Source organism: Bradyrhizobium sp. TM102, assembly GCF_009176685.1.
GTDB lineage: Bacteria > Pseudomonadota > Alphaproteobacteria > Rhizobiales > Xanthobacteraceae > Bradyrhizobium > Bradyrhizobium ottawaense.
Window position 1 is genome coordinate 6,517,969 of sequence record NZ_AP021855.1, and the last position, 113,412, is coordinate 6,631,380.

104 protein-coding genes and 1 tRNA gene (2 of these 105 cut by a window edge) are annotated in these 113,412 nt (G+C 62.6%); 42 read left to right on the forward strand and 63 right to left on the reverse strand.

Annotated features, from left to right (window positions below):
* From GDN70_RS30845 to GDN70_RS30865, 5 genes are all read left to right on the forward strand, one after another.
* Positions 1-488 carry the 3' end of an undecaprenyl-phosphate glucose phosphotransferase gene (locus tag GDN70_RS30845; RefSeq protein WP_244625837.1) on the forward strand. 1,012 nt of this gene lie to the left of the window's left edge, so 488 of the gene's 1,500 nt are visible here — the last part of the coding sequence; its start codon lies off the left edge, out of view; the stop codon is at positions 486-488.
* 64 nt (positions 489-552) lie between these two features.
* The gene (gene tagD / locus GDN70_RS30850) at positions 553-996 is read left to right on the forward strand and encodes a glycerol-3-phosphate cytidylyltransferase (RefSeq protein WP_152103425.1); all 444 of its coding nucleotides are present in this window, start codon (positions 553-555) and stop codon (positions 994-996) included.
* Positions 977-2,155: a CDP-glycerol glycerophosphotransferase family protein gene (locus GDN70_RS30855; RefSeq protein ID WP_244625838.1), complete on the forward strand. Its 1,179-nt coding sequence runs from the start codon at positions 977-979 to the stop codon at positions 2,153-2,155. Before tagD ends, GDN70_RS30855 begins: the two co-directional genes overlap by 20 nt.
* Positions 2,156-2,376: 221 nt before the next feature.
* Complete coding sequence (locus GDN70_RS30860) at positions 2,377-3,216, forward strand: hypothetical protein (RefSeq protein WP_152103427.1); 840 nt, start codon at positions 2,377-2,379, stop codon at positions 3,214-3,216.
* A gap of 32 nt (positions 3,217-3,248) precedes the next feature.
* On the forward strand, positions 3,249-4,277 hold the full coding sequence (locus GDN70_RS30865) for a glycosyltransferase (RefSeq protein WP_173015901.1): 1,029 nt from the start codon (positions 3,249-3,251) through the stop codon (positions 4,275-4,277).
* Between the two features lie 14 nt (positions 4,278-4,291).
* Here GDN70_RS30865 and GDN70_RS30870 read toward each other — a convergent pair whose 3' ends face one another.
* From GDN70_RS30870 to GDN70_RS30910, 9 genes are all read right to left on the reverse strand, one after another.
* The gene (locus GDN70_RS30870) at positions 4,292-4,903 is read right to left on the reverse strand and encodes a TylF/MycF/NovP-related O-methyltransferase (protein ID WP_152103429.1); all 612 of its coding nucleotides are present in this window, start codon (positions 4,901-4,903) and stop codon (positions 4,292-4,294) included.
* A 335-nt stretch (positions 4,904-5,238) separates the two neighbouring features.
* Complete coding sequence (locus GDN70_RS30875; protein WP_152103430.1) at positions 5,239-6,606, reverse strand: hypothetical protein; 1,368 nt, start codon at positions 6,604-6,606, stop codon at positions 5,239-5,241.
* A 35-nt stretch (positions 6,607-6,641) separates the two neighbouring features.
* A complete protein-coding gene (locus GDN70_RS30880) occupies positions 6,642-7,853 on the reverse strand; it encodes an oligosaccharide flippase family protein (RefSeq protein ID WP_152103431.1) in 1,212 nt (403 codons plus the stop codon).
* Complete coding sequence (locus GDN70_RS30885) at positions 7,850-8,701, reverse strand: hypothetical protein (protein ID WP_152103432.1); 852 nt, start codon at positions 8,699-8,701, stop codon at positions 7,850-7,852. Before GDN70_RS30885 ends, GDN70_RS30880 begins: the two co-directional genes overlap by 4 nt.
* A gap of 1,206 nt (positions 8,702-9,907) precedes the next feature.
* The gene (locus GDN70_RS30890; protein WP_152103433.1) at positions 9,908-12,175 is read right to left on the reverse strand and encodes a polysaccharide biosynthesis tyrosine autokinase; all 2,268 of its coding nucleotides are present in this window, start codon (positions 12,173-12,175) and stop codon (positions 9,908-9,910) included.
* 266 nt (positions 12,176-12,441) lie between these two features.
* Complete coding sequence (locus GDN70_RS30895) at positions 12,442-13,059, reverse strand: hypothetical protein (protein ID WP_152103434.1); 618 nt, start codon at positions 13,057-13,059, stop codon at positions 12,442-12,444.
* 140 nt (positions 13,060-13,199) lie between these two features.
* Entirely contained in the window at positions 13,200-14,654 is a 1,455-nt protein-coding gene (locus GDN70_RS30900; protein WP_244625839.1) for an O-antigen ligase, read from the reverse strand.
* An 81-nt stretch (positions 14,655-14,735) separates the two neighbouring features.
* On the reverse strand, positions 14,736-15,455 hold the full coding sequence (locus GDN70_RS30905) for a hypothetical protein (protein WP_240536522.1): 720 nt from the start codon (positions 15,453-15,455) through the stop codon (positions 14,736-14,738).
* Between the two features lie 25 nt (positions 15,456-15,480).
* Entirely contained in the window at positions 15,481-16,683 is a 1,203-nt protein-coding gene (locus tag GDN70_RS30910; RefSeq protein WP_038973340.1) for a polysaccharide biosynthesis/export family protein, read from the reverse strand.
* Between the two features lie 408 nt (positions 16,684-17,091).
* Between GDN70_RS30910 and GDN70_RS30915 the strand changes: the two genes are divergently transcribed.
* The 3 genes from GDN70_RS30915 to GDN70_RS30925 all read left to right on the forward strand — a co-directional run bounded on the left by GDN70_RS30915 (position 17,092) and on the right by GDN70_RS30925 (position 19,315).
* The gene (locus GDN70_RS30915) at positions 17,092-17,535 is read left to right on the forward strand and encodes a hypothetical protein (RefSeq protein ID WP_240536523.1); all 444 of its coding nucleotides are present in this window, start codon (positions 17,092-17,094) and stop codon (positions 17,533-17,535) included.
* 76 nt (positions 17,536-17,611) lie between these two features.
* Entirely contained in the window at positions 17,612-17,887 is a 276-nt protein-coding gene (locus GDN70_RS30920) for a hypothetical protein (RefSeq protein ID WP_038949593.1), read from the forward strand.
* A 156-nt stretch (positions 17,888-18,043) separates the two neighbouring features.
* Entirely contained in the window at positions 18,044-19,315 is a 1,272-nt protein-coding gene (locus GDN70_RS30925) for a hypothetical protein (RefSeq protein WP_038973342.1), read from the forward strand.
* Positions 19,316-19,326: 11 nt separating this feature from the next.
* Here GDN70_RS30925 and GDN70_RS30930 read toward each other — a convergent pair whose 3' ends face one another.
* Positions 19,327-19,953, reverse strand: coding sequence for a transglutaminase-like cysteine peptidase (locus GDN70_RS30930; protein WP_038949591.1), 627 nt, complete (start codon positions 19,951-19,953; stop codon positions 19,327-19,329).
* Positions 19,954-20,146: 193 nt separating this feature from the next.
* On the opposite strand from GDN70_RS30930, the gene GDN70_RS30935 reads away from it, so the two are divergent.
* Positions 20,147-20,884: a metallophosphoesterase family protein gene (locus GDN70_RS30935; protein WP_028142321.1), complete on the forward strand. Its 738-nt coding sequence runs from the start codon at positions 20,147-20,149 to the stop codon at positions 20,882-20,884.
* A gap of 62 nt (positions 20,885-20,946) precedes the next feature.
* Positions 20,947-21,609, forward strand: a complete 663-nt coding sequence (locus GDN70_RS30940; RefSeq protein WP_038973343.1) for a hypothetical protein — start codon at positions 20,947-20,949, stop codon at positions 21,607-21,609.
* A gap of 3 nt (positions 21,610-21,612) precedes the next feature.
* Here GDN70_RS30940 and GDN70_RS30945 read toward each other — a convergent pair whose 3' ends face one another.
* Positions 21,613-22,059 (reverse strand): hypothetical protein, encoded by a 447-nt coding sequence (locus tag GDN70_RS30945; RefSeq protein WP_240536524.1) that lies wholly within the window; start codon positions 22,057-22,059, stop codon positions 21,613-21,615.
* Between the two features lie 4 nt (positions 22,060-22,063).
* On the opposite strand from GDN70_RS30945, the gene GDN70_RS30950 reads away from it, so the two are divergent.
* From GDN70_RS30950 to GDN70_RS30965, 3 genes are all read left to right on the forward strand, one after another.
* Positions 22,064-22,324 (forward strand): hypothetical protein, encoded by a 261-nt coding sequence (locus GDN70_RS30950; RefSeq protein ID WP_152103436.1) that lies wholly within the window; start codon positions 22,064-22,066, stop codon positions 22,322-22,324.
* A gap of 140 nt (positions 22,325-22,464) precedes the next feature.
* Complete coding sequence (locus GDN70_RS30955) at positions 22,465-22,791, forward strand: Ig-like domain-containing protein (protein ID WP_244625840.1); 327 nt, start codon at positions 22,465-22,467, stop codon at positions 22,789-22,791.
* A gap of 775 nt (positions 22,792-23,566) precedes the next feature.
* On the forward strand, positions 23,567-24,781 hold the full coding sequence (locus GDN70_RS30965; protein WP_038973351.1) for a hypothetical protein: 1,215 nt from the start codon (positions 23,567-23,569) through the stop codon (positions 24,779-24,781).
* A gap of 11 nt (positions 24,782-24,792) precedes the next feature.
* Here GDN70_RS30965 and GDN70_RS30970 read toward each other — a convergent pair whose 3' ends face one another.
* From GDN70_RS30970 to GDN70_RS30980, 3 genes are all read right to left on the reverse strand, one after another.
* The gene (locus GDN70_RS30970; RefSeq protein ID WP_244625841.1) at positions 24,793-25,029 is read right to left on the reverse strand and encodes a hypothetical protein; all 237 of its coding nucleotides are present in this window, start codon (positions 25,027-25,029) and stop codon (positions 24,793-24,795) included.
* 189 nt (positions 25,030-25,218) lie between these two features.
* The gene (locus GDN70_RS30975; protein ID WP_091956361.1) at positions 25,219-25,635 is read right to left on the reverse strand and encodes a hypothetical protein; all 417 of its coding nucleotides are present in this window, start codon (positions 25,633-25,635) and stop codon (positions 25,219-25,221) included.
* A 42-nt stretch (positions 25,636-25,677) separates the two neighbouring features.
* Positions 25,678-25,968, reverse strand: a complete 291-nt coding sequence (locus tag GDN70_RS30980) for a hypothetical protein (protein ID WP_152103437.1) — start codon at positions 25,966-25,968, stop codon at positions 25,678-25,680.
* A gap of 960 nt (positions 25,969-26,928) precedes the next feature.
* Here GDN70_RS30980 and GDN70_RS30985 point away from each other — a divergent pair.
* From GDN70_RS30985 to GDN70_RS30995, 3 genes are all read left to right on the forward strand, one after another.
* Positions 26,929-27,114, forward strand: coding sequence for a hypothetical protein (locus GDN70_RS30985; protein WP_129590830.1), 186 nt, complete (start codon positions 26,929-26,931; stop codon positions 27,112-27,114).
* 701 nt (positions 27,115-27,815) lie between these two features.
* Positions 27,816-29,402 carry an EAL domain-containing protein gene (locus GDN70_RS30990; protein WP_152103438.1) on the forward strand — a complete coding sequence of 529 codons (1,587 nt, stop codon included), beginning with the start codon at positions 27,816-27,818 and terminating at the stop codon, positions 29,400-29,402.
* A 138-nt stretch (positions 29,403-29,540) separates the two neighbouring features.
* Complete coding sequence (locus tag GDN70_RS30995) at positions 29,541-29,906, forward strand: antibiotic resistance protein VanZ (RefSeq protein WP_018317055.1); 366 nt, start codon at positions 29,541-29,543, stop codon at positions 29,904-29,906.
* Between the two features lie 145 nt (positions 29,907-30,051).
* Here the strand turns inward: GDN70_RS30995 and GDN70_RS31000 are convergent, their stop codons facing one another.
* The 13 genes from GDN70_RS31000 to GDN70_RS31060 all read right to left on the reverse strand — a co-directional run bounded on the left by GDN70_RS31000 (position 30,052) and on the right by GDN70_RS31060 (position 42,838).
* Positions 30,052-30,498 carry a CHRD domain-containing protein gene (locus tag GDN70_RS31000; protein WP_038949582.1) on the reverse strand — a complete coding sequence of 149 codons (447 nt, stop codon included), beginning with the start codon at positions 30,496-30,498 and terminating at the stop codon, positions 30,052-30,054.
* A gap of 155 nt (positions 30,499-30,653) precedes the next feature.
* The gene (locus GDN70_RS31005) at positions 30,654-30,935 is read right to left on the reverse strand and encodes a hypothetical protein (protein WP_028142309.1); all 282 of its coding nucleotides are present in this window, start codon (positions 30,933-30,935) and stop codon (positions 30,654-30,656) included.
* Between the two features lie 108 nt (positions 30,936-31,043).
* Positions 31,044-31,490, reverse strand: coding sequence for a hypothetical protein (locus GDN70_RS31010; protein WP_028142308.1), 447 nt, complete (start codon positions 31,488-31,490; stop codon positions 31,044-31,046).
* A gap of 141 nt (positions 31,491-31,631) precedes the next feature.
* The gene (locus GDN70_RS31015; protein WP_152103439.1) at positions 31,632-33,359 is read right to left on the reverse strand and encodes a chemotaxis protein; all 1,728 of its coding nucleotides are present in this window, start codon (positions 33,357-33,359) and stop codon (positions 31,632-31,634) included.
* Positions 33,360-33,364: 5 nt separating this feature from the next.
* On the reverse strand, positions 33,365-34,456 hold the full coding sequence (locus GDN70_RS31020) for a chemotaxis response regulator protein-glutamate methylesterase (protein WP_028142307.1): 1,092 nt from the start codon (positions 34,454-34,456) through the stop codon (positions 33,365-33,367).
* A gap of 16 nt (positions 34,457-34,472) precedes the next feature.
* A complete protein-coding gene (locus tag GDN70_RS31025; protein ID WP_028142306.1) occupies positions 34,473-35,327 on the reverse strand; it encodes a protein-glutamate O-methyltransferase CheR in 855 nt (284 codons plus the stop codon).
* A 136-nt stretch (positions 35,328-35,463) separates the two neighbouring features.
* Entirely contained in the window at positions 35,464-37,269 is a 1,806-nt protein-coding gene (locus GDN70_RS31030; protein ID WP_152103440.1) for a methyl-accepting chemotaxis protein, read from the reverse strand.
* A 61-nt stretch (positions 37,270-37,330) separates the two neighbouring features.
* Positions 37,331-37,819, reverse strand: a complete 489-nt coding sequence (locus tag GDN70_RS31035; protein WP_038949575.1) for a chemotaxis protein CheW — start codon at positions 37,817-37,819, stop codon at positions 37,331-37,333.
* 62 nt (positions 37,820-37,881) lie between these two features.
* On the reverse strand, positions 37,882-39,579 hold the full coding sequence (locus GDN70_RS31040) for a methyl-accepting chemotaxis protein (protein ID WP_152103441.1): 1,698 nt from the start codon (positions 39,577-39,579) through the stop codon (positions 37,882-37,884).
* A gap of 37 nt (positions 39,580-39,616) precedes the next feature.
* Positions 39,617-40,078: a chemotaxis protein CheW gene (locus GDN70_RS31045; RefSeq protein ID WP_038949573.1), complete on the reverse strand. Its 462-nt coding sequence runs from the start codon at positions 40,076-40,078 to the stop codon at positions 39,617-39,619.
* Positions 40,078-42,153, reverse strand: a complete 2,076-nt coding sequence (locus GDN70_RS31050) for a chemotaxis protein CheA (protein ID WP_028142301.1) — start codon at positions 42,151-42,153, stop codon at positions 40,078-40,080. The genes GDN70_RS31045 and GDN70_RS31050 overlap by 1 nt, the downstream gene beginning before the upstream one ends.
* The gene (locus GDN70_RS31055) at positions 42,150-42,515 is read right to left on the reverse strand and encodes a response regulator (RefSeq protein ID WP_018317043.1); all 366 of its coding nucleotides are present in this window, start codon (positions 42,513-42,515) and stop codon (positions 42,150-42,152) included. Before GDN70_RS31055 ends, GDN70_RS31050 begins: the two co-directional genes overlap by 4 nt.
* Positions 42,515-42,838 carry a lipid asymmetry maintenance protein MlaB gene (locus GDN70_RS31060; protein WP_018317042.1) on the reverse strand — a complete coding sequence of 108 codons (324 nt, stop codon included), beginning with the start codon at positions 42,836-42,838 and terminating at the stop codon, positions 42,515-42,517. Before GDN70_RS31060 ends, GDN70_RS31055 begins: the two co-directional genes overlap by 1 nt.
* A 271-nt stretch (positions 42,839-43,109) precedes the next feature.
* On the opposite strand from GDN70_RS31060, the gene GDN70_RS31065 reads away from it, so the two are divergent.
* The 3 genes from GDN70_RS31065 (at position 43,110) to GDN70_RS31075 (ending at position 47,256) form a co-directional block, all read left to right on the forward strand.
* Positions 43,110-44,231, forward strand: a complete 1,122-nt coding sequence (locus tag GDN70_RS31065; RefSeq protein ID WP_028142300.1) for an HD domain-containing phosphohydrolase — start codon at positions 43,110-43,112, stop codon at positions 44,229-44,231.
* 187 nt (positions 44,232-44,418) lie between these two features.
* Positions 44,419-45,087 (forward strand): hypothetical protein, encoded by a 669-nt coding sequence (locus GDN70_RS31070; RefSeq protein WP_038972013.1) that lies wholly within the window; start codon positions 44,419-44,421, stop codon positions 45,085-45,087.
* Positions 45,088-45,105: 18 nt separating this feature from the next.
* Positions 45,106-47,256 (forward strand): adenylate/guanylate cyclase domain-containing protein, encoded by a 2,151-nt coding sequence (locus GDN70_RS31075; protein ID WP_152103442.1) that lies wholly within the window; start codon positions 45,106-45,108, stop codon positions 47,254-47,256.
* An 8-nt stretch (positions 47,257-47,264) separates the two neighbouring features.
* On the opposite strand, the gene pobA is transcribed toward GDN70_RS31075, so the two are convergent.
* A complete protein-coding gene (gene pobA, locus GDN70_RS31080) occupies positions 47,265-48,437 on the reverse strand; it encodes a 4-hydroxybenzoate 3-monooxygenase (RefSeq protein WP_038972016.1) in 1,173 nt (390 codons plus the stop codon).
* A 49-nt stretch (positions 48,438-48,486) separates the two neighbouring features.
* On the opposite strand from pobA, the gene GDN70_RS31085 reads away from it, so the two are divergent.
* Together GDN70_RS31085 and GDN70_RS31090 are read left to right on the forward strand one after the other, a co-directional pair.
* The gene (locus tag GDN70_RS31085; protein ID WP_038972017.1) at positions 48,487-49,392 is read left to right on the forward strand and encodes a helix-turn-helix domain-containing protein; all 906 of its coding nucleotides are present in this window, start codon (positions 48,487-48,489) and stop codon (positions 49,390-49,392) included.
* A gap of 352 nt (positions 49,393-49,744) precedes the next feature.
* Positions 49,745-50,356, forward strand: a complete 612-nt coding sequence (locus GDN70_RS31090) for an NYN domain-containing protein (protein WP_038949569.1) — start codon at positions 49,745-49,747, stop codon at positions 50,354-50,356.
* 24 nt (positions 50,357-50,380) lie between these two features.
* Here GDN70_RS31090 and pcaG read toward each other — a convergent pair whose 3' ends face one another.
* Both pcaG and pcaH read right to left on the reverse strand, forming a co-directional pair.
* Positions 50,381-51,007 carry a protocatechuate 3,4-dioxygenase subunit alpha gene (gene pcaG / locus GDN70_RS31095; protein WP_038972018.1) on the reverse strand — a complete coding sequence of 209 codons (627 nt, stop codon included), beginning with the start codon at positions 51,005-51,007 and terminating at the stop codon, positions 50,381-50,383.
* Between the two features lie 3 nt (positions 51,008-51,010).
* Entirely contained in the window at positions 51,011-51,799 is a 789-nt protein-coding gene (gene pcaH, locus GDN70_RS31100) for a protocatechuate 3,4-dioxygenase subunit beta (protein WP_038972019.1), read from the reverse strand.
* Between the two features lie 100 nt (positions 51,800-51,899).
* Here pcaH and GDN70_RS31105 point away from each other — a divergent pair, with 100 nt between their 5' ends.
* From GDN70_RS31105 to GDN70_RS31115, 3 genes are all read left to right on the forward strand, one after another.
* A complete protein-coding gene (locus GDN70_RS31105) occupies positions 51,900-52,820 on the forward strand; it encodes a LysR family transcriptional regulator (RefSeq protein ID WP_038972020.1) in 921 nt (306 codons plus the stop codon).
* A gap of 79 nt (positions 52,821-52,899) precedes the next feature.
* The gene (pncB, locus tag GDN70_RS31110; protein WP_028142291.1) at positions 52,900-54,204 is read left to right on the forward strand and encodes a nicotinate phosphoribosyltransferase; all 1,305 of its coding nucleotides are present in this window, start codon (positions 52,900-52,902) and stop codon (positions 54,202-54,204) included.
* Positions 54,205-54,453: 249 nt separating this feature from the next.
* On the forward strand, positions 54,454-55,761 hold the full coding sequence (locus tag GDN70_RS31115; RefSeq protein ID WP_038949567.1) for a GGDEF domain-containing protein: 1,308 nt from the start codon (positions 54,454-54,456) through the stop codon (positions 55,759-55,761).
* 12 nt (positions 55,762-55,773) lie between these two features.
* On the opposite strand, the gene GDN70_RS31120 is transcribed toward GDN70_RS31115, so the two are convergent.
* On the reverse strand, positions 55,774-56,394 hold the full coding sequence (locus tag GDN70_RS31120; RefSeq protein ID WP_038949566.1) for a TetR/AcrR family transcriptional regulator: 621 nt from the start codon (positions 56,392-56,394) through the stop codon (positions 55,774-55,776).
* Between the two features lie 649 nt (positions 56,395-57,043).
* Here GDN70_RS31120 and GDN70_RS31125 point away from each other — a divergent pair.
* Both GDN70_RS31125 and GDN70_RS31130 read left to right on the forward strand, forming a co-directional pair.
* Positions 57,044-60,448 carry an acyl-[ACP]--phospholipid O-acyltransferase gene (locus GDN70_RS31125; RefSeq protein WP_152103443.1) on the forward strand — a complete coding sequence of 1,135 codons (3,405 nt, stop codon included), beginning with the start codon at positions 57,044-57,046 and terminating at the stop codon, positions 60,446-60,448.
* 5 nt (positions 60,449-60,453) lie between these two features.
* Positions 60,454-61,125: an alpha/beta fold hydrolase gene (locus tag GDN70_RS31130; protein WP_028142286.1), complete on the forward strand. Its 672-nt coding sequence runs from the start codon at positions 60,454-60,456 to the stop codon at positions 61,123-61,125.
* Here the strand turns inward: GDN70_RS31130 and GDN70_RS31135 are convergent.
* The 5 genes from GDN70_RS31135 to tcuA form a co-directional block, all read right to left on the reverse strand.
* Positions 61,118-61,684 (reverse strand): disulfide bond formation protein B, encoded by a 567-nt coding sequence (locus GDN70_RS31135; RefSeq protein ID WP_028142285.1) that lies wholly within the window; start codon positions 61,682-61,684, stop codon positions 61,118-61,120. The genes GDN70_RS31130 and GDN70_RS31135 overlap by 8 nt on opposite strands.
* A gap of 10 nt (positions 61,685-61,694) precedes the next feature.
* Complete coding sequence (locus GDN70_RS35255) at positions 61,695-61,853, reverse strand: DUF5993 family protein (protein WP_028142284.1); 159 nt, start codon at positions 61,851-61,853, stop codon at positions 61,695-61,697.
* A gap of 70 nt (positions 61,854-61,923) precedes the next feature.
* A complete protein-coding gene (tcuB, locus tag GDN70_RS31140) occupies positions 61,924-63,030 on the reverse strand; it encodes a tricarballylate utilization 4Fe-4S protein TcuB (protein ID WP_028142283.1) in 1,107 nt (368 codons plus the stop codon).
* A gap of 4 nt (positions 63,031-63,034) precedes the next feature.
* A complete protein-coding gene (locus tag GDN70_RS31145; RefSeq protein WP_038949559.1) occupies positions 63,035-64,063 on the reverse strand; it encodes an esterase in 1,029 nt (342 codons plus the stop codon).
* Between the two features lie 23 nt (positions 64,064-64,086).
* Positions 64,087-65,478, reverse strand: coding sequence for an FAD-dependent tricarballylate dehydrogenase TcuA (gene tcuA / locus GDN70_RS31150; RefSeq protein ID WP_038949558.1), 1,392 nt, complete (start codon positions 65,476-65,478; stop codon positions 64,087-64,089).
* Positions 65,479-65,632: 154 nt separating this feature from the next.
* Here tcuA and GDN70_RS31155 point away from each other — a divergent pair, with 154 nt between their 5' ends.
* Complete coding sequence (locus GDN70_RS31155) at positions 65,633-66,316, forward strand: GntR family transcriptional regulator (protein ID WP_152103444.1); 684 nt, start codon at positions 65,633-65,635, stop codon at positions 66,314-66,316.
* A gap of 11 nt (positions 66,317-66,327) precedes the next feature.
* On the opposite strand, the gene ybaK is transcribed toward GDN70_RS31155, so the two are convergent.
* From ybaK to mobB, 10 genes are all read right to left on the reverse strand, one after another.
* Positions 66,328-66,801 (reverse strand): Cys-tRNA(Pro) deacylase, encoded by a 474-nt coding sequence (gene ybaK / locus GDN70_RS31160; protein ID WP_152103445.1) that lies wholly within the window; start codon positions 66,799-66,801, stop codon positions 66,328-66,330.
* Positions 66,802-67,041: 240 nt separating this feature from the next.
* Positions 67,042-69,810, reverse strand: a complete 2,769-nt coding sequence (gene fdhF, locus GDN70_RS31165) for a formate dehydrogenase subunit alpha (protein WP_152103446.1) — start codon at positions 69,808-69,810, stop codon at positions 67,042-67,044.
* Positions 69,807-71,513 (reverse strand): NADH-ubiquinone oxidoreductase-F iron-sulfur binding region domain-containing protein, encoded by a 1,707-nt coding sequence (locus GDN70_RS31170; protein ID WP_152103447.1) that lies wholly within the window; start codon positions 71,511-71,513, stop codon positions 69,807-69,809. Before GDN70_RS31170 ends, fdhF begins: the two co-directional genes overlap by 4 nt.
* Before the next feature lie 286 nt (positions 71,514-71,799).
* Positions 71,800-72,081, reverse strand: coding sequence for a hypothetical protein (locus GDN70_RS31175; RefSeq protein ID WP_038949551.1), 282 nt, complete (start codon positions 72,079-72,081; stop codon positions 71,800-71,802).
* A gap of 85 nt (positions 72,082-72,166) precedes the next feature.
* Complete coding sequence (locus GDN70_RS31180) at positions 72,167-73,819, reverse strand: OFA family MFS transporter (RefSeq protein WP_038949550.1); 1,653 nt, start codon at positions 73,817-73,819, stop codon at positions 72,167-72,169.
* A 345-nt stretch (positions 73,820-74,164) separates the two neighbouring features.
* Positions 74,165-76,189 (reverse strand): cache domain-containing protein, encoded by a 2,025-nt coding sequence (locus GDN70_RS31185; protein WP_038972027.1) that lies wholly within the window; start codon positions 76,187-76,189, stop codon positions 74,165-74,167.
* Positions 76,182-77,615 carry a sigma-54 dependent transcriptional regulator gene (locus GDN70_RS31190; RefSeq protein ID WP_152103448.1) on the reverse strand — a complete coding sequence of 478 codons (1,434 nt, stop codon included), beginning with the start codon at positions 77,613-77,615 and terminating at the stop codon, positions 76,182-76,184. Before GDN70_RS31190 ends, GDN70_RS31185 begins: the two co-directional genes overlap by 8 nt.
* A gap of 195 nt (positions 77,616-77,810) precedes the next feature.
* A complete protein-coding gene (locus GDN70_RS31195; RefSeq protein WP_028142272.1) occupies positions 77,811-78,044 on the reverse strand; it encodes a sulfurtransferase TusA family protein in 234 nt (77 codons plus the stop codon).
* Positions 78,045-78,089: 45 nt separating this feature from the next.
* Positions 78,090-79,346: a gephyrin-like molybdotransferase Glp gene (gene glp / locus GDN70_RS31200; protein WP_152103449.1), complete on the reverse strand. Its 1,257-nt coding sequence runs from the start codon at positions 79,344-79,346 to the stop codon at positions 78,090-78,092.
* A 9-nt stretch (positions 79,347-79,355) separates the two neighbouring features.
* Positions 79,356-79,883 carry a molybdopterin-guanine dinucleotide biosynthesis protein B gene (mobB, locus tag GDN70_RS31205; protein ID WP_028142270.1) on the reverse strand — a complete coding sequence of 176 codons (528 nt, stop codon included), beginning with the start codon at positions 79,881-79,883 and terminating at the stop codon, positions 79,356-79,358.
* Positions 79,884-80,094: 211 nt separating this feature from the next.
* Here mobB and fdhD point away from each other — a divergent pair, with 211 nt between their 5' ends.
* The 3 genes from fdhD (at position 80,095) to GDN70_RS31220 (ending at position 81,929) form a co-directional block, all read left to right on the forward strand.
* Positions 80,095-80,985 carry a formate dehydrogenase accessory sulfurtransferase FdhD gene (fdhD, locus tag GDN70_RS31210; RefSeq protein WP_028142269.1) on the forward strand — a complete coding sequence of 297 codons (891 nt, stop codon included), beginning with the start codon at positions 80,095-80,097 and terminating at the stop codon, positions 80,983-80,985.
* On the forward strand, positions 80,966-81,607 hold the full coding sequence (gene mobA, locus GDN70_RS31215) for a molybdenum cofactor guanylyltransferase MobA (RefSeq protein ID WP_152103450.1): 642 nt from the start codon (positions 80,966-80,968) through the stop codon (positions 81,605-81,607). The genes fdhD and mobA overlap by 20 nt, the downstream gene beginning before the upstream one ends.
* A 91-nt stretch (positions 81,608-81,698) precedes the next feature.
* Positions 81,699-81,929, forward strand: a complete 231-nt coding sequence (locus GDN70_RS31220) for a hypothetical protein (RefSeq protein WP_152103451.1) — start codon at positions 81,699-81,701, stop codon at positions 81,927-81,929.
* A gap of 70 nt (positions 81,930-81,999) precedes the next feature.
* Here GDN70_RS31220 and GDN70_RS31225 read toward each other — a convergent pair whose 3' ends face one another.
* From GDN70_RS31225 to GDN70_RS31235, 3 genes are read right to left on the reverse strand one after another with little or no spacing between them, the layout of a single operon-like run.
* Positions 82,000-83,949 (reverse strand): molybdopterin biosynthesis protein, encoded by a 1,950-nt coding sequence (locus tag GDN70_RS31225; protein ID WP_244625842.1) that lies wholly within the window; start codon positions 83,947-83,949, stop codon positions 82,000-82,002.
* Between the two features lie 13 nt (positions 83,950-83,962).
* Positions 83,963-85,069: a molybdopterin-binding protein gene (locus GDN70_RS31230; RefSeq protein WP_152103453.1), complete on the reverse strand. Its 1,107-nt coding sequence runs from the start codon at positions 85,067-85,069 to the stop codon at positions 83,963-83,965.
* Positions 85,070-85,123: 54 nt separating this feature from the next.
* The gene (locus tag GDN70_RS31235; RefSeq protein WP_038972031.1) at positions 85,124-85,951 is read right to left on the reverse strand and encodes a substrate-binding domain-containing protein; all 828 of its coding nucleotides are present in this window, start codon (positions 85,949-85,951) and stop codon (positions 85,124-85,126) included.
* 361 nt (positions 85,952-86,312) lie between these two features.
* Here GDN70_RS31235 and GDN70_RS31240 point away from each other — a divergent pair, with 361 nt between their 5' ends.
* Together GDN70_RS31240 and GDN70_RS31245 are read left to right on the forward strand one after the other, a co-directional pair.
* Positions 86,313-87,206 (forward strand): helix-turn-helix transcriptional regulator, encoded by an 894-nt coding sequence (locus GDN70_RS31240; RefSeq protein WP_028142263.1) that lies wholly within the window; start codon positions 86,313-86,315, stop codon positions 87,204-87,206.
* A gap of 98 nt (positions 87,207-87,304) precedes the next feature.
* A complete protein-coding gene (locus GDN70_RS31245; RefSeq protein WP_028142262.1) occupies positions 87,305-88,519 on the forward strand; it encodes an ABC transporter substrate-binding protein in 1,215 nt (404 codons plus the stop codon).
* Positions 88,520-88,648: 129 nt separating this feature from the next.
* Here GDN70_RS31245 and GDN70_RS31250 read toward each other — a convergent pair whose 3' ends face one another.
* The gene (locus GDN70_RS31250) at positions 88,649-89,611 is read right to left on the reverse strand and encodes a TAXI family TRAP transporter solute-binding subunit (protein WP_152103762.1); all 963 of its coding nucleotides are present in this window, start codon (positions 89,609-89,611) and stop codon (positions 88,649-88,651) included.
* A 107-nt stretch (positions 89,612-89,718) separates the two neighbouring features.
* On the opposite strand from GDN70_RS31250, the gene GDN70_RS31255 reads away from it, so the two are divergent.
* The 3 genes from GDN70_RS31255 to GDN70_RS31265 all read left to right on the forward strand — a co-directional run bounded on the left by GDN70_RS31255 (position 89,719) and on the right by GDN70_RS31265 (position 92,550).
* Positions 89,719-90,693: a tripartite tricarboxylate transporter substrate binding protein gene (locus tag GDN70_RS31255; protein WP_173015902.1), complete on the forward strand. Its 975-nt coding sequence runs from the start codon at positions 89,719-89,721 to the stop codon at positions 90,691-90,693.
* 323 nt (positions 90,694-91,016) lie between these two features.
* A tRNA-Ile gene (locus tag GDN70_RS31260) sits at positions 91,017-91,092 on the forward strand.
* A gap of 291 nt (positions 91,093-91,383) precedes the next feature.
* Positions 91,384-92,550: a hypothetical protein gene (locus GDN70_RS31265; RefSeq protein WP_152103455.1), complete on the forward strand. Its 1,167-nt coding sequence runs from the start codon at positions 91,384-91,386 to the stop codon at positions 92,548-92,550.
* 62 nt (positions 92,551-92,612) lie between these two features.
* Here GDN70_RS31265 and GDN70_RS31270 read toward each other — a convergent pair whose 3' ends face one another.
* From GDN70_RS31270 to GDN70_RS31295, 6 genes are all read right to left on the reverse strand, one after another.
* Positions 92,613-93,392: a hypothetical protein gene (locus tag GDN70_RS31270; protein ID WP_152103456.1), complete on the reverse strand. Its 780-nt coding sequence runs from the start codon at positions 93,390-93,392 to the stop codon at positions 92,613-92,615.
* A 347-nt stretch (positions 93,393-93,739) separates the two neighbouring features.
* Positions 93,740-95,785, reverse strand: a complete 2,046-nt coding sequence (locus GDN70_RS31275) for a hypothetical protein (protein ID WP_173015903.1) — start codon at positions 95,783-95,785, stop codon at positions 93,740-93,742.
* Complete coding sequence (locus tag GDN70_RS31280) at positions 95,770-96,660, reverse strand: hypothetical protein (protein ID WP_152103458.1); 891 nt, start codon at positions 96,658-96,660, stop codon at positions 95,770-95,772. Before GDN70_RS31280 ends, GDN70_RS31275 begins: the two co-directional genes overlap by 16 nt.
* Positions 96,657-97,658 carry a hypothetical protein gene (locus tag GDN70_RS35630; protein WP_152103459.1) on the reverse strand — a complete coding sequence of 334 codons (1,002 nt, stop codon included), beginning with the start codon at positions 97,656-97,658 and terminating at the stop codon, positions 96,657-96,659. Before GDN70_RS35630 ends, GDN70_RS31280 begins: the two co-directional genes overlap by 4 nt.
* 3 nt (positions 97,659-97,661) lie before the next feature.
* Positions 97,662-98,765 carry a GTPase-associated system all-helical protein GASH gene (locus tag GDN70_RS31290; protein WP_152103460.1) on the reverse strand — a complete coding sequence of 368 codons (1,104 nt, stop codon included), beginning with the start codon at positions 98,763-98,765 and terminating at the stop codon, positions 97,662-97,664.
* A complete protein-coding gene (locus GDN70_RS31295) occupies positions 98,765-100,051 on the reverse strand; it encodes a metallophosphoesterase (RefSeq protein ID WP_152103461.1) in 1,287 nt (428 codons plus the stop codon). Before GDN70_RS31295 ends, GDN70_RS31290 begins: the two co-directional genes overlap by 1 nt.
* A gap of 250 nt (positions 100,052-100,301) precedes the next feature.
* Between GDN70_RS31295 and GDN70_RS31300 the strand changes: the two genes are divergently transcribed.
* The 4 genes from GDN70_RS31300 to GDN70_RS31315 all read left to right on the forward strand — a co-directional run bounded on the left by GDN70_RS31300 (position 100,302) and on the right by GDN70_RS31315 (position 104,101).
* A complete protein-coding gene (locus GDN70_RS31300; RefSeq protein ID WP_244625843.1) occupies positions 100,302-100,661 on the forward strand; it encodes a hypothetical protein in 360 nt (119 codons plus the stop codon).
* Positions 100,662-100,672: 11 nt separating this feature from the next.
* A complete protein-coding gene (locus GDN70_RS31305) occupies positions 100,673-101,122 on the forward strand; it encodes a hypothetical protein (protein WP_152103463.1) in 450 nt (149 codons plus the stop codon).
* Entirely contained in the window at positions 101,123-101,872 is a 750-nt protein-coding gene (locus tag GDN70_RS31310) for an SOS response-associated peptidase (RefSeq protein ID WP_152103464.1), read from the forward strand.
* 72 nt (positions 101,873-101,944) lie between these two features.
* A complete protein-coding gene (locus GDN70_RS31315; RefSeq protein WP_152103465.1) occupies positions 101,945-104,101 on the forward strand; it encodes an exonuclease domain-containing protein in 2,157 nt (718 codons plus the stop codon).
* Positions 104,102-104,313: 212 nt separating this feature from the next.
* On the opposite strand, the gene GDN70_RS35260 is transcribed toward GDN70_RS31315, so the two are convergent.
* Complete coding sequence (locus tag GDN70_RS35260) at positions 104,314-106,005, reverse strand: recombinase family protein (RefSeq protein ID WP_173015905.1); 1,692 nt, start codon at positions 106,003-106,005, stop codon at positions 104,314-104,316.
* A gap of 242 nt (positions 106,006-106,247) precedes the next feature.
* Here GDN70_RS35260 and GDN70_RS31335 point away from each other — a divergent pair, with 242 nt between their 5' ends.
* Entirely contained in the window at positions 106,248-106,511 is a 264-nt protein-coding gene (locus tag GDN70_RS31335) for a hypothetical protein (protein ID WP_152103467.1), read from the forward strand.
* Here GDN70_RS31335 and GDN70_RS31340 read toward each other — a convergent pair.
* From GDN70_RS31340 to GDN70_RS31350, 3 genes are all read right to left on the reverse strand, one after another.
* Complete coding sequence (locus GDN70_RS31340; RefSeq protein WP_244625844.1) at positions 106,508-107,515, reverse strand: alpha/beta fold hydrolase; 1,008 nt, start codon at positions 107,513-107,515, stop codon at positions 106,508-106,510. The two genes, GDN70_RS31335 and GDN70_RS31340, sit on opposite strands and share 4 nt — an antisense overlap.
* Before the next feature lie 160 nt (positions 107,516-107,675).
* Entirely contained in the window at positions 107,676-108,074 is a 399-nt protein-coding gene (locus tag GDN70_RS31345) for a hypothetical protein (protein ID WP_244625845.1), read from the reverse strand.
* The gene (locus GDN70_RS31350; RefSeq protein ID WP_152103468.1) at positions 108,071-109,003 is read right to left on the reverse strand and encodes a Ku protein; all 933 of its coding nucleotides are present in this window, start codon (positions 109,001-109,003) and stop codon (positions 108,071-108,073) included. The genes GDN70_RS31345 and GDN70_RS31350 overlap by 4 nt, the downstream gene beginning before the upstream one ends.
* A 197-nt stretch (positions 109,004-109,200) precedes the next feature.
* On the opposite strand from GDN70_RS31350, the gene GDN70_RS31355 reads away from it, so the two are divergent.
* The gene (locus GDN70_RS31355) at positions 109,201-110,121 is read left to right on the forward strand and encodes a 3'-5' exonuclease (protein WP_152103469.1); all 921 of its coding nucleotides are present in this window, start codon (positions 109,201-109,203) and stop codon (positions 110,119-110,121) included.
* A 6-nt stretch (positions 110,122-110,127) separates the two neighbouring features.
* Here GDN70_RS31355 and GDN70_RS31360 read toward each other — a convergent pair whose 3' ends face one another.
* From GDN70_RS31360 to ligD, 3 genes are all read right to left on the reverse strand, one after another.
* Positions 110,128-110,310, reverse strand: coding sequence for a DUF3606 domain-containing protein (locus tag GDN70_RS31360; protein ID WP_152103470.1), 183 nt, complete (start codon positions 110,308-110,310; stop codon positions 110,128-110,130).
* 445 nt (positions 110,311-110,755) lie between these two features.
* A complete protein-coding gene (locus GDN70_RS31365; RefSeq protein ID WP_152103471.1) occupies positions 110,756-111,034 on the reverse strand; it encodes a hypothetical protein in 279 nt (92 codons plus the stop codon).
* 35 nt (positions 111,035-111,069) lie between these two features.
* Positions 111,070-111,960, reverse strand: a complete 891-nt coding sequence (gene ligD, locus GDN70_RS31370; protein WP_152103472.1) for a non-homologous end-joining DNA ligase — start codon at positions 111,958-111,960, stop codon at positions 111,070-111,072.
* Positions 111,961-112,496: 536 nt separating this feature from the next.
* Here ligD and GDN70_RS31380 point away from each other — a divergent pair.
* Positions 112,497-113,412, forward strand: partial view of a DNA polymerase/3'-5' exonuclease PolX gene (locus tag GDN70_RS31380; RefSeq protein ID WP_028141961.1) — the 5' portion only. Its footprint extends 764 nt past the window's final position; only the first 916 of its 1,680 coding nucleotides appear in the window; the start codon lies at positions 112,497-112,499; the stop codon falls past the right edge of the window.

Here is a 113,412-nt window from a genome sequence, read left to right on the forward strand (position 1 = left end):
CCTCGAAGGGCCCGGTGTTCTTCCGCCAGACCCGCCACGGCTTCGGCGGGCGCGCGTTCAAGATCTTCAAGTTCCGCACCATGCGCGTGCTGGAGGACGGCCCGACCATCGTCCAGGCGCAGAAGAACGACCCGCGCGTCACGCCCATCGGCAAATGGCTGCGCAAGACCTCGATCGACGAGCTGCCGCAGCTTCTCAACGTGCTCAAGGGCGACATGTCGCTCGTCGGCCCCCGCCCGCACGCGGCCGCCCACAACACCGAATATGAGCAGATCATCGGCAACTACGCCTTCCGCCACCACGTCAAGCCCGGCATCACCGGCTGGGCCCAGGTTAATGGTTACCGCGGAGAAACCCGCACGCTCGAGCTGATGCAGAAGCGCGTGGAGCACGATCTGTGGTACATCAATAATTGGAGCTTGGGGTTGGATATCAAGATTGTCGTGAAGACCGCACTCCTCTCGTTTTCGCAAGCGACCGCTTATTGAGCCTTGAACACAAGTTGTTCATCTCGGTCCCGATGATGTTTTACACGAACGATGTGAAGGACATATGACAACAGTAATCACGTACGGCACTTTCGATTTGTTCCACATCGGCCATCTGAACGTGCTCGAGCGCCTTCGCGCTATGGGGGACCGCCTAATAGTCGCCGTCTCCACGGACGAGTTCAATTCGGGAAAAGGAAAGAGCTCCTGCTTTTCGTTCGAAGAGCGAGTGAGAATCGTTTCCGCCCTCCGATGCGTGGATCTTGTAATTCCAGAGAGCAATTGGGAGCAGAAAGTTCATGACGTGAAGGCGCATGAAGTGGACATCTTTGGAATGGGCGATGATTGGGCTGGGAAATTTGACTTCTTGAAGCCTCATTGCCGAGTTGTTTACCTGCCCAGGACGCCCGCGGTTTCCTCGACATCGATCAAGCTCGACATATTCGAGGCGCACAGCGAGAAGCAAGCACAGGTGCAGCGCGAACAAGGTGTTCGTTCCCTTGCTTGATAAGCGGTTGGTCGTAGACCTTGCGAGTAAATGCTTGACTGCCATACTTGCCCTAGTACCGCCAAAGCCTAGGCAAGTATGCTTCATAAGCAGTCCAGATCTGAGCGATAATGCGTGGGCCTTCTTTCGCTACCTTGCGAAGCACGCTTCGCACGAAGTCGAATGGATCTGGCTCGTTGCGAATATCCAGGCATCAAGAGAAAAGTTGCTCGAAATGCATGGGACCGAACGCAATGTTCGAATCGCACGCAAACGCACATTGAAGGGCCTTTTCTTGTTTCTACGAAGCAAGTACACCTTTCATACGCATGGACACTATTATTTCTTTCGAGGTTCAAAGACGCGAACGATCGTAAATCTTTGGCATGGCATGCCCTTGAAGACGATCGAACTCTTAGATCTAAGAGCTAGGCGCACCCCTTTTTACTCAGACTATGCGATCTCTACGTCGGCCTTCTTTCAGAAGGTGATCGCGCAAGCGTTCGGGGTGCCCGATTCACGCGTTCTCATAAGCGGACTTCCGCGGAATGATGCGCTCAGAGTCAAGAGACCCATCCCGCGATACTTGGAGTTGCCAGAGCACACTCGCGTGGCGGTGTGGATGCCAACTTTTCGAAGGTCGTTCTTTGGCGATGTACGAGCCGACTCGAAATCGGATGTTATTACGTCGGACCTTCTAAAAGCGGTCGACGATCTCCTCGGCGATACACACACGGTTTGCATTCTAAAGCTGCATCCAATGGATCACTTGAACGGTTACTTAAACGAAACCTTCGAGAACATTCGCGTCCTTCGAGCTGCCGATGACAATGGAAAGCACGATTACTACGAAGAACTCTTGGCAGCTGCGGACTGTCTTGTAACCGACTTTTCGTCTGTCTTCATTGATTTCGCTCTGACCCGCCGTCCAATCGGCTTCTACATTCCCGATCGAGACCGATACGTTCGGGGGTTTATTGACGACGTCCTAAAGAATGTAGGATTTCCAGGCGCCCGCCTCAGTACTGCTGTTGAAATTGCGAACTTCATGGCAGGGGACTTATCAACAGAGATACCGGCTTCATCATTTGAATGCATGCACGCTAATGCCGACATGGAAGCCTGCAAGACGCTACACACGAGCCTCGTTCAGCGCGGACACCTGACCGAAATCGTGTAGCTAGGGAAGCTGATTGGATCGAGAAAATGGTTTCGAGGCGCACATTCCTCCACGGCTCCCTTGCAGCTGCTGCACTTTCCTCAATACCGGCGGAGAGGTCAGCGTCTGCAGGGGCAACAAGAGCGCTCTGGCTAAAGGGCAACTGGGGCTTAATGGTTCACTGGATCGCACCAGGTCCAGCCCCACGTAGGGGGGAGTATCAAAAAAACCTGAATGAGGCAGTGAATTCTTTCGATATAAACCACTTGGTAGACCAAATAGCACAGACCAAAGCGCGCTGGCTTATATTCACAGTAGGTCAAAACACCGGTTACTACGCTAGTCCGAATCAATATTTGGACTCTCTTGCGGGGCCGGGCCATACGCCGGAGCGCGACCTAGTTCTGGAATTAGCTAAGGCATTAGCTAAGATAGGAGTGCGCTTCATCGCCTATCTCCCAGGAGAAATCAAAGCAGTAACAAGTCTTCATCAAGTATTTGGCTGGAATCCGGACGATCAGCGTGAGTTTCAGCGGAAATACACCACCTTCATTCGAGAGTATTCTGAACGATATGGATCTTTGTGCAGCGGGTGGTGGATAGACGGTTGCTACAACTGGCGTGCCTTTCCGAACTCGGCTCGTGATTGGCCCTTGTGGACCTCGGCACTGCGCGCCGGCAACCCTCAAGCCGCACTTGCGTTCAACGACGGCTGCTTTCTGGTCAAACATCCTTATCCCTTGACGCCCGGCCAAGATTTTCTGTCGGGCGAATCTGATGGTCTAGATCCAACTGGGCCATTGGCTAAGGATAAGGGCCGACCAGAGCTTATTCGTCTGACTGCCGAATTTTTGGACCAGCTTCCGTGCGTCGGCCATGTACTTGCTCCAATTGACGACAACGGACGCTGGGGGCATCGGGGTCCAGGAGAAATTGCTCCGCCCCTATATTCTCGCGACCAAATGGAATCGACAATAAGCAGCTATTCTCGACTGGGCATAGGATTGACGATGAACGTCGGCATCTACCAAGAAGGAGCAATCGGAGATAGCACCCTCAAGCTGCTGAGCCAACTGCGTTGATCGAGTCAAACAAAATGCCGGCGAAATATATCATGTCTCACAATTACGCCTATATCCAGAACCCGGGCGGCGTAGCCGACATGGCCAATAATCTCGCATCAGCACTTAGTCAAACAACAAGCGATCTTATTGAGGTGTTCCCCGCTGACCGAACAAAGGGAAGAACACTCTGGCGCTTCCTTTCTGAAATAGAGCTGAGCCTTCGCCATTTCTCTGATCCTGTTGTACTTCTCTTTCCAAACTATTTTGCGCTACCGTTGCCTTGGTCGAAGGCCAAATCGATTGTGGTAGTGCACGATCTTCAGTTTAGATACTATCCAGGCTTCCAATCGATATTGAAGCGCCTCATCTTGGAGTTTTCGTATCGGTTGGCCCAACGCAGGGCTGCGGGAGTGGTTTTTATTAGTGAAGCAACGCAAAGCGACTTTGTTAAATTCTACGGCCCTCCCAGCCGGTCAGCAGTGATCCTCACGCCGATCGAAGTTGCCAGTGCCAGTCACTCAAGTGACAGCGCCAGCAAGTACGCCGGCGCTCCATACGCGATTGCGAACTTCCACTCCTACCCGCACAAAAATTTAGAAAAGGTCTTCGAACTTTTTCGTCAATTGCGCTCGGTTACCCCGAAGCTCAAGCTAATCGTCACAGGACGGCAGCCGAAGCAAAGGGACTTGATCTCTAAGGCTGGCCTGGATCCAGAATCAGTAGTCTTCACCGGTTTCATTGAGAAACAAGAAGTACTCAATTTGATTGCAGGCGCAGAGTTCTTTGTCTCAATGTCCCTCTTCGAAGGCTTCAATATGTCTGCTGCTGAGGCGGCAAAGCTCGGTCGGCCGCTTTTACTCTCAGACATACCAGTGCATCGGGAGCTATTCAGCGAATACGCCTTTCTCGTTGACCCAGCGACAACAAGCTTCGACGTTCAAAGATTCCTGACTTATCTTTCCAACTTTTCATCGCACGAACGTTGGGAGCTGGCAGAGAAAACAGAACCTAGATATGCAGCGGAACGCTACATTCAATTCTTCGAGAATGTGCTCGGTGCCCAACCTAGTTCAGAGTAGTCCCCAGTCTAGTCTCAGCGCGTCAAAATGGCTGTTCCGTAAACATCGGGGAGCGGGACGAGTGATATCTTTCTGGCTTCAGCAAATGTCTGAACTGCCGCCTTAGCGCCTGGAAATTGCGAGTTATTGTAATCATGTACGAAGATGTATCCGCCCGGACTCAGCCGGTCATAAAAAAAGTTTAGACCGGCCAAAATCGGATCATGCAAGTCGGTATCAATAGACACAAAGCAGAACAACTCACTCTCCAAACCCACAGCTGTCGAAGGAAACAAACCTTTCCGGACCACGCAGTGACTTGGTGAAGGCATCCTACGTAAGACGTCTCGCTCGTTCGTATCTGAAAAGTCGCGCTTATGAACTAATCCCCTATTGCGGTCAGCCTGCTCTTCGGCCGCATCAAATCCTGCGAACGTGTCGAACAGGTAGAGCGTACGCCCGGGAAACGCCTCATTGATTCGTCGCGCGAAATATCCCTTGTATACTCCAAGCTCCGCGACCGCGCCTACCACCTGCTTTCGAGCGATTTCGTCGGCTATCAAATCAAGGGTCGAGAGACGAACATATTCATTCGTATAAAGATTCTCAAAAACGTTGATCCGCCGCGGCCGCCCGAGATTGGGCATCGTTGCAATGATCGTACGGTTTCTTCTATTGAGCTCTCGACGAACCAAGTCAATTAAAGAGCGTTGCAAACCCACAGTAAACCCCAATGTAAAAAGACTTTGGCAGCCACCCGCCAGAGTGCACCGAAGCTAATCTTGGTCGCCGCCACGAAGCATAATCACTGATGATAGATCTCGCTCCTGGAAGACATCAACCTCGCTGCTATTTTCGAGACGCCAAGCGTGCGGTGCAACCCACACCAACTCAACTCGCTTATTAGCAAGCCGCTGTACAAACGGATCAAGTTGCTGATCATCCACCGGGCAAAATATAGCAGATATCCTCATTCCACGCATCATCCGGTTCTCCGCTCTATCAAATGCCGAGAATAGCGTTCTGCCGCCTTAGAAAGGGGCACCTTCAATCTCAAGCCCAATACACAAACGGTCCAGCCAAGTATAAAAAAGATCAAAACCGGACTGTTACCTAGAAACGGGCCACGGTTAAGTGAAAGCCAGTTTGCGCTAACGATTGCCGAAACACCCAATAGCCAAAGACTCGGCGCATGATAGTAGACTCTCTCTTGAAGTCTTCGTAGTGCCGCGAATAGCGCATAGGTCATGATGACCACGCCAATCCAACCAAAGTCCACGAAAAATTCGACAAAGATCGGAAGAGATATATTGGTCTGACTATATATAGCCTTGAGTCGGCCGGAGGCGAGGAGATGCTCAGCCTGAAATATCTTCAGCTCCGATGGCAACACCGTAGAAAGTGAAGCGAGCAAATGAAGGCCAAACCTATGACCTTCGAGCTCGACCAACTGCATCGCTAGTGCGATATTTTGATGAACGTCAAAATCGGGCGCGAAGGGGAAGACGTCATTGCGCGCCTCGTACCTCGTAATGTTAGAGATAGCTGGCGCTATAACTAAGGAGACAAGAGGCAGACAAACCAAAATCCATTTGCGATCAAAGATACGGAAGCGAGACAATATAAAGATCACCGCGAGAAAGCCGGTCAACAATAGTTGACGCGAGATCGCAACCGGATTGAAGAATGCTACACCGGGCAAAGCAAGCATCATTTCCGAAAGCGGCAATGCCTTGTGGCGAGCTATCCGCCCACAAGCAGAGATGGCAAGAGCGATCAGGTAGCCGCCGGCTAATCCGCGCGGGGCAGTGACAAGCAAAAGCTGGCGGAGAGCGCCCCCTTCCTGACCTACCTGAGTACGCACCTCGGCCCGGGTTTGTAGCAAGATGCTGGGAAACAAAGCGGCAAACGCAATCAGACCTAGCGCGACAAGTCCAAGAACGGGAACACGCAGTCTCACCACGGGAAGAGCTGCAAACTCTCTCGGCATGCGGGCACGCCAAAGCGTGGGAAACGTCGCGGTAGCCAAAAATACTCCGCACATCAACAAAACAGAACCATTAGGATTGTTGAACTCTGACGGAGCGTTCCAAAAATAATATTGAGCTTCCGACAACATTGGCTCGGGAAGCAAAACGTAGAATGCGACAAACATCACCGAGAGCGCCAGAAAGTCCTCAGTTACGTCACCCTGAATGAGCCAGAAGCCCAGGGTCAGGAGGTACATTGCAAACAGCGCATAGTATGTCAGCGGACCGACACCCACAGCTAGTAAAAGCGGGATTGTACCCAAATTGACAACAAGCACACTAAGCGAAAACGGCGCCAATCCCTGAGTCCGCTTCGGCATAGAGCGTAGATCCAAACGACTATAAGAGAGGCGATTCATCCGAGCAGCCATCTCAAGAACGATATTCCTACATGCTTCCGAACCACCGCTTGAACTATGGCAACATCAATCAAGCCCAGAACGGGATAGACCACCAGCGCGGCGCTACCCAACATCTGCGCACTCGCCAATAGTATGCTGACCTTGAGAATAGCCGAAATCCCATAGACTACAGTCAGAAGTTTCGCCCTACCATCCATAACCAATGCCTGGTCCAGCGGCAGGCATAACACTCTGAAAAAGTAGTAGGAAAGCAGATAAGGCATTTGGGACAAGAAGTCGTATTTTGCGGAATAGTGATTCTGGAATACGAAGGCAGCGCACAGCGCAGCAAAGCTCAACAGCAATGCTAGGGCGCCAAGGCTCAAGGCGATTCTCCGGCGACTGCCCTTATATCCAAACTCGAAAGTCGCCGAGTACTTATACATGATGGCTTGAACAAACTGCATAGGCGCTTCTGAAAGCACCAGAGCGATTTTGAAGTTTCCTAGTTCTGCGTTTCCTAGACTACTAGACAGAAGCAAAATGTCGCTCTTGCGAACGGCGAAGCTAAGCAGCGCCGAGAAGAGCAGCCAACTTTGCTCCCGACGATCAACTCCATCCAACCGCCAGGAGCGCTCACGTCCCCTGAGGCTCGCCCAAAAATATGCAACTAAGATCACACAGTTCGATGCCACTATAGCAAGAAGAAATTCTCTAAGATCGTGGACAGAGCAGAGCCAAAGGAAACTCGCTGACGCTGTGTACAGGAAATATCGGATGACTGGATCTAGTGTGAATAGTGTCACCGATCCAAAGCCGCGAAACGCATTCATCACCAACTGGGTCGCGCCCAGCGGGAGCGCGATACTCAGAGCGAAGAAAAGCTGCTCACTCGTAAATCTTGGAACGCTCGAAAGAGCCAGAAGCAACAAAAGCGCGAGCACCGCGCCTATCCCGAGACTTGTCGCAATCTGGGCGGCAGGCATCACCCCTGTGCGCCTCGCCTCACGATAGACCAAGAGTCCGCTTCCCAAAGTGACAGGAACCAGCAACAACTCTGCCATAGCCATCAAAGTGGCAAATTCGCCAAATTGGGCGGGCGAAAGAATGGATGAGAATACCAGATTGTACAGGAAGCCTGATGCGTAGACCGATGCGCGCCCGGTTAGCAACATGAGATTGCCAAGCCATCGCGGGGATTGCAGCAGTCTGGGCACTCTGTTCATTGCCCCGTCGATAACGAGTTTCCTACCTGCCGCCTCCGGGCGAGCTTTGACCTACCCGTCCTCAATGCACTGATCAGCTGAGCGGTGACAACAGGAAGAAACGACTTTCCTGCAAGCGTGTCCGCCATAATCATCTTATATTTACCCTGAAAGTGAATGGCGTAGGGATAGACCAGTTGCCCAGAGTGAGTCCGGAACAAAAGATCCGCCCCATCCCGAAAAAGTCGCTTAATACCCCACCGCATTTGGAATTGATCAGCGCTCTGGTGGGAGGACATCCCAACGTTGTGATCAATGGTCTTGTTGTCTCGTATAGTCGTTCCGTTCTCTACTTTAAGACCGCACTCCTTTTGCCACATCGCAAGCAGAGTCATGTCGGAAATTCCGGAGCGCGGATCGAGCCGACGATTTCGCTCGAAAACGGACTCCAGGAGCGCTTTTCCACTGGCAGTGCTGTAAGTCTGCTGAATGTAGTCCAAGAAGGACGCAAGGGAATCTTTACGCCAGAACGAAAAATGCGGTGACATTTCCAGATAGGTGTAAGGATCTCGTGTCGCTGTCGTAGCCGCGCTTAGGAGCGTGTCGACATCACCGACAAAGCTTTCGATCTCACTAAATTTCGGCTGGATTAAAATGTCCGTGTCAGACAAGAAAAACATATCCACGGAAGATCGCTTCAAACGGTCGGCTATTGCGAAGTATCGGGCGAAACATGCAATCTCAAATGCTGGAGGATTGAGGGATTTATGAATATAGTTCTGGAGGAAAATTGAGTAGCCCTTGTTGCCCTTATCGGGCGGCGATGAGAGCAAAGTAACGTGAGCGCCGGCACGCTTACCGCTTTCCATGAAGGAATCAACATGACCGGCGTTTCGCGTTTCATATGTGAATATAGGCAGCAAGTTCGCCTCGAATTTATTTTTGGTATATGACGTATCTGAACACTTTGATGCCAGTCATTGTACCGAGGATAGTGTCTACTCTCTTGTAGCCAAGAAGATCGATCGCATTGCATTTGTCAGAGCCATAATAGCAAACTCTGACGTTTATCTTACGAGGGCAGTTATTCTTAATACTCACGACATGGTCGAACATCTTCTGATTAATGGCATGACTGCGGGCAGCGGCCTCGATGTCAAGGCAGGGGCGACCGACCCCGTCTCGCATTATGGGCTGGTTTGAGCTTTCAGCGGGCCCTTGCAAGGTTATTGTTGAGTTCGACTGTGCTTGAGCTTCCGAAATCCAAATTGGAGTGGACACTAGAAATAAACCAAGAACTACCGTGCGAGATAAACCACAAGAGATTACCAAGGCCTGTCTTCCTTCTTGACCCCCGGGATATTTACCTTGAAGCCGTCGCGCGCTAACCGACGACTGAGACTTTCTCTTGAAAGCAAATCAACCTGCTGTAGGCCGGCAAGCAACCGTTGTCGGTGTGGCCAGCCGGTGCTGGTTAGAGCCTGCGTAGCATCGTCGACGAGATCAGCATCCGTTATTAGTGCAAACTCCGAGACGATACGCTCCTGAACAGCTTCGCTGAGCAAATCAAAGATCGATAGCGCCAACCGGTGACGCCGCAAGCATATCCATCCCTCATAAGGTCCGAGTTCGTAGGAGTAATTGAGGTACCTTAGGTTCCTAGAATCGTAACCGAGACGTCGTGTTTCGAGTGAGTAACGCAGAAACCAGAGAAATGAATCGTTCGGATTTAGAACTAGAGAAAGCCTGACACTCTCCGCCGCCGCGGCGATTTGCTCATCGATCTTATCGGTGCCTAGTTGGCGGTCTACGCTCTCCGTTGAGCTAACTCTGATTAGCGCTTCGGCCCTTATGATTGTTGATCGAGGCATGCTCGTCGCAGGCAACGCGCTCAACCGCCTCAAAAACTCGGAGAGTGTTTCAGGCCTAAAGCGTTGACCAGACAGAATCTGAGAGGCCGCATTTGCCTCCGCAGCAGCGGACCAGATTGATGGTAGAGTAAAGGCGAGCCACAAAACTGCGATTACTCCAGCCAACAGAAGGCCACATCTGACCGGAAATTCTCGCATAGATCATTATTCCACATACCCATATCGGGCATAATACTTCTGATAGTAATATCGGCCGTGATACGACTCGTACCGAGCAAGCGCCTTGGTGTCGGCTTTATTCAGAACCACACCGAGCAGCTTGTCTTGGATCTCCGGCGAGCCGCGCAGGTTGTGCCTGACGACGTCGATGTTAGTTTTGCCCCATTCCACAACGAAGATGTATGAATCGACGTACGGAGAGGTAACTCGCACGTCGACGACCGGGGCCATGGGCGGCATGTCCAGCACGACGTAGTCAAATTGTGACCTTAGCTGAGTGATCAATGCGTGCATCGCTTGAGAGGCGAGTATCTCATTAGTGTGCAATAACTTGGACGTGAGTCCGGCCGGGAGGATCGATAGCTTAGTTTGAACATCGACGATTATTGCGTCAGCAAGCTGAGATTTCTTGCCAACCACGTCAACGAGACCGAGTTTCGCGTCGGGCACTAGGGCACGAGAAAGAGATGGATTTCGCAGATCAGCGTCCACAAGGATAACTCGGGCGCCACCGTGGGCCATAAGCTGAGCGAGGTTCGTTGAAAGAGTGCTCTTACCTTCGTTAGGTAGGGTGGAGGTTGTCGCCAGAACGCGATTTTCGCGAATGATCGAATTGAGGTCAACAGCGACCTTCAATGAACGGACGGCCTCCGAGAAGCGCGATAGCGGATTGTCGACCACATAGCGAAGAAGATCCGGCTCAGGATTCGCCTTTTTTGAAAGCTTGCTACTTAGCCCCCTAGCAAAGTCCTTTCCTGTAGACGTCGCAGCACCCAACGTCGGGAGAATCGAGATACAGTTTGCACCCAATATCTCTTCCACTTGCGATGTGGTCCGGAATACCTTGTCAGAAAGCTCCCGCGCCATTGCGGCCCCAAAGCTTAGGATCAAGCCTCCACCAAGGGCAGCAGCTAGGATGATCAATGTTTTTGGATAGCTCTTCTTAAGAGGGGTCGTGGCCGCGCTAATCACACGCGCTTCTGTGATTGGGAAGGATTGCTGCTGCACGCTTTCCATATAGCGCTGCAGGAAATTGTCATACATTGCCTGGTAAGACTGCGCGTTGCTCTCGAGCTCACGCAGTTGCACCTGCGCCTGGTTCGTGAGTTGCGATTCCGAGACGACGTTGGCGAGACTCGACTTGATCGCCTCTTCGCGCGTCATGGCGATGTCGTAGTCGCTTTTGTACGACTCCTGGATACGCTTCAACTCGTCGATAACATTCTTTTTGATCTCTGCCATCTGCCGGCGGAGATTGACCGCAGCCAGGTGATCCGATCCGTACTTCATCGACCAGATCGATTCCTTCGACGCCATATCGACATACTGGCCGCGCAGCTTGACGATGGTGTCGTTCTTCAGTGCGTCGGCGACGCTGGCATCCGGAATCTCCTGCTTCAGGATGTCGTTGATGCGGTCCATCCTCGCCTTGGCCTCGGCCGTAGCGGCGTGCGCCATTACCAATTGGCTGTTAACCTCGGCGAGTTGCTGCTCGTTCATCAGGCGCCCACCGGTGTCGACGATGTTGTTAGCGGTCTTGAAATCCACCACTGCCTTCTGTGCGGCGGAGGCTTGGGTACGAAGTTCCTTGATACGATCCTGCAACCACACGCTGGCGCGGCGCGTGGCTTGGTACTTGGCCTCAAGTGAGTCAACGATGTAGGCATCGGCTATCGAATTAGCGATTTTCGAAGCCTTAGTCGGATCCTTCGAGGTAAAGCCGATTTCCATAACATAAGTGAGTCCGAGCCGCTTAATCATGCGGTTCTTCTCGAAACGCTCCAGTGCCTTGCGAGTCAACTCAAATTCCGATGGCGCATGCCCATCGGAAAGAAACGAGCCGATGAAATCAACCAACGACCCCAGCATGCCGCCGCCGCTACCTGTAAATTCAGGATCCTCGATCAAATGAAGATCGCGGATCACAGCGAGACTAATGTTCTCGGATTTCAGGATCTCGACCTGGGTTTCCACCGTCGCGGAATCCACCGCGATGTCGCCGAGCACGGATTGCTGCTGGAACAGCTGCACCTTGCGGGTGTCGATCACCATCGACGCCGTGGAGGTGAACAGCGGCGCGGCGGTGAAGAGATAGAGCAGCGCCAGGATCACGCAGGCCGAGACGATCGCGACCATGGTCGGGAACTGGCGGCGGATAATGTCGAGGTAGGAAGTCAGCGTCTGCGACGGGGAGCCGTCGGCCTCGGCGAAATCACGGTTGATCTCCGAGGTCGGCTTGTTCACCTGCAACATCTAGCAATTCCTGAAAATGGATCGATGTGTGTTCTTGGGATTAATGTTCGCCAACAGCCCAGCTGCGTCCGGGGCAAATCTGATGCCAAAGCCCGCGCTGGGCGAACCACTAGCACAATCCTGCCTGCAATTGAACGCGGTCGATGCAGTGCACAGCGCGTCTTACGCGACATTTTGCAGGAAGCTTAACGGCGCAAAAGCAAAGCGGCGCCCGCGGGCGCCGCTGCCGTGAAATGTCATGGGTCGGCCGAGAGGGCCGGTTCCGGTCAGCGCGGGCTCACGCTGTTCGTGGTGCCACTGACGCCGCCACTGCCGCCGTTGGGAGCGTTGTTGGCCGTGGTGTTGTTGCCGAAGGTGGTGCCGCCGCCGCCATTGCCGCCGGTGGCGAAGCCACTGGTGCCGGTTGGCCCACCCGCGCCCGAACCACCACCGCCCGCGCCGCCGCCGGTCGCGGCGATCGCGACGTCGCCGGTCGCGGCCTGGTAGGCGGCGATGACGTCGGCGTTGCCGGTGTTGGCGATCGCGGCCTGGATCTCATTGGCGAAAGCCTGGTCGGACTGTGCGGCCATGCGGGCGACCTGGGCGAGGCCGCCGACGATCGCGCGCATCTGGTCCTTGGTGGTCGCAGGATCCTTCAACAGCGCGATCAGGCCGGGAAGCGTCGTGGGATCGGAGGCGCCGAGGTCGCGCACGCGCGAGATCAGCTGCGGGCCGCCGGTCGGATATTGCTGCAGCAGGCTGTTGGGGGAAGCCTTGAAGTCGGAAATGACGGTGGCCGGCAGCTGGCGCTGCGGCGGGTAGACGGCGGCGCTGGCGGCCGACGAGATCGTCGCGGCGAGGGCCGCGGCGGCAGCCATGCGAAGCGCAATCTTGATAACGCTCATAAATCAACCTCCAAAAAATCAGCTGCCCCGATGTGCTTCCTCGGCCCGGGCAAATGGCTGTGCAGTGCGGAACCTAACCGAAGAGAAAACAGCTGTCCACTTATTCTAAAGACTTCGTAAACGACGCAACTGCTTCAAATCTAGACACTTTTATGAAGCTGGGGCACCCGGCTCGGGGCGGCGCCAGCGGTTGTCGGATGGCCCTCGCCTCGCCGCCTGGTGGCGCCCGCCTCCGCCATCGCCCGGCCCTCCTTGGTGCGGAAGGACTGCGCCAGGCCCGCGCCGAAAAGCGCAAAGAATGGAATGCTGTAGCCGGGCACCTGCAGCGTGAAGTCGAGGCACGAATGCAGCAGCGACAGCGTCGCGGTCGCCACCGCCGCCAGCGGGATGATGGCATCGCGCCGGCGTCCGAACACGCCCCTGGCCAGGACGAGCAGCATGATGGCCCAGCCGAGCGCCACCAGCAGCGCCATCGGAATGCCCACCTCGGAGGCAAGCTCCAGCGGCGTCGAATGCGCGGCGTCCCAAACGCCGCGAATCGAGATGTTGGGGCTGCGATACGGCGGAAAGGCCCATTGGAAGGTGCCCATGCCGGTGCCGAACCAGGGATTGTCGCCGATGATCCGCAGCGTCGATTTCCAGGCCTCGATGCGGCCTTCGTCGACCAGGCCCTGGCTGTCGAAGCGGCTGGAGACGCGGCCGCCGAGCAGCTGCAAGAGGCCGAGCGCGACGGTGAGGCCCGAGCCCAGCGAGATCCAGATGCCGGTGCGCGGCGGCAGGTCTTTTCGGAGGAAGAGCGTGAACGAGACGATCATCGCGAGCAGCGACAGGCCGACGCCGGCACGCGAGGTCGTCATGAACATCGCCATCAGGCAGATCAGCAGGCAGCCAAGCTGCGGCAGGATCTCTTTTGGCGGGATCGTCCGCACATCGAGCGACAGGCGTTTCCATTCGATGTGCCGCTCAGGGAGCCGGCGGCGGACGTCCTCCAGGATCAGCAGCATCCAGATCACCGCGCAGGAGCCGAAATAGGCCGCCGCCGTGTTGCGGTTGATGAAGGTGCCGGTGACGCTGCCGAGATAGGCCGTCTTGTCCCGCCACAGGATCATGGTGGGCTCGATCAGGAACGAGAGCACGCCGTAGAGGGCGTAGGCCGCACCGGAGATCGCGATCACCCACAACATGCGGCGGGCGCGGTCGCGGTTCGCTCCGACAGTGATGCCGAGGACGATCGCGAGGATGTTGGCGAGCGGCGCGCCGAGCGCGAAGAACGCCTCGTTCTTCACGATGGAAGCAGACGGGGCGATCGGCACGCCCAGCAGATCCGCGGCCTGCTTCCAGATCGGCTGGAATGGCGCAATCCAGGGATGGTCGGAGAGCTGCTCGTGCAGCACGAAGGCGTAAGCCGCAACGATCACGCCGATGCCGGCGAGCAACGAAAGATGCGGCCGACGCAGATCGCGCGTCGGCGCGACGATCACCGCTACCCCGAGGCACAGGCACCAGAATGCGATCGACAGATCATTGGTCGAGCCGAACGGAAACGGCGCGCCGGCCACCACAAAGAACAGGATGAAGGTCGCGGGCAGGCTCAATGACCAACGAATCCTGAACCAGCTGATATTGGGAGGCCAAAGGCGCATCGTGCTTTCTTGAGGCGAGCCTTGCTCTTGGGCTTAGAGGAAGCAATCGATCGGATAGATCTTCAGATCCACGTTGAGGCGGCTGTTCCGGGTCTGCGCCCGGAATGCCAAGAATACTCCAAAGCTATCACTGCCCGGATCGAGTTTTATTCCAGGGGTTAATTCGTCGGGCGGGACCAGGACGCCGATGTGCCGGTTGATGGCGGAAATCTCGATCCGCCCCTCCCCCTCGCCGAAATGCCCGCCGAGCTGCGTCACCGTGACTTTGGGCAGGCCGCGGCGCTGATGACAGACCTCCTCCTCCCATAGCTTGGTCTGCTGGACCAGCGGCTTTCCCGCACCATCGGGGACAACGATATCCGGGAAGGACGGGCGCAGCATTCCGAAGAACTTGCTCTCCTTGGAGTTCGCCGACAGCCGGACCGTGAACGACAGCTCGCCCTTGGCTCCCTTGAGGCGCGACAAGACAGGAGCGTCAGGCTCCGCGGAGACCATCACGTCGATGCGGTGGCGGACGCCTAGCTCTGCAGCAGCGCCGAGAGCCTGCCCGAGCGGTGCAAGCCCGAAGCCGACGGGGACGAGAGCCAAAAGACGGCAAAGTGTCCGAAAGCGCATGAAGCCCCTTGCAACAATGCGGGGTGCCCGATGACCGGCGCACCGTGCCCAGTGGCGCTTTGACCCAATCCCGAATTGGTAGCCGCAGCAGAACCGCTTGCTAAACGAAAATGGCACCGGGACAAAGCCCGGTGCCATCGCTTCTGGTCGATCAAGTCGGCCTTTACGGCGCCAGCTTGACGTTGTTGCGGAAGATCAGGGCGTCGTTGGAGAGATTCACCGCATCCGAGCCGGTGGCCATGATCACGCGCAGGAACTGCAGGAATTTCGTAACTTCGACGTTGCGGGAGTTCGAGACGTAGATCACGTCGCCGTTCTTCATCATGACCTTGGTGGTAAGGAAGAAGCCGCCGGGATCGCGGAGGTTCACGTTGAAGATGACCGGAACGGTCTCGGAAGTGTACTTGCTCACGTCGATACCGAGCTGGGCCGCAACCTCGCGCGGCTCGCGGCGATACATGTACACGGCGGCCGGATCGGCTTGGCCATCGAGAAGACCGCCGGCCTTGCCCATGGCTTCGCCGAGGTTGATGCGCCAGGCATCGAAGTTGAACTCGCCGCTCTGGCCGCTGGCGCCGAACGCCAGGAACTTCTGCTGCTCGCGATAGACGTAGATGCTGTCGTCGGGGCGAACATAGACGTTGTTCTCGGGCGCCATCACGAGATTTTCGAACGGCACGGTGGCCCGCCGTCCGCCGCGCTCCAGCATGACCCAGGTCTCGAAGCCCTGGCCCTTGATGCCGCCGGCGCGGGTGATCGCATCGAGCACCTTGTCCTTTGCGCCCGCCGCGCTCGCGGGGTAACGCGCCGGCGAATTGACTTCGCCGAGCACGCTGATGAGCTGGGTGCGCTGCGAGGACATCGCGACGACCGCCTGCGGCTCGATGGCGCGGTTGCCGATCTTGTCGATGATCGCGCGCTGGATCTGCACCGCCGTAAGCCCCGCGGCCTTGATCTGGCCGGCATAGGGCACCGTGATGAAGCCGTCATTGTCGACCGACTGATCCGGGATCGTCACATAGTTGCCCGGGCGGACGCCGGCTTCGGCCGGAATGAACAGACCGCCTGCCGCGGCTTCGAAGATGGTGACGCTGACGACGTCGCCGATGCCGAACACGATGCTGGCCGGCGGCCGCTTGTCCGTGAACGCCCCAGCGAGCCCCTTGGGCTCATGGGTGTGCAGGATCTTCACCGTCGCCGGATTGAGCGGCACCAGCTCGTAGGCCGGAGCGTTTTCAGTCTGAATCTTGTTGTTGACGTCGTCCGTCAGCGGACCCGAGCCGGGATTGGTCGAGCACGCTCCGAGCGCCAAAGCGGCGGCCAGAAATGCTGGCTTGAAAAGATATGACTTGGCAAAGGAATGCATGAATCGCGCGCCCCAAGAGACCCCAATTAGCCCTGATTGGTACGGCCTAGGGGGTGGTGCGACAAGGGTTCCCGGTGGTTAATGGAGCGATCCGTCGGCTACTGTTGCGTGCGGGCCACTCTTTGGGGCTTGGTTTAACCCTTTGTGACCATTTGTTGTATTTCGTGTGCCCGGTCGGCGAGCAAACCGCCCAACTCAAGGGCTCCGTGTGTCGAGCGCGAGGCTTCTTGACCTCTGGCCGCTCTGCTAAGTCTGGGCCGTTAAGGATAGGAACTCCCATTGTCTGGCCTCCTTCTTGTCCCGCTGTTGGCAGGCTCCCTCCTTGGCGCGGCTGATCGCCCATGGGGCTCTGCTACCTCCTGCGCTGGCAGCGCGCGGTCCTCGTGCCAGGGCGCACCCATTGTCGAGGTGGCCGCCCCCGCCCCCTCCTCCGTCTGGAAGTTCAGCCGCACGCAAGGGGGCAAGGATGGCGAAAGCTTCGCGGCCATCACGAAGACCGCGGATACCACTCAATCCGACCCGGACTTTGCCGGCCTCATCGTCCGCTGTGCGCCAAAGGGCAAGATCGACGTGCTGGTGGCCTTGATCCGGCCGTTCCCGCCGCGGAGCCACCCCAAGGTCACCATCGCCGCGAGCGGCGGCGGTACCCTGACCTTTGACGCCAGCATGGCGGCCGCAGGCGCCGCGGTGCTGCTGCCCGACGAGGTTTCGGCCTTTGCCGCCGGCAAGTGGCAGACGACGGCCTCGCTGTCGGTGGTGGTCAGGGAAAGCGACAGCGAGATCAAGGGCGTGGTGGCCCTGAACGGCTTGCGGGAGGCCTATCATTCGCTGCTGGCAAATTGCAGCCAATAGGCCAAATTTAGCCATACAGCTTAAGGGTCTTTTTAGGGTGGGGAACCTAGGGTCCGAAGCACGGAGAGTGTTTCGGATGACCGCGCTTTTGATTTTCAGCTTTCTCGTAGGTGCCGTACTGGGCCAACGCTTTCGCGTCCTGGTCCTGCTGCCGTTGACCTTCGTCATGGTGCTCACCGCCGTCCCGGTCGGCTTGATGCTCGATCTCACGTTGCTCGAGAGCCTCAAAGGCGTGGCACTCGCGGCCATCGCCCTTCAGGGCGGCTATCTCTTCGGCTCGGCGGCGCGCTTTGGCCTTGCCGCCGCACGTGCCGCCCGCGTCTTCGGCCGTCCGATCAAGGCCACCCGCTGATCTCGCCGATCAACGCCGCGACGAGCCCGCGCGCAAATGGCCCAAGGTTCACGGTTTAAGGTTTAAGCGTTGGACCGAGGCAGGCCTCTGTTTGAAAACCACCCGCTCGCTTGTATGGTGACCTGACCGTTTCAGGATTCCCTTCGAGCGCGCCGTTTGTCCCTCGCTTATTTTGCCCTCATCGTTTCCATCGTCTCCGCTTCCGCTCTCGAAATCGCCGGCGCCAAGTTCGGTGCGCAACTCGGAACGATGGCCGTTGCGCTGAGCCTGCTGGCGGCCACCGCGAGCGCGCGAAAAGCCGATTACGACCACTATGTTCGCGCGACCTCCTGGGGCCGCTGGATCCCGATCGCCATTCCGCTGTTCATCGCGGCCCAGCTCGCCCCTCTTCCACTGAGCTTTGCCCATCCGATCTGGGCCAGCACGCACGATGCCCTAGGTGGCCTGCCGTTCGGACCGATCACGGCCGATATCGGCCTGACCGTCAGCGCGCTGCTGCTGGCGCTTGCGGCGATCTCGTTGCTCGGCGTCACCATCCTGGTGGTCCGCAACCGCAGCCGTGCCGAGCTGGTTCTCTTTGTGCTGAGCGGCGTAACCGCGGTCTCCGCCTTGATGTTGGACCTGCATCGGCTGTCGCCGGCGCTTGCGGCGACCGTTCCCGCTGATCTCACGGCAACCATGGCCGGCCTCGGTCTCATGCTCAATCTGGCGGTGATGCAGCTCGCTGCCGAACGGGCCGAGACGCATCACTCGGTCCTTCGCTCGGTGGCGATCGGCCTTTGCGGGCTTATGGGCGCACTGGCAAGCGCGCTTGCGGTGTTCGGCCTGTCGGGCACGAACAGCGCGATCGCAGCAAGCTTTGGCATTGTGCTGATCCTGCTGGTCCTCGTCATTCGCAGGCTCGATCTATCGCCACTCGCAGCGGGCGCCTTGTCGGCCGCCGCCTTGATCGGGGCTGCGATCGTCCTGTCATTCCTGTTCGAAAAGGGCTCCGGACCGGTCCTCTTGCGGCTCGTCCCGGATGTGGGGGCTGAAACGCGGGCCGCGCTGGAGCGGATGTTGACCGACACGCGCTGGTTCGGCGCGGGCGCCGGGACCTTTGCTGCGGTGGGCCGGATCTACCAGAGCGATGTCGGAGCCGCTTTGACCGCGCCGTCGACAGCCACGGCGGTCTTTGCTGGCATGGGATGGATCGGCCTGGCGGCCGCTCTGGCGGTGAGCTCGATCGCGCTGTTGCGCCTGTTCTTCGGCGCCTTGCAGCGCGGACGCGACTCGTTCTTCCCTGCGGCCGCCGCAGCCAGTGTTTTGTTTGCGCTGGTTCAGAGCTTCGCAGGGCCCGGATTGCTGCGGCCCGCAGCAATCCTGTGCCTTGCAGTGATCGTGGGACTGGGGCTGTCGCAGAGCGTCAGCCAATCCGGATCACGATAGAGCGCGGGTGATCAGACCGCGCGATCGCCGAGTGAGGCCCAATAGTTCGGGTTCTTGGGCGACTGAATGCGGACCCAGCGATAGGGCTTCTTCGACCACGGCAGAATGTGGCCGGAGAGATTGTCCAGCACGAGATCGCCGGCGAAGGTGCGAACCACGACCACGAGATGATGCTCGCCCCAGGTGGTCACGACCTCGCTGAGCAGCACCGAGCGCGCCGGAAAGCCCTTGGCGATCAGTTCGTGGCGTTTTGTCACAGCGTAATCGTTGCAGTCGCCGCTGGTCGGATGCAGCAGCCACTTCTCGCCGCGCAGCCCTTCCAGATTGGCCTCGGGACGGATGGCGGTATTGACCTTCTGGTTGACCTCTTGCATCTGCGCCAGCCGCTCCGCCGTAAGCTTCAGGCGCCCACCCCTGAACACGATGTGCTGCGGCCGCGGCTTGCACTCGTCCTTGTACTTCAGGCAAAACAGCGTGAACGCCATTGGCGCCAGCGTCGGCTGGTCGAACTTGATGTACTGGATGGCCCCGCGCAGCCCCAAAGGCGCACCGACGAAGGCGGCTTCAGCGCGCTGCTGCACCCCCGCAGCAACGACGATGGCGGCCACGGCCGCCAGGAACTTTACAACTTTGCGCATGTCGCGCTCCCCGTTCTTGTTGGGGAGACGCTACGCGAGACGTCTTGAAATACGGCTCAAAGGCCGCGCGATCCTTTAATCAAAATGCGGGCGCCTTGGTCGGAAACAATTAAGAATACCGATGTGTGACTTGTTCTGCTAAGAGCCATCGCGACGTTCCGCTCGTGACGCTGGAAGCGATTCGACCGACCTGATGGGCCTTTCCTCACGCTTTCGAAAGAAGACCAAGCCTCGGCTTCCCGACGGCGTTCGCGTCTATGCCATCGGCGACGTGCACGGCCGCGCCGATCTGCTTCAATCGCTGTTAACCGTCATCGACGTCGATTTGGCCCGCTCGGCCCCCGAACGGGCCATCCAGGTCTTTCTCGGCGACTACGTCGACCGCGGCCCGGACTCGCGCGCCGTTCTTGATCTGTTGATCGAACGCTCGAAAACACACGAGACGGTTTGCCTCAAGGGCAACCACGAAATCTTCCTGCTCGAGGTCCTCAAGGATCCGGCCCGCCTGCAGGAGTGGCGCCACTATGGCGGCCTCCTGACGCTGGTCTCCTACGGCATCACGCCGACCATGAATCCGTCCGCGGAGCAGCAGGTCGAGCTGATCGAAGGACTGAGGCGCGCACTACCGCCCGAGCACCTGGCGTTCCTGCAGCAATTGCCCTCGTCCTTCACCTGCGGCGACTTCTTCTTCGTCCATGCCGGCGTCAAGCCTGGCGTCCCGCTCGAGCGCCAGAAGGATGAGGACCTGCTCTGGATCCGCGAGGAATTCCTGGCGTCCGAGGAGCGCTTCGGCAAATATATCGTCCACGGTCACACGCCGGTCAGCGTGCCCGATATTCGCCCGAACCGCATCAACATCGACACCGGCGCCTATGCGACCGGAAACTTGACGCTGCTGACGATCCAAGGTGATAGTCTGCTCGCAATTTAAGAGCCCTGCTCTCGTTTCAATCCCGTGCTCGCTTCGCCCTCACAGGCCTCGTCGATTTCATCATGAACCGCATGTTCCTGCTTCGCGTCATCGGCATCTGCACCGCGATCGTGCTGGCGCTTCATGCCGGCATGGAATTCTACGGCGATCTCGTCCGACCGAACTTTCGCGCGAGTGATTTGTTCTCGGGCGAGATTCCGCCCGAGAAGGCCAAGCTGGCGGCCGGCGGTGTCTTGGCATCGGTTTCGCTGGATGGCGACCTGCTCGCGAACTACGCGGCGGCACTGGCCGCTGACGTTCTTCACCGTCCTTCAACCGATGCGGCCGGGCGGGCCAGCGAGAACAAGGCCGCCCAAAGCGCCGTCGTCGCTGCCTTGAAAGTATCACCAATCAGGCCCGCGCTCTGGCTCACGCTCGGCACGCTGCAGGCGCAAGCTGGCGAAGCGGCGACGCCGGCTGTGAAGATGTCCTACTTGACCGGATCGGTGCCGATCGACGTCGCCTTCGCTCGCGTCCGGACCGTGACCTCGGGCGCGGCTGCAACGGACGAGGAGATCAAGCTGCTGGCGCAATCCGACATCCGCGCAGCGCTTGCCAATCGCTCGCGTTACGAGCCGCTGCTGATCGCGGCCTATGTGCAGGCAACTCCGCAAGGCAAGGCGCTGCTGCTCGACACCACGAAAGTGACCGATCCCAAATTCAACGAGATTTTGCGGCGGTACTGAATTTCAGCGCACCGATTTCGGGTTGACCGGCACGAAGTCCTGATCGCGGCGCGGTTGGTCGGATCGCCCCTGATAGACGAACATGCCCTTCTTGGTCGTGACGATATCGCCTCGCTGCAGGCTATCGTCGCGGAGAAGGCGTTCGGTCGCGACAAGGTCCGGATCTTCCGGAATCGGCTTGTAGAGCTCGGGATGCTCCCGCCGCTCGCGCGAAGCTTCCTTGGCTCGGCGCCGTGCGTCCTCGATCCGCTGCCGCCATTCGTCGCGCGTCACTTCCGGCTCGCTTGGTGGAAGATAGTCGTTGATGGAGGGCTCCGGCTCAGTCTGAGCACGACATGAGAGCGGGTAGGCAGAGAGGGCAAATCCGACAGCGGCGGCCACGGCCGCCTGAACCGACGCGCGCCCGGATATCCAGCGATCCGATGTGGACTTGCGGCGAATGGATCGCACTCCGATGACTCCCAAGCAGGCCGAGCAGCATCCAGCGGCCCCCTCAACTTCAGCTCATGCGGCTGCCAATTGCAAGATTTTAGGAACGCTGGGCCGTCCCATCAAAAGTCGAAAACAACCCCATGCACAGTGGCCGGCGCCAACCATTTCAATCAGTTACGCCTTTCCCGAAATCCGATTTGATCCGTCGGGCAAAACAGAGGTAGGATGGCAGGATCTGGAAAGAGCCGACCGGATGATCGCGCTCTCCGAGATCCACGTGTGATGAGCGGCTCAAAGGCAAACAGCTGCGTTCCAAGACCACGTTAAATCGTCGCCGTTAGATTTCGGCATAAGCTGGTGGAGTTGCCGAGAATGCGTACAGGACCGGTATTGCTGTCAGGTGTTGTCCTCGCGGCGTCCGCCATGTCTGGCCTCGCGGCGCAGGCGAGCCCCATCTGCATCAAGGAACGGACGCCGTTCGCGTTGTCGCACGATACGGTGAAATGGACGATGTCGATCGCACCTGGCGCGGAGTGCATCCAGGGCCTGCGCTGGTCGTACATGCAGATCTTCAAGGTATCGGTCGTGAGCGGGCCATCACGGGGACAATTGGCGGTGGTTGGGTCCGGCTTCCGCTATTCGGCAGAAGCCGGGGCGCCCGGCAGCGACAAGTTCACGCTGCTGATCTCGGGCAAGAACCGTCAGGTTGCGGGGACATCGACACTGGAGGTCGAGGTCAATCCGCAATAGCCGGCCCTGCGTCTTGGCGGTGTTCAGCGCGACTAACGGCGGCTCGAGCCACTGCCCCGGGTTCTATTCCCGTGATAGGGTCGGGCGTATCCGCCGCCCCTCGTCACGGGGGGCTCGATCCGGCTCGGGATGTTACGCGTCGCGTTGGGCGGCGCGGGCTGCGACGGATTGACAATGGTCACGTTGCGGTTGGGCGTCGAAGGATCGTTGACGCCCTGGGCCCAGGCAGCGGCGGGCACAAGCAACGCAATGGCGATCAGAACTGGTCGTTTCATACGATATCTCCCGAGCATGAACGTCAGGGAGGCGATCACCGTTCCTTCACGGTTCGTTGGGTGAACCTTAGCGGGGGACGGCAACCAGCTTGCCATCCCGCCAGACGCCCTGGGCCGACTTTCCAGCAGGCAGCCTGCCTGAAAGGTTCCGAACGGCGGTCGGCCGCGAGGCAGCCTGATTGGTCTGCGCCTTTTTCGTGGGGGTCGTGATGATGCTCGAGCTCGTGGTGTTGGCCTGATCCTTGGTCCCTTGCGCAACGGCAGGCGAAACCACGAAGGTCAAAACCGTGAGGACTGCTAGAACGCCGCGCATGGTCGAACACCAAAAAGGAGAGGAGCTTGGCGAAATGTCACAGGTTCTCGCCCAAAAGCAAGCACCTTCGAACACCGCGCGAGGCCTTTGCGGACCCGCCAATCGAAGCCAAACCGGCTCAACTCGAGACGTTTGAAGCGGAAAGACCTAGCGAAATAGCCCTATCCGGGCTACTTGATCGGCCTTGATGACCGACTCCGGTGAAACTGCAGCCAACGCTCCCTCGGCGCAACAGATCAAAGCCGGGTTTATCCGTCTCCTGTCGAGCCGCATCCGCGCCGTATCCGACGATCCCCGGCAGATGCGGGAGATTGTCTATGAGCTGGCGCGCGTCAAGCTTATGGAGCAATTTACGCATGCCGACGCGCGGGAATCGCGCGAGTTTCAGCAAGTCCTCGAACGTGCCATCAAGGAGGTCGAGCGTTCCTTCGAGCGTAGCGCCGCGTCTGAGCCGCAAAAAATTGCGGCAACCGCAGCTCCGGTTCCCCCGTCCGTCCAGACCCCCGCTCCCCCGCCTATTCCGATATCGTCACCCGTTTCCGCTTCGCCGCCTGCTGCGAAGGACGCGGAAGCCGCGCGCCGTCCCGTGGCTTCGCCGCGATCGCCGGATCGGCCCAAGCGGAGCGGCGCCTTCACTTTCCTGGTTCGACTGGCCGGCATTCTCCTGCTCATGGCCAGCGCCAGCAGCGCGGTGATCTATTGGCCGCGTTTGAGGACGCACGTGGCCGCACTGTCACAATTGGTGCTGCCATCCGAGCGCGCGCCGGGCAACCCCGAGCCCCGGCCGGCCACCGCCCCGCCCCCGTCGGAGAGCGCGAGTGTCGAACGATCGCCCGACAGCGCAAAGGAGCCGGCGCCACCTGCACACCCCTCCATGCCTTTGCCGACGACCTTCGGCGTCTACGCGCTGAACGAGGGGCAACTCCAGGAACTGAAGCCGGTCCCCGGAAAGATTCCAGACCGCCGCGTTGCGATCTCGGCGGCCATCAACACGCCGAGTGCAACGACCCTGACAAGCGGAGATGTCAACTTCATCGTGTTCAGACCGGACGGAAGCATTGAGGCAAGCGTGACCGAGGTTCGAGTCGTCGCGAAGGTGTCCCGGTCGATGGGCGTCGATGCCTCCGGCAAGGCCGCCATAGTCAACGCGGGCGATTCCTGGGTCATTCGCAGCATGTCCTACCCCTACAAAGTGGGGCCGGTCGAGGATCAGCAGAGAATGCTGTTGCTGCAACCGGAGCAGGACGGCTTCACGCTTTCGCCGGGCCGCTACATCGTCGTCGTCAAAGGCATCGGCTACGATTTCACCGTGGCAGGGACGATCACCGATCCCAACCAATGCGTCGAACGCATCAACGCGGCGAACGGCGCGTTCTATTCTCCCTGCCCGCCGCCGCGTTAGATCGACGGCCGCTACTTAATAGGCTTGCTGTCCTTGGCCGCCTCCGCCGGCACGTCGTCGACCTTACCGTTGTTCGCGACGCACTTTTGGAAGTATGCGCGCTGATCCTTGGCCGTTCCCTTGGCACTCCCGGCCGCCGGGTTGCCTATTTGCCTGGGCGGAAAGGCCTTGGCCACCGCCGCTTCGCATGCGCGCGCCACTTCGGCAGTGATGGCCGACGCCGTCGCCGGCGCAGCCAACGTCAACACGCATGCCAATCCAACCAACCTTCGCATATTCCTGACCGGCACCTTGCTGCTCCCTCGAAGCGTGAATGCTTGCCGGGACCATAGCAAAAAGGATCGACGCGCCAAACGGCAAAGCGGCGCCGAATTGTCACGCGGTCTGCCCTGGGCGTCTCGAAGGATGGCCGAGCGCGCGCAGCAAGAGCTCCAATACTAGCTGTTGAGCTGCGGCGGCTTGAAATTCGGAAAACGCGTGAGCATTGCGGTCTTGACGAACTTCAAATGAGCAATGGTGCTTGCCAGCTCCTTGAGCCGCCGCTGGCCATTGGAGATGTCCGCCGCGAAGAGATCCTGGTGATGATTGTCGAGCGCCTCCCGCTCGAGGTACTCGTCGGTGCCGTTTCCAAAGGTGACGGATGCACGCGCAAGCGCGTCATCGACACGTCGACTAAGGCCGACCTGCTCCTTCTCCGCATCTCGTAGCGCGGTGTCGATGGCGACCATAACGGCGTCGACCCTCGCGCGGTCTGTCTCCGCATCACGCTCGGCGGAGCGGGCTTTGAAGCCCTTGTCCTCACGGCGGGAGCCGAGGAGGTTGTGCGCGCGTGCTCTCAGGAACAGCTGAAACATGTGGGCCATCCCCATTTTCGAGATCTAAGCCGCTACCATCGGTCAGGCATAGTTAACAAAGCCTAAATCCTGCGTCCGCCCCGCCTGGCTTTGTGCGATCCAGGCCCGCCAGGCTCCTTCGTGCTTGGAATAGAGCTCGAGCCACCGAACGTCGTCAACCGCGGCCGCTCCCGTGCCTGCGCGGGTTTCGGCCACGATTTGCACCGTCTCCTTCGGCGCAAGATCCAGCGCCTCGAATTCCGCCGTCTCCTCCAGCGAAAGGCCTATCAGAACACGATGCCCCTGCACGTCAACAAAATATCTGCGCGGCGCGTTGTGCCGTTGATCAATCATTTGAATGACCCTCGCTCATGATCCAAGGACCTGGAAGATCTCTCAGATGCCGGCCATAGCTACAAACAAACGCAATCAAACTAAGAGCGCAAGTCGTCGCGCCCAGCAACGCAATCAGCCACGTCATCTACGCCTACCCGCGCGCCCTCCGGAAATAGAGGACCCGAACTCGCAATGAACTGACCCGTCTTAGGTTGCCTTTCCTGGGCCCTCAAGGACGGCGACAGATTAACCTAACCGCACATGGTTATTTCGACTTCGCCACGACCATGGGGCAGCACGCGCGCGGCCCTGCGGTTATGATGGCCGCTGGGTGCGACCAGCTTCCATCGAGGCGGGGGTATAGGGTGCATAAAGACGATATCGTGCCGATCGCTTCCGCGAGCGCCACGCTCGTACGGCATAGCCGCAGCCAAAGCCCGCGGCGAAAATCGAAATCAAAACCAAAGCAGCTAACATTGGAATATTCCCGCGTTTGCCGGAACGTTCCTCCCGCGCTCATTTTCATCTTTTCGTTGTGTCGACTTCAAGATCGTCACCGCTGAAACTTTTGTCAGACGAAGATGAAGTTTGTGCAACGTGATGCTTGAAGATTGGTCGGCACGCGAGGGCACAGAGCGCGGAGAAGAGGCTCAGTTCTTTTTACCAGAACTCGACAGGCCGACACCATGAACCCTCGTTCATTTGGCGCTTCAAACGTTGGACCGGCGCGGCTGAAAGCGACCGTCGGAAGGCGCGCATCGGATTCGCCAGCGAAACACCGTGGTTATACGGAGCGTCGCGCGTCGATTTCATCGCGGTAAGGTTGAGCAGTTAGCTTAATCCGCGTTGTTTGTTGCGAAGTCTCACCGATCGCATATCCATCTTCGCACCGGGCTCCCCCACGCCCGGCCCCACCCAAGCAAAGCCGTCGAGCGAACATGGGTCGCTTGGCGGCTTTGTCGTTGTGTCGACAAGAGGATGATTTCGGTTATGGCGCGCAAGCCCTGGTCGTTCAAAGAAGACCGCCGGCTCATGGAGCTGGCCAAGTCTTCGGCTTCGCTGGAAGAGGCGGCGAAGGTTCTCGGACGCTCGCCTGATGCGATCAAGCGCATGGCATTGCGGCTTGGTCTTTCGCTGAAGCCGAAGACCGGGAAGAAGGGCTAGTCTTGGAAACAGCTCGTCGAGGATCCGTCCAGCTTTTCACAGTGCAGGACGGAACCAAAGCAATCACTGGGTGTTATCCAGACTTCGCAGTGAGGTCTGGCAGTGGTCCATTTTGCCATTTCCGCAATGTTGATTTGGCTGGCGATTAACATCGCTTTTGTGGTGCTTCGGCTGCGGGTCGCCAGTGATCCCGCCGCGCGCCACACCGACAGGTCAGGCAGAGCTTATCCAGAGGCCGTCTCCGCCCGCCCCCGATGAGCGCGACCAAGCGTCCTGCCCTTCAGTCCGCCCGGCCTATTCAGACCTAGTTGCGCGTCTTCTTCTGGGAACCCATCCCGGGGCTGGTGCCGTAGTTGGGTGTCCCCGTCCCCTTGAAAGCACCACCCATGCTGTCCGAACCGGAATTCGTCGCCGTGCCGCTGCGGGTAGTGGGCTGATTGCCCGATGGCTGGTCTTTGGTTCCCTGCGCCCAAGCCACGGAGATTCCGACGACCAACGACAGGAGGAGGCTTAACGTCCTGATCATACTGCTCAACTTTCAATGCTCGGGCCGCGCGACCATCAGTCAGGCAACCACTCGGTAGCCCTTCCGGACCGGTCCGCCCGTTAAACCCTATCTTAGCCCCCGCTGGCTAGAATCAATTCCCAAAATCAAACCCAAGATCAGTCACAAAGCCTCTCCTGATTTCCGCCTGGACCGGATGAGATTACAGCGGCCGAACCTCTCGTTTGCGGCGCTCGTTGTTGCGAGCACGATGGCGTTCGGGCTGGCGGGCCATTTTGCGGCGGACGGCGTCATTCGCCACCAGCAGGCGCACCAACTGAACGAGCTGACCGAGGTCGTTCTGCGCCGCTCCGAATTTGCGGTCGATTTCGCCGCGGCCAGCCTGGACGAGCTCGCCAAGCGTGATCTTGCCAGCTGCGCACCGGCAGCGCTGCAAGCCATCCGGCTCCACGTCTATCAGCGCTCGGCGATCAAGGACGTCCGTCTCGTCAACCCGGACGGATCGGTGATCTGCTCGGCCTATTCCGAGACGCTGGAGTTCGACAAGGGATGGGCGGATCGCCGCGACATGCTGCCCTCGCACGACAAGACGCTCTCGCTATTCCGCGTGGAGCAGTTCGGCGGCGACGCATTGGGCGTGCTCAGGGACGTCAATCGCACCTCCGCGCTGGTCGCCATCGTCGGCATCAACGCCGGCCTGTTCGATCTCATGCCCGCCGAGCTGCGCGCACACAGCGAGGTGATCCTCGCCTTGAGCAATGGCGAGAAGCTCGGCGAATTCCGGCTCGACGCCGACAGGCCCCTGTCAGAGCCGATCAGCTTCGACAGGCATTCCACGCGCTTCCCGCTTCACGCCACGATCCGGCTCGAGCACGCCGTGCTTTCGAGCTGGAACAGCGAGGCCTATTGGCCGGCGCTCGCGGTGGCCCTTGGGCTTGGCGCACTGTTCGGCATCCTGCTGGCACGCAGCCGCCGGATGGAAGGACCGGTCGCCGATCTCGATCGCGGCCTCGCGGCCGGCGAATTCAAGCCTTACTACCAACCCATCTTCGACCTCAGGACGGGCCGGATCACGGGCTGCGAGATTCTGGCGCGCTGGGTTCGTCGGGACGGCTCGGTGGTGCCGCCGATGAACTTCATTCCGCTGGCCGAATCCAGCGGGCGCATCCAGGTGATGACCTGGCAGATCCTGAAATCGGCACTCGCCGAACTGCAGGGCGTGCTGAAGGCGGACAAGACCTTCAAGATGTCCGTGAATGTCGTGCCCAAGCACCTGTTGAGTGCCGGCTTCGTCGAGACACTGCGTCGCACGGTCCTGGCGGCGAGAATCTCCGCACGCCAGATCGTGGTTGAAGTCACCGAACGCGACGAGCTCGACGATCTCGCGCACGCCGCGACCGTCGTGGCCGAATTGCGCGACCACGGCTTCCGCGTCGCAATCGACGACGTCGGCGTGGGTCACAGCGGTCTGTCGCGGCTGAAGGGGCTCGGCGCCAACACGATCAAGATCGACAAGTTCTTCGTCGACACCATCACCGTGGATGCATCGACCACGACGATCGTCGAGATGTTGGTCGCGCTGGCCAAGGACTTCCGCATGACGGTCGTAGCAGAAGGAATCGAGACCGAGGAGCAGCGCCGCGCCCTGATCGCCTCCGGCGTCGAGGAAGGACAGGGCTATCTCGTCGCCGCACCGCTGCCCTATGCGAAATTCAGCGAGTTGGTCGATTCACGCCGCCACTCCGCATCCGCAGCGCCGGCCGGCGGCGTCCTGGTGGCCTGACCATCTTCGCTGCACGGCCTCCCGGCCGGCGATGGCGGCCAGGTTTTGGGCAGTCCTTGCCCCGGAAGAACGACGAGGCGCTTTAACGATATTCTCGTCTTTCGAAGCGGAATGGCCCTCGAGCCGCTATGGTGGGCCATGCGTCGAAATCACCTCATCGCAGCCGCGGGAATCTGCCTTGCCCTCATCGCCTATGCCACCTTGGCAAGGCTGGCGGGACGGCCGGCGCTGATGGGGCATCACGAGGCCTACTGGATCGTCGTCATCGAGCGCTTCAGCGCCTATGGCCTGTTGGGCTTCCTGCTGGCCTTCCTGTTGCCCGGCCGGCTCGCTTTGGCCTGCTCGCTCGTCATCGCAGTCGCAATGGGACTGGAAGTCCTCCAAACGCTGACCCCCGATCGTGATCCGGGTTTCCTGGACGTGCTGCAGAAGGCGGCAGGAGGCACCGTCGGCGTCATCCTCGCCCAGACGATCCTGGCCTTCTTACCTCGGCCGCCAGCCTGAGGCCCACGGCGCTGACAAATTCTTCAGCGCCAAAGCATGATCCGGAAAAGTGCGCAGCGGTTTTCCGAAAGATCATGCTTAAGCAACAACCTAAAGCGTGATGACGATCCATCCTAATCGCATCGCGCTTTAGGGCGACATCCCCCTACTTCATCATCTGCCCGCGCAATTCGCCGCCTGGGTTCGCGGCCGTATGAATGTTCGCGTACCATTTGCCGGCCAACAGGTCCGCCGCCTGGGCATCCGTGAGCGTGGCGCTGCCCTGGATAGGACTTTGGACCGTCTTGAAGGGCAAAGCGATGCCGGCGTTCTTGCCCGCATCACTGGGGCCATGAAAATGGGCGCCCATCGCCGGACCAGTCAGATTGGCAAACGTAATCGTATAGGTCAGAACTTTGGTCTGGGTGTCGAACGCGGCCTCGGCCTTGCCCGAACCGGACGAGCCGTTCGGAGGCACTTCATTGCTGCCCTTGAGGTCGGCCTGCAGCTTGACGACCTCCGCACGTGACGGCGCGGTTGTGACGATCAGCAGCCCACCGAGCATCACCGTTCCCAACAGCGTCACGCCGACCCGATACTTGGCTTTCCTCATGGCATTCTCCTACAGGCTCTACGGCCCGATGCGGTTGAAACCCCGGCCCCGGCTTGAAATTCCGGAGACGAGTCTATGCCTGATTCGCCAAAGGCTATCGGAGATACCACCGGCGTCGCTGTCGCCGCCGGTCCGAGGATATCGCGCGAAGCGGGCTACGCTGCCCCGCGCTCGCGGAACCCGGTCGGGGCCAGGAGTTCGGCCATCTGCCTGTGCGTGCTCTGGAGCGCGGCGATGGCGCCGTCGAGATCGAAATCCGCCTCGCGAACGGACGCGAAGAACCTGGCCGTCAGCGCGAGGTCAAGCTTGACGCGCGTTGCGCCGTCGCGGCTCTTGCGACGGTCGAGCGACAGATGGATGGCCCGCATTCTGGCTTCTGCCGGCGTACAGCCGCTGAGTGTCGCCAGTTCGTCGTATGTCATCCAGATCTGAGGCATGTTCTCGTCCGTCCCTGATTGCCGCCTCATCCTAGATCTCTGCGCCTAAATGCACCGTTGCCGCGCCGCGGTCGCAGCCCGCTTCGCTGCGATAGCGTCAACGCAAGACTAAGATGCGGGAGGCCTGGAAGGCGCGGGAAATTGGCGCGGCCGCGAACGGCTGTCGAGGCCCTTGGGCAATTTGTCATTGAGCTTCACGACGGCGCCTCGAGCCTCCGTCGCCGGCGCATCCTCCTGGCTGTAGATCAGCGTCACCTCGAACATCACGTCGGGCGCTTCCCTGGCCGTTCCGGAGCAGGTCGCCATCGCACCGCTGCACACGCCGGCGAGGCGGACCTCGACCTCGTCCAGACCGAACACGGTCGGCGGCCCCTCGGCATAGCGCCGCGTGGTCAGGACGGCCGTGAAGCGCTGGTCGTCACCGAACTGATAGGAGCCGCCATAGGTGAAGAAGCTGTCGCTGCCGGAAATCCGTCCGTCCGCCAGATGCACGATGCCCGTGCCCTGGCCGCGCGGGGTCCTGAACCAGGCCGCATATTTGCCGTCTCTCATCATGGAAATGTCCGCCGTAGAATTCACGGGTATTTGCAACCAACTCTGGGGCGCGACAATGACCGACGCGGCGAGTATTCCGCGACGGTTAACGCCCTGCAAAGCCAACCCGTCAAATTGCCACCGCAGCACGCGGCGACGCCGTCAGAACAATTCTATGCCGTCATCCGCGGTCTCGACCGCCTCGACGCGGCGCGTCGCGGCGATCGACTTAAGTCCTACCGCTTGCAGGAATTCACGATGAACGTCCCGCTCACGCTCCATCGTGTAGCGCGCGAAGAGATCGTCGAGGATCGCCTGATCCCGCAGCTCCGGCTGTAGCAGCTGCGCCCCGGTGCTCGCAGTCTCGAGCCGCGTGGCGACCGCAGGCAAGGCTGCGGAGCTTTCGCCGAGTCTGGTCATCAGGCCCTGAGCCGAATTCATCAGCCTCTCGAATTCCGCGCCTTCGTCGACGAGCCGGCTCATCAGCTTGCCGAGCCGTTCATTGCCGGCCTCGACCTCGCGCAGCGCCTGAAGGATTTGCGGCTCGAGCTTGGCAAGCTGGGTGGGATCACCCTGCACGCGGAGCTCCTTCAGCTCATTGGCCGAGCGCTCGATACCATCGAGCACGGGCCTCAGGCGCCCCGCCCCCGCGGAGACCTGGTCGGCGGTCGCCTTGAGCTCGTTGGCGATGACGACGAAGGCGCTGCCGCGGCTGCCGAGATGGCTCGCCTTGAGGCCGGCATTCATTCCGATCAGCGTGATGTCGACGGTCGCTTCGGCAAGCCCGGCGATCGCCTGGCGAAATTTCGTCAGCGTGTCCTCGACGATCGCGAGCGCCTCGTCGACCGAGCGGCCGGCACTCTCGCAGGTGGCGATCAGGGTCGATGCGTGTGCCAGCGTCTGCTTGATGCGCGTCAGGAACGACGACGAGCCGCCCTCCTCGCCGCCGAACAGCGTGCGGCCGTGGCCGACGACGCTGCCAGCATCGTGCAGGATCGCCGTCAGTGCGCCGACGATCTGACCGACGTCACCGCCGAACTCGCGCTGGGCATCCCTGAGCTGGGCCGCCTGCAACCGGCAAATCGCACCCACGCCGTCATCGCTCGGCATCGTTTCAGGAACGAGGCTCGGCGCGGATTCCGACGCAAGGCCGAGGCCATGGGACACGTGCTCGAGACGCTGACGCGTGCTGTCGCCCGCCTGCAGCGAGATGATCGCGCTGCCGACCGCCTCGGCGATCTTCCTGGTGCTGGCACTGGCGCGGTCGGCCAAATGGCTGCTCTTGCTGCGCTGGTCGCGTAACCCCGAATAGGCCGCGCCGAGCTCGGCGCTTTCCGACACCAATTGGGCCCGATACCGGCTCTCGAACTCCTTCTGCCGGCCGGAGGCGGTGGCAACCGCTTCGGACAGGCGCTGCTGGTCCCGCGCGCAGCCTTCGATCGAGCGCTGCACGGCCCTGCCGAGATCGTAGGCTTCCTGGGTGAAGGCGAGAAAGCCCTCGCGGTCGCCATCGAGCGAGGCCGCCTCGATCCGCGCGCTGCGCGCGATGATGGTGATCATCCCGATGTGCTTGAACAGCGGCTTGAGCAGCGAGGACGCCTCTGCCGTGCTCTTGCCGATCGTCTCCAGCAGCGCGCTCTCCGCCAGCAGCGCCTGCGCCAACTCGCTCAGCCGCGCCGCGATCTCCTGCAGCGCCGTTGCGGCGCCCTCGATCTCGGCGCCGGAAAGCTCACCCGAGAGCGTAGCTAAGCCCTGGTTCAGCTCCTTGAAGATGAGGTGGCCGCGTCCGAGTTCCTGACCGACGCGCGCAAAGACGTCCTCGATGCGCGAGGAGACGTCCTCGATCGCGGTGGTTGCCTCGGTGAGTGTGTTGGCCGGAACGGGCGACATGGCCATCAACCTGCCACCGCGGCGTGCCCGGCCTGATACCAGAGCATGATCTCCCGCGGGATGTGATGCAGCGAAACGACCTTTTCGACGCCGCCATGGGCGATGGCTTCCTTGGGCATGCCGAACACCACGCAGCTCTCTTCGTCCTGCGCCCGCGTTGAGGCGCCGAGCTTGCGCATCTCCAGCATCCCGCGCGCGCCGTCGTCGCCCATCCCGGTCATGATGACGCCGAGCGCGTTGGCGCCGGCATGCTGGGCCGCCGAGCGGAACAACACGTCGACTGAGGGGCGATGCCGCGACACCGGCGGGCCGTCCTTGATCGCGATCTGGTAGCGCAGACCGATGCGCTGGAGCAGCATGTGGCGGGCGCCGGGCGCGATATAGGCGCAGCCCGGCAACACCGGCTCACCGTCCTTGGCTTCCTTGACCTTGATCTGGCAGACGCCGTCGAGACGCTTGGCAAAGGCCGCGGTGAAGCCTGCCGGCATGTGCTGGACGATGAGAAGCGGCGGACAGTGCGCCGGCAGCATCTCGAGGACATCGTTGAGCGCCTCGGTCCCGCCGGTCGACGCACCGATACAGACGATGCGCTCCGTCGTCGGCCGGACCCTGCCCTGCACCGGCGGCGGGATGATGGCGTCGGCGGTCAGCTTCTTCTCGATGGCCCGGCGTTCCGCACGCGGGCGCACCCGCGCGCGCGCAGCCGACTTCACCGCCTCGCGCAGCCGTGTCGAGCATTCGAGCAGCGCCTGCCGCGTATCGATCTTCGGCTTCGGCACGATGTCGACCGCGCCCGCCTCGAACGCCTCGAACATCACGTTCGAGCCCTCTTCGGTCAGCGAGGAGCAGATGATCACCGGGATCGGGCGCTGCGCCATGATCTTGCGCAGGAACGTCATGCCGTCCATGCGCGGCATTTCCAGGTCGAGGATCATCACGTCGGGGATCTCGTTCTGGAGGCGCTTCGCCGCCACGAAAGGATCGGAGGCCGCTCCCATCACCTCGATATCGGGATCGTCGTTGAGAATCGTCTGCAGGATTTGGCGCACCGACGCCGAATCGTCCACGATCAGTACGCGAACCTTCTCCCTCGGCATCTTGGTTGCGCTCCGGCTAGACCTGAAAAATGGTTGGCTGAACCTGCTTCAGCCCGGGCACGGCACTGTGAATCATCGATTCCGAATGTCCGACCAGCAAATAGCCGCCCGGACGCAAATGGCTGCACAGTTGCTCGACCACCTTGCGCTGGGTCTCGCGCTCGAAATAGATCAGGACGTTGCGGCAGAAGATGATGTCGACATCGCGATCGACCGGATAGGACTTGTCCATGAGGTTCATCCTCATGAAGTGTGTCGCGCGCCGCAGCTCGGGTACGACCCGCACCTCGCCGCGCGACTTGTCCCGCGACGTCGAAAAATATCGTTTCACGAATTGCTCCGGCACCGGGCCGAGCACGTCGCGCGTGTAGATCGCCGTCTTGGCGAGGCGCAGCACCGCGGTCGAGATGTCGGTCCCGAGAATGCGGTACTGGAAGCGCGATCCGTTCCGCGTCATGTCGTCCAGCACCATCGCGGTGGTGTAGGCCTCCATGCCGGTGGAGCTCGCCGAGCTCCAGATCTTCAGGTTCGCGTTCTTGCGTCCATGCGACTTGAGCAGGCCGGGAATCGCGACGTCGCGCATGAAGGTGAAGTGCTGCGGCTCGCGGAAGAAGTCGGTCTTGTTGGTCGTCACCACATCGATGAGATGGGTGAGCTCGGTATCGAAATGATCGGCCTCAAACAGGTTCTCGACATATTCGTTGAGACCGGTGAAGTTGAGCGCGCGCACGCGCTTGTGCAGCCGCCCCTCCAGCATCAGCCGCTTGCCCTGCGGCAGCTTGATGCCGACCTGGCCCTCGATCAGTTCGGCGATGGTGCGGAAGTGGCGGTCCGACAGATGCACGGCCGTATCCTGTACGGCGGGCATCATGGCCGCCGGCCCCGGTCCGCGACGGCCACCTGCACTGAATGTCGGGCCGTACGGGCCATCTCGAATCCTACGCGTTTAAACAACCGCTGAAAGAAGACCGGTCCACCGTCCCGGGGCAGACCGGCCCGCAAAAGTTCTAGCGCTGGAAATCGGCGTCCCGATCGTCCTCGCCGTCATGCATGTCGAAGGCAAAACCGCCGCCACCGGCAACCTTCACGGCGCGGGCGGGCCTGGCCTGCACGACCTTTTTCGCCGGACGCTCGGCAGCCGCCATGTTGGCCGCCTTGGCGCGCAGCTGGCTCACAGCCCGGTCGATCGGCGCCGGTGCCTGGCTCTTCACGCCGTGCTCGATGCGGAAATAGGCGATGGTGGACTGAAGCTGTTCGGCCTGCGAAGCGAGCTCCTCCGAGGTCGACGACACCTGCTCGGACGCGCTGGCGTTCTGCTGACCGACCTTGTCTAGCTGCTGGATCGCCTGGTTGATCTGGGCCGATCCGACGTCCTGCTCGCGGCAGGCCGCAGTGATCTCCTCGACCAGCTCGGCGGTCTTCTTGATGTCAGGGACCAGCTTGGAGAGCATCGCGCCGGCCTCCTGTGCCACCTTGACGGTGTCGGCCGAGAGCGTGCCGATCTCGGCCGCGGCGGCCTGGCTGCGCTCGGCGAGCTTGCGCACTTCGGAGGCGACCACCGCAAAGCCCTTGCCGTGCTCGCCGGCGCGCGCAGCCTCGACCGCGGCGTTGAGCGCGAGCAGATCGGTCTGGCGTGCGATCTCCTGCACGATCGTGATCTTCTCTGCGATGGTCTGCATCGCGTTGACGGCGCGGCCGACCGCGGCACCGCTGGCTTCGGCGTCCTTGGCCGACTGCGCGGCGATCTTCTCGGTCTGGTTGGCGTTATCGGCGTTCTGCTTCACGTTGGAGGCCATCTCCTCCATCGAGGAGGACGCTTCCTCGGCGGACGAGGCCTGCTCGGTCGCGCCCTGCGACAGCTGCTCGGCGCTCGCCGAGAGCTCCTGACTGCCGGCGGAGACGTTCTGCGCCGCGGTCAGCGCTTCAGACACGATCTGGCGAAGCTTCTCCACCATGCGCTCGAGCGCAAGGCCGAGCGTGTCCTTGTCCGACAGCGGCTTGGCTTCGATCGTGAGGTTGCCCTGCGCGATCTCGTTGGCGACGGCCGCGGTGGCGTTCAGATTGGCGGTCATCGCGTTCAGGGATTTTACGAGATCGCCGATCTCGTCGTTGCCGGAAGTATCGATCTTGTGGCTGAGATCGCCGATCGCGACGGCATCCGCCAGCCCGACGGCCTTGGCGAGGGACCGGCTGATATTGAGCGAGATCCAGACTGCGCCGATCGCGGCAACGATGAGCGAGACGATGACGAGGACGATCAGAACCAACTGGGCGCGACGGCTGTCTTCGTTGGACTGCACGGCCTGCTCGGCCATCTGCCTCTTCGTATTGGCGACATAGGCTCCCATCGCCTCCGTCGCATCTGCAACCACCTTGCGCCCGTCACCCATCGAGCGCTCGGTTGCCTTGGTCTTATCGGTCTTTGCCAGCCTGATCGTCTCTTCCTGATAGACGTTCATTCGGGCGTAGGCGCTGGCGAAGTTGTCGAGCAGCTTCCTGCCGCCTTCGCTGGCGAGGGCATGGACCTCGTCCCTGATCTTCATGGCCTCATCGCGGAGCTTGGCCGCGTTCGCCGCGAATTCCTCGGCCTCGCCTGCCGTTCCCAGAATTGCGTTCTTTTCCGCCCTGACCTGCTGCCAGATGATCTTCTCGACCTCGGCTGCTTTCTCCATCCGCTTGGCGCGAAGCACCATGGAATCTGCGGTCGCGGCCATGTCGGACAACTTCATGTAGCTCACGGCGCCTGCTACCATGAACAGAAGAATGACGACGCCAAACGCGCTGGCGAGCTTGGCTTTGACGGTGAATCTCATTTTCAGTCTCGTTGGTTCGAATTGGGGTGATTACGCGTGACCACGCTTCACTCTTGCAAACTCAGGCGGCGCGAGGCGCATCTGTAGCCGTGTCGCGGCCTTCCGGAACTTCGTCATTGGCCATCAGCTTGGCGAGATCGAAAATCACGACGAACTTCTCGCCCTTGCGGCCGATGCCGGCGGCATAGTCCGATTGCCATTTCCCGCCGACCTCTGGCACGGGCTCGATCGCCTGCTCGTCGATGTCGGTGACCTCGAACACGCAATCGGCGACGAAGCCGACGCCGACGAGGCGGTCCTTCATCGGCACGTCGAGGATGATGATGCGGGTCGCTTCGGTGGCGGCCACGCTGGGCAGGCCGAGCTTGTTCCTGAGATCGACGATCGGATAGCCACTGCCGCGCACGTCGATCATGCCGAGCAGAAAGTTCGGCGCGTGCGGGAGCCGCGAGATCGGCCGCATGTCGAGAATCTCCCGGACGTTGCGGATGCTGATGCCGAACGTCTCGCCGGCGAGCCCGAGCGTCAGATATTGCGAGGTTGCGGCCATGATGCAGTCCAGGATTCCAGATTGGGAATGGGCACGGTCCGGCATAAGGCCGGACCGGTTGATCAGCGTTGGAACTCGGCGTCGCGATCGTCTTCGCCGTCATTCATGTCGAAGGCGAAGCCACCGCCACCGGCGACTTTCATCGCACGTGCCGGCTTGCGGGCAGGCACCGGCTTCTTCATGCCGCGATCGGCGGCCGCCATGTGCGCAGCCTTGGCCCGGAGCTGACCGACGGCGCGGTCGATCGGCTCGGCTGCCGCTTTCTCTCGGCGCGCAGCTTGCTCGATCCGGAAGAACGAGATGGTGGACTGCAGCTGCTCGGCTTGCGAGGCGAGCTCTTCCGAGGTCGACGACACCTGCTCGGAGGCGCTGGCGTTCTGCTGGCCGACCTTGTCGAGCTGCTGGATCGCCTGGTTGATCTGGGCCGAGCCGACGTCCTGCTCGCGGCAGGCCGCGGTGATCTCCTGCACCAGCTCAGCGGTCTTCTTGATGTCGGGCACGAGCTTGGACAGCATCTGGCCGGCTTCCTGGGCGACCTTCACGCTCTCCGTGGACAGCGTCCCGATGTCGGCTGCGGCGGCCTGGCTGCGCTCGGCAAGCTTACGCACTTCGGAGGCGACCACCGCAAAGCCCTTGCCGTGCTCGCCTGCGCGCGCGGCTTCCACGGCCGCGTTGAGCGCGAGCAGGTCGGTCTGGCGTGCGATCTCCTGCACGATCGTGATCTTCTCGGCGATGGTCTGCATCGCCTCGACGGCACGGCCCACGGCGACACCGCTGGCTTCGGCGTCCTTGGCCGACTGCCCCGCAATCTTCTCGGTCTGGTTGGCGTTGTCGGCATTCTGCTTCACGTTCGAGGCCATCTCCTCCATCGAGGAGGAGGCTTCCTCGGCGGACGAAGCCTGCTCGGTCGCGCCTTGCGAGAGCTGCTCGGCGCTGGCAGACAGCTCCTGGCTTCCGGCGGAGACGTTCTGCGCCGCAGTGATTGCCTCGGCGACGATCTGCCGGAGCTTTTCGACCATCCCATTCAGCGACTTGATGAGATCTCCGATCTCGTCGTTGCTCGCCGAAGGAATGGTCTGGCTGAGATCGCCCTCAGCGACCGCACCTGCAAGGCCAACGGCCCTTCCGAGCGAACGGCTGATCGAGATGGAAATCCAGAGCGCAGCCCCGATCGCGACCGCCAGCGAGATGCCGATCAGCGTCATCAGCAGGAATTGGGCCTGGTGCCCCTCTGCCTTGGACTGGACAGCCTGCTCTGCCATCTGCTTCTTCGTATTGGCGACATAGGCGCCCATGGATTCCATCGCGTCTGCGACGACCTTGCGGCCGTCACCCATCGAGCGCTCCATGGCCTTCGTCTTGTCGGTCTTCGCCAGCCGGATCGTTTCTTCCTGGTAGGTATTCATCTTCGCGTATGTGGCTGCAAAGCTGTCGAGCAGCTTCCTGCCTCCCTCGCTCGCCAGCGCGTAGACTTCGTCCCTGGTCTTCATCGCTTCCTCGCGAAGCCTGGCGGCCTCGGCGGCAAACTGTTCGGCCTGAGCCTCCGTGCCGAGCACCGAGTTCTTCTCGGCGCGCAGCTGAAGCAGGATGTCCTTTTCGATCTGCGTCGCCTTTTCCATGCGGTTTGCGCGCAGAACCATGCTGTCGGCGGTCGCCATCATGTCGCCGAGCTTCATGTAAGCCACGCCGCCCGCGATCCCGGACAGGACGATGATCACGCCGAACGCACTGGCAAGCTTTGCCTTGACGGTAAATCTCATTTCCAGCCCCTACCCCGGTCTCGCCCGAGACCTCATCTCAGTTTAGAATGCGTTCCATGTTCGGAACGATGACGAACTCTTCACGCCACTTGGCAATGAAGCGAATGAACTCCGGCTTCCAGTGCATGCCGACGCGCGGTGTTTGCTGCACGTCGGTCTGGGAGATCTCCGTGACCTCGTAGACCTTGTCGGCGGTGACGCCGACCAGGACCGGCTCGCCGTCGAGCTCGAGCTCGATGACCACGATGCGCGTATCGGCGGAATCATCGAGCTGCGGCATGCCGAAGCGGATGCGCAGGTCGGCGAGCGGAATGACGTTGCCGCGCACGTTGATCACGCTAGGAACGAAGGCGCGCGCGCCTGCCACCTTGGTCACGGGGACGGGATCGATGATCTCGCGCACGAGGCCGGCGTCGAGCGCGAACTTCTCCTCGCCAAGGCCGATCATCACGACTTGCATCGCGTCAGCCTGCCGTTCGCCAGCCAAACCATCGTTCATCACGCCGCCTCGCTGATATGCTGCTTCTCGACCTTCGACTGCGCCAACGCGACGAGCTGCGCGACGTCGAGGATCAATGCCGCCGTGCCATCGCCCAGGATGGTCGCGCCCGAGAACATCGTGACATCCGAATGCAGCTTTGAGAGCGACTTGATCACGGTCTGGTGGTTGCCGATGATCTGGTCGGCGACGAGGCCGACGTGAGTCTCACCGGTTGAGATGATGATCGTCTTCTGATGACGGTCGGGCGTGCCCGATGCCGTCATGATCTCGCGCAGCCGGAGGAAGGGCACGAGATTGCCGCGCACGTTGAGGAAATTTCGACCGCGGGAGCGCTCGTCCTCGGCGGTCAGCTCGATGCATTCCTCGACCGCGGACAGCGGAATGATGTAACGGCCTTCGCCGACGCGGATCAGAAGACCTTCGATGATTGCCAGCGTCAGCGGCAGGCGCAGCGTCACCGTGGTGCCCTGGCCTGGCCGGGTCGACAGGTCGATCGAGCCCCGCATGTTCTCGATGGTACGCTTGACCACGTCCATGCCGACGCCACGGCCCGACAGCGCCGAGATGGTCTGCGCGGTCGAGAAGCCGGGATGGAACAGGAACTGATGGATCTCATGATCGGTGAGCACGGCGCCAGTCGCAATCAGCCCCTGCTCTTCGGCTTTGGCACGGATGCGCGCGGTGTTGAGGCCGCCGCCATTGTCCTTCACAGTGACGAGCACCTGTGCGCCGGAATGGACGGCCGCGAGCTCGATCCGGCCCTGCTCGGTCTTGCCATTGGCGGCGCGCGTGGCGGTGTCTTCGATACCGTGGTCGACGGCATTGCGGATCAGATGCACCAGCGGATCTGCCAGGCACTCGATCATGGTCTTGTCGAGCTCGGTATCTTCTCCCGAGGTGACGAATTCGACGGGCTTGGACAGATCGCGCGACAGATCATGCACGAGGCGGCGGAAACGGCCGAACAGCGAGCCGATCGGCACCATGCGCGCACCCATCGTGGTATCGCGCAGTGAGGAGGCCAGGCGCTCGATCTCCTCGGCGATCATCTTGATCGAGAGGTCGGAGCCGGAAGCGGCGAGCTGGGTCAGCCGCGCCTGGGCGATGACGAGCTCGCCAACGCGGTCCATCAGCTCGTCGAGGCGCTCGGCTTGGACGCGAACGGTGGCGATGCCGCGATCGTCGCGCTTGGCCTCGAGCTTCGGTTCAGGCTTTGATTCCGATTTCGGCTCCGCCTTTGCGACGAGCTGCTCGGCGACCGGCGCGGCAGCAGCCTCGACCGGCGGCGCAGGCATTTCGACTACCGGAGCCAGCTCCTCGTCGAGCAGCTGGAACAGCGGTGCCGGCGCAGGCGCTTCGACATGCTCCAGGGGCGACAGCGTCAGCTTCATCTCGTCCTGGACGAACATGAAGACGTCGTCGATCGCATCCTTGTCGCAGGCCGCGTGCAGCTTGACGTCCCACTTCAGATAGCAGTCTTCCGGCTCCATCTCGTCGAGGAACGGGACGCCGTCGGTGACAGGCACGACGAAGCAGGGGCCGAGCTTGCAGAGGTCTTCCAGCAGGTCGAGCGGATTCGAGCCGTTGCGCAGGATATGGGTTTCGAATTCCAGATAGAGGTGCCAGCCGGCCTGGTTGCTCCCGGCGGGAGCCAGCGGCGGGGCTTCGGCAATCTCCATCACCGCTGCACCCGGCTGGTCGGCCGAGACGAAGCGCTTGAGGTCGTCGAGGATGGCCTCGCCGATGATGTCGTCGGTCGACTGGGGATCTTCGATCAACGCGCGGATGTAGTCCTTGGCGGCGAGCGCGACCGAGATCAGCTCCTGGGTCGGCTTGATCTCGCCCTTGCGGACGCGGTCGAAGGCGGTCTCGAATTCGTGGGTGAAAGAGGCGACCTTGTCGAAGCCGAACATGGCGCCCGAGCCCTTGATCGTATGCAGGGCGCGGAAGGCGGAATCGACCAGTTCGCGGTCGTCGGGACGCTGGCCGAGATCGAGCAGGGCCCCTTCAAGAACTTCGAAGAGCTCGCTGGCTTCCTGACGAAAGACCTCGGTCGGGTCCATTGCGCTCATGCGCGCACCAGCTTGCCGACCACGGCGAGCAACTGCTCAGGCTTGAACGGTTTGGTGATCCAGCCGGTGGCGCCGGCGCTCTTGGCTTCCTGCTTCACCGTGTCGTTGGATTCAGTCGTCAGGAACACGATGGGCATGCCGACCGCGCTCGGCAGCTTGCGCAGCGCCCGGATCAGCTCCAGCCCGTTCATGACGGGCATGTTGAGGTCGGTGATCACGAGATCGAGCTTGCCGGCCTGCGCCTTGGCGAGCCCTTGCGCACCATCGCCGGCCTCGATCACGCTGTGACCGGCCGGCTCGAGCACCACCTTGATCATTTGCCGGATGCTGGGGGAATCGTCGACGGTCAGAATCGTGGCCATTAGGTGCCATCTTTCTTTTGCGGGAAATGCTGATCGATCATCGCCTCGCTGGTGAAGCCGGCGCGGCGAAGGGTGTTGCGAAGAGACTGTGAGAATGAGGTCAGCACCACCGGGCGGCCCTGGGCCTGCCCCGTCTTGGCTGTCGACAGCAGAAGCTGGATCGAGGTCACGTCGGCCTTGTCGACGCTCGAACAGTCGATCTCGAGCCGCTCCTGGCGGCCGAACGCCTCGCGAATGAGCTCATAGACATTGCGAATGGCCGCGATGCTGCAATCGGCGGGCAACCGCAACGACCACTTCGGCTCCGTGGGATTGAGCGCCATCGCTGCCCCGCCTTTGCTAAAATTCCACTACTCGTTTGACGCGAATCCGGTGAGCAAACCCCTAACACGGGCATCCGTACAACTACGGGTCACATTCTCGCGGAATTCGCGCAACTGTATGCAGGCGTGCACAGCCTCCTGAAATCTTTCATGCGCGGCGCGCATATCCGCGGCGCGGTTGCTCCCGTACGGCGCATTTGCTTCGCGTTAAATTCGCTCGGGTTATGGCGTGGGTTCGTGTCTTTGCCAGCGAAGAGAGCCCCGGCCGCCGATGCTGACCCAAGCACTTCTGGTTGACGACAGCCGCTCCGTCCTCAACTTCCTGAAACGTCACATCGAGGCTGAAGGCCTGGTCGAGGCCACCACCTTCCTCGATCCCGTGGAAGCGCTGACCTGCGCGCGCGAACGCGGCTTCGATCTCGTGCTGGTCGACTACGAGATGCCGCACATGGACGGCATCAGCTTCATCCGCACCTTCCGTGCCCTGCCCGGCTGTGCCGACATCCCGATCGCGATGATCACGTCGCGACAGACCGATGACGTCAAGATGGAAGCGCTGCAGGCCGGTGCAACCGATTTCCTGCCCAAGCAGCCGCAGAGCGTCGAGATGACGGTGCGCCTGCGGAATTTGATTCAGCTTGGTGCAGCCGTACGCAAGCTCAACGACCGTGCGGCGCATCTGGCCAGCGAAGTCGCAGCCGCGACACGAAAGCTCGGCGAACGCGAGGAGGAGATCATCCTGCGGCTCGCGCTCGCGGTCGAATACCGTGACAACGACACCGGCGAGCACACGCTGCGGGTTGCCAGGTACAGCCGCATCATCGCCGAGCAGCTCGGACTGCCGCCCCGGCTTTGCCGCGACATTTATCTGGCTGCGCCCCTGCATGACGTCGGCAAGGTCGCCATTCCCGACAACATTCTGCTCAAGCCCGGCAGGCTGACCGACGACGAGATGGCGGTGATCCGCACCCATGCAACCATCGGCGAGCGGATCCTGGCGGACTCCGGTTGCGAGCTGATCCAGCTCGGTGCGCAAATTGCCGCAGGCCATCACGAACGCTGGGACGGTGCGGGCTATCCAAACGGTCTGAAGGCAGACGAGATTCCGGTCGCCGCGCGCGTGGTCGCGGTGGCCGACGTCTTCGACGCGCTGACGACACGACGACCATATAAAGAGCCGATGCCGATCGAGGTGGCCCGCGGCTATTTGGTCGAGAACAAGGGGCGGCAGTTCGATCCGGCCTGCGTCGAGGCCTTCTTGTCGCGCTGGGACGAGGTGGTCGAGATCGCCGGTGAGCGGGCGACGCCGTTTCACAAGGCCGAGGCTCCGCTCACTCCGATCATGGCGTCTCCGGCCGAGGGCCGTTCGCCCGAGGCTGTCACGGCCACCTGATTTCGCCGTCCGGCCAACAGCTTGGCCCCCTCCTTTGTCGGCGATGGCCGGCTTGAACCACTTCCTGCTAGAGTGCACCAATAATCAAAGAGTGATTCTGGTCACACTTGCCTGGGCGCCTCCGATGCTAAAAATCGGACCGGGACGGGGACCAGCAAATTATCGGTCGAATTGAATGAGAATAGTCATGAGAAGCCTGATCGGCGCTGTTGTCGGCGCGTTCTGTACTGCGGCCCCAGCCTTGGCAGAGACGCCGGCCGCGATCGTCGAGGATGTGCAAGGCAAGGTCGATGGCGTCGAGTTCATGGACTATGTCGCCGCGGGCAAGATCATCAAGCTCGGGCCCAAGGCCAGCATTACGCTCAGCTATCTCAAATCCTGCCTGCGCGAGACCATCAGCGAGGGCGTCGTGCTGGTCGGCGCCGAGCAGAGCACCGTGCAGCTCGGCGACGTGCAGCGCGCCAAGGTGCCCTGTGACACCAAGGCGGCGCAGCTCTCCGAACGCGAGGCGAACCAGAGTGCGGCGACCACGTTCCGGACCATGCGGTCCGACGCCAAGAGCGCTCCGTCCAAGCTGCCGACGATCTATGGCGTCGCGCCCCTGATCCAGGCCAAGAGCGGCAGCACGCTGGTGATCGAGCGTACCGACGGCAAGGAACCCACGATCAGCGTGCCGCTCAAGAACGACATCATGATCCGCGGCAAATTCTATGACTTTGCCAAGGCCGGGAAGTCGCTGACCCCGGGCGGCAGCTATCTCGCGAGCCTCGGGGCCAAGCGTTACACCTTCCAGGTCGATGCCAGCGCTACCTCGGCGCCGACCCCGATCATCGGCCGCCTGCTGCGGCTCGAATAAGCAGCCTGCGACCGGGCGATGCGGCGGATCGGGGGACGGGACATCGTTGCGGCGACCCTGATTGCGCTCCTCACGGGCGCGATCTTCACGTCGCCGCCGCTTCAGACCCTGCAAGGCCTTTCGCTCGACATCCTCACGGCGATGCGCGGGAGGCTTCTCGGCGACAGCCGCAACACCGCGACATCGCCGGTCGTCGTCGTGGCGATCGACAGTGAAACCTACGACACACCACCGTTCAAGGGATCGCCGACGCAGACCTGGACGCGCGAGATCGGCCGGGTGCTCGGCAGCGTCACCGAGGGCGGCGCCAAGGTGATCGGCTTCGACGTCATCTTTCCGAGCTCAATCGAGCAATCGGAGATTCCTTTTGGCGACACCGCCGTTGGCGGCCGCATGAAGGGATTCGATCGGGATTACCTGATCGCGCTTCGGCAAATCTCCGACAGCGGCAAATTGGTGCTCGGCGAAATCCTGAGCAATGACCATCCGGAAGTGCCCTATCGCGCCCAGCAAGTCGCCGTGCGCAACACCGTGCGGGCGCTCAATGTCCACACCGACCACGACGACGTCATCCGACGGATGCCGCTGAGCTTTGCCATCGAGGGGCGGCCGGTCCCCGCGATGGCGGTCGAGCTCGCTGCGCGCGCGGCGGGCGCAAAGCCCGAGATTGCGTCCTCTGGCGCGACCGAATTGTCCGGCTACGCGATCCCGAGTGCCGTGCCGAACACAATGACGCTCAACTTCCGGGGGCTGGGACGCGACATCCCGACCTTCTCCTTCGTCGATCTGCGCGCCTGCGTCGAAAAGGGTGACCGCGACTTTTTTCGCCGCGCTTTCGACGGCAAGGTCGTGCTGCTTGGTACGGTCCTGAATTTCGAGGACCGCAAGCTCACCTCGATGCGCCTGGCCGGCGGGTATGACGGCACGCCGGCGGCGCGATGTGCCCTGCCCGCGCCGGCAAGCACTGTGCAAAAGTCCCGGAGCGACATCGCCGGTGTGTTCGTGCACGCCACCGCGGTCCGAAATCTGATCGAGCGCGATGCCGTGACCGAACTCGGCTTCCCGATGCGTACCATTCTCACGATCGCGTTCGCGGCGATCATCGCTTGCGCAGCCTGCCTGCTCGCACCGAGTGGCGCGCTGCTCACGTGGTCCGCCCTCACCCTCGTTTATGCAGCCGTAGCCGTCAGCGCGTTCGTCCATGCCTTGGCGCTGCCGCTGACGGAGCCGGCACTCGCCAGCCTTGCCGCGCTCGCGATCATGATCGGCTACCGATTCATGCTGGCCGATCGCGACGAGCGCTTCCTGCGCAAGAGCTTTGCCTTCTATCTCGCGCCCGAGGTCATCGAGACCATGGTCACCTCCGGCAAGATGCCGGCGCTCGGTGGCGAGATGCGCAACGTCACCATGTTCTTCTCCGACCTCAGCGGTTTCTCGTCCATTGCCGAGACCATGACGCCGGGAGCACTGGTGACGCTGATGAACGAATATCTGTCCGCCATGACGGATATCATCGAAGGTCATGGCGGTTACGTCGACAAATACATCGGCGATTCCATCGTCGCGATGTTCGGTGCACCGGCCGACGATCCCGCACACGCCGCCAACGCCGTTCGCGCCGCGCTGAAGTGCCATGAGAAGCTGTCGGAGCTCAATGCGAGCAATCCCGCCTTCGCCGGTCACGGCCTGTCGCATCGCATCGGGCTGAACAGCGGCGAGGCCGTGGTCGGCAATATCGGCTCGCGCCGCCGCTTCAATTACACCGTGATGAGCGACACCGTGAACGTCGCCTCGCGGCTCGAGGGCGCCAACAAATATTACGGCACCGCCATCATGGCCTCGGAGACGACGATGACGCAGAGCGGCGACGCCTTCGCCTGGCGCGAGCTGGACGCGATCAGGGTGCTGGGCCGCGGCGAGGCCATCAAGGTGTTCGAGCCGTTGGCGGAGAGGGACGTGGAGAGTGCCGAACAGGCGAAGGTGACCGCAGCTTATGCGGAAGGACTGGCGTGCTGGCGTGCAAGGGAGTTTGCGAAGGCGGCCGATGCGTTCGGGCAGACGGCAAAGACCGATCCGGCGTCGGCGCTGTTTGCAAAACGCGCCCAGGCATTCACCGCCAATCCGCCGCCTGCGGATTGGACTCCGGTGAATACGCTGGAAGGGAAGTAGCGGCCGCCTTAAAACGGCAGGCCCACGTAATTCTCAGCGAGCAGACGCTGCGCCGTCTCGGATGAGAGAAGATAATCCAGCTCGGTCTGCTGAAGCCGATCCTCGTATTCGAGCCGGTCGGGAAAGCGATGCAGCAGCATCGTCATCCACCAGGAGAAGCGCTGCGCCTTCCAGATCCGCGCGAGTGCCTTGGCGGAATAGCCTGCAAGGCCGGAATCATCACCGCTCTGATAATGCGCGAGCAAGGCGTGGTAGAGATAATAGATGTCGGACGCCGCGCTGTTCAGCCCGCGCGCCCCTGTCGGTGGCACGATGTGAGCGGCATCGCCGGCGAGGAACAGCCGGCCATAGCTCATCGGCTCGGCGACGAAGCTGCGCAGAGGCGCGATGCTCTTCTCGATCGACGGCCCCGTGATCAACTTGCCGGCGACCTCACCCGGCAGGCGGCGCTTCAGCTCGGCCCAGAACGCATCGTCGCTCCAATCCTCGACCTTGTCGGTCAGCGGCACCTGGATGTAATAGCGGCTCAGCACCTGCGAGCGCAGCGAACAGAGCGCAAAGCCGCGCTCGTGCTTCACGTAGATCAGCTCGGGCGACACCGGCTTGGTGCGCGACAGTACCCCCAGCCAGCCGAACGGATAGACCTTCTCATATTCGCGCAGCACATCCCTCGGGATCGACTTGCGGCTGACGCCGTGAAAGCCGTCGGCTCCGACGATATAGTCGCAATCGACACGGACAGTCTCGCCGTTCGCTCGATAGGTCACGTAGGGCCGGTCCGACGTCAGATCATGCGGCGTCACGTCCTGCGCATTGTGCACGACCTTGCCGCCGAGGCGGTCCCGCGCCTCATAGAGATCGCGCGTCAGCTCGGTCTGGCCGTAGACCAGCACCGAACTGCCGCCGGAATGCTTGTGCAGATCGATCTTGGACAGCACGCCGTCATGGGCGATCTCGAAACCGGTGTGGATCTCGCCCTCGCGGTCCATCCGCTCGCCGCACTGCGCCTCGCGCATCAACTCGGCGAAGCCGTGCTCGAGCACGCCGGCGCGGATGCGGGCGAGCACATGGTCGCGGCTGTATTTCTCCAGCACGACCGCGTCGATGCCCTTCAGGTGCAGCAGCTGGGACAACAACAGCCCGGACGGCCCGCCGCCGATGATACAGACCTGAACCTTCATTCTTGCGTCCTCCGTCGGCACTTTTTTGCAGATTTGGCGGCGCAGACCGATGGAGGGTTTCGCCATTGTCTTGTACTATTCGAACATGAGAAGCGCGCTCCCTGCCCCGGCGATCCGGGTCTACAATTTGTTCGGCGAGTCCGGCGATCTGCCTGACGTCGTGCATTGCGAGACCATCGCGTCCCGCTCGGTGCTGCACGACTGGACCCTGGCCGTGCACCGCCATGCCCGGCTGCACCAGGTGCTGCTGATCGAGCGCGGCGGCGGCGAGGCGACGCTCGATGGGCGGGTGGTGCCCTTGAAGCCGGCGCAGATCGTCAACGTGCCGGTCGGTCATGTCCACGGCTTCCGCTTCGTGCCTGATACGCAAGGGTGGGTGCTGACCATCGCCGCGGAAATTCTGGACGAGGCGCTGCTCGCCGCCGAGGGCCTGCGCGGTGCGCTAGCGCGCTCGGCCGTGGTGCGCGGAACGCCGCAGATCCGCGCCACCATGAAGCAGATCTTCGCCGAACATGCCGCGCGCGATTTCGGCCGCGCGCATGTGCTGCGGGCGTTGTCGTCGGCCATGATCGGGCTGGTGGCCCGCGCACTCACGAGCGAGAGCGGCGGCAACGGCACGGTCGAGTCCAGCCTGTTCCGCCGCTTCGAGGCGCTGCTGGAGCAGCATCACCTGGAACGCTGGAGCGTCGCGGACTATGCCGAGGCGCTGGCGGTGACGCCGACACATCTCAACCGGATCACGCGGGCGGCGACCGGTGATACCGCCTCGCACCTCATCCTCAACCGGCTGATCCGCGAGGCGCGACGCAACCTCGTCTATACCAATTTGCCGATCTCGACGATTGCCTACACGCTCGGCTTCGAGGATCCCGCCTATTTCAGCCGGGTCTATGCCGCGGCCACGGGGGTGTCACCGCGCGCCTTTCGCACCCAGCTGCATGGTGATGAAATTTGACACGTCGGACGAAAGACCGAGCGCGCCCATATTTGAAGGCGACATTGCCGCAATGGCCCTTGTTGCCGGCGCAGCCACTTACCTTCGTATATCGGGTCCTATCCTTTGCATAGAAGCCCCTTACCTCAGTACAATTGAGCAGGGCCTGCTCGCGCCTTAGCGTGGCTGCATTCGGCGCCCTGGCGCTGGTGGCATGGAACCTCCCTTACCTTGGCGCAAGACGGCCACCCCTGTCCGGTCGTCTGCGCCGCTTTTTCAGTAAGTCATCGGCGCCTTCAGTATTTTCCGGCCGACATACTGTACCCTGACAGCTGATCGGCCAGCTTTCGTGTGGACTGGAGATTTGAGCACAATGTCTTCGATTGAGAAGATCGCACTCTTTATCGACGGCTCCAATCTACATGCCACCTCCAAGGCGCTCGGCTTCGACATCGATTACAGGCGTCTGCTCGGCGAATTCCAAAGCCGGGGTGTGCTGTTGCGGGCGTTCTACTACACGACCCTCATCGAGAATCAGGAGTATTCGTCGATCCGCCCGTTGATCGATTGGCTCGGCTATAACGGATACACCGTCGTCACCAAGCTTACCAAGGAGTTCGTCGACGCCACCACGGGCCGCCGCAAGGTGAAGGGCAGCATGGATGTCGATCTCGCCGTAAGTGCGATGGAACTCGCCAAGCACGTCGATCAGATCGTGCTGTTCTCGGGCGACGGGGATTTTCGTTCGCTGGTGGAAGCCCTGCAACGCCGCGGCGTCCGCGTGACGGTCGTCTCCACACTCTCCACTCAGCCACCCATGGTCGCCGACGACCTGCGCCGTCAGGCCGACATATTCATCGACCTGGCAGAACTGAGACAAAGGGTCGGGCGCGATCCGGCCGATCGGCCGGGATCGCGCGAAATGCGTCAGTCGCCGCAATTCCTCGCCCGCGGAGCGATCAATCGCGGCGATCCGGTGGAGTGATCCTGCCGGACGGCGGCCGGATCCTCACACGTCGAAGAACACTGTCTCCTCCGGCCCCTGCAGATGGATCGTGAAGGAATACACGACCTTGCCGGCGCGCTCGCTGCGCTTTGCGATCAGCGTCGAACGCCGGGCCGTCTGTTCGATCAGGTTGAGCACGGGGTCGGCGGCGTTGGCAGCCTCTTCATCCGAGAAATAGAGCCGCGTGTTGAGGCCGATGTTGATGCCGCGCGCGACGATCCAGACATTGATGTGCGGCGCGCATTTCCGGCCCGCCTTGTCGACGATCGCGCCCGGCTTGATGGTCTCGAAGGTGACGAGACCGCTCTCGAAGTCGGAGCCGGCGCGGCCCCAGCCGCGAAACTCCTGCTCCAGCGCGCCGGCCGTACGGTCGGCCGGATGGTTGTAGCGGCCGGCCGCATTGGCCTGCCAGATCTCCAGCAGCACGTCGCGCAGCGGCGTACCGGTGCCATCGAGCACCTTGCCTTCCAGCGTGATGCGCTCGCCTTCCGTATTCGGCGTTGTCAGGACATTCGAGAAGTTCTTCTCGAAGATGTCGAAGCCGGCCATCGCCGGGATCAAGCCGATATGGACGTAGGGCCCGGCCGTCTGCGAGGCGGTTTCCTTGAGATAGTTGAGCGGCTGCGGCATGGCTCAGTTCCCCGCGGTGCGGTTTTCAAAATAGGTGGAGCGCTGGCCGCGCAGGACGATGTCGAAGCGGTAGGCCAGCGAGTCGAACGGCGTCGAGGCGTTGAGGTCAAGCGGCGCCACGAGACGGTCGAGCGCATCCTTGTCCGGGATCGTCGTCAGGATCGGACAAACCGGGATCAGGGGATCGCCCTCGAAATACATCTGCGTGATCAGCCGCTGCGCAAAGCCCGAACCGAACACGGAGAAATGGATGTGGGCGGGACGCCAGCTGTTGACATAGTTGCGCCAGGGATAGGGGCCCGGCTTCACGGTGCGGAAATAGTAGTAGCCGGTGTCGTCGGTCAGCGCGCGGCCGCAGCCGCCAAAATTCGGGTCGATCGGCGCCAGATAGGTGTCCTTCTTGTGCCGGTAGCGGCCGCCGGCATTGGCCTGCCAGAACTCGACCAGCGTGTTCGGAACGCCCCGGCCGGTCTCGTCCAGCACGCGGCCGTGGACGATGATGCGCTCGCCGACGGGATCGCCGTCCTTGGCGTAGTTGCGGATCAGATCATTGTCGAGCGGGCCGAGATCGTTGTGGCCGAACACCGGCCCCGTGATCTCCGAGACCGAACCCTCCAGCGACAACAGCGACTGGCGCGGCGAGCGCAGCACCGAGGATTTGTAACCCGGCGCATGCGCCGGCGGATGAATCGAGCGATCCCGCTGGAAGAAGCCCCCGTCGCCGAGCGGCGGCGTCAAGGGCTCGGGGCGGTTGAGGCGGGGATCCCGCAAGACTGGCGCCTGGGCATTCATCGTGTCTCTCCCTGGGGCGCCCGGGTCCGGACGCGCGGCTTATCGGGAGATCATGGGCCGGTCTATTCCACAGATAAATAGATCGATTATAATATATTGCATGAAGGAAATCGATCATTTGGCGCTCGACGGCCACGCCCTCGAACTGTTCCTCGCCGTGCTGGAGGAAGGCTCGGTCACGGCGGCCGCCACCCGGCTCGGCCTGACCCAGTCCGCCGTCAGCCACGCCCTGAACAAGCTGCGGCGGATCGCGGGCGATCCACTGTTCGCCAAATCCGGCCGTGGCATCGTCGCCACTGCGCATGCGCAAGCGTTGGCCGCGAAGGCGCGCGCACTGATCGACGAGATGCGGAGCTTTGCCGGCGGCGTCAGCTTCGAGCCGCCACGCGCGCAGCTCTCGCTGACGGTCGCCGCCAATGACTTCCAGCGCGATCTGCTGCTGCCCCGGTTCTTCGAACATGTCGCCGGCCAGGTGAAGAGCCTGAACCTGCGCGTGATCCCCTCGCAATCGCCTTCGCCCGCGATGCTGCGCGAGAACCGCTGCGATCTCCTGATCACCCCGCTGCCGCCGTCCGGCATCGACATCGTGCAGAAGCGCCTGCTCCAGGACCATTACGTCTGTTACTTCGATGGGAAGGCACGCACCGCGCCGGCCAGCCGCAGCGCCTATCTCGCCGCGCGCCACATCACCGTCGTCTATACCGACAATGAGCGGCTCGACTTCGACCGCCGGCTGGCGGCCAACGGTCTTCACCGCGACATCGCGATCTCGGTGCCGAGCTTTTCCGGCGTGCCGTCCTTCTTGCGCGGCTCGCAGATGCTGGCGAGCATGCCGAGCCTGCTCGCATCCGGCGTGATGCGCGGCTTCGCGCAAACGCGGATACCGCTGGCGTCCCGCACGCGGACGCTGGCCGAGCTGCCTATGTTCATGGTCTGGCACCAGCGCTATCAGAAAGATCCGGCTCATCGTTGGGTCAGGAGCCAGCTCGAGACGGTCGCAGCGACGGCTGCCAAGGCCTGATCGCCGTTACCGCCTTTCGGAAGACCACCCCTCGCCAAACCCACTGGTTGCGCGCGGGCCGCCGCGCTAAAATCCCCCCATGACAGTGACCGATATTGCGAGCCGGACCTACAATCACAGCTGGCGGCTGGACCCCATCATCCGCAGCCTGCTTGATACCGACTTCTACAAGCTATTGATGTTGCAAATGATTCGGGAGTCCTACCCGAACCAGCAGGTGACCTTCTCGGTCATCAACCGCTCGCGCCACGTGCGGCTGGCCGAGATCATCGACGAGGGCGAGCTGCGGGCCCAGCTCGACCATGCCCGCACCATCCGCTTCACCAAGAAGGAGCTGATCTGGCTGGCCGGTAACACCTTCTACGGCAAGACCCACATGTTTTCGGCGGACTTCATCCGCTGGCTGGCTGAATTCCGCCTCCCCGAGTATGAGCTGCGCAAGGTCGAGGGCCAGTACGAATTGCATTTCCACGGACCGTGGACCCACACCACGATGTGGGAGATCCCGGCGCTCGCGATCCTCAACGAGCTGCGCTCGCGCGCTGCGATGAAGGGCCGCGGCCGCTTCGAGCTCGACGTGCTCTATGCCCGCGCCAAGGCCAAGCTGTGGACGAAGGTGGAGCGGCTGCGCAAGCTGGAGAATCTGCGTCTGTCCGACTTCGGCACACGTCGCCGTCACGGCTTCCTCTGGCAGCGCTGGTGCGTGGAGGCGGTGAAGGAAGGCCTCGGTCCGTCCTTCATCGGAACCTCCAATGTGCTGCTCGCGATGGATAATGATCTCGAAGCCATCGGCACCAACGCGCATGAGCTGCCGATGGTCGCCGCGGCACTTGCCAGGGACGACGAGGAGTTGCGCTGGGCGCCCTATCGCATTCTCGACCAGTGGCGCCAGACTTATGGCGGCAATTTGCTGATCGCGCTGCCCGACGCCTTCGGCACCAAGGCCTTCCTGCGCGACGCGCCGGAATGGGTCGCGGACTGGACCGGCTTCCGCCCCGACAGCGCGCCGCCGATCCAGGCCGGCGAGGAGATCGTCGCTTGGTGGGAAAAGAAGGGGCGCAATCCCAAGGACAAGCTGCTCGTCTTTTCGGATGCCATGGATGTCGGCTCGATCGAGGAGACCTATCACCACTTCGCCGGCCGGGTGCGGCTCTCCTTCGGCTGGGGCACCAACCTCACCAACGACTTCGTCGGCTGCCCGCCGGACGGCTCGTTCAATCTCGATCCGATCTCGCTGGTCTGCAAGGTGTCGTCGGTCGATGGCCAGCCGGCCGTCAAGCTCTCCGACAATCCGGAAAAGGCGACCGGCATGCCCTCGGAGATCGAGCGTTATCTGCGCGTGTTCGGCGACGCCGGCCGCGTCCGCAAGCCGGTGCTGGTCTAACGGCGCCGTCGAGACTCTCTCGATCGGGTAAACTGCGCACGACGAATGCGAGGCATTGGTTCGTCGATGCCCCGCTTTGTCCGATTTACCGGCATTTGAAGCGATCTGCGCATATCGGCTTCACAGCGCTTTCACCCTGCGATGCAGTCTCCCCCGCCTTTCAGGCCGAGTTAAGCAACCATATCTTCTACTTCGCGTTGCAGGCGCAGCGCTCCGCTGGGGGTCATTGCGCGATTTGGGGAACGCAGGGTGTTTCGCAGAACAGCGACGTCGACGAAGGGACACAGCTTCCTTCATGTCATCAAGCTCGTCTCGCCTTTCGTGATGGTCGTCGTGCTCCAGGCGGCGATCGCGGGATTCAGTCTCGAGGTGATGTCGTCGGTCCGCGCCTACGTCGCGGGCGAAGCGATGTGGTCGCGCTCGCAGAAGAACGCCGTCTATTTCCTCAATCTCTATTTGCATTCGGGCGATGCCAGCCAGTTCACGCAATACCAGGCCTCGCTTGCCGTTCCCATCGGTGACGAGTTCGCGCGCTGGGCGCTCGAGCGCGATCCGATCGACGTCGAGGCCGCCCGCATCGGCTTCCTGCAAGGCGGCAACCATCCCGATGACGTCGCGGGATTGATCTGGCTGTTTCGCTACTTCAATCGCGTCAGTTTCCTTCAGGAAGCGATCCGCGAGTGGGCCGCCACCGACCCCATGCTGCTCGAACTAAGCGTCTTCGGCGAAGTCATCCGGTCCGAATGGGAGAACGGTCCTGTTCGAGACGCAAGCCGGCTGCAATTCCTGTCGTCGCGGCTCTCCGAGCTCAACACCCAGTTCACGGTGCATGCCAACCGGTTCTCCACCGTGCTTGGCGAAGGCTCCCGCGCCATCAAGCTGACGCTGACCGGCCTCAACATCGTCACCGCAGTGACGCTGATCCTGCTCCTGATCTGGCACACCAGGCGATTGGTACTGCAGCGGCAGGCCTTCGAAGACGCCCTGCATGCCGAGAAGGAACGCCTGGCGTGGCAGGCATCGCACGACTGGCTGACCGGGCTGTCCAACCGCCGCGCCTTCGAGGCGCGCCTGCAAAGCGAGCTGGACGTTGCCGCGGCGGGATCGCTGGGCCTGATCCTGCTCGACCTCGACCAATTCAAGAACGTCAACGACAGCTGCGGGCACCTTGCCGGCGACAGCCTGCTTTGCCAGGTCTCCCGCCTCCTGCAACAGGATCGGCATCCGCGTGACCTGGTGGCCCGGCTGGGCGGCGACGAATTCGGCCTGATCCTGCCACAGTGCTCGCCTGCGAACGCGGTCGACATCGCCGAACGGCTGCGGCGATCGCTCGAGCTGTTCAGCTTCGCCTGGGACGATCGCTACTTTGCGGTGACCGCCAGCATCGGCGTCACCTGCATCGCCGACGCCAGCACCACGCTCGAAGGCGCGATGCGGCGCGCGGACGCCGCCTGCTATCGCGCCAAGGAAAAGGGACGCAACCGCGTTCAGGTCGACGGCGGAAGACCTGATGTCATCGTCGTTGCAGCCCGACCGCGCGAGGTCGCGCGCGCCTGACGCTCTCCGTCGTCACCGCGGCGACACGATCCCGAGACCCACCAGATGCGCATCGATGAATTGTTCGACCTGCTGACGCAGCATCTGCGGCGGCACGGCCACCATGCGCTCCTCGAGACCGAGCGAGATGATGCCATGCACGGCAGAAAACAAGGTGCGCGACAACAGCGCGATCTTCACGTCATCCGCATCCGGTAGCAGCCGCACCAGGGGCGGATGCATCAGCGCGAAAGCATCCATCACCATCTGCAGGATGTCGTCGGGATAAGGACGGTCGTCCTCCATCCGATGCTCGAACAGCGAGCGCAGCAGATTGGCGTGCTCCGCGAAGAATTCGAGATAGGTCTCGGCAAGCCCGTAGAGCTGGCGAACAGGATCTTCGGCCGGAACCCCGCGAAGCCGGGCCGTGAGGGCCTGAACGGTCTCCCGATTGACGGTCAGGATGACCCCGTCGAAGTCGCCGAACTCGTTGTAGACGCTGCCAACGGAGCAGCCGGCGGCCTCGGCAACATCCCGAACCTTCAACGATCTCAATCCTTTAGTCGCGATAATCCCCCGGGCAATCTCCAGGATCTGGAGCCGTCGCCGATTTTTTTTCTGATCCCGCAACGATTCTTCTTGAACATTGTTCATTTTCGAGCTACTCATGTGAACATTGTTCAAATTAACCTGGAGACGACCAAAATGCAAACCCTCGCTGTTGATATCGCCGCCACCTTCGTCGACGACGCCACCGCCCTGGTGACTGGCCTTGGCCGCGCCCTGCTGCGGTTCGCCATGACGCCGATCGATCGCATCGCAAATGCCTGCGACATTGCCGGCGTGCTTGCCGAACGCCGCGCGACCTTCCGGATGTGGCGGGCCAGCCGCACGCGCGCCCGTCAAGAGGGCCGCCGATTCAGCCTGCTCCGCCGCCTCTCGCCCTTTCGTCACCTCGCCCATCTCACCTGAGGCGCACGCGACCTGCACACGCGGGTCGGCTCGAATGCAAGAACTGGTTGCAAGGAAGGACTCACCATGTCCCGATGTTCGCGGCCGATCTCGCCAGACTTCAGTGACGCGGTTCAGCTTTTCCTCATCGCTCGGCGCATACCCGGTAAGGCGCGCCCAGATATTTTGCGAACCTAACGACACCGCCTGGAGACCAACAGGATCAGAGGGATCGAGGGGACAAGGCGGGCGGCGATCAGCGCCGCAATCGTTCGTCCCCTCCCCTTCCGGTCGTGACGCTTCAAAGACAACGTAACGAACCTCATTCTGCCTTCCCAAAACAGGACTAGTCATGATCAGGGAATTGATGTCGTCACGCCGCTTTGCCCCACTGTTCTGGGCGCAATTCTTCTCGGCGCTCAATGACAACGTGCTCAAGAACGCGCTCGTCATCATCCTGCTTTACAGTGCCGCAACCGGCCACGGCGATGCGCTGGTGACGGTGGCAGGCGCCGTCTTCATCTTCCCCTATTTCATCCTGTCCGGGCTCGGCGGCCAGCTCGCCGACAAATACGTCAAATCCGTCGTCGCAAGGCGGCTCAAATTCGCCGAGATCTTCGCTGCTTGCTTTGCCGCCGCAGGCTTCTTCCTGCACTCGGTGCCGCTGCTGTTCGCAGCGCTCGCCCTGTTCGGCACCATCGCCGCGCTGTTCGGGCCCGTGAAATATTCCATGCTGCCGGATCAGCTCGAGCTCGGCGAGCTCGCGACCGGCAACGCGCTCGTCGAAGGCGCGACCTTCATGGCGATCCTGCTCGGCACCGTCGCCGGCGGCCAGTTCGTGGCGGGATCCGCGCATATGGGCTGGGTCGCATCCGCCGTGGTCGTGCTGGCCTTGTTGTCATGGGCCTTCGCCTCACGCATTCCGCAGACGACGCCCTCTGCGCCTGACCTGCCCGTCGATGCCAATCCCTGGACCTCGACGGTGGGCCTTCTCAAGACCCTGCATGCCGACCATCGGCTGTGGGACGGCACGGTGATCGTCTCCTGGTTCTGGCTGGTCGGCGCGATCGTGCTGTCGCTGCTGCCGGCGCTGGTCAAGGATGTCGTTGGCGGCACCGAGGGCGTGGTGACGCTGTGCCTTGCGATCTTCGCGATCGGCATCGCCATCGGCTCGCTGTTTGCCGCGAGCCTCAGCCACGTTCGCCCGAATCTCGCGCTGGTGCCGATCGGCGCCATCATCATGGGGTTTGCCGGCCTCGATCTCGCCTGGGCCATCGGCGTGACCGCCAAGGGCCAGGACATCACCGCGGCCGGTTTCGCGACCTCGTTCGCAGGCCTGCGTATGCTCGTCGACTTCGTCGCCTTCGCATTCGGCGGCGGCCTGTTCGTCGTTCCCTCCTTCGCCGCGGTCCAGGCCTGGTCGGCACCATCCGAGCGCGCCCGCATCATCGCCGCCGGCAACGTACTGCAGGCCGCCTTCATGGTGGTCGGCTCGCTGTTCGTCGCGCTGCTGCAGGCGGCCGGCCTCCACATCGGCTGGATCTTCTTCGGGCTCGGCGTCGCGAGCTTCGGCGCGGTGTGGTTCGTGCTGACGAAATGGGGCAAGGAAGGCGTGCGCGATTTCGGCGGTCTGCTGTTCCGCGCACTGTTCCGCACTGAGGTTCGCGGCCTCGAGAACCTGCCGCCTGCCGGCACGCGCATGCTGATCGCCCCCAACCATGTCAGCCTGATCGATGGCCCGCTGCTCCACGCCGTGCTGCCGATCGACGCGAGCTTCGCAGTGGATACCGGCATCGCCAAGGCCTGGTGGGCCAAGCCGTTCCTGCGCGTCGTCAAGCACTACACCATGGATCCGAGCAAGCCGCTGGCTGCGCGCGACCTGATCAAGCTGGTCGCCGCCGGCGAGCCGGTGGTGATCTTTCCGGAAGGACGTATCACTGTCTCGGGCTCGCTGATGAAGGTCTATGACGGCACCGCGATGATCGCGGACAAGGCCGATGCGGTGGTCGTGCCGGTTCGCATCGAAGGCGCGCAGCGCTCGCATCTCAGCTACCTCAACTCTAGCCAGATCAAGCGCTCGTGGTTTCCGCGGGTGACGGTCACTATCCTGCCGCCCGTCAAGCTTCCGGTCGATCCGGCGCTGAAGGGCAAGGCACGCCGCAATGCCGCCGGCGCCGCGCTTCAGGACGTGATGATCGATGCTCTCGTCAAGAACGCCATGCTCGATCACTCGCTGTTCGAGGCGCTCGGACACGCCTATCGCGATCGCGACACCGGCAAGGTCATCATCGAGGACGCGCTCGGCACCAAGCTGACGTATCGCAAGCTGATCCTTGGCGCTCAGGTCTTGAGCCGGAAGCTGGAGACCGGTACCGCCGTGGGCGAGAATGTCGGCGTGTTGCTGCCGAATTCGGCGGGCGTCGCCGTCGTCTTCATGGCGCTGCAGAACATCGGCCGGGTCCCGGCGATGCTCAACTTCTCGGCCGGCCCGGTCAACGTCCTCGCCGCCATGAAGGCCGCGCAGGTCAAGACCGTGCTGACATCGAAGGCCTTCATCGAGAAGGGCAAGCTCGACAAGCTGATGGCTGCGATCTCCGCGGAAGCCCGGGTCGTCTATCTCGAGGACGTCCGCGCCTCGATCGGGACGGCCGACAAGATCAAAGGCCTGCTCGCCGGCACCGCGCCGCGCGTCGCCCGCCAGGCAACCGACCCCGCCGTCGTGCTGTTCACGTCGGGTTCAGAAGGAACGCCCAAGGGCGTGGTGCTGTCCCACCGCAACATCCTCGCCAACGCGGCGCAGGCGCTGGCGCGGGTCGATGCCAACGCCAATGACAAGGTGTTCAACGTGCTGCCGGTGTTCCACTCGTTCGGGCTGACCGGCGGGATGATGATGCCGATGCTCGCGGGCATTCCGATCTACATGTACCCCTCGCCGCTGCACTACCGGATCGTGCCCGAGCTGATCTACCAGACCGGCGCCACCATCCTGTTCGGCACCGATACGTTCCTCACCGGCTATGCCCGCTCGGCGCATGCCTACGACTTCCGCACCCTGCGCCTCGTGATCGCCGGCGCCGAGGCCGTCAAGGACCGGACGCGGCAGGTGTTCATGGAACGCTATGGCATCCGCATCCTCGAAGGCTACGGCGTCACCGAGACGGCGCCGGTGCTGGCGATGAACACGCCGATGGCCAACCGCCCCGGTACCGTCGGCCGCCTCTCGCCGCTGATGGAAAGCCGTCTCGACCCGGTCCCCGGCATCGAGGAAGGTGGACGGCTCTCGGTGCGCGGGCCGAACGTGATGCTCGGTTACTTGCGGGCCGAGAATCCCGGCGTGCTCGAAGTACTTCCCGAAGGCTGGCACGACACCGGCGACATCGTCGCGATCGACGCGGCCGGCTTCATCACCATCAAGGGCCGTGCCAAGCGCTTTGCCAAGATCGCGGGCGAAATGGTGTCGTTGTCGGCGGTCGAGAGCATCGCGACGACGCTGTGGCCGCAAGCTGCATCAGTTGCCGTGTCGATCCCCGACCAGCGCAAGGGCGAGCGCATCGTGCTGCTGACGACGGAGAAGACCGCCGAGCGCAGCGCGATGCAGGGCCAGGCCAAGGCAATCGGCGCATCCGAGCTGACCGTTCCTGCGGCGATCATGGTGGTCGACAAGGTGCCGCTGCTCGGCACCGGCAAGACCGACTACGTCACCGCAACCACGATGGCCCGCGAGCAGGCGTCCTCGCCGGAGCGCGAGGTAGCGTAAGACAGATGCGCGAGGCGCCTCAATCAGGCGACGCGCGATGCCCGGGAGTGGTTCTGCTTCACGGCATCGCGCGAACCTCGGCATCCCTGAGGAAGCTGGAACGGGCACTCCAGGCGAGCGGCTTTGCGACGCTCAACATCGACTATCCCAGCCGCAAGAAGGCGATCGCGGCCCTTGCAGACGACATTCACCCCGCGATCTCCGGTTTCGCCGAACGCGACGCGCCGCTGCATTTCGTCGCGCATTCGATGGGCGGCCTCGTCGCGCGCGCCTATATCGCAAAACACCGGCCGGCCCGGCTTGGCCGCGTCGTGATGCTGGGCACGCCGAACAGCGGCAGCGAGGTCGCCGATCTCCTCAGCGGATCCCGCCTCTACCGCACGTTCTACGGCCCGGCTGGACTTGAACTTACGACTGCGATCCGCGCCCTGCCCACCGTGGACTACCCCGTTGGCGTGATCGCCGGAAACCGCTTCATCGATTCCGTCGCCGGCCTCCTTGTTCTGCCGAAACCGAATGACGGGCGGGTGTCGGTGCAGAGCGCGATGCTGGCTGGCATGACCGACCATGTCGTCGTGAAGGCGTCTCATACCGGGCTTCCGCGTCACGCCGCCGCAATCGAGCAGACCATCGCCTTCCTGCGCGATGGGCGTTTCCGCACCGCGCCGCTCACCTGAGCAAGAGATACCGAACCGGGTTGTCATCGCACTGTCCCGCTCCACATTCGAGCACGGTGGACAGCAGATTTGCGGCAACCAGCAACGCAAAGATCGCGAAGACCGCGTTCGACGCCGGTCCGCTCGGGGGCGCATTCCCGTCTCGCTTGCCGGTCACATCCTTCAAGACGAAGACGAGCGCGACATAGCATATGACGCCGACGGCCGCGATCAGCGCCCAGGTGTAGAAATGCAAGCCCAACAGCGCCGAGCCGTATCCAGGATCGCCAGGCGCCAGATGCAGCGACACCTGCCGCATCGAGATGAAGCCGGTGACGAGGCTGGCCACGAGGATCATCGCGTAGTGGGATGGACGTTCACCGAGGCGCATGTTGAACAGGAATCCCATGCCAATCGCGATGAACCCGGCCCGCTGCAGCAAGCACAGCGGACAGGGTAGCTCACCGAGCGCAAGCTGATAGAAGAATGCGACGGTCAAGATCAGCGAGATCCCGAGCAACCCAAGCATGTTCAGGATCGCGCCGACCGGCTGTTGCTCGCTCGTCTCTACAGGATTCATCTCGACACCATCAGAACGAGAATTTCAGCGGGTCGGTCGCGTGGTGGAAGAACCATGCGACGGTGACGAGGATCGTTCCACTCCAGAGCGCATAGCTCAGCCCCGCGCGCGAGCGCCAGACGCTGGCGCAGCCTGCGAGCGCCAGCAGAAAAGGCAGGAACATGTACATGAGCACGGGCTCCCCAAGCGATTCGCGCAGCGCGCGAACGGCCAAGAGATACGTCAGCCTTGCACGCCCCTCAAGAGCCGGCTTCGCCGCGACGCTCCTGCGCGTAACGCACCAGCGCCGCGAAGCGGTAGATGCCGTGCACGAACTTGCCATAGGGCATGGTGACGAACAGTGCGAACACGGCGCCGAGGTGCAGCGCCAGCAGCGGCCCCATCGCGGCCGTCTCGCGCAAGATGAGCAGCAGCATGCCGGTGAGGCCGGTCAGGAACAGCATGGCGATGAAGCCGACATCCATGCCGTAGCGGTTCTCGTCGAGCAGCGCCGGATCGCGTCGCATCCTGGCCGTGAACAGGCCGACCGGGCCGATGATCAGACCGATTCCGCCGAGCGCGCCCAGCACCACGGGCAGGTCCCACCATGGATACGGCGCCTCGCGGCCGAGCAGATAGTGATACAGCGTGGCCACCGACGTCGCCGCAAAGCACAGCAGGAAGCCGTAGAAGGTCAGGTGGTGATACAGCTTGCGCCGGTCGGTCGGCTTGTCGTCCTCGTTGTAGCAGCCGACACCGCCGCCATGGAGATAGCGCAGCTCGCCCGCATCGCGGATCGCCTGGAAGATCGAGCCCCCATCGGCGCGGCCGCGGATCGGTCCACCGATGTCGCGCCAGAAAGCGCGCACGCTCATCACGAGCGCGAGGATCGCATAGAGGAACGCGACGCTGAACAGCGCTGCCATCGTGTTGTGCGGCATCAGTCTGTAGAACGCGCCGGGACCGCTGTGCACGCCGAAAAGCACGCTGCCGTCGTTCAGGGCGGCGAAGCCGAGGATGAAGGCCGCCATGCTGAGCGCAGCGACGATGCTGATGACCAGACCGTTGCGGGCGAAAGCGCCGGACATCGCGCCCGGCCAGGCATAGGCGGCATAGGACTCGGCCCGCGCGATCGCGAGCGTTCCGGGAACGTTGACGTTGAACTCATGCGGCGGCGAGAACTGGCAATCGACGTAGCAGGCGCCGCAGGAATGGCAGAGATTGGCGAGATAGTTGAGGTCGCCGTCGGAGAAGGCGCGGCGCATTTCCATGGCGGGAAATACCGCGCACAGCCCCTCGCAGTAGCGGCAGGAATTGCAGACCGTCATCAGACGGTCGGCCTCGTCCAGGATTCTGGTTCCGTGCATGGCTTTACTTCGTTAGGCCCTTTGTCTCGAGCCATTTCTGAATCAGGCCCGCGACCTGGAGGTTGTTCTTGTCCATCATCACCATATGCGAATTGCCCTTGATGCCCGCCTGCGGGAGATCGACGATGTCGACGCTGCCGCCGGCAGCCTTGATGGCGTCGGCAAAGGCGATGCCGTTGGCGCGGATCTTGGGCCAGCGTGAATCGCGCTCGATATAATCGCCATAGATGATGAGCGTCGGGATGTTCTTCAGCACATCCGCCTTGGCGGGATCGCCAATGCCGGCCGGCTCGATCGCGATCAGCGCCTTGACCTTGTCAGGCCGAGCTTGTGCGACCTTGAAGCCGAAGCTGCCGGCCTGGCTGTGGAACAAGATCACGGACGGGCCGACGCGATCGATCTCGGCGATATAGGCAGCGACGATCGCATCATCCGTCGTTGTCCAGCGCGGCACGTTCTGCTTGACGAAATTCTCGTAGCCCTCGACGGGAAACTGGTTGCCCGGTAACAGCTTTCGCTTGGCGGGATCGGCATCGTAGGAGTTTAGCCCTTCGCCGATGCGGAAACGTTCGAACGGATTGGCGGTGGTGAGGAAGACCGGCTCGCTCTTGAATATGTCGGGGTATTGCGCCCAGCCAGCGCGCCCGCGCTCCACCGCGTCGGAATTATAGACCGCCCACCCCTTGCGCAGGAAATAGTTCAGCCAGCCTTCGCGTCCGTCGGGCGTGGTCTCGTAGGTGACGCCGGTCAGTCCGCCGCCATGCCACATCAGCAGCGGATAGGCACCCTTCTCGTTCGCGGGCAGGAAATACTGCACGTACATCTGCTCGACCTGATACGTGCCATTGGGATCGACCTTGGCCGGCACGCCGCCGGGCGTGAACACCACCTCCTTCACCGGCTTGCCGGAGATTTCGACGAGACGCCCGCCGACGTGGAACGAACCCATGTCGCGCAGGGTGATCGGCTCGGCGGCGTAGGCGTGCCCGACGGTCAGCAGCGCCGTGATCGAAGCAATGGCAAGGCGCGACATGGTTCCTCCCTTAAGTCTTTTCTTTAGTTCTTGGCGTGGCGCGCCGCTTCCCGTCCCGCGATCCGTCCGAACACGCTGCCGATGGTCATGCCCATGCCGGCTGCATAGCCCTTGCCGAGCACGTTGCCGGCCATGATCTCGCCGGCCGCGAACATGTTGCCTGAAGGCTGGCCATCAGCCATCAGCATGCGCGCCTCTTTGTTCACGCGGGTGCCGAGATAGGTGAAGGTGATGCCGGGCCGCACCGGATAAGCGAGATAAGGCGGCGTCTCGATCTTGCGCGCCCAGTGCGTCTTGGGCGGCGTGATGCCTTCGGTCACGCAGTCATCCAGAATCGTGTGGTCGAAGGTGCCGGGGCGCACCGCGGCGTTGAACTCGGCGACGGTCTTTTCCAGCGCCGCCGGGTCGAGCTCCAGCTTGCCGGCGAGTTCGGCCACCGTCTGTCCGGTGATCGGCGGAAACAGCGTCGGCATGAAGCTGGTGACCACGGTGGAGTCGAAGATGATGTAGGCGATCTGGTCGGGCTGCGCCGCGACCAGCCGGCCCCAGATGGCGTAGCGCTTCGGCCAGATGTCCTCGCCCTCGTCGTAGAAGCGCTGCGCGTGCTTGTTCACGACGATGCCGAACACGACGGAGTCGTGGCGCGTGATGATGCCGCCGTCGAATTTCGGTGCGCGGGCATCGATCGCGACCGCATGGCACTGGGTGGGATCACCAACCTCCTGCACACCCTTGTCGAGCAGCATCTTGAGGATCGAGCCACGATTATAGGGCGTGCCACGGATCAGGAAATTGTCGGCAGCCTCGCCCCAATATTGCTTGAGCCATTCGATGTTGGCCTCGAACCCGCCGGCCGCGGCGACCAGCGAGGTCGCCCGGATCTCGGTCTCGCCCCTGATCGGCCGCTTGAGGCGTGCAGCCAGGAACATGCCATCCTCGATCACGAGGTCGGTGACCTCGGCATCGTATTCGACGTCGACACCGAGCCGCTCGGCAGTGAGATAGAGCGCATTCAACATCGCGCGGCCCCCGCCGAGGAAGAACGAATTGGTACGGCCGAGGCTCAGCGTGCCGCCGAGCGAGGGTTGCCAGCGCACGCCCTGCTCCACGATCCAGTTCGGGATATCCTTGGACTCTCGGATCATGTGGCGCGCGAGCACTTCATCCGTTTGCCCGCCGGTGACACGCAGCAGGTCTTCCCAGAATTCCTCTTCGGTATAGGGGCCGGTCAGAATTTCGGTTGCCGCATCATGAGCGCAACGCATGTTGCGGGTGTGGCGGGTATTGCCGCCGCGATAGAATTTCGGCGCGCCTTCGAGCACCAGCACCGAGGCACCGCCGCGCCGCGCCGCGATCGCCGCGCACAGCGCCGCGTTGCCGCCGCCGATCACCAGCACGTCGTATTTGCTGCTCATGCCGTCCGCCCGATGCGACGAAGTTGAGACATTCTATCCGCCGGCGGCCCCGGTCAACCGGCACCACCATTGCGTACTTTTGTATACAAAGATATACAGAGACCCCGCAAGCGTCATCTCTGCATGGGCAGGATGCGCCTTGCTTCGAGGGAACATGGCGAGGCGTCCGGCAAAGACAGGCGGATCGATCGCGCGCGGCGGCGGCGTTGCCCTTGGCGAAGCTGTTTTCCGCTCGCTGTGCGAGGCGCTCCAGGCCGGCAGCTACCGCGCCGGCGACCGCCTGCGCGAGGAAGAGGTCGCGCAGCGGCTCAAGGTCAGCCGCACCCCGGTGCGCGAAGCGCTCGGCCGGCTCGCCGCGCGCGGTTTCGTCGAGCCCGCCGGCGGCCGCGGGCTGATCGTGCGCAATCTCGACATCTCGGAAGTGCTCGAGCTCTACGCCATGCGCGAGATCATGGAAGGTGCCGCGGCGCGCCTCGCCGCCGAATACGCTTCGGCGCCCGAGGTCGATGCGCTCCACGACATCGAGCAGGCTTTTGTCGAAACTCCCGCGGCAGACGCGGCCGAGATGGCAAGGCTCAATCGCAACTTCCACGAGGCCATCTGCCGGGCGGCGCGCAACCGCTATCTCGACAACGCTTCGCGGGAATTGCAGGACTGGATCGCCCTGCTCGGCCCGACCACCTTCACCGTATCCGGCCGCCCCTCGTCCAGCCACGGCGAGCACCAGGCCATCATCGAGGCGATCGCCGCGCGCGACGGCGACAAAGCGGAGCGGCTTGCGAGGGCGCATATCCGCGAGGCGCTGCGCTGCCGGCTGAAGCTGCTGCAGAAGCAGTAAGCGCGTGACGCTCAGGCCACGACGTCGACAACGACCGCCTTCAACGCGTCCCGCACATCGGCCGGCCTCAGCCGCACCTGCAAACCGCGCTGGCCGCCATTGAGATAGACCTGGTCATGCGCGAGCGCGCTCTGCTCGATCACGGTGCGCACGGGCTTGCGCTGCCCGAACGGGCTGATGCCGCCCACCTTGTAGCCGGTGACGCGCTCGGCCTCGGGCGGCTTCATCATCTGCGCCGACTTGCCGCCGGCAGCGGCAGCAAGCTTCTTCATGGAGATCTCCTGGTCGGACGGAACGATCACGCAGACCGGCTTGCCGTCCACCAGCACCATCAGCGTCTTCAGGACGCGCGCGGGGTTCTCACCGAGCGCGGCGGCCGCCTGAAGGCCGATGCTCTCGGCGTCAGGATCGTAGTCGTAGGCGTGGACGGAGAAGGCAATACCGGCCGCCGTGAGCGCGCGTGTGGCTGGGGTGGCTTTGGACATCGGTCACATCTACCACCGTCATTGCGAGGAGCGAAGCGGTGGGGTGTAATTGCCGCCACACATCCGCTGTCGTCCCCGCGCACGCGGGGACCCATAACCCCAGGGAGGAGTTTGGCGAAGGCTCGACGTTTGGTACTAAGACCGTCCGCAATCGAGATATCACGCGGCCCCGCATTCGCGAGGACGACAGCGGAATTTGGAGGCGCTATGCCGCCAAACCCCGCTGGGAGGAGGTCTTCCCTACTCCGCCGCGTCCCGCATCTCCGCGCGTTCGGCTCTGGCCGCGCAGAACTTGAATTCCGGGATCTTGCCGAACGGATCGAGCGCCGGGTTGGTCAACAGGTTCGCCGCCGCCTCCGCGTAGCAGAACGGCATGAACACCATGTTCTCCGGCACGTCGCGGTCGGAGCGGACCTTGACCTCGACGGCGCCGCGGCGGGTCTCCAGGCGAATGAAATCGCCCGGCACCAGCTTCTTCTTGTGCATGTCCTTCGGCGACATGAACGCGACCGCCTCGGGCTCGATCTGGTCCAGCACCTGCGCGCGGCGTGTCATCGAGCCGGTGTGCCAGTGCTCCAGCACGCGGCCGGTCGACAGCACCATCGGATATTCGGCGTCCGGGATCTCGTCGGGCGGGATCACCTTGGCCGGTACGATCTTGCCGCGGCCGCTCGCGGTCGGGAAGCCCGTGGTGAAGATGATCTCGTTGCCGGGCTGGTCCGGAGCGTCGACCGGATAGGTCACCGCGCCTTCGCGCACCAGCCGCTCCCAGGTGATGTTCTTCAGCGACGGCATCAGCTCTGCCATCTCGGTGAAGACCTCGCCGGGACCGGCATAATTCCACGGCAGGCCCATGCGCTTGCCGATCTCCTGGATGATCCAGAGATCCTGTCGCGCATCGCCCGGCGGCTTGATCACTTGGCGGGCGAGCTGCACGCGGCGATCGGTGTTGGTGAAGGAGCCGTCCTTCTCGGCGAACGCCGAGGCCGGCAGGATGACGTCGGCATGGAAGGCGGTCTCGGTGACGAAGAGATCCTGCACCACGAGATGATCGAGCATCGCGAGCGCCTGGCGCGCATGCTGCAGATCCGGGTCGGACATCGCGGGATTCTCGCCCTCGATATACATGCCCGTGATCTCGCCGGCGTGGATCGCATTCATGATCTCGACCACGGTCAGGCCGCGGACGGGATCGAGATCCTGCTGCCACAGCTTTTCGAAGCTGCCGCGCAGATCGTCGCGGCCGACCGGCTGATAGTCCGGCAGGAACATCGGGATCAGGCCAGCGTCGGACGCTCCTTGCACGTTGTTCTGGCCGCGCAGCGGATGCAGGCCGGTGCCGGGACGGCCGACCTGGCCGGTGATCAGTGCCAGCGCAATCAGGCAGCGCGCATTGTCGGTGCCGTGGACATGCTGACTGATGCCCATGCCCCAGAAGATGATCGACGATTTGGCGCGGGCATAGGTTCGCGCGACCTCGCGCAAGGTTTGCGCCGGGATGCCGCAGATCGCCTCCATCTTCTCCGGCGTGAATTCCTTGATCTTCTCCTTGAGGTCCTCGAAGCCTTCGGTGTAGCCGGCAATGTACTGGTCGTCCGTCAGGCCTTCGGTGATGATCGTGTTGATCATCGCATTCAGCATCGCGACGTCGGAGCCGGGCTTGAACTGGAGATGCTTGGTCGCGTGACGCGACAGCGTCTGCCGGCGCGGATCCATCACGAACAGCTTTGCGCCGTTCTGCTTGACTGCGTTCTTGATGAAGGTCGCGGCGACCGGATGGTTCACGGTCGGGTTGGCTCCGATCACGATGATGACCTCGGCATCCATCGCGGCCGAGAATGGCGCCGACACCGCGCCCGAGCTGAGACCTTCGAACAGCGCCGCCACCGACGAGGCGTGGCACAGCCGGGTGCAGTGGTCGACATTGTTGGAGCCGAAACCGGTGCGCACCAGCTTCTGGAACAGATAGGCCTCTTCGTTCGAGCCCTTGGCCGAGCCGAAGCCGGCGAGCGCCTTCACGCCGTTCGTGTCGCGGATCTTGACGAGACCCTTGGCCGCGATGTCGAGCGCCTCTTCCCAGCTCGCTTCGCGGAAATGCGTGAACGGATTGGCGGGATCGACCTGGTCGTTGGCATCCTTCTTCGCATTGGGCAGCCGCACCAGCGGCTTGGTCAGGCGGTGCGGATGGTGGATGTAGTCGAAGCCGAAGCGGCCCTTCACACAGAGGCGGTTGTGATTGGCAGGGCCATCGCGGCCCTCGGCATAGATCACCTTCTCGTCCTTGACCTCGTAGGTCACCTGGCAGCCGACGCCGCAGAACGGGCAGAGCGAATCCACCTTCTTGTCCGCGTAAGTCACGCGGGTCTGCTTCTCGTCGAGCATCACGGCCGGCATCAATGCGCCGGTCGGGCAGGCCTGAACGCATTCGCCGCAGGCGACGCAGGTGGACTCGCCCATGGGATCGTCGAAGTCGAACACGATCTTCGAGCCATGGTTGCGATAAGCCATGCCGATGACGTCGTTGACCTGGACCTCGCGGCAGGCGCGCACGCACAGGCCGCACTGGATGCAGGCGTCGAGGTTGACGCGCATCGCCGGATGGCTGGCGTCGGTTGCCCAGCGCTCGGCGGCCGGGAAGCGGCTCTCGGTGACGCCTGTCGTCTCGGCCCAGTGCCAGAACTTCGAATCCGGATCGTGCGAAGTCTCGCGCGCCGGCTGGTCGGCGACCAGCAGCTCCATCACCATCTTCTGCGCCGACACCGCGCGCGCGGATTCGGACTTCACCTTCATGCCGACCGACGGCGTGCGCTTGCAGGATGCAGCGAGCACGCGCTCGCCCTCGATCTCGACCATGCAGGCACGGCAATTGCCGTCAGGCCGATAATCGGGCGCGGGTGAATAGCACAGATGCGGGATCTCGCGGCCCTGGCGTTTTGCGACTTGCCAGATCGTCTCGCCGGGATTGGCTTCGACCTGCTTGCCGTCGAGCTCAAACGTAATCTTGGTCATTCGGCCGCTTCCTTGAACTCGTCAGGGAAATATTTGATCACGGTGGTCAGCGGATTCGATGCCGCCTGTCCAAGCCCGCAAATCGAGGCATCGCGCATCGCCTGGCTCAATTCTTCCAGAAGTGCGCGGTTCCACACCGGCTTCTGCATCAGCAGCGCCGCCTTCTGGGTTCCGACGCGGCACGGCGTGCACTGGCCGCAGCTCTCGTCCTCGAAGAACTTCATCAGGTTCAGCGCCGCCGCACGCACGCTGTCCTTTTGCGACAGGATCACGATCGCGGCCGAGCCGATGAAGCAGCCGTATTTTTCCAGCGTGCCGAAATCGAGCGGGATGTCGTCCATCGACGCCGGCAGGATGCCGCCGGACGCGCCGCCCGGCAGGTACGCATAGAATTGATGGCCATCGGCCATGCCGCCGCAATATTCGTCGATCAGCTCGCGCACGGTGATGCCCGCGGGTGCGAGCTTCATGCCGGGATTTTTCACGCGGCCCGAGACCGAGAAGCTGCGCAGGCCGTGACGCTCGTGGCGACCATGGCCCTTCCACCAGTCGGCGCCCTTCTCGACGATGTCGCGCACCCACCACAGCGTCTCGATGTTGTTGATCAGCGTCGGCAGGCCGAACAGGCCGACCTGGAACGGATAAGGCGGCTTGTGCCTGGGCAGGCCGCGCTTGCCCTCGATGCTCTCCAGCAGCGAGGATTCCTCGCCGCAGATGTAGGCGCCGGCGCCGCGGCGCATGTGCAGCGTCGGGCCACCCGGCGGGAGCTTTGCGATCTCGCGCTCCAGAATCTCGCGCGAGGCCGGATATTCGTCGCGCAGATAGATGTAGACATCGGAGGCCTGCACCACATGCGCGCCGATCAGCATGCCCTCGATGAAGCGATGCGGATCGCTTTCGAGATAGACGCGGTCCTTGAACGTGCCGGGTTCGCCCTCGTCGCCGTTGATCGCCATCAGCCGCGGACCGGGCTCGCCGAGCACGGCGCGCCACTTGCGTCCCGTCGGGAAGCCGGCGCCGCCAAGGCCGCGCAGCGAGGCGTCGTCGAGCCCCTTCAAGAGATCGTCCTTCGACAACTCGCCGGAGCGCACGCGATTGAGCAACTTGTAGCCGCTACCCGTGACATAAGCGTCGTAGTCGACATATTTGGGCAGATGCGCGTGGGTGTCGCCGGCCTTCGCGGCCGCCATCACATTGGCGACGGTCGCATGATCGACGAAGTTGTGGCCGACTTCCGCGGCTGGCGCGGTGTCGCAGCGGCCGACGCAGGGCGCGCGGACGACGCGGATACCAGGACCCGATGAGCTCTGCAAATCCTCGAGCAGCTTCTCGGCCCCGAGCATCGCGCAGGTGATAGAATCGCAGACGCGGATCGTCAGCGGGGCGATATCCGGCTCGCCTTCCTTCACCACGTCGAAATGCGCGTAGAACGTCGCGGTCTCGAACACCTCGGCGAAGGCGAGCTTCATCTCGTCGGCGAGCGCGGCCAGATGCGCGGCCGAGATCTGATGATATCTGTCCTGGATCAGGTGCAGATATTCGATCAGGAGATCACGCCGCCGCGGCCTGTCGCCGAGCAGCTGCTCGATCTCGTGCGCGGCGGTGGGATCGACCTGCCGCCCCTTGGGCGTGGCCTTGGCTCGCTTGCGTCCCTCACCGGGATGCTCGAACGGGCGGACCTTGTGCACGTCGTCGTGACTCATCGATTCGTCTCGATCTCGTCTTTTAGAACGGCTCCAGTCTTAGCCCCTGGCATGCCAGATGCCAAGCAAATTATCATGCTCGCGGAAGCGGTTAAGCGCAGCCCAAGAGCAGCCCTGGGATCGCTGCCCGGACACGACCTTGCGTTGGTCCAACGCGCCAATCGATAGAACGAAGCCTGAATTGGTCTGGAGATCAATAAAGGCTTCCCATGCTGCGATAGCGAAATCGTATCGAGCTCCCGCTCCGGGACCACGGGTAACCCCTCAACTCCCCGATGCTGACGGGTCAGCTTTTGCCCATGCACTCCTCGATATAGAACCAGCGCTCGTCGCCCGCGAGGCCCTTGGCCTTCACGTCCTTGCGGCACTCCCTGAGCTTCGACTTGTTGGCGCTCCACTTGGCCTTCATGTCCTTGAGCTTCTGCGCGGTCAGCTTGATCTTGCCGGGCTTGGCCTCGGTCGCGGCGGGCGGCGTTGCAGCCGGTGGCGCGGCAGTCTGTGCGGATGCGGATTGCAGGGCGCCGGCGACGAGCAGCACGGCGGCTGCACAAACGAGCTTACGAACCATCGAATTCCCCCAGGGGTAGTTTTGAAACAATCGAAATGAGCGGCGGGAGCGCGCATGGTGCGCTCCCGCCGCGATGAACGTGCGATCAGAAGATCTTGACCGCGCTCTCCAGCGTCTTCCAGACGCCCCAAGCGAGCGGCACGCCAACAAAGGCCCAGAACAGCGCCGCATTGGCATCCAGACCGCCCTTGCCGATGCCGAACGAGCCATGCTGGACCGACGCCTCGCTCTTCGCACTGGCCGCCTGCAGGCGGGCCACCTCTTCGTGGCTCATGTTCCATTTCGGATCGACCGGCTTGATCAGGTAGTTGCAAATCAAACCGGCGATCAGCATGGCACACAGGATGTACATCGTCGTGTTGTAGAGCTGATCACGCGGCACGCCGGCCGCGAGCTGGAACTCGCGGATGTAGTTGACCACGACCGGACCGATGATGCCGGCAGTCGACCATGCCGTCAGCAACCGGCCATGGATGGCGCCGACGAACTGGGTTCCGAACATGTCGGCAAGATAGGCCGGCACCGTCGCGAAGCCGCCGCCGTACATCGACAGGATGATGCCGAACCCGAGCACGAACAGCAGTTTCGAGCCCATCGCCGCGAAGGTGGGCGCCAGCGCGTAGAGCAAGATGCCGAGGATGAAAAACGTGTAGTAGGTGTTCTTGCGCCCCATGAGGTCCGACATCGACGCCCAGAAGAACCGGCCGCCGATATTGAACAGCGACAGCAGGCCGGCGAAGCCGGCGGCGATCGCCGCGATCGATGCCTTCTGTTCGACCGAAAGCTGGCTGAACGTCAGCTCCGGATGCCCGATCAACTTGCCGGCGAAAATTTCCTGGAGCATGGGCGAAGCCATGCCGATCACACCGATACCCGCCGAGACATTCAAGCAGAGCACCCACCAGATCAGCCAGAATTGCGGCGTCTTGTGCGCGTTGTTGAGGTGCACATGGTGCTCGGTGATCATCGACTTCTTCTCGCTCGGCGGGGTCCAACCGTCAGGCTGCCAGCCGGGCGGCGTCACCCGATATGAAAAGGCACCGATCGTCATGAAGATGAAATAGATCACGCCCATCACGACGAAGGTCTGCCAGACGCCGACATCCGTTGCAGTCTTGAAGTAGTTGATCAGCAGATTGGCGAGCGGCGCACCGATCATCGCACCACCGCCAAAACCCATGATGGCCATGCCCGTCGCCATGCCGCGGCGATCGGGGAACCATTTGATCAGCGTCGACACCGGCGAGATATAGCCGAGGCCGAGCCCGACGCCGCCGATGACGCCGGCTCCGAGCCACATGATCCAGAGTTGATGGACGTAGACGCCGAAGGCGCCGATCAAGAGGCCGCCGCCCCAGCAAAGCGCGGCAACGAAACCTGCCTTGCGCGGGCCGGCACGCTCGAGCCAGCCGCCCCAAATCGCGGCAGAGACGCCGAGCAGGACGAAGAACAGCGTGTACATCCAGCCGAGGCTTGCGACCTTCCAGTCGCACGTCGTGGTGAACAGCTCCTGCCACAACGAGATGTCGGGGCAAGCCTTGCTCTGCGTGATGCCGATCGAGCGCGACAGCGGCAGCCAGAACACCGAGAAGCCGTAGGCCATGCCGATGCAGAGATGGATGCACAGCGCGGCCGGCGGCACCAGCCAACGATTGAACCCGGCCTTCGCGATCGTGCGTTCACGATCGAGGAAGCCGGAAGCACCAACCGGTGCAAGAACGGTATCGGCAGTCGTCATAAGCATTCCCTCCCAAGCGCGGCCTTGCCGGCATATCGGTTTGCGACCGGTCGTGTGCGTGCTTGGCAGCCGCGCATGACAGGTCGGACTTCATTCATGCCGAAGTGGAATCGTCTGGTGCGCATCCGTCTTGCGCGCCCAGCAAGCAACTGATCGCGGGCGATGTCCCTTCGCCTCGCAAGCAGCGTTGCCGTGACGGCTATCGCGCCCTCATCCCCCTCAACACCCTGTCTTGAGAGGAGCAACGCGCGTGCCAGAAGTCGCATCGTGACGATTCAACGACTTCCCGCAGCGCAACGTGCCGTGCCGGACAGAATGTCCCGAATCCAAGGACAAAATGTCCAATCAGGTCGCTTCGGGCAGCCACATCGTGAAGGTGCTCCCGGAACCGAGGTCGCTTTCGGCCGTGATCTGTCCGCCCTGACGCTTGATCAGCGTCTGGCTGATGGAGAGGCCCAGTCCGGTGCCTTGCCGCCGTTTCGTGGTGTAGAAGGGGTCGAAAATCTTTGCGATTACGTCTGCGCTCATGCCGATGCCGGTATCAGTGACCTCGATGGCGACGCCTTGATGGCCGTCGCGCTCGGCATCGAAGGAGCGGAGCGTCAGGGTTCCGCCGTCCGGCATGGCGTGGATCGCGTTGACGATGAGATTGACCAGGACCTGCTGCAGCTCGTTCCGGTTCATCAGCACGAGCCGGCTGGCGCGGTCGTCCCTGACCACGGCGATCTCGGTCTTGTTCAGAAGATGCTGCACCAGCGGCAGACAGTCGGAGATGACGCTTGTCGGCGCATGGCGCTCGACATAGCCGGCATATTCCTCCGGCCTTGCAAACTGCAGCAGCTTGGTCACGATCTGGCTGATGCGGTGAATCTGCTCGTCGAGCAGGCGAAACTCGACCTTCGCCTTGTCGGCATCGGCCCCGAATACGCTGCGGATGACGTCGAGATTGCCCTGCATCACCGCGATCGGATTGTTGATTTCGTGCGCAACGCCGGCGGTGATCTCGCCGATCGCAGCCAGCTTCTCGGACATGATGAGCTGCTTGGTGGTTGCCTCGAGCTTGAGATTGGCGTGCTCGAGGTCCCGGGTGCGCTCCAGCACGCGGACGTTCAGTTCCTCATTCCATTCCCGGAGCTGCCGGTCGCGTTCCTGGATCTGGTCGAGCAGGCTGTCGAGATGAACCGCGACGCGGCCGATCTCGTCACCCAACACCGGCATCTTGGTGCGGGCGGAGAGGTTCCCGCGCTCCACCTCGCCGATCGTCGCCGTGACGCGCTCCAGCGGCATGAAGATGGAGGTCGCCCAGCGCAGGAAGATCGGTACGGTCGCGGCGGTGATCGCGATGAACGCTGCGATGATGATCACCAACGTCTGGTATTTGGCTTCGCTGAACGGCTTCTCCAGAAAGCCGACATAGAGCATGCCGACCCGCTTGCCATAACTGTCGACCAGCGGCTCGTAAGCGGAGATGTACCAGTCATTGACCACGAAAGCACTGTCGAGCCAGGTGTGCCCCTCGCCCAGCACGGCCGAGCGCACCGCCGCCGACACGCGCGTGCCGAGCGCGCGCCGTCCCTCGAACAGACGGACATTGGTCGATATCCGCACGTCGTCCAGGAACAGCGTCGCGGTGCCCTGGCTGCCCTCCGGCAGGCTCGCAGCGCGGTAGACGAGATCGTTGATCGTGTCGATGAATTCGAGATTCTGGTTGAGCAGCGTGCCGCCGACCAGCGCAGCGGCGCCTCCGTCAGGCAGCATCGCCCGGCTCGCCGCGTGCACGACCATGCCGCGCGTCTCCGTGCTGCGGTCGGTCGGCACCGCATTCGGGGTCGGCACGAGATCCAATCGCGCGCGCTCGGCCAGGGCCGGCGAAATTGCGGCCAGCTCGTCATTGCCGAAAATATCGACGCCGGTCGCAGGGACCTGACCCGACAGCGCCGACATGATGATCGGCCAGTCGCCTCTCGGTTGATGCTGCAGCGGGGGCGATGAGGCCAGAACGTCGCCGCGATCGTTGGTCAGATACAGGAAATCGAGACCGATCTCCTTGCGGGTCTCGTCGAGCAGGTCCCGCAGCGAGCCGCGCGCATCCGGCGCCAGCACCTCCTGGAAGCGGGCCGACAGGCCGAGCGCCCGGATCTGGACGCCGGTCTTTTCCAGGATGCGGGCGAGATATTGATGGGCGATGGTGAGATCGCCGTTCACCTTGGAGATCAGGGCCGCGTCGAATTTCGCGTTCCAGCGATAGATCGCAACGCCGAGCAGGAGCGGCAGGATGACCAGCATCGGCAGCAGAGCGATCGCGAGCAACCGGAATCGGACGGAGCGTCCCCGCACGAGCTCACCGCTGCGGCGGGCACCATCAGACATCCCATAACGCGCATTTGCGGTCGATGGTCTTGCGCGAGATACCGAGACGCCGCGCCGCCTCCTCGCGATTGCCGTTGGCCTCCTTCAGCACACCGAGAATGTGACGGCGCTCGAGCTCGGCGAGACTGTCGGCAGGTGCCGACTGACCGTCGTTGCGGGGACCGGCGAAATCGTCGGGGAAGGCGCCGAGGATCAGCGTGCGTTCGATCAAATTGCGCAGCTCGCGCACATTGCCCGGCCAGTCATAGCTTGCGAGCGCCGCCCGCACCGAGGCGTCGATCTGCACCGGCGGCATGCCGAGCTGAGCCGACAGCTTGCTCATGAAGATGGCGGCAAGCTCCTGCACGTCATCGCCGCGATCCTTCAGGAGCGGCAGGTGAATCTGCATCACGTTGAGCCGGTAGAACAGATCGGCTCGGAAACGGCCCTTCTCGACCTCTTTCTGAAGCTCGGCATTGGTTGCGAAGATGAAACGCAGGTCGACCGGAACTTCACGCTCGGAGCCCACCGGACGGACGCGGCGGTCTTCGAGCACGCGAAGCAGCTTGCTCTGCATCGGCAGCGGCAGCTCCCCGATCTCGTCGAGGAACAGCGTGCCGCCATGCGCGTACAGGAACAAGCCCTCACGCCCCGAATCGGCGCCGGTGAAGGCGCCCTTGATGTGTCCGAACAGCTCCGCCTCGATCATCTCGGGCGGGATCGCCGCGCAATTGACGGGCACGAAGGGCTTATCGGCGCGGTCGGACAACGAGTGGATCGAGCGTGCTGCCACTTCCTTGCCGGTGCCGGATGCGCCGGTGAGGAGAACCGAGGTCGGCAGGCGTGCGACGCGCGCGATGGTCTCACGCACGCGCAGCGTCGCTGCCGATTGTCCGATCAGATTGTCGCGCAGAAAGGTGCGGTCGGACGAGGCACGCAGGGCATAGCGCAGGACATAGTTCTCGCGCTGGAGGCGGACACGGTCGAGGCATCGTGCCACCGCGTTGAGGATCTGGTTGGAGCGGAACGGCTTGAGCACGAAATCGGCCGCACCAGCGCGCAGGGCCTGGATCGCGGTGTCGAGGTCGGCATAAGCGGTGATCAGGATGGCGTCGGCGAAAAAGCCGACGGCGCGCTGCTCGGCGAGCCAATCGACGCCGTTCTTGCCTGGCATGATGTTGTCGAGAATGACGACGTCGTAGCGGTTGGAATCGAGCTTGCGCGAGGCCTGGTCGGTATCGGCCGCCTCGTCCACCAGCTTGCAGCGCGGTCCAAGCGTGCGCACCAGGAAATTGCGCATGCCCGGCTCGTCGTCGACGATCAGGATCGAGGCCTGCGCCAGCGCGCCGAACTCCGGCCCTGCAGCCGTCTTGCCGGGCTTGACGGCAGGCTCGCGGCCCGCCGCGGGACCTGCAGCAGCGCTTGCCCTCGATGTTGAGAAAGTCATGCCCGACGTCTTTGAGAGTCTTGGGTTTGAGGGTCTTGGGATTGAGGGTCTTGGGATTGAGGGTCTTGGGTTTGAGAGACTTGGGTTTGAGCTCATGCACGGCACCAATCGGCGCCTTTCGCATTGCAGCGAAGTTCCGGCCGTGTCCCGCGCAGGCAACATAGTCAAACGTCGCCGCCGTGAATATTCGCCTTTCTACGGGGCGTCGCTCTTTTCGACCAGGAACACGATGCGCGCCTCGTTGCGCTCGGTGATCTCGACCTTGTCGCCGGTCTCGCGGATCAGGTTCGGAATGTCAATCACCGACAAGGGATCGGTGCAGTGGACCTCGAGCTGATCGCCCGGCTGCAACGGCTTGAGCGCCTTGCGCGTCTTCAGGGCGGGCAGCGGACATTTCAGTCCGGTGAGATCGAGCGTCGTTCTGGTCATGGGCGCAACATGGCGGGACCGATCGATGGCGTCAACGCAAGGCCGCTAGAGCAGATCGGCGTAGGACAAAAAGCCTACGTCCTGCCCTGGCTCGACGCCCGTGACGCTCTCACCGAGCTCGACGAGGCCGTCGGTCTCGACCAGCGAGGACAACAGCCCGGCCCCTTCGCGCGGGAACTTCACCGCCTCCAGCGTGCCGTCCTGCGCCCGCCGCAAGGAGACGCGAACATATTCGCGCCGGCCCGCCTTCTTCTTGTAGGTGAAAGCCGCCCGCATCGGGATCGGCAGAAGCGGCTCCGGCAGGCCGCCGGCGAGCGCCAGCACCGTCGGGCGCACGACATGGACGAAGGTCACGAAGCTCGCGACGGGATTGCCGGGCAATCCGATCAGCGGCGTGCCGTCGATAATGCCCATCGCCACGGGACGGCCAGGCTTGATCGCCATCCGCCACAGCACCAGCGAGCCGATGCTCTCGACCGCCGCCTTGACGTGGTCCTCCTCGCCGGTCGAGACGCCGCCGGTCGTGAGGATCAGGTCATGATCACCGGCCACCTGCTTCAAGCCATTCGCGAGCGAAGTCCGCTCGTCGCGCAAGATGCCGAGATCGCTGACCTCGCAGCCGAGCCGGCGCAGCATCGCCATCAGCATGAAGCGGTTGGAATCGAACAGTTGCGAGGCCGCGCGCGGCTCGCCGGGCGAGGCCAACTCGTCGCCGGTCGAGAACACCGCAACGCGAATGCGCCTGATGACGTCGAGACTGACAAGTCCGAACGCGGCGGCGAGCGCGACATGCTGCGGCCGCAAGCGCTGGCCGGCGCGCAGCGCGATGTGGCCCTCAGGGATGTCCTCGCCCGCGGGGCGGACATTGGCGCCGGGCTTCAGCCCCGGCGGCAGCACGATCTTGCCGTCATCGTCGATGCGAACGTCCTCCTGCATGAAGACGGTTTCTGCATCCGGCGGCATCGGCGCGCCCGTGAAAATGCGTGCGGTATGGCCGGGCTTGATCGGCGCCTGTGCGAGGCCGCCGGCCTGGATGCGGCCATCGAGCGGGAACGCCCGCTCCGCGGCTTCAGGAATGTCGGCGTTGCGCACGGCGTAGCCGTCGACCGCCGAGTTGGTGAAGGGCGGCAGCGGCAGAGGCGCTGCGACATCGCGCGCCAGCACGCGCCCGTCCGCGTCGACCAGCGCCACCGTCTCCAGATCGGCGATCGCGTTGACGCGCGTCGTAATGAGACCGACGGCCTCGTCGACCGACATCATCGGGCCGCCGAAGGCAAAGCAATCGTCCGACAGTTGCGCCATGGTGCCTCGTCAGCGTATCGCGGCGCTTTTCGCCACCGCTTCTTCGACCGGCATCGCGGCGCGCAGCAGCAACGCCGCAGCTGCCGCGACATCGTCGAGATGGACAGTGGGCAGCCCCGTGTCAATGGCGGTGTCGGCCGCGATCCCGGCGATCCCGGGATCGTCGGGAAACAGCAACGGCTTGCCGTTCGCCGCGCGATGCACCTCGATCTTGCGATGCGGCTCGCGCTTGAAGCCCTCGACCACGACGAGATCGACCGCGGAAAGCTTGCTCAGGAGCTCGGGCAGCCGCGGCTCCGCCGCCCCGCGCAGTTCGTGCATCAGGGCCCAGCGGTTTGACGAAGCAACCAGCACCTCGGCCGCGCCGGCCTCGCGATGGCGCCAGGAATCCTTGCCGGGGACATCGACGTCGAACTGGTGATGCGCATGCTTGATGACCGAGACGCGCAGCCCTTGCGCGTTGAAATGCGGGATCAGCCGCGTCAACAGCGTGGTCTTGCCCGCACCGCTCCAGCCTGCAAGGCCGATGACTTTCATTCCAGCTCCGTGTCCGCGAGCGACTTGGTTTTGGTGGAACCGCTATCCCTCCCCGTCATTGCGAGCGAAGCGAGGCAATCCAGACTGCTTCCACGGTGGCACTCTGGATTGCTCCGTCGCTTCGCTCCTCGCAATGACGAACGGAGGCATTTCGTTTTCCGTCAGCATGCTTATATCGGCTTGACCCGAATGTCATGCTAACCTCGCCGCCATGATGAAGATCGACAAAGCCCCCGTGCCCCTGATCGTCCCTGACACGGCCGACCCGCGCCTGACCCAGAGCGTGGCCGGGACCGACCAGACCGGCGCCAGGGTCGAGATCAAGGTGCCGATGGAGCGGCCGCTGACGCTCTACCTGAATTCCCAGGAGATCGTCACCATGATGACGATCGGCGATTACCCCGAATATCTGGCGCTCGGCTACCTGCTGAACCAGAACATGTTGAAATATAATGACGTGGTCACGGAGGTCGAATACGACGACGACCTTCAGGTGGTCGTGGTGCGCACCACGCACCACACCAATTTCGAGGCCAAGCTGAAGAAGCGCACGCAGACCTCGGGCTGTGCGCAGGGCACCGCCTTCGGCGATCTGCTCGAGGCGGTCGAAAGCGTCGCACTGCCGAAGGCCGAGCTACGCACCTCCTGGCTTTACCAGATGACGCAGACCATCAACACGATGCCCTCGCTCTATCTGGAGGCCGGGGCGATCCACGGCTGTGTGCTGTGCAAGGAAGGCACCCCGCTTTGCTACACCGAAGACGTCGGCCGCCACAACGCCGTCGACAAGATCGCGGGCTGGATGTACCGCCACGGTGTCGATGCTAGCGACAAGATCCTCTACACCACGGGGCGGCTCACCTCGGAGATGGTGATCAAGACGGTCCGCATGGGAATTCCGATCCTGGTGTCGCGCTCCGGCTTCACCGCCTGGGGCGTCGATCTCGCAAGACAGGTCGGGCTGACGCTGGTCGGACGCACCCGCGGCAAACGCTTCATCGTCCTCGCGGGCGAGGAACGCATCGTCTACGACCAGGACCTCGCTTACGTCGAGGAAGAGTCGGCGAAGCACAAGCGCAAGGGTGAAGCTGGTGACGACTGAGAGTTTGCCGACGCAAGGCGTGCTGCTCGCCGGCGGCCTGGCGCGGCGCATGGGCGGTGGCGATAAGCCGATGCGCACGATCGGCGGCCGCACCATCCTGGCGCGCGTGATCGCGCGCCTTTCGCCCCAGTGCAGCGGACTGATCCTCAACGCGAATGGCGATCCCGCGCGCTTTGCCGCGTTCGGCCTGCAAGTCGTCGCCGACGACGTGCCCGGCTTTCCCGGTCCGCTCGCCGGCATCCTCGCCGCGCTCGACTGGACCGCGGCGAACCGGCCGGGCGTCGAATGGGTGCTCAGCGCCGCCGGCGACTGCCCGTTCCTGCCGCGCGATCTGGTCGCGCGCCTGCATGAAGCGCGAAAACGGGAGAACGCTCAGCTCGCGGTGGCGGCATCAGGCGAGCAGTCCCATCCCGTGATCGGCCTGTGGCGCGTCGGCTTGCGCGACGAACTCAGGCACGCACTGGTCGTCGAGGACCTCCGCAAGATCGACCGTTGGACCGCGCGCTATCCGCTCGCGACGGTGACGTGGCCAACCGAGCCGCTAGATCCGTTCTTCAACGCCAATACGGTCGAGGATATCGCCGAGGCCGAACGGCTGGCGGCGCTGGATGATGCATCCTAATGCGTTGCCTGTTCATGGCCTTGAGCTCCTGGCTATGAACCGGACCTAAGAAGCGAACGACCAATGATTGGGACGTTGCCCCGGATGAGCCATGGCCGACTCGCTCTTGGAAGTCATTTTCGATGTTGTCGATATCGCGTTCGATGTTTCGGACGCAATCGATCGCACGAAGCAGCTGGGCAAGCCTGACACCGTGGAAGTCCCGCCGGACCCGAAACCGTTGTCGGCCGCCGCCCAGCGTGCGCTCGCCGAAGCCGAGGAACGGGAGCGCAAACGCGGTCAGTCCGATCAAGCCACCAGCCGCACCGACCAGGCATCGTAGCTGCAGACCCAGCCGGTATCAGTCCGCTCCTTCAGCCGAATATTTGATGCGCGAGGACTCTGCGCCGTCGCTACGCAGGCCGGAATCCCGCCCGCTCCAGCGCGGCGCGCGCCTCATTCGAGCCAAGCGCATCGAGAAACGCCTGCACCGCCGGCCGGTCCTTGCGCGCCGTGACCAGCGCGAAGTCATAATGCTCTTCCGCGAACGGAATGAAACCGAGGCCGGCCGCTTGGGCGACCGGCGCAATGGTCATGCCCCAGTCGGCACGGTGCTGCGCAACAGCTGCCGCAACTGCATTGTGCGACCGCGGCTGGTTCCAGTAGCCTTCCGGGCGCGCACCGCCGAGCAGCCGGTCGATCAGGATGCGCGTGCCGGCGCCCTGGTTGCGGTTGACCATGATGCAGGCGGGATCAGCGAGCGCCGCCGCGACGGCCTCCTTCGCACCGAGGCCCTCGAAACGCCTGTCGTCCGTGCGGAAGACGATGCCCTGCATCCGACGCCAGCCCGGCACGAGCTCGAGCCCCTCGACGAGATAGGGCGAGTTGTAGGTCTCGCTCTTGTCATCGAACAGATGGATCGGCGCCAAATCGCATTCACCGCGCTTTGCGGCCGCGAGTCCACCGAGGCTGCCGACGGCAATCGAGCGCACGGCCAGGCCGGCATGCGCGAGCTGGGCGGTGACGAGATCGAGGCCGGTGCAATGGCTGCCGACGATGACGAGATCGGGCACGCGCACATGCGGCGTGAACAGCGTCACCTCGGCTTCGGTCCCGGCCGGCATCTGGTCGGCGAGTGCGTCGATGCGCAGGAAACCATCGGCCTGAGCGAAGGACGTGATCGCACCAGACCCCTTGCCGGAGGGGTAGGCGATCAGGCCGTCCCTGCCCTCGACCAGCGACACCATGACGAACTCGGTGCGGCCGAGCTCGGACGCAATGCGCACCGGCACGGTCGCGTTCACCTTGGCATCCGAGCGCGGCGGCAAGCCAGCCAGCTTGCGCAGCACCGGCACGATCATGTCGTGGAAGGTAAACATCGCCGAGGTCGGAAAGCCCGGCAGGATCACCACCGGCTTGCCGTCGCACACCGCAAGGCACAACGGCTTGCCGGGCTTGAGCGCAACGCCATGCGCGATGATGCCGGGCTGGCCGAGCCGGCCGATGATGCGATGCGACAAGTCGCCCGCGCCTTTCGAGGTGCCGCCCGACAGGACCAGCATGTCGGATTCGGCGAGCGCGCGGCGCATGGCGGATTCGAGTTTCGCCTCATCGTCCGGAATGGCGCCGAGGAAGATCGCCTCGCCGCCATTCTCGTCGATCGCAGCCGCGACGATGGCGCCGTTGGTGTCGTAGATCGCGGCGGGCGGAAGAGCCCCGCCGGGTTGGACCAGCTCGTCACCGGTGGAGATCACGGCGACACGCGGCCTCCGCGCGACGGTCACCCCGGCGACGCCGCACGCGGCCAGCATGCCGATCTCGCGCGAGCCGATGATGGTGCCGGTGCGCAGCAGCGCCTCGCCGCGTGCAATATCGGATCCGGCGTACGACACGAATTGCCCGGGCGAGACCGCCCGACGCACGTCGATCGCATCAAGGCCGGCTGAGTGGGTGTGCTCGACCATGACGACCGCGTCGGCGCCACGCGGCAACGGACCGCCGGTGGCGATCGGCGTTGCGGTTCCCGCTGCCACCTGGAGCGTCGGCGCGGTGCCGCAGTGGATGGTCTCGCCGTTCAGCGTGAGGCGCCGAGGAGCGCCTTCGCCAGCCGCCGCAAGGTCTGCCGAGCGCACGGCAAAACCGTCGACATTGGAGCGATCGAAAGGGGGAACGTCGATCGGCGCAGTGATGTCTTCAGCGAGCGCCACGCCGAGCGCTTCGCCGAGCTTACGCATTTCGCTCGGAACGGCGCGCGGGAACAACGCAGCCTCGAAGCGCGCCAGGGCCTCCTCGCGCGAGAGGATCTTGAGGAACTGCTCCTGTTCGAGCGCGCTGCGGATTTGCGATTGCGGGTTCATCGACATGCCAAAACCCATATTATTCCCACATTAGATAGGCATCGACCGGCACGCCTGCCGCAAATCCCTCGTGGCTGTCAGGAATGAGCAGCCATGCATCCGCACCGGCAATGGCCTGGAGCGGCCATTCGCCCACGGCGAGCGGCGTCCAGCCGTGATGTTCCCTGGCCAGCAAAGCGATCTCGGCGATGCCGACGCTGGACGCGATTTTTCGCGCAAGCGGCAGGCTCACCTGCCGGCGCGGCCGGCGCAGCGATAATCGGTCGATGAGCGGAAGCACGAGCGCGAGCCACACCGCCAGCGCATGATCCGGCGAGCCCGGCAAGGCGACGACGGGAACCTTTCCGAGCTTCGCGACCGCGGCGGTACGCCCGGGCTGAAGCGCAAGACCGTGGGCGATCACATGACCACGCTGAGCCAGCGCGGCGACGGCCGCATCGCTGCGGCCAACTCCGCTGCCGCCGACCGTCAGGATCAGATCGCAAGAGGATATATCCAGCGCATCGGCAATCGACACCGCATCGCGCGCGCCGGCCTCATGCGTCTTCACATCCACTCCCGCGCCGCCCGCGATCGCGGCGATCATATGCATCGTTGCCGTTGCACCCGGCACGTTGACGATGCTCAGCCGGGGCCGACGCACGCCGAGCTTGTCCAAACCGGCAACGCGCGCGAGCAGCAGATCGGCTGTGACGACCGGTTGGCCCTCGGCGCCGGCCGGCGTGCGCGCCGCGATGTCGCTGCCGCCACGCCTGACGCCCTGCCCCGGCACGCCCTCCGCCAGCACCTGCACGAGCGGCCCCGATGGATCGACCGCGTCGGCATCGAGTACACAGTCGCAGCCGTCGGGCATCGCGTCACCGGCTTCGACCCACACGGGCGCTTGTGTCAACGGCAGCGGCGAATAAGAGGACGCGCCGACGAGATCGTTGGCGCAGAGCGCCCAGCCGTCCGCGGCGGCGATGTCGTGATGCGGATGGGCCGCAAGCAGCGGCGTGCCCGCCGCGATGCAGCCGGCCGCTTCGCTCAGCGGCAACTCCACCGGTGCGAGCGGTTCAAGCCCGCTCAGCAACGCGGCGAGCGCGGTGTCGAGCGGGGTCAGCGATGGCGGCAGGCGCTGGGTCATGCGCCATGGTGGACCATGCATCGCCCGGTTTGGCAACCACCGGCGATACCGCCGTCAACCGCCCGACCTATCCGCATTGGGGAAGAATAGCTGCTGCCCGTCGACCTTGTAGCCTGCGATCGCCGTCTGCCCCTCCGGCGAGGTCAGCCAATCGATGAAGGTCTGCGCGAGATCCTTCTTCACGTTCGGAAACTTCTCGGGGTTCACCAGCATCACGCCGTACTGATTGAGCAACCGCCGGTCGCCTTCGACGACGATATCGAGATCGCCGCGATCCCTGAAGGCGATCCAACTGCCGCGATCCGACAGCACATAAGCATTGGCGGCGCGCGCGGCGTCGAGCGCCGAGGCCATGCCCTGCCCGGCCTCGCGATACCAGGGGCCCTTGGCCCCGGCGATGTCGATGCCGGCGACGATCCAGAGCGCCAGCTCCGCAGCATGCGTGCCCGACCGATCGCCGCGCGTCACGAACGGCGCACCCTTGGCCTCGATCGCCTTCAGCGCCGTCGCGATATCCTTGCCCTTGACGCCGGCGGGATCGCTCTTCGGTCCGATCAGCACATAGTCGTTGTACATCACGTTAAAACGCTTCACGCCAAACCCGTCGGCGACGAATTTCTCCTCCTGCGGTCGCGCATGCATCAGCACGACGTCCGCCTCGCCTCTTCGAGGCCCGTCGAGCACCTCGTCGGCGCGCCGCGCGATCACCGTCACGTCGACGCCGGTCTTGTCGCGGAAGATCGGAAGCAGATAGTCGAGCAGACCGGACTCCTGCGTCGATGCGGTCGAGGCCAGCACGATTGCGCGGTCTTCCGCGGACGAGGCCGCAACGCCCGCGGTGAGGCCGCAGAAGAGCGCGAATGCAGCGGACAGGCGGCCCATGATCAGGTTCCCATTGGCTATGACGCGATCATGATGATGATCGATTGCGCCGCACTCGTGACGTGTTTGCGCGCTGCGACGCCCCATGCGAACAACAACAGATAGAATTTAAATCAAGCCACTACCGGCGGCAGGGCTTGGACCTAAGGCGGCAATCGCGCGGCTCGGGAAATTTCGGCAACGCAGATCGGCATGCCGATTGCCATCGCAGGATCGTTCACCAAAGCAAAAGACGCGCGTGAGGATGTGTTGCAAAGCAGCGAGATGATCAGGCATGGTCCCGGCGGACGAGAACTTGAAATGCAGAATTCCACCTGCGTCGAACGTCAAAAAGAAGCAAGAATTTGCATAGGAATGCAGGATGGAATTCCTGACGACCAGCGAAGCCGCCGACTATCTTCGGCTCGGCGAACGCAAGCTCTACGAACTCGTCACCACCGGCGCGATCCCCTGCACCAAGGTGACCGGGAAGTGGCTCTTCCCGCGCCACGAACTCGATCTCTGGGTGCTCTCTGGCCTCGCGCGTCCGGCCGGCATGCTGATCGCGGAGCCGCCGCCGGTCGTGGGCGGCAGCCAGGACGAACTGCTGGATTGGAGCCTGCGCGAATCCGGCTCGGGCCTGGGATCGATGAGCGAGGGTAGCGTGCGCGGGCTCGAGCGCTTGCAGCGCAACGAGGTGATGGCGGCGGCGATACATTTCCACGGCCTGGATGCTTCCGACGATCTCACTGGGGATGCCAGTGTCGAAGCGCTGCGGGCCGCTCCGGATTTGCATGATGCGGTGCTGGTCGCGTTCGTGCGCCGCGAACAGGGTCTCGTGCTGCCGCAAGGCAATCCCAAGCATCTGCACGGCCTGACCGACGTGCTCGCGCTCGGCGCCCGGATGGCGATGCGGCAACAGGGCACGGGCGCGCAGATGCTGCTCGACGTGCTGCTGAAGCGCGCGGGCGCCACGACGCGGGATTTGCGCCGGGTCGAGACGCCGGCCCTCACCGGACCGGATCTCGCGGAACTGGTCCGCGCCGGCCAGGCCGATTGCGGCATCGCGACGCGCGCCGCCGCGCGTTCGGCCGGCCTCGATTTCGTGCCGCTGGTCTGGGAGAATTTTGACCTCGCGATGCGGCAGCGCAGCTATTTTCGCCCCGCCATGCAGGCCTTGATCGGATTTCTGAACGAGCGGCGGCTGCGCCAGCGCGCCGAGGAGCTGACCGGCTACGATCCCTCACCCGCAGGACAGATCCGCTTCGCAGCCTGACATTGACGCCCGCCCCAAAATAGTTGCAAAAGAAACCAATTCAGCCGGGCATACCCGGGGCAACACCGGCCAACGTGCCGGAACAGGGGAGGACAAGCATGAATCCAATCAGATTTGGACTGCCGGTCGCGGCCGCCTTGACGGCGGCGCTGCTGTCCGGTGCGGCATCGGCGCAGGTTTCCGACAACGTCGTCAAGATCGGCGTGCTCACCGACATGAACGGCCCGGCCTCTGCACCGACCGGCCAGGGCTCGGTGACGGCGGCGCAGATGGCGATCGACGATTTCGGCGGCACCGTGCTCGGCAAGCCGATCAGCGTCGTGGTCGGCGACCATCAGCTCAAGGCCGACATCGGCGCCTCGCTCGCGCGGCGCTGGTTCGACGTCGAGCAGGTCGACCTGATCGTCGACGTGCCGGTCTCGGCGGTCGGCCTCGCGGTGCAGAACATCGCCAACGAGAAGAAGCGGCTGTTCATCACCCACTCCACCGGCACCGCCGATTTCCACGGCAAGTTCTGCTCGCCTTACGCGATCCAGTGGGTGTTCGACACCCGCGCGCTCGCGGTCGGCACCGCGGACGCCGTGGTCAAGCGCGGCGGCGACAGCTGGTTCTTCATCACCGACGATTACGCCTTCGGCCATTCGCTGGAGCGCGACGCTTCCGCGGTGGTCACCGCCAATGGCGGCAAGGTGCTGGGCTCGGTGCGGCCGCCGCTGGCGACGCCTGACCTCTCCTCCTTCGTGCTGCAGGCGCAGGCCTCCAAGGCCAAGATCATCGGCATCGCGGCCGGACCGCCCAACAACATGAACGAGATCAAGACCGGCTCGGAGTTCGGCGTGTTCAAGGGCGGCCAGCAGATGGCGGCGCTGCTGGCGCTGATCACCGACATCCACGGCCTCGGCCTGCAGGCGGCGCAAGGCCTGCTGCTGACCACGTCATTCTATTGGGACATGGATGACAAGACCCGCGAATGGTCGAAGCGCTATTTCGCCAAGATGAACAAGATGCCGTCGATGTGGCAGGCCGGCGTCTATTCATCCGTGATGCACTATCTCAACGCCATCAAGGAATCCGGCACCGACGATCCGCTCAAGGTCGCAGCCAAGATGCGCGAAAAGCCGATCGAGGATTTCTTCTCCCGCAACGGCAAGCTGCGGGAGGACAATCTGATGGTCCACGACCTCTGGCTGGTGCAGGTGAAGACGCCGGAGGAGAGCAAGTATCCGTGGGACTATTACAAGATCCTCACGACCATCTCGGGCGACAAGGCGTTCGGTCCGCCGGACCCGGCATGTGCGATGGTGAAGAAGTGACCGGCAACGCAAGCTAGCTGCAACGTCATGGCCGGGCTTGTCCCGGCCATCTACGTCTAGCCGCGCAGACAGAAGAACGTGGATGCCCGGGACAAGCCCGGGCATGACGAGCGCGGGTGTGGTCGCGAGCTACTTCATAACTCCAATCTCGCGGAAGTACTTTGCGACTCCCGGATGAATTAGCTCCGGCCTCGGCGCTGCGGCAACCGTGTTCGACGCCGTGGTCTCGCAGGCCTGCGCGAGCTTCTTGCAGAAATTCGTCTCGACGCCGTGCAGCGTCTTCGCCAGGCGATAGGCAATTTCGTCGGGCAGATCCTCGCGCGTCAGCACAAAGCTCCAGGACCCGAGCGAGGCGATCGGCGCGGACTGGTTCGGATAGCTATTGGCCGGCACCAGCAACGGCTTCAGAAAGGAATGCTTGGCGCGGATGCGCGTCATCTCTTCAACATCAGGCGCGATGAAGCGCGCGCCTGACGCGCTCGATGCGACCGCGGCAAAGCCGGGCCAGCCGATGCCGGCGCCCCAGAGCGCGGCGACGCGGCCGTCCTCGACCATCGCGGGACCGTCGCCGGCGCGATCGAGATAGATGGCCTTGAAGTCCTCATCCTGCCTCAGCCCGAGGCCATCCAGCACATAGCGCGCCAGGATCGGCAGGCCCGAGCCCTTGGCGCCGAACGCCACGGGCTGACCGACGAGATCGCGGATCGTCTTGTAGGGACTATCCGCGCGCACCACGAACATGCCGGGGTTGGAATAGATCGCCGTGAGAATCTTCAGCCGAACCGGCGCACGCCCGATGCCGGCAAAGGCCTCATAGGCCGGCTCGCCTGCGACCAGCGCGAGATCGAGCTCGCCCTTCTCCAGCAGCGGAATGTTCTCGTTGCTGCCCTTGGTGTTGCGCGGGGCGATGGAGATTTGCGGATCGGCCGCGTTCATCACTTCGGCAAAAGCATTGCCATAAAGCGGAAAGCCGCCGCCGGGCGTCGCGGTGCCCAAGCTGATCGTCGTGGTCGGAATGGCCGTGCCTCCGGTTTGAGCAGCAGCGGGGCTGGCGAGCAGCACTGCAGCAAGAGCGATCATCGCCAATCTCATGGTCATTCCCGGCGGGCCTGCGTCAACACCGACTTGCGGCGATGTAGGCAGGGAGCGGATTTTGTGAAAGCATATCGCCCAACGACAATAGAACAATGGGAGACGTCATGTTGCGAATTTTGCGGCGCGGTTTTTTTGGGCTCGCGGTCCTCACAGGTCTTTTCAGCGTCACGCCTCCCGCCTCCGCCGCCTATCCCGACCGCCCCGTGCACTGGCTGATTGGATTTGCGGCCGGCGGCCCGGTCGACATCGTGGCGCGGATCATGGCGCAGTGGCTGTCGGACCGCCTCGGCCAGCAATTCATCGTCGAGAACCGCACGGGGTCCGGCGGCAACATCGCTGCCGCCGCCGCGATCAACTCGCCGGCCGACGGCTACACGTTGCTGTTCGTCGCGCCCAACAACGCGATCTCGACCTCGCTCTACAAGAAGCTGCCGTTCGACTTCTTGCGCGACACCGTGCCGGTGGCCAGCATCATGCAGCTCACCAACATGCTGGTCGTCTCCAACGCGTTTCCGGCGAAGACGGTTCAGGAGTTCGTCGATTACTGCAAGGCCAATCCCGGCAAGATCTCCTTTGCCTCGTCCGGCAACGGCACCTCGGTGCACATGTCGGCCGAGCTGTTCAAGGTGCTGACCAAGTGCGACATGGTGCACGTGCCCTATCGCGGCTCCGCCATCGCCTTCCCCGACATCATCTCCAACAAGGTGCAGCTGATCTTCGACAATCTGCCTTCGGCCATGGAGCAGGTGAAGGGCGGCAATGTCCGCGCGCTGGGCGTGACCTCGCCGCAGCGCTGGCCGAGCGTGCCCGACGTACCCGCGATCGCCGAGACCGTGCCGGGCTTCGAATCGGTCGGCTTCTACGGCATCTCCGCGCCGAAGGGCACGCCGAGCGAAGTGATCGAGACCCTCAACAAGGCCGTCGGCGAAGCGCTGAAGGACCCGAAGCTGATCGCGCGCCTCACTGAAGTCGGCGGCATCCCCAAGCCGATGACGCCGGCCGAGTTCGGCAAGCTGGTCAATGATGAGACGGAGAAGTGGCGCAAGGTGGTGGAGTTCGCCGGGGTCTCGGTGGACTAGCGGCAGCTCAGCGGCGAGCCGGCAGGACATCGGAGGGGGACCCCGGAGGCCCCCTCCATCAAATATCGCAAAACAACCCCATGCACAGTAAACGAGCCTAATAATTTCAATGGGTTACGGGGGGCAAAAAGCGGGCCGCCGCGGGGCGTTTGCTCCGTCGGGCAAAACAGGGGATATACAGACATCGTCGTCAAATTCGGTTATCCGAAACTGCGCGCCGGCGTTCTCGCGAGCCAGAGCCAGCATTGCACCCCCGCCCCCATCCCTGTAAACGAACCGCGCACCGTTGCCGGCCGCGCGTTCCCGCGAGCCGTCTCGCGGCGGGGCCTGTAGCTCAATGGTTAGAGCCGGCCGCTCATAACGGTCTGGTTGCAGGTTCGAGTCCTGCCGGGCCCACCACGCTTCGCCCTGCGTGTTGGTCCACTTTAAGAACGATTCGGTTGAACAATAAGAGCGACTCGATTCCGGACCTTAAGAACGACTCGAGCGCCTAAGTCGCTGGTGCGCTTTGGAGAATGCGGAAATTGCAACATTAACGCCGAAAAGATCCTGCCGTGGGTTAAAATACCGCATACGGCATCGATTTCGTCTGCAGCAAGGGCTGGCTGCCGGCATCAACATGACTAGGTTATCTCGTCGGTTGAAATCGCAACCTGAAAGTCGCGTTCGATCGGAGGGCGACCATTGAGTATGAATGACAAGGAAGCTGCGGAAGATTATCGCCGGCAGCGCCAGGCGGCGTCGGCGAGGATTATCGGCTACAAGGCCAGGACGCCTGCGGAGCAGCTTGAGTGGATCGACGAAAACAAGGAAACGCTTCTCAAATTCATTAGAGGCACGGAGCCTCCGAGACCTGATGACGAGGATCACCTGGAAGCCTACAAGCAGGCGATCAAGGACGCTTCAGCAGGTACCGAGTTCGATGACGTCAATCTCCGCGCCACGCTGGACCGCCTGATCCAAGAGATTGAAGACGCGTGCGTGGAACATGGAGTTTCGATTCACGCCGGCGTCGCCTATGGGAACGATGGAGCGCTGGGTCTCGGAATCGGACAACGCCCGGTCCTTGACACTGAAGCCAGCATTATCGACGTAAGCGTCCATTTCCTGTCGTTCATCAACCAGATATCGAGGCTACTCGGACGGACCGTCCCCTATGATCGGGTGGACGAAGACCAAGTCTTGATTTTGCGGGACATAAATCTCGTCCGCAAAACACTGGAACTCGACATAGACCTCGTTCACGACTGGAGCGAGGCACTAGCGTCATTTGCGGCAACCGGCGTGCAGGCTCAAAGCCCCACGGTACCTTTGAACGATCCGCAAAATGTGATCCGGACGCTGTTGCTTCGAGCCATCGAGGTCTTCGCGCTCGGACACGAATATGGCCATCATTCCATGAAACATGGTCGGGTAACTACGTCCGATGAAGCCGAGACCGATCCGTTTCAGGACGAATTCGCCGCCGACCTGTTCGGGCGCCTTTGCTGCATAGCCATCTGTTCGAAGCCCGACGAAGAGAACTTCTGCGCAGTGTCGGGAGCCGGCGCCGTTGTCATCCTCGGCGCGCTTGATCTCATCAGGCGCGTAAGAGCGATGCTGGAAACAGGCCGAGCCGAGCCCCCACCGAGGTCCCATCATCCACCTTATCCGGAGCGCGTCTCTAATCTGGCCAAAGCGGACGCCAACCTGCACGCAGACAATCGACAGCAAGCTGCAGATTATCGCCAATTCTTCTTCGATCTCATCGAAATTGTCTGGGAACGTGTAAAGCCGATAATCCTCGATTATCACGCGTCGGGAATCCGTCCGAGGCCAAGTCCCGAGGAAGTAACCGGGTGGCTTCCGTCCCGCTAGGGATCAGCGACGACGTCGTTAATTGAAAGCCGTACGAGACCAGCACCTTGTCTTGGCGAGACCTAGCCCCGATCGACCTCCAATTCCGCTAGGCGCGCCAGTGCCTGGTCGATCGAACGGTCGTCGGCCTCAGTCTGCGCACGCAGCACATCGCAGTCCAACTGGTAGACCAGGTCCGCCAGATCATGGTCGTTCAACGAGGGGACCAGATCGAACGCTTCGCCTTCGATCACCAAAAGCGGGACGCCCTCTTCACCGTAGAGCTTGAGCGCCTCCGTCGTGTGCTTAGGCAACCACCGTTCGTAGTGAGAAAGTGGGACGCGGTAGGCACCATCATATTTTCGGCTCGACAGGCGTTTGCTCAGCAAGCGTTGATAGTCCTCGTCCCGCTGAAAACGAGCCCGCACTTGGCGAGACCGCGCGTAGATCGTTCGCCTGGCCTCGCGAAGTGCGTCCAACTCCGCGGCCGCCGCGTTGCTGGCGAACGCGAACTGTCCGCTTGCGGTGCAGGCAAAAAATCCTCGCTTTTCGGACAGGCGTCCCATGTAGCCCTTCTTGACCGTGCAAGCCTGCCAGACATCGACGACTGTTCGGGACGACAAGCCTCTAAGAATTTGCGACGGTACCCTCTTTAGGCTCAACGGATGGTGATCCAAGATCGAGTGCATGCCGGCGGCATGGACGGCGGTCGACCAAGTCCAGTGAACGCGCAAAACGTTTCGGTTGAAAATCACGCAAGCGTCTTTGTGATCCGTGACCACTTGCACAGTCCACTCCTGCGCTCTCGGCGGCATCACCTGCCTTACCAAAGTCGCAAGTTTTCCGTCCGCCAGTGCCGGCATTGAGCGCCACCCTTGTTAGGGCGGTTCTGCCTCGCTTTACCTTCCAGAACTTTAAGCCGGAGCGCCCACGGCTATCCCGACGGACACGATTGGACTCTTCCTGAATAAATCTTTGGGAAATCGAAACAGCCGATATTCCTAAGGTAACGGATTCTTTCCGATGACCAGCCAGCGGCCGCCTGACCATCACGCGTCGGACGAGGCCCCGCAACTCGATCTCCGCTGTCCGGGCGTCGGCACGCTTGCGAGCGAGAAGCGCGCCCGACGCTTTTCGGCGGCCACCCGATATCTACCAACAACCGCAAGCGGAGGCGCGCATCTCGCTTCCTTGGATGTAGTTGGCGGTATCAGAACCAGATCGCGTGCTTGACGACCCGAAGCCGTTCGCCGTCGATGCCCGCATCTCCCATGCGGTTGCGCATCCATTTTAGGTATCTCTGGCTTCCGTACTTTTCTGATAACGCGCTGATCAGCGCAACGAAGAAGTCGTCTCGTTCCGTGATCCTCACGAACGCCAGTGCGTCGATTCCGCGATCGAGATACATGCTGACGACGGTATGCCGAATCCTGACACACTTGTCCCAATCCTCCCACCAATACGATCGGTCCAGTCTGCGATCGAGGATTCTCCATGCATCGTCAGGCAACGTCCGCTTTTCGGCCGCGTCGTAGACGATGTCGAACGTTGCCTGCACAAGGTCGACGCTCTGCAAGGTGCGCCTGCCCAGACCCCGGATCAGCAGAAAGGACGACAGATATAAGTTCTGCAGCGGGGCCGACAGTCGCCTGATCGCTACCAACCACGGGTCGTCCCCGAAAGCGTTCGGGACCGAGTCTGGCGACACCGCGCGAGCGATCGCTTCGAGCGTCTGCGCATCGTCGAGCCAATCCTCGACCAAAACCCGCGCGACCGCATCCGAATCCGACGCGACCGCCGCAAGCCACGCCGACCGATTATCGCCGTCGACGGCCGGATCACCAGAGCGTGCAAGCAGTCTACGCAAGACCCGATCGCTTCCGAATGCCGCCTGCGCCATCCGGGCAAGCGGTTGGCCAGACCCGATCATGGCTTCGATCGTGCCGTCGGCCCGGTCCGAAGAACTTCCGATGAAGCCAAGCACATCCGGCCCGGTGGCGCCTTGGAGCGACCAGAACGCCGCCTCCGTCGCGAGATCGGGTCTAGCTTGCAGCAGTCCCAAAAGATGCGCCGGCGCGGAAGACACGCCCTCAATCAGCGCCGCCGGAGGCAAGGCCGCGATCGCGCGGTCGGCGATCGCGGCCTTTTCCGGGTCAGAGCGGACGTTGAACAACGCCTTCGGATCGCGGCGCCAGATCGCACTGCCGACGCGTTCGGCGGCTGCCGGCGCCTCATTCGCGTCGATCAGGGCGAAGTTCCTCACGACGAACTCCTGGCCTTCGGCCCCGATCCGGTCGGCCGCAGCGGCCGCAGCGCGGACGATCAACGAACGGGCAGCGTGCCCCTGATCGGTAGCCATCGTCCGCTCCAGCAGCGCAATCGCGCGTTCGACCGCGGCCGGGTCGGATTCGAACTGCAGCGAAAGCGCGTGCAATGCCGCCAAAGGCTCAAACGATTCGCGGCCGCCGACATCGCTGCCCGCAGAGCGTAGGAAATTGCGCAAGTTCCCCTGGGACCCCTGCTCAAGGTCGGCCACCGCGTCCTCCAACCAGGCCGTTGAGACGAAATCGCGACGGTCCGCATCGACGGCTCCCTTGAACTGCGTCGGTCTCACCCGTCCGGACGCCGGCAGGAACTGCAGATCGAACGTCGCGTTCGCGGTCGACCTGTCGGCAAACGACAGCGTGCAGAACCGGAAGGCACGTCTGAGGCGCGGCCATTGCTGGCTCCAGATCGCCAGAACTAGGGCGTCCCGCGTCGGGCCGTCAGAGGCCGCCGAAACGATCGGCCTGGCGGGTTCACCGTAGATGCCCGACAGTATCTGCCTTGCGAGATCGCCCGGCACGGCGAAACAATCGGACCCATCGGACGACACGTAATCGATCCGGGCCCGATAGGAACTCTCGTCGCCGTTCGGTCGTCGGAAGAGACCCAACAGGCCGCCCGCGCTCGATAGCAAGGGGATGTCGCTGAAATCGATCAGAACCGTGTGGGTCCACACGCAACCGGGTCGCGGCAACTCGGGCGCCGGCCACGTGCGGGCCAACGCATAGTGTCCGCTCTCGACCAGGGGAAAGCCGGTGAGATAGCCGTCCGGACCGATGGTCGCCGCAGGTCCCGAGGCGTCGCTCATCATCAGCAACGTCTTAGCGTCCCGCGACGGCAAGTCGATGGACGACGCCAGCAGGCGATGGCCTTCCGAGTAACCGTGCAGCGTCTGCTGCAGCGGTACGCGCCCGCCTACTCCGTGAGCCATGCGATCGGCTCCGTGAGATCCTTCGACAGTTCGGGCGTCAACAGCCTGATCCGATCCGACGCGTCATCGAGAGCGCGGATCTCCGCAACCCTCTCATTGCGCTCCTCGTCGTCCTTGATCTCCTCCGATTCGAACGAGCCGCCTTGAGCGCTGAGGCCGTAGACGCGCACGTCCCAGCGGTCCGGACCGTTGCGAAGATACTGATCGAGCAGCGGCAGCTCGCTGGCCAGGTACTGTTCGGGCGTGACGTTCTCGGGCTCGACGGTGTCCCATGCCGAAAGGATCAAGGCGAGCCGTGTCGCAGGCGTGTCCAGGGCGTCGCAGCGAAACATCTGCAGCATCTCGACCAGCTTCACGGCCGTCGGGGCATCCTTGGGATGCCAATCCTTCGGCTTGACCGGTGGGCCGGCCGGAGCCGCACCGTCTTTCAACCCCACCGCCTGCTGTGTCGTCTCGGCCACGCCGATCGGTCGTTTGATCTTGTCGGCATTGACGAACATCATGATGCCGTCGCAGTCGCGAAGAAGCTCAGCCAATTGCGGATCGCATTCCCTGTTCTCCCAGATCTCCTGGAACGACTCGCCGGAAAGATCGGGGAATGTCATCCGGACCTTGCGTCCTGCGGAGTCTGTGAGGTTCATCGACACGATCTTGCCCGACGCGACCTCGGTGTGGATCTGCTCCTTGGCCTCCAGCCAGCGGCGCATGATCGCATTGAGATGCGAGTGGTCGACACCGGTCAGTGTCTCGAAACTGAGGCGAGCGTTCGGATCGCGCCTGTCGAACACGACGTACCACATTGCGGCCAAGAACGTCGTCTTTCCGGACGCAGGCAGACCGCAAATGACGACCGATCCTGCAGGGCTTTCTGTCATTCGGGCGTCCCCTGCAATCGACTCATGAACCGCGTCGACGACGACACGTGCGAAGCGGCCTTGGGAACGGTCACCGCGACCGGCGCTTCCCAATAGGCCAGCAGATCCGCGACGCCATGCCCGAGCGGCAACGAAACGTCCGAAGGACATGCCGCGACCTCGAACGACCGGATCTCTCCGAAGACGCCAGCATGAAGTGAGCGGAACTTCTCAACGATCTTGTCGAAATCGCGGCCAGCGCGGCCCTTGTCGGCAGACCGCGAGACGTCGTCGAACTTGGTGAGCACGATAGCGACGCGCGGCCGTCCGTAAATTCCCCCACCGTCGATCAACGCCTGCACGATCGCCAGCATGTCGGTGCCGACCCTGTTGCGCGTCACTGGATCCACAAGCTGGCGGCCGTCGACCAGGAACGTGATGGTGTCGGCCCGGTGAATCTCGATGAATTCCCGCACCACGCCCGTATCGTCGGGGGCGGCGCCGTAATCTTCGCCGTTCCGGTCCGCGACGACGAGATCGAGCATGGCTCCGCCGGGTCGACACAACGCCGCATGGTAGAACTTGACCGTGGTCAGGAGCGTGCGCTCCGTTTCCGGCCGAGCGTTGCGAGAAACGCTGCGAGAAGGATGGCTCGCCCGCTCGAACGCGTACATCGTGCGCGAGCCGGCAAACTCGAACGGACCGATCGGGCCGCGAAGAAACAGTTCGAAGACTGAGGCGATCAGCGTCGTCTTACCGGCCTCCTTAGGCGCGACGACCGCGACCACGCGCGAATCGCCCCGTCGCAGCAACTGCGACGCCTCCTCCGGGACCAGAAGGTCTCCGGTCGGCAGAACGACGCCATGCCGTTCCGGCGGTGCATCCCCGGCCCTCGCCGTGGTCTCGAGCGGCTTGCCGTAATGCGGGCAGACGTTCGTCTCCAGTCCCTCGACGCATCGACCGTCGGTCTTCACCTTGCAGGCGGGATTTGCGCACTCGACTACTGACGGCTCTGCCAACGCCTAGCTCCCGAACTTCAGGCCCAGCCGCTCGCGATAGAATAGATTGCCGAGCTCGATGGCCGGCAGACTCGCGTCGGCTTCGATACCGGTCACCGCCGACCAATTCGCGACCCAGGAGGTATCGTCGCCGGCCTCTAGCTTGCGGAGAATGGCGAAATGGAGCGGGCGGACGACCGGCGCCGCCGCGACCCCGTCGACGAGGTCGCGAAGCAATTTGATATCGACAGCGTTGATCGCCGCAGCGATACCGGATTTCTTGCGCTCCTTCAGACCGGCTCGCGAGAGTATCGGCTTGGCCGACTCGGGGCCCGGAATGTATCGGACCGAATTGGCGACTTCGGACGCGAAGACGATCGGTTGCGCGTCCGGCGGCACGTCGGCGAACGGCACATCGAGCGACTTGCTGCGCGCGCCGTAGAGCCACCAGAGCAACTGCAGTTCTTCGTCTTGGATCACGACGTTCCAGTGAAGCGCATTGATGACGTCATTGGCCTTCGCCGCGATGTCGCGCGTAACCGCTTGCGCCTTGCTCGCAATGGCGTTCACCGCCGCGACCACGTGCTCCGGCGTCACGCCTTCTGTCTTGATCTTCTGGACGAGGTCAGCTTGCAGACCGAAGTCGCCCACCTTGGACAGGCGCCCGATGTCCAGCCGCTTCCGCCGCGCCTCCGAAATCCTGGCGATCGTCGCCTCCGATGCCCCAGCGAAGTCGTAGGGGAAGTCGGTCCGGCGCGCGCCGGCGAACAGCGCGGTCATGGTCGATAGCGCCGCCCACGCGGCGATGTCAGTCGTGCCCTCGAGAAGGGTCGCCAAAGTGGCTCCGCTCAGAATCTCGAGTTCACGATCGTTGCCGGACATCTCAAAAATGTCGTCGGCGGCTTTGAAGTGACCGCGCAAGGAAGCCAACGCCTGGTCGTTCGGTTGCGATTTGGTCTTTAGCAGCACGGCGAGCAAGGTCTCGATGGCCGGGCGGTCTGCCGCCTTGGCCAGAGACCAAACACCGTTCCACCTCGCTTCCAGCTTCGTGCGATTTTCGGAGAGGTCGACCGCGCGATACCAGCGCGGGAACTCGTCCCTCATCGGCGGAACGGTCGCCTCGGCCATCAGCGCTTCTCCCTCTTCTCTATTTCGCGATCCAATTCATCGAGCTGGCGACGTTCACCGGCCCTCAACAAGGCGCGACCGAACCGCTCGGCGAGCGGCAGATCCTTCTCGTCGGGTTCGATCAGCTTCAGCTTACGCGAGATCTCGCGCCTGTCGCTCATATCGAGGTTCCAGAAGCGAAGTACGATACTTCGGGCACGATCTTCTGACATGACGGCCTCCATGCTATCCGGCGACCGGTTGGCGACGGGAGACACCGGCGCAACCGCGGCAGCAGGCGGAACAGGATGGATATTTCTGAGGCGGACATTCCAGATATGGACGTCCTTTCCGTGATCGAGGATCGGCCGGAAGTATTCCGGGCTCATCTGCCATTCGAGCAAATGCGCCTCGACGGCCAGCTTCGACTCTCCGGCGGTATCCGTCTCGACAGCCAGCCTGATGATGTTGTAACCCGGACTCCAGCCCTTCTCCTGCCGATCAGGATTCACGGCGCCAGCCGAGAATGTCACGTAGTTCGGGTCCCGGTCGATCCGCTGGCGGTGCTTGTGCCCAAACAGGTGCACCGAAGCCCTATTCTTGACGTCGTCGGTGAACCGGTCCGCATCGGTCAGCCAGTCCGGGGGATGATGGCACATCACAAGGTTCACGACATTGTCGACCGGATCGAGCGCCGTCTGGCGCGGCTCGACGTAGAGATCGCGCTCCACGTCGTTACGGCCCTCGGGCATATGCGCCCCCGAGAGGATCGTCGAATTCAAGCCGTGTATGCGTAGCGTCACCCCCTCCCCAAGTGGCAGGTCGGCCTTCCAGAATACGCGCTCGGGTGCGAAAATTGCGGCCGAGAAGCGGCCCGCGAAATCGTTGTAGGCTCCGATCGGCCTCAGGAGCGCCGGTCCGGTTTCCGCATGCTGCAACTGCCGCAGCAGCTCCCGCTCCTTGTTGGAGGCCGACATGATCGCGCGCTGCGCATTCTGCACCGAGACATCCTTTTTGATGATGTCCTGGTCCACATCGTGGTTGCCGGGGATAACGTAGATCCGTGAATGGTCGCAACCACAAGCGTCAGCCAGTTCAAATAGCCACTTCAGGGCTGCCTGATACTCCTCGGGCTTGCCAGCGAAGGCGATATCGCCGCCGACCAAAATCGCATCGACGGGACCGAGCCTCTGGACCCGATCCCTAGCGTCCTGAATTAGCCTTGTCCGGAAAGGCCGGTCCGGATCGCTTTCGGAATTACAGACCGGGTGACGGAAGTGAATGTCCGACAGATGAAGCACAAGCATCCCTAAAACGCTCCCCATCGCCGATTACCAAGGAGTTTCTACAACTTACTCGGGAATCGACGATACATTCGGCCAACCTTTTTTATAAATTCGCTTGGCTCTACAGCACCATAGATGGGCTAGAGCGATGTTCCCGTCAACGAAGTCCTTCGAAAAACATCTTCCCATACTCGACTCTTGTGTTCTTGATATGTTCTAATGCGGCATGTCCGACCGACCCGCGAGCTGGCGCATGCCGACCCGAGCCCAAATGGATAAGATGGCCGCTGCCGTCGGCAGAAAGATGCCTCCTGCGCGCGGGTTGGCACCGAACGACGACCTCCCGCCTGAATACTGGCAGGCGCTCCTAGACGACCCTTGCGCCGACGGAGGCAATGCCGCCCCCCGTGCATCCGGACGCGCGCTGCGGCTGGACGAAATTCCCCAGCATTTACTGAGGGTGTCCTGCCGGCGATGCAGCAGGACCGTCGAAATCCTGAAGGCCGACGCCGTCCGGCTGTACGGTTGGAACGCGATCTGGCGGGACGTCGGCCAGCGCCTGCTGGACAATACGTGCACAGTCCGAACGGGCCGGCATGAGGAAGACGGCTGCTGGCCGTCCTACGACTGACGGCGGCCGGCATGGCGCCGAAGCACCATCCCACCCCGCTTAGCGGCGGCGACCGAAAGGCGCTCAGCAAGGAGCTGGGGAGGGCACGCGCGATGACGGGCATCCTCGCTGCCCAAGCCGCCGAGGCTCGCGCCAAAGGCGAGGCCCTGATCCGTCAGGCCGACAAGTTGCTCTCCGAATCCTGGAACGAGCGGATGTGGGCCGACGGCGGCCCGATCGACCCGTCGCCGACTGTCGACCAGGCGATCAACGGTGGTTATCCGTGGCTCGAAATCGAATGCTCGAGATGCAAGGCAAAACGCGAGGTCGACATGGCTGCGCTGCGTCATCCGCCCACGACGGCCGTCCATGATCTCGCGAGTAGACTCCGGTGCAGCAAGTGCGCAAGGGCCGGTCGCCGGCCGCCGGCGACGCTGCTACAGCTCTCGCAGCGAGCCCGCCATCCGGACCCGGAAGCCTGAATGTGTAACCTCTACTCGATCACCACCAACCAGGCCGCCATCAGCGCGCTGTTTCGCGTCGTCAACCGCTACGTCGGCAACCTCGCGCCGATGCCCGGCGTCTTCCCTGACTACACGGCGCCGATCGTCCGCACGGGCGTCGGCGGACGCGAGCTTGCGACCGCCCGCTGGGGCATGCCGTCCTCATCGAAGGCCCTCATGGACGCGACGAAGAAGCGTGCGGAGAAGCTGCAGGCCAAGGGCAAGGAGGTCGACTTCAAGGAATTGCTCCGGATGGAGCCTGACGGCGGGACGACCAACATCCGGAACGTGAAGTCGAAGCATTGGACCCGCTGGCTGGGCGTCGAGAACCGCTGCGTAGTGCCGTTCAACAGTTTCTCGGAATTCAACAAGGCCGAGGGCGGCGACATCTGGTTTGCGCTCGACGAGACCCGCCCGCTCCTCTGCTTCGCCGGTATCTGGACCAACTGGACGTCCGTCAGGAAGGTCAAGGAAGGCGAGACCTCCAACGACCTATACGCATTCCTGACCACTGAAGCCAACGCCGAGGTCTTCGCCATCCATCCGAAGGCAATGCCCGTGATCCTGACGACGTCTGATGAGGTCGAAACCTGGATGATGGCGCCGGCGGAGGAAGCCCTGAAGCTGCAGCGGCCCCTACCGGACGGGACGCTGAAGATCGTTGCTCGCGGCGTGAAGGAAGACGCTGCACCCGCGACCACCGAAGTCCGCGGCTGGGGCCACCTGTAGCGCCTATCCGCTTGACTCAGAGGACCGCCCTCGAACAAAAATAGAACGAACGATTCTGCCCCGAAGGTCCGCTTGGCCAAACTGCCCCAACTGCCCATCTACTATTATCTCGACCACTTCGCCGAAATGCTGGGGTTCGTGCAGCGGACGTACGCCTCCGTGCTAGGTCCGGAGCATCACGCCTTCATAGCGCGCTTCGAGGGCCTTCCGAGAGATGCAAGATGCCTACTGGTCCGGATGATCAACAGGCGCGGTGCCATATTCAACCGATCCCTGTTCAGCTACCCAGAGATCGATGACGTCGAGCGTGCGGCATCCGATCTGAGCGCGGCCGGTCACGCACGCGAGCTCGGAGAGGCGGACTATGCGGCCTTCGTCTCATGCCTGCCAAAGGACATCCTCGTCACCGGAGCGCAGGCGGCCGGGCGAGGAGACGTCCGGAAGTCCTGGTCCAAGCCCAAGTTCATCGACTACTACCTCGAGCGCATCCCATTTTCGGTCGCCGCGCAGCACTGCGGCGCCCGCAACTTCATCGCGCTCGACGAGACGCGTCCGATCGAGTTTCTGCTCTACCTCTACTTCGGGAAGACCGAGGTAGATCTGAAGAACTTCGCGCTACGCGATCTGGGAATTCTCCGCACCAATCGCGAGACTTCGTTCAGCGCGCGCTTCACCGATGCGGAAGAGGCGCTCGCCTCGTTCCACTACAGCCAGGTTCTGGACAGCCTGGAAGACGGATCGGAAGCTGTTCACAGACGGGCGGCCATCGACGTACTCGCCGGCCCCGCCTGTACGACCGAGTTCGCCAGCGATCTCCGCAGCCGGGCCGCGCATCGGACCGGGCTTTTCTTCGAGAAAGTGGGCGAGAGCGATCTCGCCCGTCAGCTCTACCGTGCCGGCCCTTCCCCGGATTGCAACGAGCGCTTGGTTCGCCTGCTCTACAACACGGGCGACAAGGCCGAGGCCGAAACGCTGCTGCAGCGGATGATCGATGATCCCGCCAGCGACGAGGAACATCTCTTCGCTACCGACTTCTACGGCCGCAAGTTCGGCGGACGGCGCACGGGTCTCTGTACCGAACTTCTGCGGTCCGGCCGGACGATCACCGTCGATGACACCCATCGCGGCAATCCCGAGGCAGGCGTCGCCGGCGTGCTGCGGCGCGAAGGTACGAAGGTCTACTTCACCGAGAACGTGCTGTGGCACACCCTGTTCGGCCTGCTCTTCTGGGACGAGCTCTTCGAGAGCACGCGGATGCCCAGCGGGTTCGACTGGTTGCCCCATTGCCTGAAGGACCGCAGCTTCCGGCAGCTTTTCGCCGCGACGATCGACGAGAAACTAGGAGCCATCGCGTCCGGATCCGCCTTCCCATCGATCCTCCGCACCGTCGCATCGAGATGGGGCCGCCCGAATGGGATCTTCAACTGGGATCACGTACAAGTGGAGGCGCTGCGCGCCCTGCTCGAGGGGGCCGATCCGGCCGGCGTGGCCGCAATCGTCCGCAGCATGTGCGACGACTTCCGTGGGATGCGAGACGGCTTCCCCGACCTCATGCTGGTCCAGGGCGGCAAGGCGTCGTTTATGGAGGTCAAGGCGGAAGGCGATGTGATCCGACGCAACCAACTGACGCGCCTACGTCAGCTGGGCGACGCCGGCATCGTGGCCGAGATCGGCCGGGTCGACTACCGCTTCGACCCCGAGCAGGATTACGTGGTGGTCGACATCGAGACGACCGGCTCATGGTCGAACGGCGACCGCATCACCGAGATCGGCGCGGTGAAGGTGCGGAACCACCGTGTCGTGGACGAGTGGCACTCTCTCCTCAACCCGCAGCGTGCAATCCCGGCAAAGATCGTCCAGCTGACCGGCATCACCAACGACATGGTTCGCAACGCGCCTTCGTTCGCAGAGGTCGCCGACGCGTTCATGGAATTCATGGGAGACGGCATCTTCGTCGCCCACAATGTCAGCTTTGACTACGGTTTCATCGCCCACGAATTTGAGCGCATCGGGCGGCGCTTCAGATTTCCGAAGCTCTGCACGTGTGCCGGGATGCGGCGGCGCTATCCGGGGCACAAGTCCTACGGACTAGGGAAGCTCTGCGAGATCTACGGCATATCGCTCGACAATCACCACCGCGCTCTATGCGACGCGCGGGCCTCGGCGCAGTTGTTGAATCTCATCAACCAGAAGCGTAGTGAGGAGAGATATATCGGCGAAGCTGCCTAGCGGTTCGAGCCGATCGGGTAGCTTGGAAACGGCTCCAGAAGATTCCGATAAGACGAAATTTGACTTGCTCCGTCGGGCAAAACAGTGGTTCATAAGGCGCTGGTCCTAGCGAGACGAAGGAGCCAGCCCGATGGCGAATGACGCGGACACCTCCTCGGAATTGTCCAAGATCGCGAAACTGAACGGTGACTTCCGAAGGAATTACGGCACTCTCATCGGTGCGATTTTGTACCTCCGCACCGTGAGCGCCGCCCGCCGAAGCCCTTGGCTTTGGGCTGGCCTGATCTCGATCGCGTTTTCAGCGGTGCTGAGCTGGTTGGGGCGGCACGGGTGGTTTTTGCCAGCGTTGCTCTGATGGCCGCTAACAGTGCCCCCCTTTCCCGGTAAAGCGTCCCGCGATGGCGACGAAGGGAGCCTGATGCGAGCCAGACGTAGCGTCCCGACCTCAACGAGGCAGGCAGTAGCACGTAATCCTCGATCTCCCGATTTGCCGCGTCTAACCGCATCACAGCAAGCAGGCCGGATGAGATCTGCCTCCGGTAGGCCTTCCATTGCGCAGCGTGATCCTCTCCCCGTCGCGCCAGCCGTCGCGCGACGAGAAACGAAACTACTCGCCTGCCTTCGACATCGACGCCGATCCCGTCCGGAGCGAGCTCCGGCCGAAGACCAAGATCGTTTCGCAACACCTCCGCGAACTCGGTTGCGAGCTTCGCCTGTTCGGCAGCCCAAAAATCCCGGGTGTCGATCCAGTCGCAGTCGCGCGGCGACACGTACCCGATCAGCGCATAAGCTTTGCGCAGCGAGCCGAAATGCTTCACGTACGACGAGACGTGATTGAGACCGAGCGTCGTGTTGATGATGTGCGAATTGAGCTTTCCACGGCGGCGCAGCGTGAGACGAAGACGCAGCAGCATTTCATCCTCCGGAATCTCCACACGCCGTTCGGCCAGCAGTTTCTGGGCTCGAGCGAAGATGTCAGGTTCCACGATCGGCTCGATGGCCGCTGCGCCCCGGACCCAGGCCTGATCCGGATTCTTGACCAACTTCTGCCCCAAGCGTCGCGAGGTGCGATTGTAGATGGTCTTCCCGATGTAGTTTTCGTTCGCGAGGATGGTCGGGATCATGCCGTCGGTCCACGGTCGACCGTTGTGATTGGCGATGCCGGCGTCGTTCAGTTGGCGCCTGATGTCGCTGTAAGACTTTCTGCCGCTGACGAACTGATCGAAAATGATCCGGATCACTGCTGTCTCCTCGGCGGAGCCGGGCTGCAGTCGAACGCGGTCCGATTGCAGAGCCTTGAACTGGCCCTTTTCGAGGAAGGCCTTGGGATGCTCGCTCTCGTCGACCATCAGGCGCCGGAGGCCGTAACCAACAGGAGCGCCGACGCGGTACCCCAGGCTCGCGACTCGGCAGTGTCCAGCGTGAACCTTGACCGAGAGTTCTCGGCTCCACTCTGCTGCCATGCCGCGCTTCAGATTCTTGGCGATGCCGGAGACGAAGGTGCCGTCGTTCTTGAAGAGCTCCGCGCAGTATTCGACCTGCACGCCGCTCCGCTTGCACAAGAATTCGTAGTAGGCGCTCTCGTCGACGTCCTGGAAGCGGCCCCAGCGACTGACGTCGTAGACGAGGATGTGGTCGAAGTCGGCTTGCCCCGACTGCACGTCCTCAATCAGCTCAATGAGACCCGGCCGTCCCTTGATTCGGAGGCCGCTGCGGCCCTCGTCCGAATAGGTGCGGACGATCGTGAGGGTGTTCGCCTCGGCATAGGCGGCAATGGCCGCAAGCTGGTTCTTGATGGAATAGCGCTGAAGCTCTCTCGACATCCGGACGTACTGCGCTGCGCGGCGCGATCGGGTCCGCTTTGCCAGACCTGTCCCTTTGGGAACAACGAGCCAGTTACCCATGAACCTCTCCTACAACTTCAGAGGTACTGAGACTGGAAATACACCCGGTTCCCTCAAGATAGCAATGCTCGGCAGGCCAGCGAGGGTCCAGTCCGTGGAGAGCTCCGGCTAGGCATTCTGCACAGGGCGCCGCGGAACACGTGGACAAGCCCGAGCCCTGCTGTCTGAGAATCCCTGACCCGTGCTAACCGCCCGGAACGAGCAGGCGGGCGGAAGGATTCGTCCCGGCAGGAGCGATCTCGATGCTGATGACGAAGGAACGACGGCCGGCGATCCGTACGCTGCGCGGGTGGGCGATCAACGTGCTGCAGGAGGCGGGTGCCATCCGCGAATGCGAGGAGCACGGCTGGGCCAAGGATCGGGCCGATCCGCACGCACGCGAGCGGGCGATTGACTTGCCCCGCATGTATCCGCCCACCGGCGTCTCTGCAGACCAAGCGGCTGCGGAGGTGCGCGACGTCTTGGACTCAATCTGCGACACCTGTCCGGAGTGCCTGCCCGACTAGGAAACGGACGGGGCGACGAGCGCAGGATAGTCCTCGCCTTGAGCGGAAATGGAGGCTACCTCGTCGATGGCGGCCATGACGCTTGAAGTTTCGGTCTGCTGGATCATGTGCCCGGCTCGGGCGATGCGGCGCAACCTGCTGCCCTGGACCAGGCGATGAAATCGCGCGGATTGCTCGACCTCGATCAAGCGGTCCTCCTCGCCTGCGAGTATCACCGTCGGCATCGAGATTTCGCCGTAGGTCCCCGAAGCCGCAGCGGCTGCCGGGATCATCATCGCTGCCTCTTCGGCACTGGCCCGGAGCTGAGACGGCCTCACGGCCATCTCGACCGGAAAGCCGGCGAACTTCCTCGGGACAGGCTGGGGCCCGAAGAGCTTGCGCAAAAGCGCTGGCCACATCAATCGGGCGAGGATCGGTGAGATGGTATTGCTGACGACATCCCCCAGCAGGGGGATCGCCGGCACAGACGGCGCCGCCAGATCGGGGCGGGACGTGGGAAAGTAGTATCCAGAGGCGAGCACCAGCGCTTCGACCGAAGCGGGGTGCTTTATGGCCAATGCGACGGCGATCGAGGCGGCCCACGAATGACCGAGCACGATTGCTCGCGGAATCCCAAGCCGCTCCAGAGCCTTGCGGAATAGGTCCGCCTGTTCGTCCGGCCCCCATACGCCACCGCGCGGCCGTGAGCTGTGACCGAACCCGGGGCGATCGAACGCGATAACTCTGTAATTCTTGGCCGCAAGATCAACCAGGCCGCTCGACTGGAGATCCTGGATCATAGTGCCGTTGCCGTGAAGCAGCAGCAGCGCGCGGCCCTTACCGCGCTCCACGTAGTGAAGCCGGACACCGTCGACATCGATGAAGCTACCCTGAGGCGGATTTTCGTGTTCCGCCTTGCGTGCGAGCTGCCGGTTCACAAGCGCCGCCGTTGCCAGCAGCGCGGCTGTGCCTGCGGCGGCCGCAATAGCGGGCCGCAGCGGGAGAAAGGTCGCGGGGTTCTGCAAGAACGATGAAGAACTCCTGCGCGATGGAGCCATGTGCGCTGCCTTCGGAATGGTCCGCACGATGAGCTTGTCGGCGCGGGATGGAGCTGAGGATCGAAACCTCCGTGAGCTGGTTACGTTCCTCCCGCCGGCCACCAGCGCCTTGCACCGGGCACCGCTTTCATCGAACGCGCCGCGATCGCAAGACCGTAGAATCCGAGTGGCGTCCAGGAGGCGCTTGGTTCTGCGGCGCGACTGAAGACGCGGATGAGACCTTCGCGTCCCATGCAACGTAAGGCGTGTTTTTTGCCATTTGGCGATTGAAGTCCGCAGCGCCATCCGTCCACCAGACCGGTCCCCGCTCCCCCAGGGCTCGCTTAACTTCGTCCACGGCGCGATGCGCCGCGGCTTCGGCGTCTGGATCCTTGTCAGCCTTCGCATTCCGGATGGCCCGCTTGGCTGCCATCAGGCGCTTGACCAGCCGCGAGCGCATGCCCTCTTCGAGATCCGGATTGGCCGTTCTCCATAGGCGGCCGCGGACGAGGAAGTAGCGACCATCCGGCGTCACCGGATGCTTCATGCCGACTTCCGCCGTGCCCCGGAGGCCGGCTTCTTCGTGGTCGCCTCTTTGGCAGCCGGTTTCTTGCCGGCAATCGGCATCAGCATCTCCTTCTGGCCGGCTTCCGCCTTCTTCGCCTTCTTGGCCGGCTTCTTCAAATCCTTTGCCTCTACCGAGGCGCTGCCCACGCTCTTGCGCAGCGCATCCATCAGGTCGACGACGTTCTCGCCCTTCGGCCGGTCCTTCGGCACGATCGGCTTGCCGGCGCGCTTCTGGTTGATCAGATCGACAAGGGCCGTTTCGTACTGGTCCTCGAACTTCTCGGGCTCGAAGTTGCCCGACTTCTGGTCGACGATATGCCTGGCCAGGTCCAGCATGTCCTTCGTGACTTTGACGTCCTGGATCTCGTCGAAATATTCCTTGGGGTCGCGGACTTCGTACGGGTACCGCAGCAGCGTCCCCATTAGGCCCTCGTCCAAGGGCTCCAGCGCGATGATGTGCTCGCGGTTCGTCAGCACGACGCGTCCGATCGCGACCTTGTCCATCTCGCGAATGGTTTCGCGGATCACCGCGAAGGCGTCGTGGCCGACCTTACCGTCCGGACGCAGATAGTAGGGGCGGATCAGGTAGCGCGGGTCGATGTCGGTCTTGTCGACGAACTCGTCGATTTCGATGGTCCGCGTCGATTCCAGCGCCACGTTCTCGAGTTCTTCCTTGGTCACCTCGATGAACGTGTCGGTGTCGACCTTGTAGCCCTTGACGATGTCCTCGTTGGCCACCTCGTCGCCGGTGTCCGCGTCGACCTTCAGATACTTGATCCGGTGGCCCGTCGCCCTGTTCAACTGGTTGAACGAGATTTTCTCGGACTCGGACGTCGCCGGGTATAGGGCCACCGGGCAGGTGACCAGGGACAGCCGAAGAAACCCTTTCCAGTTGGCGCGGGGGGCCATGAACGCGGAACTCCAAATTTGGCTACTCGGATTCAAGACGAATGCGGCCGGCCGGTTCCGACATGCTGGGGGCCCGCCAACAGGAAAATCGATCAATGGCCTGCAGCGCCCCCGGGCACGCCCGAAAACGTCGTGAATCGCTTGTTTTATAGGTACCTCGTGGAGATTTTGACCGGTATCATGGACCTATGGACGCCATGACCCAGCCCCTTAGAGGCGAGCATACACTGGAGTCGGCGGACCTGGCCGCCATGGCTGAGGCACTGAGCCGGTCACCCGACTACCGGGTCCTGCGGCGCCTGGTTGCCCGACCGATTTACACGCCGACTGCGGGGCAAGAGGTCAGGACCGGCATCCTGCTGGACACGGAGACAACCGGCCTCGACCACGCGAAAGACGAGATCATCGAGCTCGGGATGGTCAAGTTCGACTACACGCCGGAGGGGCGGATCGTCGGCGTCAGAGACATGTTCTCCGCTTTCAACGAACCGATTGCGCCGATCTCGGCGGAAGTGACGGCACTCACCGGAATCACCAACGAAGTCGTCGCCGGACACAAATTTGACAATGCCGCCGTTACGGCCTTCGTCGAAAGCGGGGTTATTATGATCGCGCATAACAGCTCTTTCGACAGAAGGTTCGTCGAGCGCTACTGGCCCGTGTTCGAGCACAAGGCCTGGGGCTGCAGCATGAGCGAGATCGACTGGCGCTCTCACGGCTTCGCGGGCGCGCAACTCGGTTATCTGCTGAACGGCGCCGGCTACTTCCACCAGGCGCACCGCGCCGTCGACGACTGCCACGCCCTGTTGGAGATCCTGGATTTCGTACTGCCGACGACGGGCGCGCCGGCGCTCGCGCTCCTGCTGGAGACCGCCCGCAAGCCAACCCTGCGGGTCTGGGCGGAGCAGACCGCATTCGAGCTCAAGGACTCGCTCAAGCGACGCGGCTATCGATGGAACGACGGCAGCGACGGGCGGCCCAAGTCCTGGTTCATCGATGTCGAGGAGACCGCGCTCGACGGCGAGATCGCGTTCCTGCGGACGGAGATCTACATGGAGGACGTCGAACCGACCGTGCAGAGGTTGACCGCATTCACACGGTTCTCAGGCCGGATCTGAGGCGGCCTAGCGGCCGAGACGCTTCTCGACCCGCTTGCGGCTGTTGCCGATCTTCTTGACGGCCTTCTTCACGGCCGATGCCGAGCGGCCGGTCTTCTTGGCTTCGTAGCGGACTTCGTAGTCCTGTCGCTTGGCGACGCGTGCCCGGTCCTGCTTGCGTCCACGCGCGGTCTTCTTCGCTGCGGCCATCGGCTCCTCCTCTTGCGAATGTTTGATGAAGTGCAACGCCGCTAGGAATCGCGAGTTCCGGGCCGGCTCCGCTGCGACGCTTCAGTGACCGCAAGGATGGCTCGGAACGATGGGCGCCCACTCGTCAAGCAAAAGGCCGTCCCAGGAAATGACGCCTTCATCCCATTTCGACGCGTGCTCGCGGTACATCGAAGCCCACTGAGGGCTCCATTCTATAAGCTGATCGTTGAGACCATCGTGAACGCGGCAGGGCATATCTGGATCGAACGTGTCCATCGGGTTCATGCAAATGTCCGGGATCGACGTCCTTCGGCGTCTTCTTCTCCCGCTGCGGCGTCATCGTCGCCGGGCTTTCCTTCGGGGACACCGCGAGGACCAAGCTCTTCGCTTTGGACGTCGTCTTCTGAGCGTTCAGGCTCCACGCCATTTATCGGCTTCTCAGGGATCATTCCATCCGCGCCTTTTCTTTCAGGTCGCGTATCCGGATCTCGGCTTCCTCCTTCGAAGTGACGATCCCGCTGAGCCTCTTGAGCTCGGCGAGTTGTTCTTCAGTGGGCTTTTCCATCTTCGAATCCTTGAGGGCCTGCACGACGGTCTCGTCGTCGAGCACATCCAGCAGCTTGTTTATGGTTTGCTCGCAATCTCTGGGGCCGGGCTCCACATGCCGGGCCAAGATGCCTTGTGCGTCTTCCAAGGCCTTCGCAACTCGCCTTTCCGGATTCATGACCGGTACTCCACACACTACGCAGGAAAACGCGGCTATGATCGGCGCGTTCCTTTGCTTAGCCCTTTGAACGAGCTGGCCCGCAGCAGACCTTCGGAGGTGATGTCACGGTACTCGATGTCGGCGTAGAACTTGGGCTCGACCCAGGTGGCTTTCGGCTTCCTGATGGTCTTGGTCAGCTTTTGCTTCGGGCTGACCACGGTGTCGAGCGCCTTGCGGATCTGCGCTGAGGTGGTTCGGCTCCATCCCGTCCCGACCTTTCCCATGTAGACCAGATCCTTGCCTTCCTTCTTGCCCAGATAGAGCGCGGCCACGCCGGATGGGTCCTTGATGAAGCCGACAACGGGAAACTTGCCCTTCTGAACGACCTTGATCTTCTGCCAAGCCTCCACACGATCCGATCGGTAGGGCGCGTCCACCCGCTTGGAGACGATGCCTTCGTAATTCAGCTTGGTCGCTGCGGCGAACAGTGCCTGGCCGTCCCCTTCGTGGTGCTCGCTATTGAGGACGGGCTCCTTCAGGTCGTGCTCCTCGATCAGATCCTTGAGCAGCCTCTTCCGCTCGATCTGCGGCTCCTTGCGCAGATCTCTGCCGTCCAGCCAGAGCAGATCGAAAGCGAAGTAGACCAATCGATCCTGATCGCCTCTGCCGAGGTCTGCCTGCAGCTCGGAGAAGTTCGTGCGCCCATCATGGATGACGACAACCTCGCCGTCGACGATAGCCTGTCCTTCGATATCGAAGGCACCCGCAATCCTTGAGAACTTGCTGATCCAGTTGTAGCCGTTACGGGTGTAGGCCCGCCGGTCGTCACCGTCGATCCGGAGCTGGATCCGGTAGCCGTCGTATTTGACTTCGTGAATCCATTGGGATCCCGAAGGTGCCTTGATCTTCAGGGTCGCCAACTGGGGTCCGATGAACCCCGGCATGGGAGGGACCTCCGGCACTTCGGCCCGAGGCGCCTTTGTACGCTTTGCCACGCTACTCAACTCACAAAAAACCCGCCGCCGGGTTGGGGCCGACGGCGGGCAGTCTACCTACCTCAATCAACGAGTCTCGCAACTTCGAAGGCGGCGAGGAGTTCCAGGGACAGCACTTTTCGCGTGTTTGCGCAAAGCTGCGACGGGCGATCAAGTCCTCGCAGCGTCCATCGAACTCCCGGCGAGAGCCCGCGTTTACTGACATCATGTCAGACGCATTCGACTATTTCCGCGCCTACGCCGTCCGGGCTCTCTGCAGAGCGAGATCCATGCCGCGGGGCAAGATGAAGCATCTGCAACTGGTGGCCGGCCGGATCTACAATCTCCTCAAGAAGGAGGCTGCCTACGGCCCCAATGTCCAACACCTTGATGACTTTCGTGCAGCCCAGAAGCTCGAGGCCTCTCTCGATCGGCGGCCAAGTGGCCGCTCCGGCGGCCGTCCAGCTCCGGCGGCATCGCAAAGCCCCGGTCGGGAGGCTGGCTGAATGCCTCCGCTCGATGCGCGCGGGGTGGCAACTCTTCTGCGGGAGTACGCGCAGCGCACTGCCTTGCGAGGCGGCAATCCCTATCGGGCGAAAGCCTACTCTCGGGCCGCCGACAGCCTCGCGGCCCTGGCCGTTCCTTTGAACGTGCTCGTCGCCGAAGATCGCCTTACCGAGATCCCGGGCGTCGGCGATGCGATTGCCGACATCATCACCAAGGTTCAGAAGACGGGCAGTCATCCTAGCCTCGAAAAGCTACGGAAGGAGATTCCTGCGGGCGTGCTCGAGATGCTCGCTGTGCCCGGCCTTCGTCCGGAGAAGGTGCTGCGCCTATACAAGGATCTCGGCATCGGCTCGCTATCGGAGTTGGAGGCCGCTGCCAAGGATGACCGCATCAAGAAGGCAAAAGGACTCGGCGCCGCCCTGCAGGCCAAGATCCTGCAGAACCTGGCGATCGCCAAAAGCGGAGAAGGCCGCCTCCACCTGCACCGCGCTGCCGCGCTGCTCGCGCATGCGAAGGATTTCATCCGCAAGTCCCGCCCCGAACTCAAGCGGGTGACGATCGCCGGCGATTTCCGCCGCGGCTGCGAACTCATCGGCGACCTCGCGATTGTTGCCGAGGCTGCCAAGCCGGACAAGACATCGACGCCATCGGCCGACGGGCTGCAAATCCGAGTATCCGACCGCAAGCACTTCGGCGCCGCCCTTCTCTTCGCCACCGGGTCCGCCGGCCACATCGAGCAGCTCCAAGCCCGGGCCGCCGAGAAGGGCATGCGGTTTGACGCTGACGGCCTGCACAAGGGCCGCATGCTGATCGCCGGCGAGGAGGCTGAGATCTACCGCGCCCTCGGTCTGCCCTTCATCGACCCTGAGCTCCGGGAGGGGCGCGGCGAGATCGAGGCGGCTCTGAAAGGCAAGC

Bases quoted from the DNA above. Each gene is read 5' to 3' on its own strand.
- tagD (WP_152103425.1), top strand. From the start codon at position 553: ATGACAACAGTAATCACGTACGGCACTTTCGATTTGTTCCACATCGGC.
- GDN70_RS30865 (WP_173015901.1), top strand. From the start codon at position 3,249: ATGTCTCACAATTACGCCTATATCCAGAACCCGGGCGGCGTAGCCGAC.
- GDN70_RS30870 (WP_152103429.1), bottom strand. From the start codon at position 4,903: ATGCCCAATCTCGGGCGGCCGCGGCGGATCAACGTTTTTGAGAATCTT.
- GDN70_RS30875 (WP_152103430.1), bottom strand. From the start codon at position 6,606: ATGCCGAAGCGGACTCAGGGATTGGCGCCGTTTTCGCTTAGTGTGCTT.
- GDN70_RS30880 (WP_152103431.1), bottom strand. From the start codon at position 7,853: ATGAACAGAGTGCCCAGACTGCTGCAATCCCCGCGATGGCTTGGCAAT.
- GDN70_RS30885 (WP_152103432.1), bottom strand. From the start codon at position 8,701: ATGGAAAGCGGTAAGCGTGCCGGCGCTCACGTTACTTTGCTCTCATCG.
- GDN70_RS30890 (WP_152103433.1), bottom strand. From the start codon at position 12,175: ATGTTGCAGGTGAACAAGCCGACCTCGGAGATCAACCGTGATTTCGCC.
- GDN70_RS30895 (WP_152103434.1), bottom strand. From the start codon at position 13,059: ATGAGCGTTATCAAGATTGCGCTTCGCATGGCTGCCGCCGCGGCCCTC.
- GDN70_RS30905 (WP_240536522.1), bottom strand. From the start codon at position 15,455: ATGGCACCGGGCTTTGTCCCGGTGCCATTTTCGTTTAGCAAGCGGTTC.
- GDN70_RS30910 (WP_038973340.1), bottom strand. From the start codon at position 16,683: ATGCATTCCTTTGCCAAGTCATATCTTTTCAAGCCAGCATTTCTGGCC.
- GDN70_RS30920 (WP_038949593.1), top strand. From the start codon at position 17,612: ATGACCGCGCTTTTGATTTTCAGCTTTCTCGTAGGTGCCGTACTGGGC.
- GDN70_RS30930 (WP_038949591.1), bottom strand. From the start codon at position 19,953: ATGCGCAAAGTTGTAAAGTTCCTGGCGGCCGTGGCCGCCATCGTCGTT.
- GDN70_RS30935 (WP_028142321.1), top strand. From the start codon at position 20,147: ATGGGCCTTTCCTCACGCTTTCGAAAGAAGACCAAGCCTCGGCTTCCC.
- GDN70_RS30940 (WP_038973343.1), top strand. From the start codon at position 20,947: ATGAACCGCATGTTCCTGCTTCGCGTCATCGGCATCTGCACCGCGATC.
- GDN70_RS30950 (WP_152103436.1), top strand. From the start codon at position 22,064: ATGACTCCCAAGCAGGCCGAGCAGCATCCAGCGGCCCCCTCAACTTCA.
- GDN70_RS30955 (WP_244625840.1), top strand. From the start codon at position 22,465: ATGTCTGGCCTCGCGGCGCAGGCGAGCCCCATCTGCATCAAGGAACGG.
- GDN70_RS30965 (WP_038973351.1), top strand. From the start codon at position 23,567: ATGACCGACTCCGGTGAAACTGCAGCCAACGCTCCCTCGGCGCAACAG.
- GDN70_RS30975 (WP_091956361.1), bottom strand. From the start codon at position 25,635: ATGTTTCAGCTGTTCCTGAGAGCACGCGCGCACAACCTCCTCGGCTCC.
- GDN70_RS30980 (WP_152103437.1), bottom strand. From the start codon at position 25,968: ATGATTGATCAACGGCACAACGCGCCGCGCAGATATTTTGTTGACGTG.
- GDN70_RS30985 (WP_129590830.1), top strand. From the start codon at position 26,929: ATGATTTCGGTTATGGCGCGCAAGCCCTGGTCGTTCAAAGAAGACCGC.
- GDN70_RS30990 (WP_152103438.1), top strand. From the start codon at position 27,816: ATGAGATTACAGCGGCCGAACCTCTCGTTTGCGGCGCTCGTTGTTGCG.
- GDN70_RS30995 (WP_018317055.1), top strand. From the start codon at position 29,541: ATGCGTCGAAATCACCTCATCGCAGCCGCGGGAATCTGCCTTGCCCTC.
- GDN70_RS31000 (WP_038949582.1), bottom strand. From the start codon at position 30,498: ATGAGGAAAGCCAAGTATCGGGTCGGCGTGACGCTGTTGGGAACGGTG.
- GDN70_RS31005 (WP_028142309.1), bottom strand. From the start codon at position 30,935: ATGCCTCAGATCTGGATGACATACGACGAACTGGCGACACTCAGCGGC.
- GDN70_RS31010 (WP_028142308.1), bottom strand. From the start codon at position 31,490: ATGATGAGAGACGGCAAATATGCGGCCTGGTTCAGGACCCCGCGCGGC.
- GDN70_RS31015 (WP_152103439.1), bottom strand. From the start codon at position 33,359: ATGTCGCCCGTTCCGGCCAACACACTCACCGAGGCAACCACCGCGATC.
- GDN70_RS31020 (WP_028142307.1), bottom strand. From the start codon at position 34,456: ATGCCGAGGGAGAAGGTTCGCGTACTGATCGTGGACGATTCGGCGTCG.
- GDN70_RS31025 (WP_028142306.1), bottom strand. From the start codon at position 35,327: ATGATGCCCGCCGTACAGGATACGGCCGTGCATCTGTCGGACCGCCAC.
- GDN70_RS31030 (WP_152103440.1), bottom strand. From the start codon at position 37,269: ATGAGATTCACCGTCAAAGCCAAGCTCGCCAGCGCGTTTGGCGTCGTC.
- GDN70_RS31035 (WP_038949575.1), bottom strand. From the start codon at position 37,819: ATGGCCGCAACCTCGCAATATCTGACGCTCGGGCTCGCCGGCGAGACG.
- GDN70_RS31040 (WP_152103441.1), bottom strand. From the start codon at position 39,579: ATGAGATTTACCGTCAAGGCAAAGCTTGCCAGTGCGTTCGGCGTGATC.
- GDN70_RS31045 (WP_038949573.1), bottom strand. From the start codon at position 40,078: ATGAACGATGGTTTGGCTGGCGAACGGCAGGCTGACGCGATGCAAGTC.
- GDN70_RS31050 (WP_028142301.1), bottom strand. From the start codon at position 42,153: ATGAGCGCAATGGACCCGACCGAGGTCTTTCGTCAGGAAGCCAGCGAG.
- GDN70_RS31055 (WP_018317043.1), bottom strand. From the start codon at position 42,515: ATGGCCACGATTCTGACCGTCGACGATTCCCCCAGCATCCGGCAAATG.
- GDN70_RS31060 (WP_018317042.1), bottom strand. From the start codon at position 42,838: ATGGCGCTCAATCCCACGGAGCCGAAGTGGTCGTTGCGGTTGCCCGCC.
- GDN70_RS31065 (WP_028142300.1), top strand. From the start codon at position 43,110: ATGCTGACCCAAGCACTTCTGGTTGACGACAGCCGCTCCGTCCTCAAC.
- GDN70_RS31070 (WP_038972013.1), top strand. From the start codon at position 44,419: ATGAGAAGCCTGATCGGCGCTGTTGTCGGCGCGTTCTGTACTGCGGCC.
- GDN70_RS31075 (WP_152103442.1), top strand. From the start codon at position 45,106: ATGCGGCGGATCGGGGGACGGGACATCGTTGCGGCGACCCTGATTGCG.
- pobA (WP_038972016.1), bottom strand. From the start codon at position 48,437: ATGAAGGTTCAGGTCTGTATCATCGGCGGCGGGCCGTCCGGGCTGTTG.
- GDN70_RS31085 (WP_038972017.1), top strand. From the start codon at position 48,487: ATGGAGGGTTTCGCCATTGTCTTGTACTATTCGAACATGAGAAGCGCG.
- GDN70_RS31090 (WP_038949569.1), top strand. From the start codon at position 49,745: ATGTCTTCGATTGAGAAGATCGCACTCTTTATCGACGGCTCCAATCTA.
- pcaG (WP_038972018.1), bottom strand. From the start codon at position 51,007: ATGCCGCAGCCGCTCAACTATCTCAAGGAAACCGCCTCGCAGACGGCC.
- pcaH (WP_038972019.1), bottom strand. From the start codon at position 51,799: ATGAATGCCCAGGCGCCAGTCTTGCGGGATCCCCGCCTCAACCGCCCC.
- GDN70_RS31105 (WP_038972020.1), top strand. From the start codon at position 51,900: ATGAAGGAAATCGATCATTTGGCGCTCGACGGCCACGCCCTCGAACTG.
- pncB (WP_028142291.1), top strand. From the start codon at position 52,900: ATGACAGTGACCGATATTGCGAGCCGGACCTACAATCACAGCTGGCGG.
- GDN70_RS31120 (WP_038949566.1), bottom strand. From the start codon at position 56,394: ATGAACAATGTTCAAGAAGAATCGTTGCGGGATCAGAAAAAAAATCGG.
- GDN70_RS31125 (WP_152103443.1), top strand. From the start codon at position 57,044: ATGATCAGGGAATTGATGTCGTCACGCCGCTTTGCCCCACTGTTCTGG.
- GDN70_RS31130 (WP_028142286.1), top strand. From the start codon at position 60,454: ATGCGCGAGGCGCCTCAATCAGGCGACGCGCGATGCCCGGGAGTGGTT.
- GDN70_RS31135 (WP_028142285.1), bottom strand. From the start codon at position 61,684: ATGAATCCTGTAGAGACGAGCGAGCAACAGCCGGTCGGCGCGATCCTG.
- GDN70_RS35255 (WP_028142284.1), bottom strand. From the start codon at position 61,853: ATGTACATGTTCCTGCCTTTTCTGCTGGCGCTCGCAGGCTGCGCCAGC.
- tcuB (WP_028142283.1), bottom strand. From the start codon at position 63,030: ATGCACGGAACCAGAATCCTGGACGAGGCCGACCGTCTGATGACGGTC.
- GDN70_RS31145 (WP_038949559.1), bottom strand. From the start codon at position 64,063: ATGTCGCGCCTTGCCATTGCTTCGATCACGGCGCTGCTGACCGTCGGG.
- tcuA (WP_038949558.1), bottom strand. From the start codon at position 65,478: ATGAGCAGCAAATACGACGTGCTGGTGATCGGCGGCGGCAACGCGGCG.
- GDN70_RS31155 (WP_152103444.1), top strand. From the start codon at position 65,633: ATGGCGAGGCGTCCGGCAAAGACAGGCGGATCGATCGCGCGCGGCGGC.
- ybaK (WP_152103445.1), bottom strand. From the start codon at position 66,801: ATGTCCAAAGCCACCCCAGCCACACGCGCGCTCACGGCGGCCGGTATT.
- fdhF (WP_152103446.1), bottom strand. From the start codon at position 69,810: ATGACCAAGATTACGTTTGAGCTCGACGGCAAGCAGGTCGAAGCCAAT.
- GDN70_RS31170 (WP_152103447.1), bottom strand. From the start codon at position 71,513: ATGAGTCACGACGACGTGCACAAGGTCCGCCCGTTCGAGCATCCCGGT.
- GDN70_RS31175 (WP_038949551.1), bottom strand. From the start codon at position 72,081: ATGGTTCGTAAGCTCGTTTGTGCAGCCGCCGTGCTGCTCGTCGCCGGC.
- GDN70_RS31180 (WP_038949550.1), bottom strand. From the start codon at position 73,819: ATGACGACTGCCGATACCGTTCTTGCACCGGTTGGTGCTTCCGGCTTC.
- GDN70_RS31185 (WP_038972027.1), bottom strand. From the start codon at position 76,189: ATGTCTGATGGTGCCCGCCGCAGCGGTGAGCTCGTGCGGGGACGCTCC.
- GDN70_RS31190 (WP_152103448.1), bottom strand. From the start codon at position 77,615: ATGACTTTCTCAACATCGAGGGCAAGCGCTGCTGCAGGTCCCGCGGCG.
- GDN70_RS31195 (WP_028142272.1), bottom strand. From the start codon at position 78,044: ATGACCAGAACGACGCTCGATCTCACCGGACTGAAATGTCCGCTGCCC.
- glp (WP_152103449.1), bottom strand. From the start codon at position 79,346: ATGGCGCAACTGTCGGACGATTGCTTTGCCTTCGGCGGCCCGATGATG.
- mobB (WP_028142270.1), bottom strand. From the start codon at position 79,883: ATGAAAGTCATCGGCCTTGCAGGCTGGAGCGGTGCGGGCAAGACCACG.
- fdhD (WP_028142269.1), top strand. From the start codon at position 80,095: ATGATGAAGATCGACAAAGCCCCCGTGCCCCTGATCGTCCCTGACACG.
- GDN70_RS31220 (WP_152103451.1), top strand. From the start codon at position 81,699: ATGGCCGACTCGCTCTTGGAAGTCATTTTCGATGTTGTCGATATCGCG.
- GDN70_RS31225 (WP_244625842.1), bottom strand. From the start codon at position 83,949: ATGTCGATGAACCCGCAATCGCAAATCCGCAGCGCGCTCGAACAGGAG.
- GDN70_RS31230 (WP_152103453.1), bottom strand. From the start codon at position 85,069: ATGACCCAGCGCCTGCCGCCATCGCTGACCCCGCTCGACACCGCGCTC.
- GDN70_RS31235 (WP_038972031.1), bottom strand. From the start codon at position 85,951: ATGGGCCGCCTGTCCGCTGCATTCGCGCTCTTCTGCGGCCTCACCGCG.
- GDN70_RS31240 (WP_028142263.1), top strand. From the start codon at position 86,313: ATGGAATTCCTGACGACCAGCGAAGCCGCCGACTATCTTCGGCTCGGC.
- GDN70_RS31245 (WP_028142262.1), top strand. From the start codon at position 87,305: ATGAATCCAATCAGATTTGGACTGCCGGTCGCGGCCGCCTTGACGGCG.
- GDN70_RS31250 (WP_152103762.1), bottom strand. From the start codon at position 89,611: ATGAGATTGGCGATGATCGCTCTTGCTGCAGTGCTGCTCGCCAGCCCC.
- GDN70_RS31255 (WP_173015902.1), top strand. From the start codon at position 89,719: ATGTTGCGAATTTTGCGGCGCGGTTTTTTTGGGCTCGCGGTCCTCACA.
- GDN70_RS31265 (WP_152103455.1), top strand. From the start codon at position 91,384: ATGAATGACAAGGAAGCTGCGGAAGATTATCGCCGGCAGCGCCAGGCG.
- GDN70_RS31270 (WP_152103456.1), bottom strand. From the start codon at position 93,392: ATGCCGGCACTGGCGGACGGAAAACTTGCGACTTTGGTAAGGCAGGTG.
- GDN70_RS31275 (WP_173015903.1), bottom strand. From the start codon at position 95,785: ATGGCTCACGGAGTAGGCGGGCGCGTACCGCTGCAGCAGACGCTGCAC.
- GDN70_RS31280 (WP_152103458.1), bottom strand. From the start codon at position 96,660: ATGACAGAAAGCCCTGCAGGATCGGTCGTCATTTGCGGTCTGCCTGCG.
- GDN70_RS31290 (WP_152103460.1), bottom strand. From the start codon at position 98,765: ATGGCCGAGGCGACCGTTCCGCCGATGAGGGACGAGTTCCCGCGCTGG.
- GDN70_RS31295 (WP_152103461.1), bottom strand. From the start codon at position 100,051: ATGCTTGTGCTTCATCTGTCGGACATTCACTTCCGTCACCCGGTCTGT.
- GDN70_RS31300 (WP_244625843.1), top strand. From the start codon at position 100,302: ATGGATAAGATGGCCGCTGCCGTCGGCAGAAAGATGCCTCCTGCGCGC.
- GDN70_RS31305 (WP_152103463.1), top strand. From the start codon at position 100,673: ATGGCGCCGAAGCACCATCCCACCCCGCTTAGCGGCGGCGACCGAAAG.
- GDN70_RS31310 (WP_152103464.1), top strand. From the start codon at position 101,123: ATGTGTAACCTCTACTCGATCACCACCAACCAGGCCGCCATCAGCGCG.
- GDN70_RS35260 (WP_173015905.1), bottom strand. From the start codon at position 106,005: ATGGGTAACTGGCTCGTTGTTCCCAAAGGGACAGGTCTGGCAAAGCGG.
- GDN70_RS31335 (WP_152103467.1), top strand. From the start codon at position 106,248: ATGCTGATGACGAAGGAACGACGGCCGGCGATCCGTACGCTGCGCGGG.
- GDN70_RS31345 (WP_244625845.1), bottom strand. From the start codon at position 108,074: ATGAAGCATCCGGTGACGCCGGATGGTCGCTACTTCCTCGTCCGCGGC.
- GDN70_RS31350 (WP_152103468.1), bottom strand. From the start codon at position 109,003: ATGGCCCCCCGCGCCAACTGGAAAGGGTTTCTTCGGCTGTCCCTGGTC.
- GDN70_RS31355 (WP_152103469.1), top strand. From the start codon at position 109,201: ATGACCCAGCCCCTTAGAGGCGAGCATACACTGGAGTCGGCGGACCTG.
- GDN70_RS31360 (WP_152103470.1), bottom strand. From the start codon at position 110,310: ATGGCCGCAGCGAAGAAGACCGCGCGTGGACGCAAGCAGGACCGGGCA.
- GDN70_RS31365 (WP_152103471.1), bottom strand. From the start codon at position 111,034: ATGAATCCGGAAAGGCGAGTTGCGAAGGCCTTGGAAGACGCACAAGGC.
- ligD (WP_152103472.1), bottom strand. From the start codon at position 111,960: ATGCCGGGGTTCATCGGACCCCAGTTGGCGACCCTGAAGATCAAGGCA.